Source organism: Candidatus Nitronauta litoralis (assembly GCA_015698285.1).
In the GTDB taxonomy this organism is placed as follows: domain Bacteria; phylum Nitrospinota; class Nitrospinia; order Nitrospinales; family Nitrospinaceae; genus Nitronauta; species Nitronauta litoralis.
Genome location: CP048685.1, coordinates 2,364,529 through 2,479,871, shown reverse-complemented (window position 1 = coordinate 2,479,871; position 115,343 = coordinate 2,364,529). Strand labels below are relative to the sequence as shown.

Below are 115,343 nucleotides of genomic sequence, written 5' to 3'. Positions count from 1 at the left end.
GCCTCTTTCAATCCAAAAGAATCGGCCAGATCTGGCGTGATTTTCTGGATCATGACACCAAGCCAACCGCGGGTCACTTTTCCTTTTTCCTTGAGTTGTTCCACGATCTCCATCACGAGGTTACTCGGGATGGCAAATCCGATACCGACGTTGCCGCCGCTCTGGGAGATGATCGCGGTGTTAATGCCGATGACATCACCCTTCATGTTGATCAAAGGTCCACCGCTGTTACCAGGGTTGATGGACGCATCGGTCTGAATAAAGTTGTCATAAGGTCCACCCATACTGCGACCTTTGGCGCTGATGATCCCGGTCGTTACCGTATGGCTGAGTCCAAATGGATTACCGATCGCCACCACCCATTCGCCGACCTCCAGCTTGTCGGAATTGCCAAGCTCAAGATGGGGAAGGGAATCCACAACAGCCTTATGATCGATTTGAATCAAGGCAATGTCAGTCTTGGGATCGGAGCCGATCAGCTTTGCCGGGACCTCACGTTCCTCATGGCCCTGCCCCAGCGTTACCAAAACCTGATCGGCTCCGTCGACAACGTGGTGATTGGTCAAAATGTAACCTTCCTTACCAATGATAAAACCTGATCCGGAGCCACCCCGTTCAGGAGCGGGTTGCTGCCTGCGTTGTTGAGGTGGCATAAACCGTTCAAATGGATTTCCTGGGGCAAAACCCCGGCTGGCAGGTTTCACTTTTGCCTTGGTTCGAACGTTAACCACCGCCGGGTTTGTTGCCTTGGCGATGTTCACAATCTTGTTTGTTCCCAAAGGGGAATCGGTTTCCACAGATACGGCATGTGCGGCGGGGATTCCGCTAGTGATGCTGATGCCTCCAGACAGGGCCATTGGCAGAGCAATTGCGGCTACGGCTGCCCAACCCATGATCTTTTTGACAGATGACTTCATAATTTACCTCCTTTGAACTTTTTCCCGCTTACGCGAGGGTCTCTTCCATCCTGCTGCAGAGTGAATCCGCAGCTTGAATCTGACCTAAGAATAGGACGGCCAAATTAAGCTCCAATTAAAACAACATTAAGAAATATTAACTTTACAAAACCTCCTCTCCTTAGGCAGACTGGAATGCATGAAAAAGGTTTTTTGTAAATTTGCAATCAGTGCGCCATTGAAATACAATCGGTTCGCACAGCTGCCCCTATTTCAGGGATTTCGCACAAATAAAAAACCTATGGAGCCGACCATGAAAAAAGGAATGGCAGTGGCCATTGGAATCTGTCTAATCGGTCTGCTGGTAGCGCCAATGGGCCAGGCCTTCGCAGATGAAAAAGTTTCCACCCGACCTGCAGACATGAACAAAGCTCCGGGAGACACCGGGGACAAAACCAAAGATCAGAAATGTGACAAGATCGCGGATGCCGATGAGCGCAACCTCTGTCGGGCATTCACCCGTGACAGTTATTACTCTGATCAGCAAAAGCAAAACAGGTATCAGAACAAGGACCACAGTTTTTACTATTGCACCCTGGTAAAAAATACGGATAAACAAAAATTTTGTTACGCCGTGGTCAGAAACCAGAAAAGCATGTGTGGCAATATCATCGATGCGGACCTGGAAAAAGAGTGTAACGAAAAAGTCAAATAAGGCTTTCCTCTTTTCCTGCCAAATAAGTTTTAAAGAGCGGGGCTTGTCCCCGCTCCAGTTTTTTACTTTTTCATTAAGCCAAATACCTTAGCCTCCTGATCTGTTTCTCCCCACCCCCTTTCCCTATCCTTTTTATCTAAATTTTTTCATGCCAACTTCGGAATCGCCCAGACTGCCCCTTTGGAAAAAAGCACTCTTCCTCGCCATACCCATCGTATTGTTCCTGGGCCTTATGGAAGTTGTGATTCGATTTACGGTTCCCTTCCAGAATGTTCGGGCGCTTTGCTTTCATCCCATCATGGAACGCGATTACTGTCCCGGGGTTACCGGCGCGATCAAATACAACACTGTCCTGAATATCAATAACGATGGGATGATCGACAAGGAATATCCTGTCGAACGGGTCCCAGATACCATAAGGGTGGCCATACTCGGAGACTCCTTCACTGCCGGGGAAGAGATGGCAATGGGCAAACGTTTCCACGAAATCTGGGAAGAGCGCCTACCAGAAAAACTGGGGAAATCACTGGAAATTTTAAATTTTGGTGTGCGGGGTTACGGAACCTGGGAACAGCTACAAATGTTCCACCTGAAAGCGGCGAAATACAAACCCGATTGGGTAATCGTGAATTTTTTCTGGGGCAATGATATCGATGACAACATTAATCAATTGGAAGCTGGAGCCCCCAATCCCCTGGAAGATGAGTATCCGGTCGACTCATTATGGAGTCGGCTTCTCATTACACGGAAAAATTTCAACAAATGGCTGTGGAATAATTTAGCGTTGTATCAGTGGATTCGGACAAAATACAACCTGCTTGAAGTGAACATTAAAATCTGGCTGCGCACCGGTCGTCAGGAACAACAGAAGCGAATTGAACAGGCTGCAAAAACAAAGGAAGCAACACCGGCAACGAGTCCAGGCTCCATCAAGCCGGAACCGAACGCTCCGGCAGCTCCGCAACCCAAACCAGCTCCAGCCGGAAAACAGACACCGCCCGCCGCAACAACAGCTAAAACAAAACTGGATGTCGATCAGCCCTCAAATTTTGACGACCTGTTTTTCTGGGATTCCAAGGGTTGGGAAGTGACCCGAAAGCTGATGCTCAAGCTTAAATCGAAAGTAGAGGCTGGAGGAGGACGTCTCGCCGTGATTCATTTTCCCGAATACAATCAGGTTCACGACTATCCGGATGTGCCAAATCAGGAATGGAACGCGTTTTTAAAAACTAATGGTATCCCCTATTTCGACACGTTCCCCTTGTATTCCAAACTGAGCAAGGAAAAAATGATCGACACCACCCTGGTACGAAAACACGGCGACCATCATTTCAGCGAAATGGGACACGTGACCTACGCTGATTTTACTGAACAGTTTTTGGAAAAACTGTTAAAACCGTGAGATCGGTATTGAGAGGCTTCAGGTTTTTATTTTTTCCTATGTTTTCTGGCACGGACAATATAAGGCGCGATCTCTGGGGTTTTGCAACCGGTCTTTCCGTGGTCGACTTTCACCGGTTCAATTCGGTCGGCCGCCTTTAGCACACGCGATTCCAGTTTGGGACGGTAAATGCCAATTGAAATCAGAGCCATTACCATGGCATGGCGCGCTAAATCGGGTGAAGCGTGAATTTCTTTTTCGATTGCTGTGATTACAGGCGATAAATCATCTGGCAACGATTCATCACCTCCCACCAGACGGCAGGACAAAAGATCATAGCCTGCTTTTCTAATGAATTCTTTTTTTGACTTCATCCATTTTTTCATCCTCGAATCTGCCAACGGCGACCGGGACACCAGATCCGCCAACTCCCCCGCCAGCACTTTATAGTCGGATGCCTTGACCCAACCCTCCACCAGACTGATGGTCAACTGATCCGGGTCGGCGACTTTAAGCGCCAGCGTACGGCAGTCCATATTGCCCGTCTTCCAGAGTTTCAACGCCAACGCATGGTCGATTTTTATTTTCTTTTGAAGTTTATTAAGCTGGGCAAAACTGACTCCGTACAAGGGTTCAGAAGCACCATGGCGCATGAAAATCTTGCGGTTCTGGGCCGTGCCATTTTCCTTCAGAAATTTTTGTGTCTCACGAAGATTCATTTTTCTCAGGCGTTGCGGTTTGATATCACACGGCTTATAGTAACCTGCCGGAATCAATCGTCAAGTCAGTCAGCTTTTTTCATACTGCCCAAAAATTTTTATGAAACCCAAACTCACGGATTCCCCTTTAAGCATTTATCTTGTAGACAAAACCCTGGTCATTCAATTTCCTGATGTCTGGCAAACACTCAGTTGGGCACCATTTAACGGGGGTTGGGGAAAGTCGTCCTGTATTTTCATTCACCACTTGAATAAATTTGATGAAAGGGACCTTGATAAAATTTTTGAAGACCAGATTAAAACCCGGGGTATCCCCGAAAACTCTGTCGGCCTAATTACCGGGGCAGCGACAGAACATTTCAAAGAGGTTTTTTACAAATCAAAAACCTTATGGGTGCACGCAATCGCAACTCTTGGCCTAAGCAATGCCCGGACTGCTGGAGATGAAGCCGACGCACCAACCACAAACCAACCGGGAACCATAAACCTGATCGTGGCCACAAATGCCCTGCCAGAATTAACTGGAAACCTTGAAGCCGTCCACACCGCAACCATGGCCAAGAGCGCAGCCCTCATGGAAGCAGGAATCCGAAGCAAGAAATCTGGACAAATTGCAAGCGGAACTGGCACGGACTGCATCGTCATTTGCTCAACCGGAGAAATAATGGAAAACTATTGCGGCATGCACACTTTGCTTGGAGAATTGATCGGTAAAGCTGTCCGCGAATTATTGGGGAAAAGCATCGCCTTTTGGAAAGAGAAAAACATCGAACTTTGAAATGTTTTGCTTAAACCACCTCCACGGGCTGTCAGAAAACGAGTTCATGCGTTAAAATCAATAGCATAAATCAAATATCAAATATCTGGCGATGGACGCACACAACAAATCTTCAAAAAATGAAAAGGAATCGGAAGGGTCCATCATTCTCTTTGACGGAGTGTGCAACCTTTGCAATGGAACCGTCAATTTCATTGTGGACCGCGACCCCGACCTTCAATTCCGCATGGCTTCATTACAATCTGAGGCAGGTCAGCATTTTCTGGATCAATATAATTTACCCAAAGATGATTTCGAAACCATCGTTCTGATTGAAGATGGTCAGGTTTTCACCCATTCCACATCCATTCTTCGCATAACAAAGAAACTGAGTGGACTCTGGCCCGTCTTTTCAATTTTTCTGCTGGTCCCAAAACCCATCCGCGACTGGTGCTACCGGTGGGTTTCTACTAACCGTTATCGCTGGTTCGGCAAGGAAGAAACCTGCCGCATTCCCACCCCGGAAATGGCACATCGTTTTCTGGATTAGAGTTCTATTTCTCCATGGCACTCAAAACACACTCATCCTCCTGGACTGTTTCCTATTTATTTCAGGCGATAGATGCTTCCACTGTTGCCATATTTCGAATCGTATTCGGCATCATCATGGTCTGGGAAACCCTGCGCTATGCGGTTTATGATCGGATCGAAGGGTATTACATAGATCCCCCGGTCCATTTCACCTATCCATTATTCGGTTTTGTCAAAGCACTTCCCGGAGACTGGATGTTTCTCCCGTTTGTGGTGATGGGTGTCACCTCGTTTCTGATAGCACTGGGCCTTTTCTATCTTCCAGCGACCATCATATTTTTTCTGACCTACACTTATATTTTTCTTATCGATTCCACGCAGTACAATAACCATTACTATTTCATTTGCCTGCTCGGTTTGATTCTTTGCACCATCAAGGCCAATGCCTGTTTTTCTGTCGATGGAAAATTAAAACCGGAAATCCATACCAACCGGGTTCCCTATTGGCAACTATATATCCTGCAGTTCCAGATTGTTGTGGTTTATTTTTACGGAGGGATTGCCAAACTGAATCCGGATTGGCTGCAGGGAGAACCGCTCCGGCACTGGCTGGAACCAGAAATGTTTTTTCTGATTGAGGGTTGGCTGACCCATGAAATGTGGGTGTACTTCCTTTCATATGGAGGGCTTTTTTTTGATCTTCTGATAGGCTTCGGCCTCCTCTATTCGAAAACCCGTGTCATTTCGGTTTTACTGGTTTTGATTTTCAACTTAAGCAACGCCTTTATATTTTCCATCGGTGTCTTTCCATTCCTGATGATTGGAACCACCGTCCTGTTTCTTAACCCTGAGAAAGTCCGCGCCTGGCTTCAAAAATGGGATTTCATCAAAGGAAGAAAAAATAAAAAAATAAAAGCGGATCTGCTGGTCAATCCTTCTTTACCGGTCTGTCTTTTTCTTGGGGTTTATTGCGCAGTTCAATTGTTGCTTCCTTTTAGACATTGGCTTTATCCAGGCAATGTGAGCTGGAACGAAGAAGGCCATCGCTTTGCCTGGCACATGAAACTAAGAAGCAAGCGGGGAGATATTTCGTATGTTGTAGAAGATCCCGTTAGCGGAAAAGAGTGGCGACCTGACCTTGAAGACGATCTAACCCCAAGACAAATAAAAAAAATGGCAGGACGACCCGACATGATTCTTCAATACGCTCACCTGTTGCGGGACCGTTACATTGGAGAAGGTGTTGCGAATCCAATTGTTCGAGCTGAAACTTTTCTTTCCTACAATTTTAGAGATCCCAGACCTTTCATTGACCCCGAAGCCAATCTTTCAAAATTGGAATATTCGCCTTGGTTGAGTAACAACTGGATTCTGCCATTTGGAAAAGACTAGCCCATGGTTTTTTTAGCCTACCGCATTATCAGGAAGCCACCTTTCTTCAATAAAAACTTCAATTAGAACAACGGCTACTCCATATCGGGGAACCAATGACAACAAAATCCCAGCACAAACAGATTCAGCAGTTTAGCCCTTTCTGATTTTTTTGAAAAAAAAACCTGACAATCGAAGAAATTACTTCTGGGTAAAACCGAAAAAAAACACCACCAAAAAACAAAAATAAAAACAAATGGTTAGAAGACAATTTCCACAGTGTATGAACTTTAAAGGAATTGAAAAAGTTAACACAAAAAAAAAAATTTTGACATAAGCCACTATTAATCAATCCTTACTATCGACCAAACGAATCAGCAATTTGAATCTACTTTGAATTTCACTGTATAGTTTCAACATATCGCGGTGACCGCCAACTCTTGGCGTTTAACCAAATTTAGCCTGCCTGGGGGGGCATAAGGTATGGGCTCCTCCTTTTTAAGCAGGTCTGATCGACTGTTGCCGAGGAGCATAAAATGCCTGTCCAGCCTACCTATCCCGGTGTTTACGTAGAAGAAATTCCTAGTGGAGTCCGGCCAGTACCAAGCGTTAGTACTTCCATTGGTGCTTTTATCGGGAGCTTCCGTAAAGGCCTGCTCAATGAAGCAGTCCGAATTTTTAGTTGGGGAGACTTCGAGCGTGAGTATGGAGGTCTCGACCGAAACAGTGAAACTTCTTATGCGATCCAGCAGTTCTTTCTAAACGGTGGGACCCAGGCGGTAGTTGTCCGTGTTGCCGACACTGCAGCTCCTGACCTTCCAGGACCTCCGGTTGTACAGGTGAACGCCAACGCTGCAACAGTCACACTTGCCGCAGGAGCAAACAATTTAATTTTTACTGCAGGTCGCCGTATACGTGGTGAAAGTGCAGTGAACCCGGGAGAATGGGGAAATTCCCTGCGCGTTGAAGTCGACTATAATGCAAGTGACCCCGTTAACCAGTTCAATCTGACGATTCAGGAAGTGAGAACTGTTGGTGATCGCACTCTGGTCTTGCAGACCGAATCCTTTCGGAATCTCTCCATGGTGCCAGACACCCCTTTAAACGTAGTTGAAGTGGTGAATCAGGGATCAAAGCTTGTTCAGATAACCACTAATCCGCCTGTTCCAGTAGCGCCCTTCACTCGACCTGAATCCAATGGAACCTTGAGCGGGGCTCTGGACTCCCCCTTTGACATAAATGGCGTTGCAGTTCCCACGTATCCTTCTATCCCCGCAGACGGAGATGCTTTCAATATCAACATTGGAAATGGCATTCCTACAATCAACGGGACACTGAATTATGATGGCAGCACACCTACCACCTACCCGGCACTTCTCCCATTTATTGAGGGGATCATTCGCGATGCAGCAGATGACGCAACTGTCCCGGACGGATTGAAGCCTCTGTTGGCTGGAGCCCAGGTAAAACTGCTGGGAGATAACACCGCCGAGAACCCATCGCATTTCCATATCCAACTTGGACGGGCCGCACGTCCTTACGACGCTGCAACCACGGTTGTCTTCTCGGGTGCCGGGGCCACGGAAATGAATTTAACAGCGGTAGAAGGTGCCACTGAAAATGCACAACAAACGGCCCTTGCCGATGGAAGAGATGGTCCAGCACCTGCAGTTGGCACGACCTTTCGTCCGATCCCGGTTGGTTTTTTTCAGGGACAGCAGGCAGCAAAAACAGGATTGTATGCATTGGAAGATGTGGACCTGTTCAATATCCTTTGCATCCCGGAAGCCACCACCCTTGCGGCAACCGCCATGCGGACTCTTTACTCAGAGGCTATCTCCTATGTTGAGGACCGGCGCTCCATGCTGATCATCGACATACCAGCAAACGTGAACGACCTGGGCGATATGCAGACATGGCTTAACGAAAACAATGGGCTGCGTCATCCCAACACAGCGGTTTACTTTCCGAGAACCAACGTTGCCGATCCACTGAATGAAAATCGACCCAGATCTATTCCGTCATGTGGAGCAGCCGCCGGACTCTGGGCGCGTACGGATACCAATCGTGGCGTCTGGAAAGCACCTGCAGGTACGGAAGCCACGCTTCGCAATGTTGAGAGTCTGGCAGGCACTTTAACGGACCAGCAGAACGGTGTACTCAATCCCCTGGGTGCCAATTGCCTGAGAAACTTCCCTGTCTACGGCAACATCATCTGGGGTGCCAGAACTCTGGACGGTGCGGACCTGAGAGCTTCGGACTGGAAATACATTCCGGTACGGCGTACTGCCTTGTTCATTGAGGAAAGTCTGTTCCGGGGAACAAAGTGGGTTGTCTTCGAGCCAAACGATGAACCACTTTGGTCCCAGATTCGTCTGAACCTGGGTACTTTCATGCAAGACCTTTTTCGCAAAGGAGCATTCCAGGGGTCCACTCCCCGGGAAGCTTATTTTGTGAAATGTGATTCTGAAACGACAACGCAATCCGATATTGACAACGGCATCGTTAACATTGAAATCGGGTTTGCGCCGCTGAAACCGGCGGAATTCGTCATTCTAAAAATCCAGCAAATTGTTCGCCGACCAGAGGCGTAAGGAGATCCTGTCATGGCTGAATTCACAACCAATCCACGCCGGTTTGATCCCTACAAAAATTTCAAATTCAGGGTGAAATGGGACGGTCGGTATGTTGCAGGAATCAGTAAAGTAGGCTCCCTGAAAAGAAGCACAGAAGTGGTAGAACACCGCGAAGGCGGGGACCCTTCTACCGGCAGAAAATCGCCAGGGCGCACCAAGTATGAGGGAATCACACTCGAGCGTGGTGTCACCCACGACCTCGACTTCGAAAGATGGGCAAACAAAGTCTGGAATTTTGGAGCAGGGGCCGGTTCAGAAGTTTCCCTCGAGGATTTTCGTAAAGACATCATCCTTGATGTATTCAACGAGGCCGGGCAAAAAGTCATCTCATACAAAATCTACCGGTGTTGGGTATCGGAATATCAGGCCATGCCTGACCTGGATGCCAATGCAAACGCCGTCGCTATCCAGACAATCAAACTCGAAAATGAGGGTTGGGAGAGAGACGTCGAGGTTACGGAACCGGCAGAACCAAGCTTTAACGTTCCTGCCTGATTTTTAACCCGCTCTTCGGCACTGGAGATTGAGGGATGGCTTCGTTGATAAACGTGGAGTTGTGGGCAGGTTTGCCACATAACAATCAACGCCAAACGGTTGCCCGTTTGCGTCCTGTTACGGGCGAAGACGAGGCCGCCCTTCTGGATACGCCTACCCATTTGCTGCCAGCTGAAAAAGCCACCTTCCTGTTAACTCGTCTGCTGGACAGCATCGGTTCCCTTAAACCCATAAACGAAGAACATGTGCGGCAGTTGACGACGGGTGATCGAGAACGCCTCTTGTTTACCCTCTACTCCATAACGTTCTCCGAGGAAGTAGACCTCATTGCGCGCTGTCCCTTTGAGGAGTGCGGTACCATGTCTGAGATTACCCTTCCTCTAAGCAACCTTATTCATCCGGAACAAACCGAAAACCGGAAAGACTCATTCCAGTTTTTTGACTCAACCCAAGACCATTCCCTGACCATACGTTTTCGAATGCCTACCGGCTTTGACCAGGAAAAAATCGGGCGTCGTTTTCTAAAAAAGCCTGATAAAAACTTAGAACTGGAACTGGTCAAGGCCTGCATTCTGGAGATCTCCGACCAAAAGGGAAATACTATTCCACACCAATCCCTTTTGAAGGAATTGAAACCCCATCTGGAAAGTGCCTGGTCCGGTTTAGACCCGGCAAGTGATCCTTTCTCTAAAGTCCATTGCCCTGAATGTGGCCGTGAATACACAGCCGTTCTTGATGCATTCTCTCTCTTTTCCACCAGACTGGAAAACGGGGACGATATTTTTGATCAGGTTCACCGCCTGGCCCGGGTTTACCATTGGAGCGAAAGAGAAGTTTTAGGCCTGACCTTCGAGCGCCGGCAGCGCTATCTGGAAATCGTGGATTCAGAAGCGAGGCCATCATGACAGGCTTCATACAACGTCTTCTTTCACGGGGGACAGGACAAAACCCGCAACCCAATCAAGTCACGTTTCAACCGCGACCACGCTCCCGGTTCGAACTCAAGAAAACCGCAGCATTCTTTGATAACCCAACCCCAAATGAAACAAGTGGGAATGAAGAATCTGAATCTTCAAGAATAGAAACTCCTTCAGCCTTTCCAACACATCGACAGCCAAAACCCAAACCAACTTCAAAAAAAACAGCGTCGCTCCCGACGGCAGAAAGTCTGCATGCAGGAGACCAGGAAATGAAAAACCAGGAGGCCCCCCTCCCACTTTCCCGGAATGAGGACTCACCTTTAGCAGACAATACGACACCATCCAATTCAAACCAACCGGTTTCCGAAACGTTTGAAAGCGAGACAGGTAAAACTCAATCTATCAAGGAAGGAATTTTCAAAGCAACGCCAGAGGATCGACAGGGAACGCGAAACGTTCTTCCGGAAAAACTGGAACAAAAAACAATCGCAGACAAGAAATCAGAAAACCCATCGCCTCCCGGATCAATCAGGGAAAACCCTGTCACACAGCTTTTTAAAGTAATCGAGGAGCACAACTCCAGGGTTGCAGCGCAAGATAACGATCAAAATAATTTAGCCGTTGAAAACACATCAACAGCCAGAAAAAAAGAAGAACCGGAAGGCAGAACAACACCCAGACAAACACCAGATTTCATGAGTGAAACAAAAGCCCTGAAACCAATAGAAAACAAAACAGAACCAGTAGAGTCGCCGGAAAAAACAATTTCTCCTGGAGTGAATATTTCCATTGGACAAATTCAGGTGGAATTCGTTCAACCGGAACCGGGGATCAATCAACAACCAAAACCCACGATACAGAGAACAAGAGGGTTTGATGGGTATTCACGCGTCCGGCGCGGATACCCAAGTCGGTAATTCCCGATGGCTACGCATGCGGCAATGGCTGCGGTCAGTAGAACGATCAGGACGCTCCTTCTGGACCGAATGGTCGTGAGCAATCCTACTGTGACGATTGCCCCTCCAGACGTGGCGGTGACGGGGATAAACAGTGGACGGGTTAACCTTTATCTGTTTCAGGTTTTAGAAAACGCTGGACTGAAAAATCAGGAAATTCCGGGGGAAGGGCATCCGGCTGCATACGGCAGACCACCGTTATCGCTTAACTTGCGATATTTAATCACAACCCACAGCATGCTGGAAACCCAACCCGACGCAGACCTCAATTCACAAACTTTACTTGGGGATGCTATGCGCGTATTACACGATTTCGGAAATCAGATCGACACACTGACTATCAACAATACAAATGCAGGCCAGATAGGCGACCCCATACTCGACCCATTGCTGACAAACGAGTTTGAGCGTTTGAAAATTGTTTTGCATCCATCGAATCTGGATGATGTTACCAAGGTATGGTCTGCCTTGTCCGAATCCAATTTTCGTCGGTCGGTAATTTACGAGGCAACAGTGATACAGATTCAAACACCGCAAACCCGCGTACGCCCACAACCAGTCGAGACCCGCCGCATCATGGCCACTGTCCGACCGCGACCCGTGATTCTGGAAGCCTTTGTCACACCTGCACCTAATGGTCCGGAGGGCGAAGGCCGTGTGCGTATCGGAGACGAAATCACCCTCCTTTGCGAAAATGTGCTGGCTGAACGGGTTTACGTCCAACTGGGTGATCTGGACCCGATCCGTGTCAGTCCTTCCGGAGAGGGACGCATTCGTATCAATATTCCGGATAACCAGTACCCGGTGGACCTGGACAATCCTGCGACTCGTCCGATTCCCGCCGGGCAGCAACTGCAACCGGGAACTATAGAGATACAGGTTTTGACTGAGCATCCCGCAGATGGCGTGGAAGGAGATTTATTAAGCAGAGGAACCAACGTTCAGGAAAACCGTCGCTATTCCTCAAACTTTGCATTAATGCAATTGACTCCTCAAATCACGGGGGTTAACCCCGCAAATGGTCCGCTTGCAACAATTTTCATAGTCCAGGGGACACGACTTTGGCACAACCAGGCCCAGACTGCAGAAGTCATCATTGGTAATGCCGCAGTGACTATTCGACAACCTGGAGTTGGCGACCCATGGGCGGCTCCCACGCCAACCGAGGTTCAAATCCCGGTGTCGGATGTTTCGGGGATTTTAACTGTGCAGGGAGCAGGGGATCCACCCTATCCCGTTGCGGTGCAGGTAGATGGTGCCCGCAGTCGAGACGCAGGATTTACTTTTCACCTAGACCCTTGACCCATGACTGAAACGACACAAAATCAAATATCCGCCGAGAACCCCCAGGCAATCGAAAACTGGGTTCGGCTAAATAATGAGGTCATTCGCCTAGGTCTGGAATGGTTTCATCTGGTGTTGGAAGAGTACATCCAAAACCGCCGGTCCGAAATACCCCCATCAAACGGATCCTCAGAGAATCCTGTGATCACCGATCTTGCCGCTGACTGGCTTCTTCGATCCCTCAGAAGGGAAGAAAAATTACCCACCCCGGAGAAAATAAAAACTGCTCGCAATAATTTTGACAATGCACGCAAAAACATGGAGCAAACAGGGGAACCCAGCACCCTTGATCGTCTATCAAAAGCCTTTGGTCTCTCACCATTTGATGAAGATGTAATGGTGATGGGCCTTGCACCATTTGCCCAGGCCGGTTTCAGCGCTTTACTGGGTTATGCTCACGATAGATCCAACCTGAGCCAGGGGACTCCTCATCTGGCGCTGGCTCTTTTCACAAACGGAAATGAAGAATCCGAAGCACTGGCACGCGAACGGTTCTCTCCCAACTCCCCTTTACGCAGATATGCTCTTATCGAAACAGATCCTGAATCTACCGGTATGCTGGCACCTTTTCGACTGGGAGAACGAATCGGGAGGCTCTTTTTTGGTGAAGAGTACTGCGATTCGGCGGTGGAGCCTTTGTTAGGGCCGGTACCGGCAGGCCATTGCCCAACTCGCCATCAGGACCCGGTAAACAAATTAGCGCAGACTCTCGAGAAAAGAGGACTCAATGCGGCATTGATCCTGGGCCCAAAACGTTGTGGAAAATATATGGCTGCGGCCCGGCTTGCCGGAACATTCGGGATGAATCTGGTTGAAATGAAACCAAACAAATTATCTCCAAATTTTGCCACCAGACGCGCCCAGTTTAATGTTTTGTCGCGTGAAGCCATTCTGGGAAATGCCGCTGTGGTGATCAACTTATCTGCCCAAGGCAAATTCGACTCTGACGAAAAAAAACAAACCGCATTGTCTGCTGCGGAAGATGCATTGCGATATCTTGAATCACTTGTCATTGTGATTTCTGATGAACACCCCGAACTTCCGGACTGGTTACCTCTACTGAATTTACATGCCCTGACCGCATTGGATCGGATGGATATCTGGTCCCGGGAATTAGCCGAGGGTATTACCATAACCCATGATGAAATCGAAGCCTTGTCAGAGCATTTTGCCTTGGGCCCTGGAGAAATCGCCTCGCTTTGTAAAACCATGCAGACAGATGATCCCTCTGAATACTGGTCTTCAGGTCGCAAGATCGCGAGTCGTGGATTAGATGATCTCGCAGAAAAAATTGAATCCGGCTTTACATGGGAGGACTTACAACTTCCTGAAGATCTGATGCATGATCTGAAAGCGATAGCAGCACAGGTCCGTCATCGTTCTGATGTCTATAATCGTGGCGGATTCGGACGCAAACTCATTAGAGGAAGGGGAGTTTCTGTCTTGTTTGCGGGTTCCAGTGGTGTTGGCAAAACAATGGCGGCGGAAGTGATCGCAAATGAACTGGACCTGGGTCTTTACAAAATTGATTTGTCCAGTGTGATTTCCAAATACATTGGCGAGACGGAAAAAAATCTGAAACGGGTATTCGATGCAGCTGAAGCCGGAGGGGCAGTGCTGTTCTTCGATGAAGCGGATGCCCTTTTTGGTAAACGCAGCGAAGTAAAAGACAGTCACGACCGTTATGCCAACATCGAAGTCAGCTATCTCTTGCAACGAATGGAATCCTATAAAGGGCTGTCTATCCTTGCCACCAACATGAAAAGCCATATCGACGTCGCTTTCCTACGCCGGTTGCGTTTTGTAATCGACATTCCATTCCCAAGTGTTTCACTTAGAACAGCTATTTGGCAACGTGCGTTTCCCGAAGAAACCAAAACAGAAAATCTCGATTTTTCAGCACTGGGTCGACTGGAACTGGCAGGAGGCAACATTGTCGTCATTGCAGTCAACGCTGCATTCCTGGCTGCCGCAGAAGGGGCTCCCGTAAACATGAGCCATATTGCACGCTCGGCACAATCTGAAATGCGCAAACTGGACAAGGAACCCCGAATTCCCTGGATATAAAAAAATGAAGAAACAAACACCGCTGAAGGTATCCGTTAAAACAGGAGAAGTTCGAATAAAAGGACACGGCTCCTCTGCCATAGCGAACCAAAAGGCAAATTCTGTCTCAAAAGGTTTAGAACACGCTGTCCGGAAAATGTTCCATGGCCAAGGACTGCGGGGGAACCTTCACCTTGAAAAAGTCAAAGTCAGAATTCCCCAGGATGCCAATGATCAGCAAATATCCAGTTTGTTTGAGAAGGCCCTTGAGGACTCCATGCAAACTGACGGAGGTCGACATGGGTAGATTTGGTTCTGCAAGAAAAGTAAATGAAAATGCTCAGCCCAGAGTTTCAAACTCCCCGAGGAACCTGACATCGAATACCATTCCCCTTTCTTCCAGCAATCAGGTGTTGCAAAGGAAAGTCCGGGTAGGTTCCGCCAACGACCCACAAGAGGCCGAAGCTGATCGGGTAGCTGATGCCGTGGTCAAAGGTGGAGAAGCTTCTTCATTATCAAATTCCGGAATGAATTCTGTTCAACGCAAGTGCACCCAATGCACGGAAGAAGATTCTCCTGCTATCCAACGGCAGGAAGAAGAGGAAGAAGAAATGCAGGCCAAACCTGCTGAGAGTGGATTGATCCAACGGCAGGAAGAAGAGGAAGAAGAAATGCAGGCCAAACCTGCTGAGAGTGGATTGATCCAACGGCAGGAAGAAGAGGAAGAAGAAATGCAGGCCAAACCTGCTGAGGGTGGATTGATCCAACGACAGGAAGAAGAGGAAGAAGAAGAATTGCAGGCCAAGGCTGGTTCTGGAGGAACCTGTTCGGCTTGTTCAAATGGTCCGGGCGATTCTGCAGCATCTTCTGTTAAATCTGGAGGAAGGCCTTTGTCGGAGTCCGACCGGTCTTATTTTGAACCCCGGTTCGGGCGTGATTTTTCTGATGTTCGTGTACACACGCACTCCTCGGCTGAGAAAGCTGCAGGAAGCATAAACGCCAAGGCTTTTACTCTCGGAAATAATATTGCATTTGGATCAGGACAATTCTCCCCCAACTCAGCATCAGGTCGCCACCTGCTGGCACACGAATTGGCGCATGTTGTCCAGCAAAAAGGGGGCGGCCAAAAAACTGTCCGACGTACTGTATCCAAACATTCCAAATGCAAACCCAGCGTTAACAGTGCCCCCTCCAAACCGCTGGACAGGTTAAAAAAAATTGATGCGAAAGCCCGGGTCTTTGCACAGGTCATGGGGTTGGGGATGGCCTTAACTTCAGTAGACCCCGTTCTTTTTTCAAAGGATGTTAAAAAATTCACAAAACGGTTTGGCAAAGCGCCGGCCAAAGGGAAGAGGTTTAGAAACCGGTTTAACAATAAAACGTTTCCCACTCAGGATAAAGCGATCTTATCCGAAATGAATTCTACCTCGGACTTGTTTATTGGTGTGGCCAATCGTTTATCCAGGCCGATTGTTTATCGTTGCCCGGGGACCAAAACCATTAATTTAGAAAATTGCAGGGATAAATGTGAAGCTAACGACGTGGCCTGGGTATGCGCCGGAACCAGCATGAGCCAAATGGCTGTGTGTCCTGGCTTCTGGGGTATGTCAGACGATCAACTCGCTGGTGCTCTGATCCATGAAGTCATGCACGCACGGTTTAATAGAAAAGGTCATCCTGAAAATGTAAAGAAAAGGCATCGTAATCCGGAATGTTTCACCAGCCTTACGGCTGACACTATGGGATTTACGCCCTTTGATGTGCGTTGTCCGAAAATTCCATAACTAAAGTTTAAAAAACTAATGAAACAAAAATACTTTTTTAACAACTTGAAAGAATATCGAATCAACGAGGGTCTGGAGATTTGAGCATGGAACGAAGTCCAAAAGTTCTAAAGGGAGGGATTGTTTCCTACACACTACCTGAGCTTCTCCCGACGATAATCATTTTCCAATACAACCCCGATGAGGTATCGCGCAGCATCCAGGCAGGCAGTGGCCAGGGTGGAGGAAAGGGCGATGCGAACCGGGTCAACGGTCCTCCTCAGGAAACCCTGAGTTTTTCAGTAGAAATCGATGCCACCGATCAACTGGAAAAGCCATCGGATAATCCCTTAACCGTCGACAACGGATTGCACCCGGCTATCGCTGCCTTGGAACAACTGGTGTACCCGTCTTATCCGGCGGTCATAGCCAACGAAGCACTCGCACTTGCGGGAAGCGCGTTCATTCTCGGTGAGCAGGCTCCTCTCGCCTTTCTTGTCTGGGGAGAAAAACGCGTTTTACCAGTCAAGCTCAGCAGCCTTTCCATCAAAGAAGAGGCATTTGACCAGAGACTCAACCCGATTCGCGCCAAGGCAGACCTCTCACTTCAGGTTCTGACCTATCGCGATCTGGACATCACCAACCCGGGGTACTGGGTTTATATGGCATCGTTCACACAAAAGGAAGTCATGGCCTCACTCAACACAGTAGCAGGCCCGACTGGCCTGAGTGGACCTTTATAGGAGACGCTTATGTTTTTTAGAGGAAGCCGCTACGAGCCCGTCAAAGATGCCGAAATTGAGACAGGAGAAGGTCGACTGATTCGGTACAAGCGCATGCGATTCATTCCGGATGTTAATGGAAGCCTGTCCTACCAGGTAAAAGAAGGGGACCGACCAGATCTGGTTGCATTCAACATAATTGGAGATCCTGAGCATTTCTGGCGATTGTGCGATGTCAACAAAACCCAGCGACCCGTTGATTTAACCGATAGTCCAGGCAGTCGAATTTCGATTTCAGGTCCAGATGGAGGTTTTGGCGGATGAGTTTGTTTCCTTCATTTTTTGTCATTCAGGTCGGCTTCGCTCCGCTTCCCGTTCCGCTGATGCAGGCGTTGCGGCAAATCGAAGTTGAAACTACCGTCGGACAAGCTTCCATATTCCGGCTTCACTTTGATCTCAGCCGTAACAGTTTTGGCGATCTGGATGCCCTGGCAATTGATATTTTCCGGCCTCTTGTACCGATCACAATTCGTGTAGCTGCTGGACTGCCCATTCCCCAAACAATCATCAACGGTTTCATAAAAGATTCCAAAGTTTCGGCTTCAAATACTCCGGGATCTTCCACACTTGAAGTAGTAGGAATGGATGCTCTTGGAACAATCATGACCCATATCCAGCAACCTTTTCCATGGCCAAACTCCCCGGACAGCGTAATCGCCACTGCAATTTTCGGGAAGTACACCATGATTCCCATGGTCATACCAACACCGCCAACACGGACCATACTGGACACAACGACCACACAGCGCACTCACGATGCGAAAATTCTTTTTGATATGGCGGAATGCCATGGATACGAAGTATTCATTCAACCCGACCCGATTATCGGCAAAGACATCGGGCACTTTCATCCACCGTTCATCACTGTACCGCCCCAGGGGGTTCTTTCCATTGACTTTGGAACCCAAACCAATCTCAACAGCTTTTCGGTTTCTAACGACATGCTGAAACCAACTTCCCTGGTTTCCGCCTCGGTTGACCCAAACACACGGGCACCGATCCCGGTAGTGGGGCCTGTATCTACCGATTTGCCAATGGGCCTGGAACCCACTCTGCTCCGCATTGTTCCACCCCCGATTGAACGCCCCAAGGGAACGGACGCAGCCAACCCAGCGGAGGCGCAACTAAAGGTCATGGCTCGGGCCACCGAAAGCAGCCGTGCTATCACAGCAAATGGAGAAGTGGATGGACTCAAATACAATCGCCCGCTAATGGCCGGCTTACCGGTTCTGGTTCGGGGTGCGGGACGACAAAACAGTGGTCTGTACTATGTCACATCAGTAAATCACAGGATTTCACGTGACGATTACACGCAAAGCTTCTCCGCTTACCGCAATGCCGTCGGTCTTACCGGAGCGGAAGTATTTATAGACCCACTGGCCGCAGCTATTTAGGAGGAAAGATTTTATGGCAGAAGAAGGAACAGATTCCAGAGATCGGGTTTTCGGTAAGTTTGCCGGAACAGTTGTCAACAATGTTGATCCCCTGAGCCTGGGCAGACTTCAGGCGTTTGTCCCTGAGGTACTGGGAGAAGTTCCCACAGGCTGGGCCAAGCCCTGCGTTCCTTATGCAGGAACCACCTCAGGATTTTTCTCGCTCCCTCCCATTGGGGCCGGGGTATGGATCGAGTTTGAAGCGGGGGATGTTTCGAGGCCCATTTGGGCAGGTTGTTTCTGGGGATCAGCGGAGCCCCCAATGGCACCCCCGGCCAGTCCTCCACTTCCCACTACTAAAATTTGGCGAAGCGAAATGGGAATGACGGCGGTCATGGATGATGTTTTGCAAACCATCACCATCACGGATTCAACCGGACTCAACCAGGTTGAAGTCAGTGCACTGGGAACGGTAACCGTAAAGGGAGCAGCGAGGGTGGTGCTGGACGGCCCACTCATTCAGGAAGGAAGCCAGACGGCCGCGCACCCCTCAGTTCTGGGAGACCAGTTGATGACGTATCTCACACAGATCGTCACCATGTTTAACTCCCACGTTCACCCGGGTGAACTTGCGGCGGGTTTTATCCCGGTGACTCCGGCTCCGCCTGTTGCACCGATGACGCCGCCAACACCTGCTTTGCTGTCACTCAAAGTTTTTCTAGAGTAAAAGGAGTTTTTAATGGGAGACAACTGGAAACCAGGAAATCTGAATAACGATAAGACAGACTATTCGGAATTTGTTAACTCCATGGCCAGCACAATAGAGCAGGAGTTAAATTCATTAATGGTCATGGATGGAATCGATGGACTCAGTATGGACTCGAATGACGAATCCATTCGCGATCGGCGACGTTTGTTTGTTGCGATTGCCCGGGGAGTGGTCCGGCATCTTAAAGAAAACAAAGACGCCATCAAAATCGCATTACCTGAGGCGATTGAATTACCTAAAAATATAACGCCGAACGATATTCAAACCACGGGCTTGTGATGTTTACAGAAAAACCTTTTACGGATTTTCCTTTCACGATTGATGAGCGGGGACGCAGTGCATCTACCAATGAAGACGATCATGTGCGGGATCTGATTTTCCAGGTGCTGTTCACCTCACCTGGTGAACGGGTCAACCGTCCTGAATTTGGTTGTGGTCTCAAACAGTTGGTGTTTGCACCCGGATCAGATGCCCTTGCGGCAGCCACGGAACAACTCGTTCATGGTTCCCTCATTCGCTGGTTGGATCCCGTAGTGGCTGTTGAGGAAGTAACTGTTGAAATTGATGATGCTGAGTTAAAAGTACGCGTGGGTTATTCAAGACGCGACACCGGTGAAAAACGGGAAGATGTTTTCCGCCACCCCATTCCATAAGGAATCGAAATGGTCGTATCAAGAGACAAAATGCTGGGCTGTAAAGATGAGCGTCGATCTGGAGTGCTTAGAAATCCGGATCACCCACTGAATGGCATCGACTTTGTCGAATTTAGAAAACACGCGGTGGGACCTAAATACAGGCTGGAGGTTACTTTTCTTAAACCACTTCCGGCAGCCCCGGCTCTCACTGATAGCGATTTCGAAATTTTAGGGGGTGTACGCGTTGTCGGCATTAAGGTGGAAGGTATCGATACGGTTCCTGGTGAACCTGCACGATTGACGGTCTTTGTCAGTGAAGAAGGTGATTTTTCGAACTACATATTGCGGGTCAGTCATCCCGAAATGGACCTTGAACGTTCCGAGGCAAGGTTCGGGTTCCGGACAGGTTGCCCAACTGAGTTCGACTGCCGGGTGAATTCCGATTGTCCACCCGAAATTTACGATGAACCTGCGTTGGATTATCAGGCTAAGGATTACCAGAGTTTTCGCAGGTTGATGATCGATTTAATTGATTTACGCAATCCCGGCTGGCAGGAACGGTTGCCTGCTGACTTGGGAATGGCACTTGTCGAGTTGCTGGCATATGCCGGTGATTACCTGAGTTATTTTCAGGATGCTGGTCCTGGTACCGAAAGTTATCTCGACACCTGCTTGCATCGCATTTCAGCCCGCCGGCATGCCAGGCTCATTGACTATCGCATGCACAATGGGCGCAATGCCGTCACCTATATACACTTTGAAGCTCAAAACGGAACAAACGGGATTGTTCCCGCCGGAACCCTGCTCACAACGAAAATCAGCCACCCTTTAATTGGGGAAACAGCTCCTCCTGCCGCTGTCATCCCGGTTACCGCCCAGTTTGATTCTGATCCGGCGCTGACAGGAGCCACTTTGTTCGAAACGACGACTCCGATAGAAGTGGACTCGTTGCACAACGAACTGCGCATTCATACCTGGAATGACACTCTGTGTTGCCTCGGGAAGGGAACAACCCAGGTGTACCTCTATGCGTTAACAGGAAACGGACCAATTCAAACGGCAGAAAGACCAAATTTTAAAGAAGGTGATTACCTCCTGCTGGAAGAAATTTTAAGCCCCTCAACAGGAGTAAAAGCGGATGCCGACAAGGACCATCGACAGGTCGTACGAATTACTTCGGTGAATGACGAAACTGTCGATGCAGCATTCACCAATGAAATTCAGAATGGAGAACTGACTCCCCGTCTTAATCCCCCGAATCCAGGGGATCCTTTTCCACCCGCGTTGCCCCTGCAACTGGTGACCTGGGATGAGGTGGATGGTTTGAACTTTCCCTTATGCCTGTCAGCCCAGGCCGATGATGGGGATCCCATCGGCCCCGTGGCAGTAGCACGGGGAAATATTGCGCCTGCCGACCATGGACGAACAGTACGACGGGATTCGCAAAACGGTGAAGTGGGTTTACCCGGTGGAGAGTCCAGTCGCATTTTGCCCTTACTGCCTTTGCCCGATGCTCCCCTGACCCACCAGGGAGGAATGCCGAATGCGCCTCGCTTCACTTCAGAAGGGAAATTGATCCAGGGCAGGCATGATTTATTCCAACCCGCTTATAAAGCAGAACCTGCCGTAACCATTAAGCTCAAAGAAGAAAATGGGGATGAGGAATGGTGGACTCCGGTACCGAATTTACTCGATAGTGGTCCCTATGACATACACTTTGTTGCAGAAGTCGACAACAATGGTCAGGCCATCCTGCGCTTTGGCGATGATCAATACGGGCGCCGACCAAAAAGCATCACCCAGGTGCAGGCCCGTTACCGCATAGGCAATGGGACATCTGGCAACATTGGGCGCGAATCGTTAGTCCATGTTGTCCAACCCACCCCTGAAGAACTTCAAGATCCAGAAAATCCTGGAGTCGTTCAAAATTTTGCGGCTATTGAAAATGTCTACCAACCACTTGTTGCAAGCCTGGGGACCCAACCCGAATCGATTGAAGAGGTTCGCCAACAGGCTCCGGAAGCATTCCGAGCAATAATGTATCGCGCAGTCACCGTTGAAGACTGGCAGGAAGCCGCCATGCGCCACGAAGGTGTGGCTGGTGCCAAGGCCCGCTTTAGATGGACAGGTAGTTGGCACACGGTATTTGTGGCAATTCACCCACGTAAAGAATCGAACCTGGTCCGGCTTCCCGGCGGAGGACTTACGCTTGCAAAAGATTTTGAAAAAAATATCAAGAGCCACCTGGTTCCATTCAAACTGGCAGGCTACGATCTCAAGGTCAAAGCTGCAATTTATGTCCCACTAGAGATTGACATCAGGCTGTGTGTGTCACCGGGGAATTTCCGTGGCGACATTCTGCGTGCGGTTTCAGAACGCCTGTCAAACAAGCAATTTGCAGATGGGGCCCGAGGATTTTTTCATCTTCTCGAATTTAATTTCGGCGACCCTGTTTACCTGTCAAAACTGTACGCCGCCATTGAAGAAATTCCAGGCGTGGAATCTGCACGAGTCGAGGTATTCAAGCGTTACTGGTTTGATGCCAACGATGAATTGGAGAAAGGACGGATCCCCATGGGGCCCTTCGAAATTCCTCAACTCGACAACGATCCCAATTTCCCGGAAAACGGTGTGCTACGCCTGACCGCCGTGGGAGGCCAATAACATGGACAAACTCCACGATCCCAGGTTTTGCAGTTGTTGTCTGCCGCCGGTTTCCCCTGCACCAGCCATACACAATAACAGGCCGGGATTACCGGATATTTCCTATCGCCTCGGCACCTTTGCAACCTTCCGCCAGGCCCTGCTCGATTCCATTTCAAGTGAACCCGCGCTATCTGCCCTGAGCACACGGGAAAGCGACGACTTTGCCATCACCGTTCTTGAGTTATTTGCTGCCGTTGGTGATGTCCTCACTTTTTACAACGAACGCATCGCCAACGAACTTTTTCTAAGAACCTCGCGAGAAAGGGATTCCGTCCTCAGGTTGACACGTCTCATCGGCTATCGCCTTCACCCTGGCCTCGCCGCAACAACCCTGCTGGCGTTCACTCTCGACAAGGGCGCACAAACCCGAATCCACCAGGGACTGAAAGTAATGAGTGTTCCCGGGCAGGATGAAAAACCACAAACCTTCGAAACGATAGAAAAGATTCTGGCACACAGCGCAATAAACCAGAATCCGGTCTTTGCTCCACCCATGCCCTTCAATGTTTTTGCCAAAGGCCAAAACCAAGGTCCAGTCTTATCTCGCCCGGAAAACCTGACACTTTCAGACCGAATGGTCGTATTCGGACTGAACACCATTGAAGAAAAAACCGTCGATAGCCTGACGCTTTCACCAGCGGGTGAGATGCTGACCTTTTCTCCCCCTATCCAGAGAAAAGAACTGTGGCATGGGGTGGCACGCGCCGCCCGATTAGAACGAAGGCTAAGGTTTTTCGGTCACAACGCCCCTGGTAAAACCAATGTCTATATTCCCGGAACTCCCGCCAACCCCTGGCCAAAGTGGGAACAACAGAATGTTGAATCCAGTTTCAACATTATAAATACCCAATACCCCTTGGACTCACGTTACGAAGACATCAAACCCGGAATGCACATGCTGGTCGATTGTGGGGCGGGAGAGTCGCCCCGGTTGCGCACAGCAGTTGTGGTCGAATTAGAAGACAAACCATCAAAGATAAACACATCAAAAAACGGACTACCACAAAACCACACGGTCATGGAAGACACCGTAACTCATCTCCAGTTGCGCCAGACCATCTGGGGAAAACCATCGGTGATTCCCCACCCGGATTTAAGTCATTCTATTTTTGCCAGATCCGGAACAGGAGCAGCGGTTGAGTCATTAGTCGCAATATTTGGTTTTCGGTGGGCCTACCTGGGTCAAACCCACCTTGCTTCGTCCATTGAAGGAATACCAAGTAAAAATTTAAAACAACGTGATATCTTTGCAATTAATAAAAATGGAAAAATATTGCAACGTGTCTGGAATGCCGGCCCTATTCCTAATGGTAATGGTACATGGAAAAACTGGATCGAACACCATCCTGCACCTTCTTCATCAGGACCTGAAACTCATCCAGACATCTCATTTTCACCAAAACCGGTTCTCCTGAATGGTGACAATATCCAGCTTTTTTCCCTGGGTCCTAATTCCAATCTTATAACTGCAAATGTGACTTCCGGTGCACCCCAAACTTTCCTGTCTCTGGACGGAAACTTAACATCCGAACCATCTCCGGTTTCCACCAACGGAGTCAAAATGGATGTATTTGCACGGGGAGCGGACCGTGCCTTGTGGTGGATTCATTTTGATGGGGCCAACTGGGGAGAATGGGAGTCCCTTGGTGGAAGCCTGGCAACAGCTCCTGTTTCAATTTCTTTTAACCCATTTGAAATTGAAGTTGTTGCCCTGGACGACGCGGGGGCCCTGATTTACAGGAAGAACAAGTCCGGAGTCTGGAAAGACTGGGTCAATCTGGGGGGAAACTCCCAGGACAAACCGGCTTTGATCAAAGTAGCGGGGAACCGTCTGTACATTTTCACACGAGGTGCGGACAACCAGTTATGGCAAATACGTCGAAAGGGTAATACGTGGAGCGAATGGTCCTCCTTTGGAGGAGGAATATCCTCCTCACCCTCGGTACTCAGGGTGGGCAATTCCATACATGTTTATGCACGTGGAGAGGATGGAACACTCGTTCATATTCGAAAAACGGGTACCCACTGGGGAAATTGGAGTAGCCTTGGAAACGGCCTGGGTTCAATATCCAACCGCCGCAATACCCGCATCTATCAAATCTCATCCGAAGACATCGACTTTAGAAAGTTTGACTACCCTGCTGAAATAAACGGCGGACGGGTGGCGTTGCGATTGACTGAGGAACAGCAAAAAACTCTGCCGGGTGAACTGGAGCAACTCACCAAAGGTCGCCGTATCATCCTGAAATCAGGCTTCAACCAGCACGTGGCAACCATAACAACGGCCTTCCCGGCCAATGCAATCCCCGGGCAGTTGGCTGACCATATGATGGTGGACTTTTTCCCTGCACTTCCCGACACCTTTGCTGAAACGGAAATGCTCGGCAATGTAGCCAAAGCCAGCCACGGGGAAACACACGCCGATCTCCGGCTGGGCCATGGTGATGCGTCAAAAAAATTCCAGAAATTCACTTTACCCCATTCACCCATGACCTATCTCCCCAACCCTCTGGCGGTCGGTGGCAAGGCCGAGCTTGAAGTCCGAATCAACGGAGAACTCTGGAAAGAAACTCCAAGCCTTTATAATCGGGCACCAACTGAACGGATTTACACGGCGCGTCAAAATGACGATGGGGAAACCGAGTTGACCTTCGGGGATGGCATCATCGGTTCACGCCTTCCAACCGGTCCGATGAATGTCATGGCAACTTTTCGGAAAGGACTGGGACTTGAAGGCAAGGTAAAAGCCGATCAGTTATCGCTGCCCCTTGAACGGCCTGTCGGCCTGCGAGGTGTGACCAACCCCTTTGATGCGGATGGCGGGGCAGATCCTGAAACCCGGGACAATGCCCGCAATACGGCTCCATCAACCGTCCGTACTTTTGGTCGCGTGATTTCTCTGCAGGACTTTGAAGATATCGCAACAACCTCCGGTCTGGTGTCAAAAGCCTCCGTAACCTGGGTCTGGTATGAGTTGGAACGCGCCGTTCACCTGACGGTTGCCGGTACAGAAGGCTCTCTTCTTTCTCCGGAATCATTAAAAAGTTTATTCACCTCACTCGATGCTTCGCGGGATCCCAACCGTCAGCTTTTTCTGGCCAATTTCAACAAGGTGCCTATCGTCCTCCATGCCAAGGTCCTCCGGCACCCGGATTTCGAACATGATGCTGTGCTGGAATCAGCGCGCCAGAAAGCGCTGGATTTATTTTCCTTTGAAAATATGCTGCTTGGGAAATCGATTCATGCGAGTCAGATGTATGCTTCCCTTCAATCGGTACAGGGTGCCGCTGCAGTCGATATCGATGTCTTTCATTTAAAAGATTATGAGGACCTGACTCCCATTGAAATGAAAGTGCGGGGAGTTAGTGCAGATTCTCTGCAAAATCATATTTTGATTTTCCCGGCCCGACCAACCCCTTCTGATTCAAACCAAATCGATCGTTACGCCAAAAACGGATTCGAAGGAAACACCCCCCCTCCAGTCCTGCCTGCAGAACAGGCCTACCTGGAGGACCCGGAAAATGATCTGATAATTTCTGTTGTGGAGAGCCTGGATGATGAACTTTAAATATTCGAAGATTTCAAGTGCAGCAGCTTTGATGCCAGAGTCTTGTGACTCAAAACATTTAATAAGGATTCACTGACATGGCTTATTCAAACCTGAATGCTGACAAACTTTACAGCCTGCTTCCCGTCTATCTTCGAGAACGTGATGTTGAAAACGGAGAACCCTTGCGCGCCCTTTTGGGCATTATTGAAAAGCAGGCAGATGCCATTGAAACAGACATCCAGAAGCTCGGTGAAAATGCGTTCATTGAAACATCTGAAAACTGGGTCATCCCCTACATTGGGGATCTCGTTGGCACCACTCCACTTTTCGATGAAAACCAGGTGCGTGATGGCAACACGGCAGGAGAACTATTTCCTGACCTTACCGGCCCAAGTCTTCGCCCCTCTATAGGGCTGGGTAATCGAGCGGATGTTGCCAAAACTATATACTACCGCAGGCGCAAGGGCACCCTTCCGATGCTGGAAGAACTCGCCCGGGATGTCACCGGCTGGTCGGCACATGCCGTGGAGTTTTTTGAACTTCTGATTTGGAATCAATGGATTCGCAATCACCTCCGCCCACATTCCACAGGCACCCCTGACTTACGCTCCATAGAAAAAATGGATCGACTTGACCGTGCTTTTGATGAAATTGCACACACGGTAGATGTCCGCCACATCAGTCAGCATGAGGGCTGGCATAATATAAAAAATATCGGGTTTTTCCTGTGGAGACTCCATGCGTACAGAATGGAATATGTCCAACCCCGCCGACTTGGTGGAGATGGAGATTTTAGATACCACTTCAGCCCATTGGGTAACTCTGCTCCTTTATTCAGCAGACACCGTCGCGAGGGCGATGAAACAGGTCTGGCAACCGAACTGCATGTTCCCCAACCCATACGGCCCGTACGTTTCTATGAGGACCTGCAAATCTACAATGATTTACAGGTACCCCGCCCAGGTTTCACCGAATTTTATGGATTGTTCAATCAGGAGACCGGGTTCAATGTTGCTCCTGCACCCAGTTTTCATGTAAAGGTGGATGATGATCCTATACTGGCTGATAACGTAATTTGCCGAAACCTTTCTACCTGGTCTCAACCACCGGATGACAAAATAGCTATCGACGTAGAACTGGGTCGTTTGGCTTTGGGACAGGATTATCTGCCTTCCAACAAAATAGAAGTGTTCTACCACTACGGTTTCCCAGCCAACCTCGGCGGGGGCCCCTACGCGCGACGCGCCTGGCTTACCAGAACAGAGCTTTCAGATTCTGTATTGATAGTCAATGGCTCTGGGGAAGCGAACACTTTTCCAACAATCAACGATGCCCTCAATCAATGGGTGGCCAACGGCGGCGAAGATACGATCATCCGCATTACGGACAATCGTACCTATGAGGAAACCATTGCCATCGATACCCAACCGGCAGGCGGCAACTTTCTCGTAATTGAGGCTGCAGATGAAACCCGCCCCCATCTCCAACTTGACGGACCCATGACCCTGGCAGGCGACCGGCAGGATTTCTCTTTCACTCTTGGTGGCCTGCTCATTGAAGGACAGATTGAAGTCACTGGCTCATTGGGTCGACTGCGACTCTTACATTCAACGGTCGTTCCAGGAGTTTCCATCGCAGAAAGTCCTCCGCCCGAACCTCCGGCTCCACCGGCTCCACCTGCTGCGATACCCGGCCCTTCTATAAGTGCGGCAGAGTTGAAAGCGGACGGCAGCCCTGCCAATACGGAATTCAGTCTGGAACTCGCCTTTTCGATTACAGGACCATTACGTGTTCCGGTCCATTCCCAGGGCATCTATGCGCTGGACAGTATTATCGATGGAGTTGGACAGGACGCGATTGCAGGTACCGGAGCAAATCAGCACGGCCCTCCCGTAAACCTTGAACGGGTAACGGCGAGAGGGAATGTACACGTGCGTCAGATAAATCTCGCCACGGAATTAATCGTCGACGGCCTGATTCGAGCTGAAAGAATTCAAACCGGTTGTGTCCGGTTTTCTTATATTCAACCAGGTTCGAAAACACCCAGGCGTTACCGCTGTCAGCCGGATCTTGCAGAAAAAATTGCTATTGCTGAAGAGGAAAAGAACACCGGGGGGGCTTTGGATCCTCTGGAGGAGAAGGATGTTCGCGCCAGGGTGCGCAGCCGGGTAAAGCCGGAATTCACAGCGGAAGATTATGGATTGCCAGCCTATCTTCAACTATCGCTTGGAGGGCCTCCGGAAATTGCAACCGGCGCTGAGGACGGTTCCGAAATGGGAGTTTATTGCCACCTCAAACAACCGCAGCGTGAATCAAACTTGAAAATCCGCCTTGGGGAATATCTCCCCTTCGGCCTTGAATATGGAATCATTTACGTGACCTGAGGATTTCCTCGGCAAAATTGGATAGGAGCAGACCATGAGCGGCGATTATTCACGATTAACTTATGACCCGGTAAAACGTTATTCAGGCGTTTTGATGCAACAAGGCCGGGTCCAACTCGATTCCGACTGGAATGAGGAAATCGACATCCTGAGACGCAGGATCCGCACCTTATCGACCGATGCACTGGGTCTCATAGGCGTTCCCTATTTATCCCTACCCGACTCCTTTCTTCTCGGGCTGATTGGTGGTCCTCCTGCTGACGACCTGTCTATTGAACCCGGCAGATTATACCTGCACGGGCTGGTCGCGGAAGCCTTCGAAGAAGACTACGCAACTTATAACAATCAACCGTTCTATCCAGACCCTCCCCCGCTCCCGAATGGAGATTCGGTAGCTTATCTTGATATCTGGGACCGGGAAGTCACTTACATTGAAGACCCCGACCTGCTTGATGCCGCGTTGGGCGGGGCGGACACCACAACCCGCTGCCAAACTGTGTGGCAATTAAAGGTAGATGCGGTAGAAGATGCCGAATGCGGACTGCCGGTGGGTGAAGAACCTTCAGCCGGTCGTTTAACAACCGATGCTGTAGCACCAACGGTCCCAAATGATCCCTGTCCTCTGCCACCGATTGCAGGTTATCGGGGTTTGGAAAATCGATTGTATCGTATTGAAGTCCACGAAGGGGGTCCGCTTGGAACAGCCACTTTTAAATGGTCTCGGGATAATGCTTCCATTGTCTCTGCAGTTACCGAAATATCCGTTGCAGGCGCACAAGCAACCTTAACAGTCAACCGGATCGGTCGTGATGAAGTCTTGCGGTTTCGAATAAACGACTGGGTCGAGGTCACAGACGATCACCGGGAGCTCATGGGAGAACCCGGAGAGATGGCGCGCATTTTTGACATCGACGATGCCAATCGTAAAATTATTCTGGAAACAGACGTGACTGCGAATGGCCGACCTTTTGGAAACGATTCAACCCAACTTGCTGAACGGCACACCCGGATCAAACGCTGGGATCAAACGGCAACAACCAACTCCATTGACGCTAACGGGTTGATTACAGTAGACGCCGGGCCCATCGAAATTGAAGATGGAATTGAAATCAGTTTCAGCGCCGATCCTGTAGGAGGCAATTTCAGGATTGGAGATTACTGGACCTTCTGGGCACGTACTGCAACAGCTTCAATCGAAGTTTTAACAGATGCCCCACCCCGGGGAATTGAACATCATTATGTCCAGCTCGGCGCAATCGCCAACTTTGGCGATGACAATGCCGACATAGACGATTGCCGACCTCCTCAAACAGATGGAGAAGGGTGTTGCACAGTGATCGTGCATCCCGGTGAAAACATCCAGGCTGCAATTGATTCGCTCCCTGATGAAGGGGGTTGTGTCTGTTTAAAAGCCGGAACCCACGATATCACCTCCACGATCCAAATAAGACGAAGCCTGATCTCGATTCATGGGGAAAGCCCTGGAACAATTGTCCGATCCGTTCAGGCTGCACCGGTTCTGCAAATTGGTCCTGATGCTGCCAACATACGGGTCTGTTCAGTACAATTTGAAGCTGTAAATTCAGACAAACCTCCGCAGGCCGTAATTTTAATTGCAGGTGCAGTAGACGTTGCCATTGAAGATTGCCAGGTCAGGGCCGAGATCCCAACCAGCTTCGTCGGTATACGAATTTTACGTTCGGATGATGTCTCCATTGAACGTTGCGTAATTGAATCCGTACAAGTCGGTATCTGGGCCGCGGACTTTTGTAGGATGCTTTCTATTAAAAACAATGAAGTCAAACTTTCACAGGGATTGCGTGATGGGCTTGAGCAATTCACCCTTGGCGGTTCTGGTGTGGCTTGCATCCTGGTTCAAAACTCTCCCTCACCCTGCCACATTGAGGAAAATATTTTAACCGGTGCCTTTTATGGAATCGTACTGAATGACAATATTACAACAGACGGACCTCCTCAGTCATTGTCTGCCGGCTCCCAGATTCTGGGGAATTTTGTTATTGGAGCTAAGTCGATTCCATCCCAGGATGGAGATGACAGAATCAGTATTATCGATGTTGCTTCTGACTTCACAACCATCTCAAATAACCGTGTTTTTTATTTCTTTCAGGCCAACAACGGAATCAAAGTGACGGGATCGCGCTGTCAGATACTGGCAAACATGGTGATTTCAAATGTCGCGGACGATAACCCCAGCGGCCCTATCGGAATTCAGGTAGGTGACACTATTGATGGACAAAATGTCGAAGTCATGGGTGCCGTGGTGAATGACAATGTGGCCTATGGATTTCAACACGGGATCATTATAACGGGCATAGAAGACATCACTATCCATTCCAATTTGATTTCAGCCGATTCCGTTTCACAAAACTTTGGAATTGGATTAAACCGGGTTCTCAATGGATCAGTAAAAGACAACCGTATACGATTTATGTTCTCCGGTATTTATACCATCCGAGGCCGACTCAATCGTTTTTCTGGAAACTCTCTTTCGGAAACCGGTGGAGGCATTTCCCTTCTACAGGAATGGACTCCAGCGGTGACAGAGAATCGGATTGACCGCGCTTCAAATTTTGGTGCAGTGGGGTCACAATTATTTGGTAGATGCGATTTCATAGCCAACCGCATCACGTCAGCGGGATATGACAATAACTTCGCTATCGGAATCGGTGTAGCCTTACATGCCGGTGAACTTCACATTGAATCAAATGAAATTATTGATACAGGACTGATTGCTGACCAGGACGAGATATCCACGCGATCAATTGGCATATTTGGCGAATTCATAATGGAGGCCAGAGTAGAAAGCAATCTGGTCACATACACCAATGCATTTACGAGGGATCCAGAACGAGAAGACAGGGCTCTCAGAATGCGGGGACTCGCGGAAGCAGCTATAAACGACAACCTCACCCTGGGTTTTCCGATCCAGATCATCAGTAATAAGTTTATAGGAACAGGGCGCAGTGCTTTGGTCGAACTAGCCCAAGCCTCCCAAAATTTTGGAAATACAACCCTTTTTATTCGATTTGAACGGGTATCGTTTGACCATAATTATTGCATGCACGTCGCCTCAGAAAACGTGGGAGGTGAAACGGGGGCAAATTTTACAGGGGCTACGGTTTCCCTCGTCGGCCGCCATGGCATCGTAATGGGAAACCATATTAAAGCCACCAATCGATCTATTTCATCAGTCAATTTTAATGGTATGCCCGGACCTTTTATCGGCAACGTGACCACCAGTGGCTCGAGTCAACACCCACAATTCCCGGCACCTGAAAACAATTTCAACATGTTGGCATAATGAAAAAGGAGAAGGTTTCATGAGCATTGCAAAATTATTGAAGGAACAGAGAGACTGGCTGAATAGTGCCACAAAAAATATCGACATCAAAAAAGTAACAGAAAAAAATCTGGACTTTTCTGAGAAACTAAAACTCAGGCGCAAAGATGACATTAAGGAAAAAATAGCAACCCTGAAACGGCAGAAAGAAGAAGCCATCAAGCGTTACGATCAGGCCATTGCGGATCAGGACAAGGAACTCATCAGAATTGAAAAAGAAATCAGTTTAAAGGATCTCACGAAACCCCAAAAAAGCCCCGGGGATCGGGTTGTCACGAAACCGAAAAAAACAGGCCCGGTCTTGAAAAAGGCACCGAGCAAACTAACTGCAAAAAAAACCATCAAAAAGAAAACTGTAAAAAAACCGTCCGCGCAGCGAAAAACATCCCGAAAAAAGAAATGACTAATCTTCTACCTTGGGGCAGTTAATACCGCGAGGTTTTTTAATTTTGAGAAAAACGCCTACCTGTAGTCTTATTCCCGGGTATTCAGGTTGAAGGGAAGGAGCAATGAGTAAAACCAAGAGCACTGTCCAACGTCCTGCCTCAAAAACTTGCTTTCAATCTGAAAAACCAGTATCCCAGCCAAAAGAAAACGAACAAAAGGTTGACCTGGCTCCATCAAACAACTTTCTCAGTCTAAACCCTCCAGCAGATGCATACGGAAGTAATTTGTCGTACTCTCTCGCATCCCTGTCCAGGTCGAACGCAAAATCAACGTGGGGTTCAAATCAAGTCGCGTTGCAGGCATTAAAACCTTCAGGCATCCAGGCCAAATTAAAAACTGATACTCCGGGAGACTCCCTTGAACAGGAAGCTGATCTGGTCGCTGACCAGATTTCACAAATGGCCGACCCTCATGATGCCCCCCCGAACAAAGCCTCCCAACCCTCGTTAGAAACTCCTTCCATCCAACGAAAAGTCTCTCAAAGCAAAGGCGACTCCACAATAGCTCCACCCGAGGTGAAGAACGCCTTGAATTCTCCAGGACAAGCTCTCGATTCGCAGGCCCGTTCCTATTTTGAACCCCGCTTCAAACGAGATTTCTCAAGGGTGCGGGTTCATACCGATCAAAATGCTGAAAATGCAACAGATTCTATTCAGGCAAAGGCTTTCACACATGGTCGAAATATTGTTTTTGGAAAAAACCAATACGCCCCATCCAGTGCACCCGGACGCCGGTTACTGGCACACGAGCTAACACATGTTGTTCAACAAAGTGAGGGGCGTCCCGCTTTGCAACGACAGGTAAAAGAAGCTGAAGAAAAAGTTGCTGATGAAGAAGAAGCCGTTCAGGAACCCCCAAAACCTGCCGTCGCCAGCCGCCCTGAAGTGCAGGAACTGGATTACGCTTTCTTCTTTGCCGGGGGGGACTACGGTAAAGCCGCCAAGGCATTCATCAAGACTTACTATCCGGAGCATAAGATCGTTCAAGGCACCAGCTTTGAGCAAATGTTTGACCGGCTTTACCAAGACCTTTTGAAAGTGAGAAAAGGACGCGACGCTCATCTGCACGAGTTGATTATAGTAACGCATGCCAACGCTGCAGGAGGGCTAAAGATTCCGCTGACGCGCGGAGACGCTAAACGCAAACGTTTTTTTAACATATGGGACCTGGCTGATTTACAAAAAGAGTTCCGGGGCAATATGCACAAGCGATTCCGGGAGCGCAGGAAAAAAGTGGTGGCCGAGTTAATCGATCGAGACACCAGTGTAATCGTTAGGGGTTGTGAATTTGGGCAGTCGCAAGAAGCTTTGGATGCCTTACGCGCCTTTTTCGGAGGCCAGCCTCGCGCCTGGGCTCCAGAGGGCTTCCAAGGTTACGAAACCCTTCCCATTGGAAAAAGTTTTCTAAAAACACCGGAGCAGGCTTTCGATTTCCTCATGGAGCAGGAATATTTACCACTTGATTTACAACCCATGGAAGACGAGAGCAAGAAAAAATATATCGCACGCGTGTTCGGACTAAAAGGGGCCATACCGGCAGATTTTTTTGTAATGGGTCCCGAGGCTTATAAAGGCCTTAAAAAGAAAATCAAAGTTCATCAAGGGACACAGGAAAGTGCTGAAAAATTCAAGACCCGAGGACATTCCGATGCTCCAAGTCTTGGGAAGTTCTGGGCTCTTTCTAGCCCGAGTGATAAGGGTGAAGATACAGAGCTCGACCCACTTTCGATCCAGGAAATTGAAGCTCGCGCCCGCAAACTGAACAACCCCTACCGACCGCAAAATGCTTCCATGCTGCGACGCCTCGCAGATGCCTGGGATCGCAAGGATATTAAACTCCGCGAAAGAAATTGTGACAAGAATGATCCTCTTTGTGGACTAAAAGCTCCCTCCGGCATATTTGGCGACTCCAACATCACAGCAAACCATGCAGAACGTTTCCCGGGTCCACCTGCGCCAGTGCGTGATCTTTTCGAAGACGAAACAATGACCCCACCGTCAAAATCCGATTCGAAAAAGACCGACGAATTTACGGATCCCCTTGCGACAGCAGAGGGCGAAGTCCGCCCTGCGCAGGATCCGGAAGACCCACTCGTGCTTTATACTCCTCCACCTGCTCCAGAACAAACAGAGGAAGAAGAGGCCAATGAAGCATACAAACGCGCCACCAATTTCGATAAGTCAGAAGGTCGATCTGAGCCGCCACCCAAGGTTCCTCTGGAAGAAATGACGGACGCTGAGTTGCAAGAAGAATATAAGCTTGGGCTGGCCTTGGCAAAACGTGGGGATAAACGATTATTAGATGCCGTTGAAAACGAAATCCTCCGCCGTATCACAGATGATCACCCCAAGTTTGGAACTGCTATACCGCGCGGCCTCACGCCAGGTCAACCAGCCAATGCAGGACTCACTCCCGATGTCTTTATCAAGATGTTGGAAAACATTGCTGAAGGCAAAAACCCATACGGGTCCGGGAAAGGTAATGTTGCCTGGTTTATCACGGAAGGTGACCCTTACGCGGGACAGAAAGCGGAAAAAGGAATCAAGTTTAAAGTCGAGTTGACTGATAAGGCCGGGAGAATAACGATTACGAGTGCTGATCTCGAGCGAATTTATTCTGAGGTCGAGCCTGGTATGGAAAAAAAACTGGAAGCTCAATACCGGAAAAAGGCCGGGATATCTTCAAAAACCCCACTATCAAATACGGCACGCAAAAAAATATCGCATCATCTGCGCAAGGCAACTGAAAACGCGATGTGGGATCGAGTCGCGGAGATTGTTCACAAATCCAAATCTGGAGTGGGGGAAGTGATTCTCGAAAATAGTCGCTTTTCCCAACACCCGAAGAGCAAGGGCGGAGGGTTTCGCAACGGGCGCTATACCATCGTTCGAGATATGAAACATATTCGTGTCAAGGGTGGAGCGCAGCAAATTCTTGATACCATGAAATCAAACGGGATCAAAGCAGATCCCACTCTCACCGCTGCAGGCCAGGAACTTGCCAAGAAACAGAAGTGGGCAGGCCGAGTGCGGGGAGCATTCCGCGTTGGCGGGAAAATTTTGCTTGTAGTCGCCATCGCAAATGACACGTATCGAATCGTCACTGCCAAAGATCGTCAAAAAGAAGTGGTCAACGTGGCCGGTGGTTGGGCCGGAGCTCTCGCTGCGGGCGCCATTTTTGCGGAAGTGTGGACCCCGGCGGACGCAGCAGGGCCGGTCGCCTGGGCGATCCATGGCGTGGGCACCCTGGTTGCGGGCGGTATTGGGTATTATGTAGGATCAGAAACCACGGCCTGGGTCTATGAGATTACTGTTGAAGACGACAGCCAGATTCAAAAACTAGAATGAATAGAACCGAACTAGTCCAGACACTTGCTAATTTTTTTGCTCCCTTGGGCCCCTTTGTCAGTGCCGAGGAACGCGAGACTCAATGGTTAGGCTGGCTTAAAACACTTCAGGAAGAAACAGTACCATCCCTGCTGGACCTGCTGATAAACCCACCTCAGGCGGACGACTACGAACCGGCAAGCTGGCAGGAATTTGAATTTGAAGTGACGGAGGCCTTGACTGCCATTTGCTTGCGAAACCCGCAGCACTGGCTGGAGGTATTGGGTCCTCAGCTAACCAACCCATCCGCACGGCCCGGCATTATCGAAGTCATCGGCGGACTGGGTTTGGCAGAAGGTCTCTCATGGTTAAAGCCACTGATAGACAAAACAGATATGACAACAGACGAGTGGGTACGTCTAGCTTGTTCCCTCGGAATGATAGGAGGGCCTGAAGCGCGTTCCCTATTGAAACAAATGGAGACTCTACCGGAAATACCGGCTGATGAAGTCTTGAAAGAAATTAAAATCGCGATGGATTATTGCTGAAACCTGAATTAAATCTAGAACAAACTTTGGGGAAACCAGATTGTCAATGCGTACGATCACTCCAGGTCGGACCACTGCAAGGTGTGCCATTGAGGGAGGTCGTGTGCGGCTTTTTTGGTGAGTACTTTTTCAATATCTCGTGGAAGAATACCGGTACCGGGCCTGAGTAATACCAGGTCGCCTTCTTTAATAGACTGGCCAGCAGACAGCGAATGCTTGAGGGTCACACTTTTTCGCACCAGATCGCGGATCGGCAATTCCGAGGGTGTGGGGGTTTTCTTCGAGGAACCGAGAGCCTGAGTAGTAGCGCGGATATTCTCCACCATTGTTTTCAATTCATTCGGTTCAACAGACGCCGCGTGATCCGGACCCGGCATCGACCTATCCAGCGTAAAATGTTTTTCGATGACGCCGGCCCCCATGGCTACAGCCATCACCGGGACCAACAAACCTTCTGAATGATCGGAATATCCGACAGGCAGATTGAATTCCTGCTGCATGGTTTGCATTGCCCGGAGATTGATATCGGACAACGCAGCCGGATAGTTCGAAGTACAATGGAGCAATGTCAGCATAGTCTCGAGAGGTTCATTAAAACCAAGATTCTCTCGGGTATTGCGGATGGTCTCAACCGCCTCGTGGATCTCTTCAATGGTGCCCATTCCGGTAGACAAAATCATGGGAAGATTTTTTCGGGCAAGGTGCTTCATCATCACGAGGTTGGTCAGTTCTCCAGATGGAACTTTAAACCTCTTGATTCCCATCCCAACTAAAAAGTCCGCCGTCTCTTCATCAAAGGGGGTGGACAGGAATTCAATGCCCGCTTTGTGGCAATGTTCCTTCAAACGGTGATGCATTTCAGTCGACAGCTCTAGCTTTTTAAGCATGCTGAGTTGATCGCCATCACCGGTCTTGTCTTTCTGATATTCGGCTTTTTCGGCACCCGGTTTTGTTAACGATTCGGCGCGAAAGGATTGGAACTTGACCGCATCGGCACCCGCTTCGGCAGCCACATCAACCAGCTTGAAGGCGAGGTCATCGGAGCCGTTGTGATTGACTCCGGCTTCTGCAATAACAAAGCATTCAGCAGGGGCTACCATACGGTCAGACCTCCATCGACAACAATGTTCTGGCCGGTAATATAGGATGAGGTGTCGGATGCAAGAAACAGGACGGCCCCGCAGAGTTCATCGCCATCCGCCATGCGACCTAAAGGAACCCGTGCGCTGTAGCGATCGGTGAACGTTTCGTTTTGCCCGCTGTAGACTCCACCCGGTGTAATGGCATTCACTCTCACACCTTTGCCCCCCCAAAAAGCGGCAAGATAACGAGTGAGGCCCCAGACGGCGGCTTTGCTTGTGCTATATATCGCCGGTGTGTTGATAGCGCGCCCTTCATACTCTGAACCCTCGTAAACCCGCTGATCGGGAGCGACGATCCCATAAATGGAAAGCGTATTGATGATGCTCCCTTTCCCACGTTCCGCCATTTCCGAACCAAAGGCCTGACAACCCAACATCACTCCGGTAGTGTTCACGTTCATCACGAAGTTCCAATCTTCAAGTGGAAACGTTTCAAAGGGTTCGAAAAAGTTCGGGCTTTTCGCCGCAGCGTTGTTAATCAGGATATCAACATCGCCCAGGTTTGAATTAATCTTTTGCTTTAAATCATCCCAGTCTTGTTTCAGGGTAATGTCCACTTCAAAAGGAAAAGCGGAATCTGGCAGTTCCTGATTAATGTCAGCAGCCACCCTGCGGGTTTTTTCCAGGTCGCGATCGACAATGGCCACACGGGCACCCTTGCCTGCCAGGGACCAGGCAAAACGGGCTCCGAGAATTCCGGCACCGCCGGTCAGCAACGCCACTTTTCCCTTCAAGTCGATTTGTGTTTTAGCGGGATCCGGTTTTTTCATTTAAAAGAAGCTCCACTATTTTAAAATCTATGAATTCGTCAATATCTATTGATCGTTCTCGGGGCATGATGTGCAGCCTGGCATTACCCTCCCACAACCCTTTACTCAGGGTTTCCCGGTGCCACACATAAATGGAAGCATTCATGGAATAGACTTTGGGAGCCGATTGCCGACCGGTCACCCCGCCCTGAATTGATTTTGACAGAGAGAAATATCCATCCGGTTTTTCTTCGACCATATTGAAGTAAGGGTTTTTTTCAGCTTCAAAACCGGTAATGACCACATCTGTTTTATCATCGAGCATGGAAAGGCAAGCCAGTATATCAGACATCTCTCTCAGGGGAGAGGTGGGGTCGAGGTCAATAATACGCTCAACCTTCACTCCCGATGCAACCACCCAATCGACCAGATGCTCGATAACAGGAATTTTGGGAGCCTTGTTCCCGGCCAATTCAGCCGGTCGCATAAAAGGAACCTCAGCCCCCGCGTTGCGTGCCACTTCGGCAATTTCCTCATCATCTGTAGAAACGTACACCCGGTCAATTTCCGGGCAAGCCAGAGCCTGCTCCAGAGTGTAAACGATCAGCGGCTTACCCAGCAAAGGCAGCACGTTCTTCCTCGGAACACCGGTGGACCCTCCCCTGGCACATACTGTACAAATCGTGGTCATTGAATAGTCCTCTCATAAACGTTCAACGCCAACTCAACAGAATCCAATCCATCCAGAATATTCTGGGAGGTGGCGGCCCCCGCCTTAATCGCTTCAAAAAATTCCCGCATTGCCAATTCGTAAGTTTTGGACACATCAAAACCATCTGCTCCGCAATTAACTGCCTCGGAACCATCCTTGGTTATCTGCATCAATGTTTTTTCCTGAAGATCGAATACCAGGCTTCCCAACTCACCAACCACCTCGTACCGCCGTACCGGCTTTCTTGAAATGTAATCCAGTTGAATGGTGACTGCCGGAGGCCCTTCATTTTTACCCATGACAATAGCTGCCGTGTCTTCCGTTTCAATACCCAGGGAACTGAAGTTCCCCAAAACAGAGCCAATTCTTTCAAATTCACCAAACCACCACCGGACCATGTCAATTTCATGGATGAGGTCAAACACCACCCCTCCCCCCATTTCACGGTTGCTGCTATAGCCATTTTTGTAATCCTGTTGTGGACGCCAGTCGGGAAGCCATTGTCCTGCTGTAAATCCAGCTCGTAGCACGGTTCCCAATGACCCATCATTTAGGAGTGCTCTCGCTTTTTGAAGCGCGGGAAGGAACCTCAAGTTGCACCCAACCAGAGTGGGGCTTTTAAAACTTGAACTCTTTAACCGGAACCTGATGGCATTCACATCCTCTCTTCGAGTCGCCACCGGTTTTTCAATATAAAATGGAAGATGGGCATCGATAAGTGGGATCAGGACATCGGTGTGCAATGCCGAGGGGGTAGCAATAACAGCATAATCAGGCTTGGAACCCAGGGCATGATCAAGGTTATCTGTCACCTCTGCATTAATGGAAGCGGACAATTCATCCTGGCGCCCCCCTTTTCGTAAAAATATAAACCGGCTTTCCGGGACAAGTTTCCTAATGTTTCTGATATGCCGCTGTCCGATAGAACCGGTTCCAATTATAAGCCCTAGCATATTAGACTTTGAAAAGTTTCATTTCGGGTGGTTGTCAAACACTGGCAATTTTTCATGGGAGTATTTTCATCGTCTGAAAAGAAGAAATTTTGGATGGGTTTGGATCTAACGTTAAACCTGGCTAAAGCGGAGATTTTTTTCGCAGAAAACGATTTAATTGGCCGGAGGTTTCCAGGTACGGTTTTATCTCTAAAACTATTGGCATTATGCCATATTTAGTCACCTTTCTGAATTAGAATCCCAGCCTGAAAAAACTCCTCGATTCGCTAACGCACCCTCGTTTTTATTGTGAATTTTGATGCTTGTTTTATTGTTTTCTAACCCGCTTTTCCCTTGATAAAGTTATCGTTAAATCTTAATATAAATTAGGTTTTATTGTCATAACACAAACGCAAAACCCTCTTTAGTTTCATTAGTTTAATGAAACTGCACTCGCATGGACTTATGAAGTCCACCCTGTAGACCTGGAACGCAAAACAACCCCGATAAAAGGTCGATTAGCCTACTTGTGTGATTGATTTCACAATTAAATTACTACGGTTTCATTTTTGAATCGAGACTCATCAAAAAATAATCCCTCAATTTTTTAATCTATTAAAAGGTCTACCACTAAATGCCCAAGGAAAAGATCGTATACGTTGTTCACGGTATTGACACAGAAGGCCCCTTGCATGAATCCTTATCAGCCACGTTTGAGCGGCTGCAAGACACTTTTGATATCAACCTCACTCCCAGCTATGCAAATCTGCAAAAACTCCGGAATCAGGAAATCGATCTGGACGGAAGGGAAAGTGTTGTTGCCAAATTCCTCGACCCATCCCTGTTAACTTATAATGAAACATGGGATCACATCGACAAGATGCTGGCCCGAATCCTGGCAAAAGACTACCGGAATCAAATAACCGATTCCTTTGGCGGTGGCTGGGTTTACAATTGGTTTTGTCTCGATCATGTCGGGTTTGAGGTAAACCCGAGGGGAAAGGATCTGGGCTATCATAATGTCTATGATCGCTACATGGAGTTTTTAGACAAATACGACTCTCATGAAATCGACGAAATGGATTGGCATTTCCATCCCCTTTCCACTTACCGGGAAGCCCATCGCTGCGCCACCTCCTATGAGAATTCTCCACACCTTCATCCAATACTTTGCCGCAAAATTATAGAGCGGAATTTTTTCCCTTCTGTTTTTCGCGCAGGATTTCACGTAGAACGCCCCGATTGCCATTGGTTTCTTGAGCAATGGATTCCATTTGATGGAACCAATCTGGCTGTAGACAACCTTGAAGAACTGGAAATGCAAAACGATTTAAGAAACGGCCGTTTTGGGGATTGGCGGCGGGCTCCTTCTGATTGGTCTGTGTATCATCCGGACTTTTATGATTACCAGAAACCCGGTCAATGCAGACGATCTATTGCCCGATTCCTCAACGTAAATACCCGGTTTGCCAATATCACACAGGAAGAAACCGACAAAGCCTTTCGTAACGCGCAGAATGGAATGGATGTGATGTTAGGACTGGCATCACATGACTATCGGGAGCTATCAACGGAAGTCGACATGGCAAGAGAAATGATCCAGAAGTCTTCCGAAAAATATCAGGATGTGAAGTTTAAATTCTGCAAGGCTAAACACGCTTTCAACCAGGTTGTTAATGCCGGGGACTATGCCCCCTTGGAGTTAGACGTCTCGCTTTATCGAGATGCGGGTGCATTAAAGTTGAAAATACTAACGAAGTCCGGCGAAGTGTTTGGCCCTCAGCCCTATTTGGCCATCAAAACGAAATCAGGAAGGTTTATCCACGACAACCTGGACTTTGGCCTGGACCAGCGCAGTTGGCATTATGTTTTTGATGCCGATTCGGTATTGGACACCGATGTGGAAGTGGTTGGAGTCGCTGCAAACAACAAATACGGTCATACTTTTATAAAGAACCTGAAAGCTGACATTTGACAACACATTGAAAAGCATCCGGGATGAACAAGTTCATTTCTCCCAACCCATTTTTCCTGGATTACCCTGCTCAGGGAAAAATTTAAGAAGACTCACAACAAACTTTTTTCTTCGCATTCCACTATTATGGGCACCAAGGTCGATGGGGTTAAGTTCCCCAATTTTTTTTACGGCGAAGCTCAAAAAAAATCAATCTAACTGACTACAACCATCAATCTTGAATTAATAATCCTATAGATCGAGAACCAGCCTGCCCTGCCACCGTATTATGGTGCCAGCAATCGCAAGTCATATCGTTCACCATGTCAAACAACCACGATGAAACCCTGATTGACCAAGGAAACCAGACCTATATTTTTCTTATAGGAATTGTATTGTTTGCATTTTTATTGCTTCCCCTTGTCCCTGTTTGGGCGGCATCCCTGAGAATTGTCCTGGTTGGGATATGCATTTCCCTCATTGCCAAAGAACAAAATTCGCCTTCTCCCTTCAAGGTTCTTCTGATATTTACCGGTGGCTTCACTCTCCTATCAGTCATTTCAGCAGACCTCTATTCGGCCATAAACTCAAGCTCTCCGGCCTCCTACCTGATAAGGTCGGTAAAAAGTATTTTTGGTCACCCATTTGGAACCAAAGCCGCTTTTTGCGTCTATTTGATTGATTGGTTTCTTATCATTACGATTGCACGTTTTCTTTGGTCGAAGAGCGATAAACAACCCCGTTTTGTTGTAACGTTTCTACTTCTCTTTTATTTGTTTTCTCAAGGACGTTTGTTTGTCGAGATTTTCGGCGTATTGACCCAATCTGGTGAAGGGGATGTTCCGCAAAACAACCTGGCTGCCCATTTAAACGGACTTTCTACCTGGGGAATCTGGGTTGGAGGATTTCTTGCAGCAGTATTTTTTGCTGACAATACCCACAGAATAAAAGTAATCCTCTATACCTGTTTAGGAGCCGGAGTTCTTCAGGCTTTAATAGTCGATCTTCAATGGCTATTTTCCGATTTTTCATATGTACTGGAGAGTGAAGATTTCAGCAAATACTTTTATCGCGTTCGAGGAACTTACTATTACCACGCATCTTCCTGCCAAGTGCTGATGCTTTTGTTTTTTGTGTCCTTATCCCTCTATGCGTTTGGTGAGTCAAAACGCTTGTTCATGTTTCAGTTGCTGATGATCAGTGCCATCTATCTAAACACAACCAGATCAATCAGCTTAACAATGATAATTGGCAGTATCCCTTTCTTACTGTCAATGTTTTTGATGCGAAAGAAAAACAAAACGGTATTGGCCTTGCTAACCCTTGTGGTTTTATTATTCACGTCGGAAGTCTTTGTCATAAAACCTGTCAACTATGTAACAGATATTCCCGCGCCTAAACAAAGTGCGAAAAAAAACAAGATACAAACAAATCCAATAAAAAGTGTCTACGCAACTATATCCAAAGAAGGGCCACAGTCAGAACAAGCCACTCCATCAGTCCCGACTGCCCCATCAGACACAGTAGTCGCTTCCGGACAAACCAATCCCAACGCATTCAGCCCTATTGTTGTAGACCCATTAAGTGGAGGACCCGCCCCACTTACTGAAGAAAAAGTAGCCTCTGCACCGGTTGACATGGTGACAGCCAATCAATCCAGGTCGATGTTATTTTTAAGCGGCCTTCCTCTTTTCACCAAAACCCTGCTATTGGGCCAGGGAGTTGGCGTGGCAAAAATCCAACTCTATGGAACCGCTTTCGGAGGCATCGAGAACACCTATTCCACACATGCTCTTCTACCGGACATTTTTATCATGGGTGGAGGGCTGGCGGCGCTCATGTTGATATCATTTGTTTGTTACATTATAAAGCTGGCGGCACAAAAAATTATAAGTGAGCCTTCCAGCCCAACAGCCTGGGCTTTATCTTCCCTGCTTTCCGGACTAATCGCCTATCTCGCCAGTTCCTTCTTCTTCCCTCAGGAAAGAAATCTGACTATTTTATTTGTATTCATCATATTAGGATTAATTGTTTCCTTGTCAGTGACAAAAACTCCATCTACAAAAGAGCCCAATCCAAAACCACCACGGCCTTACAAACCCGCGTTGGCTTTAATTTCGAGCGGGGCAATAATTTGGGCTTTTGCTACCAGCCCCAGCTTTGCGTTTCCGTCAGTGGAGTTTTGCTTTAAACATCACCAGGGGGAACAAGTCTATACCAACTCTCCTCGTATAAAGTTTCTGGTAAAACGACTATGCCAATTTAATGATGAGGCGGAATCCACTTTTTTGCTAAAGGACGACGTCGGTTCTCTGACCAATATTGACGATAGCTGGGTACTTTGGAGCTCCATGCAGGATTCCAAATACCCTAATTTGAGAGAAGGCCTGGAATACAATCACCATCGAGGTTGGGAAAGGATGCCCAGTATGACCCTTCCCAGAAACTGGATGGTTGTAAAAAATGTTCAGCCCGTGGTGTCCTTTATTAAAGTAGGGGCCCAAAAGAAATTCTTTAATGCCGCTGATGCTGGCCTTTTAAAATGGCAAAAAGTTTCGGGAGGTGATACCTGGAATCGCAAACATTTGCGAACTACTATCGAAAACAACTCTCTGGAAAAAGATAATTTTATTGTCATGAGTTTTACCCCGCATTTGAAAAATGGAATTTCTTTATCAGGGTTTCAGTTGAAGACAACTCAAAGAGAGGCTGAAGATACCGCCATTGAGTACGAGTTGGATTTTGGTGAGGGCGAGTCTCTAAAAGGAAAAGAGCATCTTAAAATATATGAAAATGATATTGCGATAATGGGAATAGATTTCCCAACCCAAAAAGTTTTTGGCATGAAGTTTATATTGCCAGGTTCCATTGCAGCAAATACATTCCTTCAACTTGCAAGCGATTTCTATCCCCAACAAAGGGTTTCAAGCAACGTCAGTTCAGTCTACAAAATATTTGATCACAACCATGGGTCATATTTCCAGGTTGCTGACTTCCGGGATTCAAGAGGGGTACTGGTGGATCTAGGCCCTGACGCTAAAAGACCCATGAAACTTTACCGGATTTCGGGGGTTGAAAACATACACAAGGGAGCCAGCCCCAAACAATGGAAGGTTTTTGGATCCAAAGATGGTAAAGCATGGACTTTGGTTGATTCCAGAAAGGGTGTAAAACTCGCATCAGGCTTAAGACAGTTTGATGCCTTCTACATCAAAAGTTCTGAAATAAACCGGTATTATAAATTTGAGTTTTATCAGCCGGAAAAAAGTGGCGCAAAATTAATTTCCGAACTTGAAATTTACTTACAATAAAAAATTTAATTTTATGTTAAATGAACTTCTGGTGGATGAATGAAAATATTGATGGTTTGCTATGGCGGCGCCCATGTTGCATTGGTGATTCCGCTTTACAGGGAACTGGTCTCAAGGGACCATGAATGCGTAATGATAGGTCTGACAACAGCCGGACCCGTATTGGAGAGAGAGGGTATTGTCCATAAACGGGTAATCGATTATGTCGATATGAAAAACGACAATATTCAAAAATATGGAAGGGAGTTACTTGGGAAACACCACACAGACGGAATCGGAATAACGGAAGAGGAATCTATAGCCTATCTGGGAATTTCATTTGCTGAATCGGTGAAGACTCATGGAGAACAAAAAGCCAGGGATATGTATAACGAACATGGGTTGGCTTCATTTTTGCCTGTCGAGTTCATGACTTCTGTTTTAGAAACAGAGATGCCAGATGTTGTATTAGCTACGGACTCTCCCAGGATGGAAAGGGCGGCATTAAACTCAGCAGTCAATCTTGGAATACCCAGTGTATGCAGCGTTGTAATTTTCCCTCATATTGGAATGCATTATCTTTCCCGGCAAGACAACGGCTCCATAATGTGTGTTTGCAACTCAACCATTAAAGAGCAACTGGTCGATGCGGGACGCTCTCCTGAAAGTGTCATTGTGACAGGCAACCCGTCTTTCGAAAAACTGTTCAGTGCCCCTGAAAACCTGCGTGAGACCGTGAGAAGTTCGCGGGGGCTTTCTGATCAATCCAAACTTGTTTTATGGGCAGACCAGCCTGAGCCCGCGAACCCTGAATTACCAAGACTGATTAGATCCCGACTGAATGAAGTTTGTTTATCCATAAAAAATTGCAGTTTGTTAGTACGCTTGCATCCAAGCAGCACTGACCCTGCCAAGGAACCCATACCCGAAACTGCCATGTTAAGCCCGAGGGAAGAACCTCTTATCAATGCTCTCCTCGCCGCCGATATTGTGGTGACATGCACTTCAACAGTGGCTTATGAAGCGCTGCTTTTGGGGAAACCTGTGATAATTTTACAAATGTCACAATATGATAAGTACGTGGACTATTCGGAAGATGTTGGAGCTTTGGTACTCAACTCGACCGACAAATTAAAAGAGGGCTTGGAAGAGTTAATATCAGAAAAAAGCCCGAGAGCCCAAAAGCTGAAAAAAAACCGTATAGCGCTGGCCGAGGAAAGCTTGGGGGCCTGCGAAAAAATTGTCGCCATCATCGAATCTTTATCAAATAAAAATTAAGGTCATAAACCTGATACTTTTAATAGCAACCAATATATTGAGCATTCGCGCGCCCGAGTCAATGTGTTGCGTTCCAGTATCAGAGAGTGCTTTCCGATAATTACCAGAAAAAGCGTTGACCTTATTTTACCTGGAAAGGGAGAAGGTATTACAAAACATAAAAATGAGGAAAAGAGTATGGTCTTTGGAGTCACTGAAAATGGCATGCTGACCCAACCCCGGTTCATCACATCGTATCAGCCATCTGGGAACTCTATTCTGAGGGGACGAGACATACTCTAATATTAAAAAAAACAATAGCAATTAGTCAAATAAAGATTTGACACCTTTAAAGATTTGACACCTTTACCAATGACGTTCTCTCGGAAGAAAACTAAAACAATGAAATTATCATAAAGTATTGTGCTGTTAATAATGTATCTATGGGAATCGTTACCTTTTTTTATATTGGTTGAATAGGACTCCTATTTCAGTAACAACCTGTTCCTTCAAGGATTTCGGTTTTAGCACTTTAGCCAACGAACCAAAGCTAAGGACCCAGGGGACCACCTGCTCCAACGCGGAGACTGTCATGCTGAGTTGGATGGTGCCGTCTTTAAGCTTCTTTATCGATTGGCTCTTATGCCATTTCCTTGCGGTGATAGCGGTTTCCAAGTCTGAATCAAAATTGATTACCACCTTATGGCTCTCTTCCTCCCATTTAATCAAACCAAAAGCACCATCAACATAATCCTCAGGTGAATATTTGGGCGGATATCTGAACTCTTTACGGGTTTTCTGGGTTTGTATAATGCGCTCTGCGGCAAATACCATTACCTTCGGTCCCTTATCACTCTTGGCAATCAAGTACAGACCATTCCTATATTGAAGGAGCGTGTAGATATTCAACTCGTGCGCCTTACCTTGTTTGGAACCGGGGGATTTATATTGAACCTTGAGTGACTTTCTATATAGCAGGGAGTGGAGACAATCCTTAATAATTTCTGATTTATTGCTGTAATCCTTTGGCCATTCGTTAATTGAAAAAATTTTCTTGTCTAAATTTACAAACAGTTGCTTGTCGGGTCCCTGTAAAAAAGAAGCAGACATCTTGGTGAGATAATTTTCTAATTGAGTGCCTTTGAGAAAGCGAAGCATGGTGTGGGCAAATTGAAGTGAAAGCACATGCCCTATGGTGTCCGTATCCTCTATATCCAATGGTTTAAGAAAAACCCTTCGATCAGGCCCCCGACCCGTCACTTGGACTCTGGTCTGGTTTTGAGAGTCATGCAATTCAGGAATGTTCTTTAGCTCCTGGATAAAGACTCGAAGAGCACGGTCATTTACTTCCAGGTTATCTTTGAGGAAAGAATAAGAAAAGCCGCCTGGGTCAGTCAACAACAGGTAAACCACCTGGGCCATTTTCTGACGTGGAGTAAGCATGTGTTATCCCGGTATTTTTATTTATTGTATGAATCCGCCGACTATTTTAAGGGAGAGTTACATTATCTCGCCTCATGTCTCAAGTGACGGGGCGGCTCCGATGAGAATCTTAACTCTCTCAACAACATTCATAACTCCACTTATCACCTGTCCAGTCCAAAAGGGGGGACAGTATATAGACAAATTAAGTAGACGGCCATGTGAACTGGCTAAACCCAGTTAAAATTCAGAATACCTTTAAGCCATAACATCATTCTTCAAGCCATTCTTCATCGATAATTACTTTTAAGGAGGGAATGAAAAACTTTAAGATATAGTTACCTAAATCTTCGATAAGGACAGGATATTCTTTTTTAAGCACATCATCTTTGGCTAATTTCTTAGAAAAAGAAATTTCTGGATAGCTTCCATCCATAATTTGAGCCTTAAAAACAAAATCGTTTTCTAAAACGTTTTTTAGCTGTTGGGCAAGGTTTTCAAAATGTTTCATATCTCCGGCACTAATAGGTGGACACCAATCTTGGTGGGTAATTAGTTTAAAGGTGAGCATAATATCGCCGTCGCCTCCACAGTCAAAAGAAAATGACCAGTATATTTTTTGTTCTTTTTGGCGATTATAAAGTATTGTCCAACCTGAATCTCCATAAATATTGAGTGCCTTAAATGCTGCCTCAACGTAAAATTGATTATTTCCCCAATCTTCATTTTGCTGCCAAAGGTAACTTCCCAGGCTGTCTTTTAAATCCTTATATATTGACTCGGGTGGTATGTATTTAATGATTTCCTTAAACTTATTTAGTTCCTGCGGTTCAGCAATGTAGCGTTTTAAGAATTTTCTTTTTATGTCATGGTCACTTAACACTTTGACCTCGATTGTATGGATGTAGGATTCAATAATTCCCCTAATGAACTCATCGTTTAGTGAATTAATCTGCGATTTGATAATTTCAGAAATTTGAAAATAAGATATTTCCTTCCAACCCCAACCCCCAGCTTTAGTACCCCATGGCGTTAAAAAAAGGAAATAATGTGTCAAGTTTTCATTTTTAAACTTAGAGTCAGTTTTGGCAGAAATTTTATAACTTTCGAGTTGATCTGGTCTTTCCCAATCCTGTATCTTATTTTCAATAAATATAATTATTTTTCCCAAGGAAATAATCAGGTCTATTCGTTTACCGTTTGGGAAACAGTACTCTCGGCAAACTGCCCCCTGCATCGGCACTTCAACTTTAATTTCCAGCTTTTTAACTAATGCTAATAGAAAAATATTACTTCCATCTTCATTTTTATGCAATTCAGGGTTGAAAATCCATGCAAGAAAGTTGCTATGGATGTTTTCATTAGTTTCTACCTTTAAAATTTCAAAGATGTTAAAAGAGGGTTGTTGTTTTTTAATCAGCTCAAGATATTGGTCAATTTTCAGAAAATTAATTGATTCACTCCCGGAAGGGTCGATCATAAAAGTCCTTTCGTGACCGATAAAATAATTTCATTTAGGCACATTCAAGTATTCCCAACCAAACCGCTTGCACGTAATTACCCTCTGAAATTTTTCGTTCTTCTGATTCTGAGGCGGATTGTGAACCCCCATTCTTATAAATATAAGTTCCCTTGTCAAAGGAACAATTACTCTCTGTAATATTCGTAGTGTAAATGCAGAAAACAACCCTGCTGATATAATTAGGTTTTCCTTTACTTAAAAACCGCCAGCGTTTCTTAAATAATCCAAGTGTGAAATTGCTGAATTCAGTGTGGCCAGGATTAAAAACTATGTGGTGTGGCAGGGAACGAAGCTTTTTCTCCAGCCCAATTTCCAAGTTAAAACGAAACCTCGGCTGTTTCATATCTTTTGAGTTGTAAAGGATATTGGTTTCCCCACAAACTAGGATCAAGAAGTTTAATCCACCAATTGTGATTATTCTCTTTTTTGAAAATATGTCTCCAACCACCTTTTTATAGGCTTCTGATGGTCTTCCTCCATATTTAGGATTTCCTCCAGCTTGAGGACTTGTCGCAAACTGCTGTCTTATTTCAGTATTGATTATTTTCCCCTTTTCAAAGGCATAAATTCCGTAGGGAGCTGGAGCGGGTGTGAATTCCACATTCTTTCTATTAGGTAAGATGGTGAACTCTCCGATGATTGAAATCTCCAGAGCCTTGGATAGCTTTTGTATTTTCCGGAGGTCCTCTTTGAGTTGCGAAACATTTTCATTCTCGCCATATACGAACGTCCACCCAGGAAATAAAGCGTGAGTGCAACCCGCCTTGTTAGCATCGGAAAGAAGGTGCCCTATTAATTCGTGCCGCTCCTTCCTGAATAACTTGAAATTGGCAAACCTATCCCTTCCGCTGGTTTTTGGGCGAGGGAGCATTTCCAAGTAAAACGATATGATGGCAATTTTGTTCATTTGGGATCACACATTAATTAACAGGAAAAACCTATTGGATTATTGGTTAACTTTAATCTTGCTTCTTGAAGGAGAGCATCCAATGCCCAAGCGGGGCTTAGGGTTCCCTGCTTTCTTCGCGTCCACTATTCCAGGAGAAGATCAAAGCATCTTTTTTTCCGTCGAAATTTCTAGAAATGCCCCTTGGGTTTTCTTCGCATTGTATTTAAACCTCATGATTTTTTCATATATTGAACATCAATATATCTAAAGTAACGGCACTTATACTGCCGGTTATTATTCTTTGGCATTTGGCTGTAAATTCCAAGAATGGCATTATTTCTGCCTACAGATTCGATAGATTAATTTGGAAATCTAATTTATATGGAGAAAGACCATGGTCCTGAGACAAGGAAATATTCTTTTAAGAAAGGTTTACCGGAAACCAAAAGGGCAACCGATCCCTAATATAAAAAGAATTAACAGGTTGATTCTGGGAATGGGAGAGACCGGAGCGCACGTTCATGCTGTTGTGCACGATGGTGATGCCCGCCTGCTTCGTAATTCCAAGGGGCGAACTTGGCTTGAAGTTCCAACCTCTGCTGTGCTTAAGCATGGGGAGCCGGTAACCCTGGAAGGAGGGGATCATGATGCCATTTCTCTCAAGTCGGGAATCTACGAGGTGATCCAGCAGCGGTTCTATATTCCCGGAGGGAATGCTTATGCTTCAGATTAGCCAGAAAAATTTTCCCGAGTTTAGCGAAAGATTGATTGGCACCTTAAAGGGGTGGTTTGAATGTTCTTTAAAGTCCGATCCTGTCAACAGGAAATCTGTCAAAGGGAATCTGAGGAAAATTCACTCTGAATTGGGTTGGTCAAACTTACAAGTCGTTTGGTTAGATTCCCCTTATCAGGCAGCCCTTGCAGCATTTATTCTGCATAATATTCCCCTGTCAAGAGTTCTAGTTGCAAATGGTTCATTAAAAGAAATTTCAAAAATTATTAGGATTCAAACTTTAAAGGCCGTTGGTAAAAGCCATCCCAGTCTAACAAATAAAGTAACTAACAGATTTAAAAAACTTAGGCTTGGATCAGAGACGATAGCCTGGACCGAATATGCTGAGGTGGAAGCGTGGCAGAATTGGGAAAATATATGTTTAACAGAGCCCGCCATCCTAAATCAATATGCCCTCCATCAACAATTAGAAATGGACACATTTTCATATTTGTGGAATGCGACAAAACTTCTTACCGGAAAGGAAGCCTTTTCATTGCGTGAAGGGATAGATCAAATTTCTAATCAATTTTATTTGAATTCTGCGCATCGAATGGTCCCATACGGCAATCTAGTTATTGGAAATACTTTTATAGAGTCAATTTATGGGGAATTATTTTCAAAGTGGGTCAATCATGCTGAACATTTATATGTCAAGAATTTGAAATCTATATTTCAATCGGTGGATTATTGGTGGCTCTTTTTTGGACTGGGGATTGTGTCCGGGCCTCCAGAGTTTGTGAAGCGGGATGAGCAGGGGCGGCTCCATTGCACAGATGGAATGGCTATTCGTTACCCTGATGGATGGGGAATTTATGCCTGGCATGGAAGGCGGATTTCCAAAAATTTATTTACAGGAACTATAGAAATAACCCTAAAAGATATTCGCACTGAAAGGGATATGGGACTGAAAATGCTTTTAATAGAACGATTTGGGATCAATCGTTACATTAAAGAGAATCAGTTTGAAATTTCACAAAAAGACGATTTTGGAAAACTATATAAATGGGACTACAATTATAATTACCCTATGGGAATGCTTGTGGTGGAGAATAAAACCATCGATCAAAGTGGAAAATATTCCAAACATATTCTTTGGGTGCCCCCAGGTATCAGTACGGCTAAAGAGGGTGTGGCATGGACATTCAATATGGAATCAGATGAATACAGCCCCAGCTTGGAAACTTGACCGCAACTCTCCTAATGTTATATTCAGGAATCCAAATGTTCTCAGTATCTTTCAAAGATAGTTCGCTATGATTGAATCTAAACTCTCCAAATCCCAGTATTTAAGAGGGCTTCAGTGCCATAAGAAGCTTTGGCTGTACCGCAATCGCAAGGACCTTCTTGAAGAGCCTGATGCCGCCCAACAAGCCCTGTTTGACACGGGCACCGCTGTAGGTTTGCTAGCTCAGCAATTGTTTCCGGGGGGCGAGGAAATCCGTTTCGAGGAAGGAAATTTTGATGACAAGATTCAAAGAACCAAGGACTTGATCGAATCGGGTGTTAGGACCATTTATGAGGCCACCTTTAAATATAAAAGTAAAAGCATAAAAGGGTCAGGTCTTTATTTGACTACTTGCCTAAAAACAATTTTAAATAAATGGAGCCGGTGAGAGGAGTCGAACCCCCGACCTACTGATTACAAATCAGTTGCTCTACCAACTGAGCTACACCGGCATTTTTTATCTGAACATCCAATATTCAAAAATCATCTGTTTCAACAACCTGGGAGCCTTGAAATCAAAAAACCCGGCCCGCCTATATTCCATCCTACCTGATACCCGTGCATTTTACATCAACGGGAAAAAAATTCCATCTGCTCTTTTTCAACATCCCATGGCCTGAAAAAGAGCGTCCTGTGATACACTTACCGACCTTATGGACAGCTACTCCTTCACACTAAAATTGAATGCCGGACCATCCACGGTTTATGCCGCGCTGGCAACGCATGCCGGCCTCACCGGCTGGTGGACGGAAGACTGCGAAATCGACCCGACCCCGGGCGGGCTGGCCACGTTCCGTTTTGGCAAAACCCACAAAACCTTCCGTATCGAATCCTTAACACCGGACCGGGAAGTCGTCTGGGTGTGCACCGAACAGTACCATCACCTGCCGGGTCTTCTGAAAAAAACCGACGAATGGGTCGGCACCTCCATCAAATTCTCGCTTGCACCTGATGGCGACAACGGCACCGAACTGACTTTCCGCCATGACGGCTTGATCCCCGGCCTGGAATGCTACGGAATCTGTGTCGCGGGTTGGGACCACTTCCTCGGCAACAGTCTCAAACACTACGTCGAAACCGGCAAGGGAGACCCGTTCAACAGCCGTTACCCCTACTCCGATTGATGTCCCCCCCTCAGTTTTTCTTCCTTGTATAGTCGGCGTAGGATTTTTCTTCGATCAAATCCGATCCCAGCGCTACGTTTAATTCACGTTTGACGGAGGCCCGTTTGTCATTCTCTATATACACAGACCGGGCCAGTTCAACAAACTCTTTATCGAATTCACCGGCAGATTCCTTTACGCGGATTTTATCTTCGATTTCCCACAAGGCTTCGTTCACTTTTTTGAGTTCACCAAGCTTGACGCTGATATCCGAACCTGCCAGGTGTGAGCCTTCCCAGGTTTTCCTGAGTAACTCCAGTTCCTTACGGACATTGGCCAACTTAGATTCGTCCTGAATCCGCTCCGACTTGATTTCCAGGATGGTCATTTTATCGAGGAACTCCCCGACTGACACTTCTACTTTTAAATTCATTTAGAGACCTGTTTATCCGGTAATGATCCTACCCGAAACGGGCGCAGGGCACAGCACTATACAATAAATAGATGCCCATCTGTCACAAGAAAGTAGGGCGGAGATTTTTTCACCGTTTGGACTACCCACACAGGCCAACCGATGGTATCTTATAACTCTTTGTGAAACCAACGTCTGCAATTCTGTGCCTTTCAAAAACCCGGCACCTGTCCACAGACATTTTCTTATAAAATATCATGGCCATTTTGCCCGTACGACATTGTTTAGACCCTGTTCTCAGGAAAAAGTGTGACGAAATTCAGAATATTAACCAGGGGCTGGTCGATCTTTCCGAAGATATGATCGAGACCATGTACGACTCCCGTGGTGTTGGGCTTGCCGCCAACCAGGTCGGGGTTTCGGAACGACTGATTGCCGTTGACCTGGGTTATAAAACGCAAGAAGAACCGGAACAGCACGAACCCCGCATCATTGTTAATCCGATCATCACTTCCATGGAAGAAGAACAGATTGGGCAGGAAGGATGTCTCAGCATTCCCGAGATTTTTGCAAACATCAAAAGGGCCCAGCGGGTGGAAGTCAAAGGCGTGGATCTCGACGGTAAAGATGTGAGGCTCGAAGTCGAAGGGTATCTCGCTCGCGCCTTCCAGCATGAGCTCGATCATCTCAATGGAAAATTGTTCTGGGATATGCTGGGCCGGGTCAAACGCGATATTCTCAAACGCAAATTCAAGAAATGGCTTAAAGAAAACGAATGAACCTGGTCTTTATGGGGACACCCGACTTTGCCCTGCCAACTCTCAAGCGATTGCATGAGTCCCGGCATCAGGTTTCTGCAGTGGTCACCCAGCCGGACAAACCCAAAGGCCGGGGACGATCGGTTGTGCCGACACCTGTCAAGGCTTACGCTCTGGACCAGGGACTTACTGTATGGCAGCCTGCAAAAGCCAGTTCCCCGGAGTTCATCGACCAGGTCGCCACACTCAATCCGGATGTTATGGTCGTGATCGCCTACGGACAGATTTTAAAGCAGGCTTTGCTGGATGTTCCGAAACAGTTCTGCATGAACATTCACGCTTCATTGCTCCCCAAATACCGTGGTGCTGCCCCCATCAACTGGGCGATCATCAACGGGGATGCTGAAACCGGGGTGACCACTATGAAAATGGATGCCGGGATGGATACCGGAGACATGCTGTTAAAATCCAGCATGACCATCGAACCCCACCACACGGCGAAAGATCTGCACGATGCTTTGTCTGAAATGGGCGGTGAACTGGCCCTGGCCACTCTGGACCGACTTGAAGCGGGGGAGCTGGTACCGGAACCGCAAGACAATAGTCTGGCTACGCTGGCACCAAAGATGAAGAAAGAAGATGGTCTGATCGACTGGAATCAAACTGCTGAAGTCCTACACAATAGGGTACGCGGACTGGAACCCTGGCCGGGCAGCTACACTTTTCTTGGAAATAAACGATGGCGTCTCGGTAAAACGGAAACAGGAACGGGCACAACATCGGATGCGCCCGGCGAAATTGTCCGCGTTACAGACTATGGAATTGAAGTCGGCACCGGAGGCGGGCGCTTGATACTGAAAGAAATTCAGCCGGAAGGTAAAAAAAGAATGGATGTCAAAAGTTTCCTTGCCGGCCATCCCGTACAACCGGGAACGCGACTGGGCTCCAGCCCGGAGAATGAACCTGAATTAAAAAGGAAATCTTAATGCCAAGATCATTAGTCACTGGAGGAGCGGGCTTTGTAGGATCACATCTGTGCGAATATTTGCTCGATAAAGGGCATGAGGTGATCTGCATGGACAACCTCATCACCGGGACCGAAGACAACATCGCTCATATAAAAAACGACACATTCCAGTTCATCAACCACGACATCACAGAACCCATCGAATTGGAAGGCGACCTGGATTACCTGTACCAGTTTGCATCCCCCGCCAGCCCGATCGACTATTTACAACTGCCTATCGAGACCATCCGGGTCGGCTCGGTCGGAACCGAAAACTGCCTGCAGCTCGCCCGCAATAAAAACGCGGCGTTTCTTATGGCGTCGACCTCAGAAGTGTATGGAGATCCTGTTGTACACCCGCAAACCGAGAGTTACTGGGGCAATGTAAACCCTATTGGACCACGCAGCGTTTACGATGAACCCAAACGTTTTTCTGAAGCCATCACCATGGCCTATCATCGAACCTATGGAGTGGATACACGCATCGTCCGCATCTTCAACACCTATGGGCCCCGCATGCGGACGAATGACGGACGCGCCATTCCCGCGTTCATGTCCCAGGCGTTAAGAGGCGAATCCATTACCGTGTTTGGCACCGGCAGCCAGACTCGAAGTTTCTGCTTTGTATCCGACCTGGTCGAGGGTCTCTATCGACTGATGATGTCCGGGTATCACTACCCGGTCAACATCGGCAACCCTGCGGAAATGACCTTACTCTCGATGGCGGAGAAAGTTTTGCAAGTCACCGGGAGCAAGAGTACAATCGAGTTCAAACCGTTGCCGGAGGATGATCCGAAACAGCGTCGGCCCGATATTTCCCTTGCCCGCGAAAAACTCGACTGGCAACCCACTGTCGAACTCGAAACCGGACTTAAGGAAACCCTGGATTACTTCAGGCAACAACTCGGGTTTCCTGCCACTTGACCACTATGGCCGATCCCAAAGCAAAATCGATCAAAAACTGGCCGGAAGATGAACGGCCGCGCGAGCGTCTCATCAAATATGGCTGCAACGGCCTTTCGGACGCGCAATTGATCGGCGTAGTGATCAGCACAGGCGACCAGAGTTCTAAAAAGAACGCTGTGGATCTGGGACGTGACCTGCTGCAAAAATTCGGAAACTTTTATAATATTGACACGGCAACTGTACCGGAAATCAGCTCCGTAAAAGGGTTTGGCAACGCCAAGGCGGCCCAGGTAAAAGCAGCACTGGAAATGGGCAAGCGCATGATGTCCCAGAAAGGCAGTGCCAGCCGAAAAAAAATGAAATCGAGCCGGGACTTTTTTGAACAATTCGGGCCTTTCATGCGTAATCTCAAAAAAGAAGTCGTGAAGGTTGTGCTGCTGAATCCAAAACTGCATGTCATTAAAGACCTCACCATTTCTGAAGGCAGTGTCAATCAAAGTATTGTTCATCCCCGGGAGGTGATGGTCCCGGCGATCAAGGAATCTGCATCGTCCATTGTATTGCTGCACAATCACCCCAGCGGCGACCCGGTCCCGAGTGCAGCGGATATTGAAATCACGCATCGCGTTAATAAAACCGGTGAGATCATCGGGATTAAACTTCTCGACCACATCATCATCGGCCACGACGACTTTTACAGTTTTGCCGATGAAGGGCTCCTTTAATATGCTGGAACGAACCCAATCTTTTTTTAATGACACGAAAAAACCAGTCATTCTGGTAGTCGGCGATCTCATCCTGGACGAATACATCTGGGGAGCCGTCTCGCGTATTTCCCCTGAAGCACCGGTACCCATCCTTGAGTCCAAGTCCGAAAACCTGGCTTTGGGAGGCGCTGCCAATGTGGCCAACAATCTCATTGCACTCGGTTGTGAAGTCCTTTTGGTAGGAGGCATTGGTCAGGATGAAAAAGGAGAACGGCTATACAACCTCATTCGCAGTCGAGGCATCAACGCAGATGGAATCAGACCGTTTGTCCACAGACCCACCACTTCAAAAATCCGGCTTATCGCAAACAACCAGCAGATGTTGCGTATAGACAAGGAAGACAACCGGCCTATTACCGAAAAAACGGAAACAAAATTCATTCAACACATCAACAAGACACTGCCGAAAGTCGATGCCGTGATTTGTTCCGATTATGAAAAAGGGATCCTGACGGAAAAAATTATCAATGCCATCATGCATCGCGCAAAAAACTCAAAGAAGCCGGTTATCGTAGACCCCAAGGGAACCGATTTCACCAAGTACAGTGGCGCGACAGCAATCACCCCCAATGAACGCGAAGTCGAACGGGTTGCTCCTATAAAACTGAATTCCCGGGAAGACCTCAACCGCTCTGCCGAATATCTGATCAACCTGACCAAGGCGGAAGCTATTTTAATCACCCGTGGCAAAGAAGGCATGGTGCTGTACCGGAAAGGACAGAAACCTTTCGAAGTGCAAACCATGGCTCGCGAAGTTTTCGATGTCACTGGTGCAGGCGATACCGTTATCAGTGTTTTTGGAATGGCGTTGGCTGGGGGATACGATATGGAAGAAGCGGCCTGGCTGGCCAACAACGCCGCAGGCATCGTGGTGGGAAAAGTCGGCACCGCGGTGGTCACCCGGGAAGAAATTCGAAGGTTTATCGAAGACCAGCAATTCAGTAACGCGCCTTCCCTGATGCCGTTGGACGAAGTCAAAAAGGTGGTGAGTCTTGCTAAAAGTTGCGGACGATCGGTTGTATTCACCAATGGTTGTTTCGATATTATCCACGGCGGGCATATCGAGTTTTTACAAAAAGCCAAAGCCCTCGGCGACCTCCTGGTGGTCGGCCTGAACAGCGACAGTTCGGTAAAATCACTAAAGGGCCCCGAACGGCCTATTAAATCCGAACAAGAACGAGCCAATATATTAGCGGCACTCAAGTATGTTGATTACATCGCCTTATTTGAAGAAGACACTCCCGAAAACCTGATTCGGGAGATCCGTCCAGATATTCTGGTGAAGGGCAACGATTATAAAATAGATGAAGTTGTTGGTCGAGAGATCGTTGAAGGTTACGGTGCCCGCGTGGAATTAATTCCAATCGTCAAAGGCCATTCGACCACCGGAACTGTTGAAAAGATTTTGGAAAACCATAAATAAGCTGACTCGCCCCCCACATGCCCTATGACAAAGGACTTGCCGAGCGGATGGAAGGTTTGATCGATCCCCGGCAGGGTCTCGTGCACAAGAAAATGTTTGGCGGTATTGGTTACATGCTGAACGGCAACATGACCTTTGGCATTTGGAAAGATTTTTTGATACTGAGGCTGGGGCTGGAAGGTGCGGATGAGGTTTTGAAGGACGACTACACAAAGCCGATGGACCTGACGGGCAAGGTCATGAAGGGCTGGGTTATGGTTGCACCGGAAGCGATTGCCGAGGAGGACCAGCTTCAAGATTATATGGAACAAGCGATCCAATTTGTTTCGACATTGCCGGCAAAATAAAACCAGACAATTCCCATCCGGCTACTCCCTCGACAAGCTCATGGTGATCATGGAAATGCTTAATATCTAAACCGGAATATTTTTTCTCAACCACTCCTTATTCTTCCCCCAGCCGCCGATAATTTTTCATGAGAAAATTGCGGACGTAATCTTCAACGCCTTGCTCTAAGGTCATGCAAGGTTCCTGGAAGCCAGCTGTGTGGAGTTTTTCCATTGCCGCTTCTGTATGGTACTGATACTGGTTTTTGATATGGTCTGGCATGTCAAAATATTCGATATCACTTTCAAGTTCCATGGCATCAAACAAGGCCTTGGCAAGATCGTTCCAGGAACGCGCTCGTCCGGACCCAATGTTGAAAACCCCACCTTTCTCTTTTTGATCGAGAAAAAACAGAGTCATGGCCACGGCGTCTTTCACGTAAAGGAAATCCCGTACCTGCCCTCCATCGGTGTATTCCGGCCTGTCCGATTTAAACAATCTCAACCGCCCGGTTTCCCGGATCTGCTGAAATCCCTTTAAAACCATACTGCGCATGTCTTCCTTATGATATTCGTTCGGTCCGTACACGTTAAAATATTTCAACCCAACTATTCTATCCAGCCATCCCTGCTGCCTGGCGAGAAGATCAAAATCATGTTTACTCTGACCATAGGGATTGAGCGGTTTGAATTCTTGTAATCGCCCTTCATCATCCAGATATCCCTGATCCCCATTCCCATAGGTCGCGGCGCTGGAAGCGTAAATAAATCGTACGTTGTTACTCAGGCAATACTCCGCCAAAGCCCGGGTGTAATTGACGTTGTTACGGTTTAAAAAATCGACGTCCATCTCGGTTGTAGAAGAACAGGCTCCCAAATGAAAGATTGCCTCTGTGCTCGGCAAACTTCCTTTTAAAACTTCATCCAGAAATGTTTCACGACTGAGATAGCGTTCGTAGGTGAGTGCCGAAAGATTACGCTTTTTTTCAAGGTGATCATCTACGTCGACGATCCATAAATCCGAATAACCGCGACTATTTAAAGCGGCCGCAATTGCACTTCCAATGAACCCCGCTCCTCCGGTAACAACGATCATAAACTCTTCTTAACCTCAAATTTAAAAGTTGAAACTTATCCTTACATACTACTAATACTTTTGGCCAATGGGTTTTTATTAAGGAGTTTTAAAATTCTGGAACGTTTGCCGGCTTTTTCTGGTTACGTCTTTCCTGATCTCTTCCAGCAGGTGATTCCATTTTTTGATATCCACAAGTGCCAGATGCCGGGTTGTAAAATCCAGGTTGCGTTTTTTCACAGAGGGGTACCCAAGCCCAAGTGACAAAATCAGGATCATCCAATTTTCAATTTGAAGCCTTACGCTTGATTTTCCGTCTGCGCTGAATTCGAACCTGCCGGGGTCGAAATGGGTACGGTTCCAAAGAACTTTTTTTATTTCACAAACCGACCAGAACCAAACAGGAGCTCCCCATCCGAGAGTGACTGCTGTCACCCCCCATCCGATATACCATGGACGCGCAAGATTTCGCCAGTTACCAGTATAGCGGAAGGCCCTTCCACCAAATGTGGTTTGCTCCATTTTATACTTCCAAGCCTGGCTCCAGAACACCGGCCCCGTCAACCCCAGGCTCAATACAAACAACAGCCAACCTTTAATTTGCAGACCAAACCAGTGGCCAAAAGTGCCTTTAAAATCAAATTTTAAATTTTGCCACTCTGTTTGCGACAAACGGTAACCTATTCCACGCCAGAAAAGATAAAACAGACCAAACAGTCCCGCTCCAAAAAACAGCTTTTCAAACACTGGAGATGACAATGGATCGGTTCGGTGTAACCAGACCAGAAAAAAGAACGCCAGGATAATTACAAGCAAGGCTTTTACATTCGTCGCTGCCAAACCTTTCGGTGTTCCGCGGTAATGGAAGGGTTCCCCTCCCAAACTCAAGTGACTTAACAGATAGCGGCGCAATTCTGTACGCCCCCAGAAAGAATAGAGGCCTAGAGTGAGCAACGAGAACACCCACAACTTCAGATAAAGTACCATCAAGTCAAGGGCGTCTCCCTTAAAGAAAAACTCCAACGTATCAGTTAATCGGGACACCCTTCTTTCTTCTGCCTCGACCTCTTCCTCTACCTCCAACTCTTCGTCACTGGCAGGAAAATGTTTTTGAGGTGCCGCCAGTTTAACAGGGGAACCGTCAGAGACACGCCTGACCTGAAAACCCAGCGAATTTAGATAGGAAACAGCCGTGTCCGCCTGCTTTTTTGAAACAGGATGTCCAAACTTCCACTGCTGGCCGTTTTCCACCTGGCGAAGAACTTGCCGGGCTTCATCAGGTGTCAGACGAAACACTCTCGCCAGCCGATCGCAGGCAGCGTCGACATTTTTTCCATTCCAGTGATTTAGAAGAAGATAAACGCTGATGGGAACCTTCTCCTGTCAGGGTGGGAGAAATCAATCAGCCCGGAGCTCAGGGGGGTGGGCCTGATAATATTGTTCAGCGCTTTTTATTGAGTTCAAACCAGATTTTGCCAAGGAGTCCTTTTTTGTCCGATTCCTCTTCCGGCTCTTCATCGTCCGAATCTAATTCTTGTTCAATAAGATGCAGGTCAACCTCAAAGCCAAGTCCCGTTAAAAAGTTTTGGGCCATTTGGGATTGTTTACCAGAAACTCCCTGGGGAAATTGCCAGGCGTTCCCATCCGAAAGCCCCACAACGATACGGGAAGCTTCTTCCTTATCCATCCGAAATATCTTTGCCAACTGGTCAGCAGCGCTTTCGAGATCCTCACCCGTAAAACGGTTCAGCCCAATGCGATAACTCATTCATGCCTCCTCAAGCACCTAACGTATTGGTTTCAAAGCCTATTTTGTCGAATTGAACAAAAAAATCAAGGTAAAAATTTGGGGACGCCAATGGTCTTGAGGAAAGAGCTCATTTTTTATCGGGTAGTTTTAGAGGCCAACCGTCGGTTATTTCCGGGGGGCCCTCTGGGTCGAGGAATCCTTCCACCAGAATCATACCCCTGGTGTCGTCTGCTTTTACCACCACCTGCTTGCCAGGTTCCGAAACAAGTTGGAAAGAGGACATTCTCACAGAGTTGGGAAGTATTGGCGCTCCAATGGACCGTGCCTGCATCCCCACCATTTCATCCATTTCCACCATGCCCTCTGTAGGCGGCCATTCTGCAGTACCAAAGGGAGAAAACATCCAGTTTACGAAATCACTAGGTTTGCCGTCCGGGTAAAACACAAGAAACGATGATCTTCTGAGCTGCCATGGGGCTGACATGTAACGAACTAACTGGATTCCTTTACGTAATTCCGGGTCACCCTCTGGTTCGCAACAATCTTTTAAAAAGAAAAACGTGCCGTAAATAGTTAGTGGGAGAACCAGCAGGAGAATGATTCGGGTGGACTGTTGCATTTATCGCCTCAAAAAAATATAGGTTTTCGAGATTAATCGACAAACACAGGCTAAGGGAAATCCAGAACTTTGGGAACTATATTTACAGGATGGCCTTATACGTTGGTGCCAGGGAACTTATCTGCTACCTTTTAAAACAGGATATTATTGAAAATCATATGCTATTTGCTGCTGAGCCCAACCGAGAAAACCATCTTTCTGCGGGTCACCAGAAAAGGAATTGTCTGGTTTTACCCAGGTATTGATTTGATCCCAGTTGTCCCCAAAATGATAAAGAAACATCTTTTTTCGAATATCCGCGGGAAGAGTCATCAACTCCTCATAGGAGGCATGGACCCCTCCATTAAACAACTGGCAGTCGTGAAACATGACTTCGGCATCCTCAGCAAATCGCTGAGGGTATTCCTGGTCAAACATGGTATCTCCGGAAATCCAGACACGCCGGTTAATGAACACTCCGGAACACCATTGGGATTCATCAACACTCACGGCCGTATCGGGGAAATGCCGTGTACGCATGATCATAATTTCCATAGGACCATGCTGATAAACCCATACTTTTCGCCCATGAATCTGCTGGGTTTTGGGTCGTAAAACATCGAAAAAATCCGTGATCTGTAAAGTCCGGCCCTGATTGGCTTCACAAAATTCTGCGCCACCCGATAAGCTTTTGCTCCACAACAAATCCTGATAGTCACGAAGGATGATCAATTGTGGCAGCTCCCGTCCATTACTGTCCGGCGAATAACGGTTCATCAACATGATCTCTTCGAAACCGCCAACGTGGTCCGCATGACTGTGGGTTGGCAAATAACAACGGACATCCAACACACTCAATCCTATGTCATTCAGCGCAAGTGGTCCCTGAGTACCGCAATCAACCAGTACATGGTGATCACCTTGAATAATCAGGATATTCGATTGTCGTTTTCGTTTGCAGAAGGCGGACCCCACTCCAATGAATACAATCCGGAGTTGTCCTTCAGTGGAAAGTGAAAGAGGATTCCCGTCTTCGCAAATTGGATTTATTTTATACATGGAGGTTAAAAACCTTCTCCGCGAACTCTTGTTCTGTTAGGTCTTTTTAAAATTCATCCCAATATAACAATGATTTGCCGTAATATCTGCAATTAAATACGATACGCTACCATAGATCAGGCAGCAGGTCTAGAGGATGGACTTTTATGCGCTGTCATGGGATGTACTACATCGTGTCTTGCGAATTTAGTTTTCGCACTCAAGAGATCCGGTTTCCCAGACGAATTTTTTCGTTCTGAGACATAGAAACATATTCCACCAAAACTACTATTTCCAAACATCCATCAAAAACGAAAATTTCTGTACCCAAAACTTTAAAAATAAAAAGATTTTCTCTGATTGATTCAATCTGTTTTAAAAAATAAATCTAAAAATCGACCTTTACCCTCCTTCTTGTTTTATACTCTTACATAGCTCCCATATCGAGCACTGCAATAACTGATTTTCTGGTAAAACCTGGCTTTTTGTCTGCGAACCCGGTCAACCTGTTTTCCAAAACTATGAGCAAAAAAGAACCCGAAGCCAATTCGAAAAGTAGTCCTAAAAACGACATTCCTTCGGAAAGTAGAACTTTTGAGACAGAAAAATTGGAACCCCCGCCTGTTCTCAAATCTGACCCAATCGCTACTGATTCAAAGAATTTGGAATCTGATTCTGCATCGGCCCTGAAAACAGAAAATGAAGATACCGGCACCCCCTTGGTGCAACTAGAGGATGAGGGAGACTGGGCCGAAGAAGCCAAATTCATTGTTTCCGGTCAAACAACCCAGGATCAAACATTCCAGGAGCGTCCGATTATATTACCGGCAGCCTATGGTTCCCCCAGGCTGGTTTTTCTAATCCGTGACCCTTACTGGGTTTTCGCATTCTGGGAGATCCCCCCTGATAACGCACATGAACTATTAGCAAAATTGGGAAAATCCTGGGATCAGGTCCATTGGGTTCTTAGAATGCACTCTCCAAATAAAGACAACGCCTCACCTGACGCAACCTGGGATACAGCAATTGATCCTTCTGCTCCTGGATGGTATTTGCATCTGTCGCCTCCCGGAACTTCATTCCAGGGTGAAATCGGATTGTGCGATGAAAGCGGTCGTTTCGTAGGTTTAACTTGTTCCAACATCGCCACACTACCGCCAGATCGGCCATCTCCTTTTGTGGATGAGCAATGGCCAATCACCCAGGCCGACCATGAAACCCATTATGCCGGTCTGCCGATGGCACTTCAGCAGATGTCGATCAAAACCATGAACCCGGAACTGATCGAACAATGGCAGGCAAGCCGACCTGTCAGTCGCCCCAATCCTTTCGAAAAAAAATAGTACTATGCCACAAGGATTTCTTGCTTTCGTTCTTCATGCGCACCTCCCTTTTGTCCGCCACCCGGAACACGAAGAGTTTCTGGAAGAAGACTGGTTTTACCAGGCCATCACCGAAACCTACATTCCTTTAATCCATATGTTTGAAGGGTTAATGCGTGATCAGGTGCCGTTCCGCCTCACCATGTCTCTCACTCCAACCCTCCTTTCCATGATGGAGGACCCTCTATTACAGGAGCGTTACATCCGGCATCTGGAAAGTTCACTTGAGCTGGCTGAAAAAGAAGTGAACCGAACTCAAGGGGATGATCAATTTCACCCCCTTGCCCTGTATTACCAGAAACGCTTTCGAGAAGCTCATACAACTTTTTGTGATCGTTATCAGCGCAACCTGATTAGTGCCTTTCGCAAAGTGATGGAAGCCGGGCACCTTGAGATTGTCACCTGCGGTGCAACGCACGGATTTCTTCCTCTGATGGAAACACAACCCAATGCCATTCGGGCACAAATTGAAGTTGCAGCACGCACCCACGAACGTTTGCTGGGAAGACGACCGCGGGGCATATGGCTCCCTGAATGTGGATACACCCCGGGCATCGAAAACTTTCTTAAAGATGCTGGTATCAGTTTTTTCTTTCTCGACTCACACGGAGTGCTCAACGCCACTCCGCGACCCAAATTCGGCCACTATGCACCGGTAGTTTGCCCTAACAATGTTGCCGTCTTCGCGCGCGACCCCGAAACGTCCAAACAGGTTTGGAGCGCAAACGAAGGATATCCCGGCGATGTCGATTATCGCGATTTTTATCGCGATGTTGGGTTCGACCTTGATTACGACTACGTGAAACCACACATCGCATCCACAGGTGATCGGAAAATGACTGGCTTTAAGTATTTCCGCATCACAGGGGAAGGCGATCATAAGGAGCCTTACAAACCCGAATGGGCTATGGAGAAAGCGGCAGAACATGCTGGAAATTTTATGTTTAACCGTGAAAAACAGATCGAACACCTTCACGGCTCTATGGGCAGGGAACCGTTGGTTCTCTCCATGTATGATGCGGAACTGTTCGGCCATTGGTGGGACGAAGGCCCAAAATGGCTTGACTTTGTAATTCGAAAATCAGCCTACGACCAGAATGTTTTTGAACTAACCACACCACCGGAATATCTAGAGCGGTTTCCCAACTGCCAGCAAACCATCCCCTCCGCTTCCAGTTGGGGATACAAGGGGCACAATGAGTACTGGCTGAATGATAAAACACACTGGATTTACCCTCATCTTCTCGCCGCTGCGGAAATGATGCACAAGTTGGCCAAAAGCTTTCCCGTTGCTGAAGGAGTCACCTTGCGAGCCTTGAACCAGGCTGCCCGCGAATTGTTGCTGGCGCAATCCAGCGACTGGGCGTTTATTATCAAGGCAGACACCATGGTAGAGTATGCCGAAAAGCGAACCAAAACCCACCTCGACCGTTTCCTCAACCTCTACCATGGAATTGTCAATAATGACTTCGAAGAAGATGAGCTTCAAAAAATTGAGACCTTGGATAACCTGTTCCCTGATATTGACTACCGAGTTTATTTATAAAATCTGAATTTTCTGTCTTCCCTTTTAAATCGTAATATTTTCGGTTGCGTTTTTTTTCAACCAAATTAACCTGAAGACACCCTATTTCTGCCAAACAGCAAATAATATTACTAACCTTATTTTCTCTCAACACTTCCATGCAGTTTGCTGCAAATAAAAAATTCCTGAACCAGGATATGTGGTGCTTGGTTTGCGGTTCACTATTGTTTTTTCTGGTTGCTGTTTCTCTGAAAAATGCGAACGTAAAAGCTCTTTCCCTTCTGGGAATGGGTATATGTATTGGCTGGTTTGGTTCCAGATGCCTATTGAGTAGAAATAATTTCGGAAATTCAGATTCCCAAACCAGGATATCAACTGATAAGCAGGAACAAATTCGTTTACGTGGTCAAAACCTGGTTCTTGAAATGTTGAATCAGAAGTTACCAGTGAAATCTATTCTGGAAACTTTGGCAGGTTTAATTGAGCAACAAATACAGGGTATCTATTGTTCAATTTTATTAGTGGATCCGACCTGCAACCGGCTCACCCACGGAGCTGCGCCAAACATACCGAAAGATTTTATGACCATGGTCGATGGATTGAAAATCTCTCCTCGAAATGGGTCCTGTGGAACTGCGGCTTTCCGTAAAGAAACCATTATTGTTGACAATATTAAGGAAAGCTCGCTTTGGGGTGGGAAATTTCAGGAGGAAGCACTGCAATCAGGGTTTCGCTCTTGCTGGTCAACACCCATTTTAAATGCGGAAGGAAACTTACTGGGGACATTTGCAATTTATTGTCAGGAACCCCGCAAACCGGAAAACTCGGAATTGAGCCTTCTGCAAACAGCTGGCCAGTGGGCAGCTTTGGCAATTGAACGAAAAAAAACACAGGATGCGTTTACGGCCTACCATGAAAACCTGGAGCAGGAGGTAAAAATACGAACCCAATCATTACAGGTGGCCCGAGAAAAAGCAGAAAAAGCAAATCAGGCTAAATCTGAATTTCTCTCAAGCATGAGCCACGAACTACGGACTCCTCTAAACGCCATTTTGGGGTTTACGCAACTACTGAAGATGGAAGAAAAAATCTCGGATGATCAAGTTTTAGAACAACAAACAAACCATATTATGAAAGCGGGGGAACACCTCTTGGAATTGATTAACAATATTCTAAATCTTTCCGAAATAGAGTCAGGAAAGGTTAAAGTCTCCCCGGAATCCGTCAGGTTAGAAACAGTATTTACGGAAATATCCTCCATGTTAAAACCCATAGCCACACAAAAAAATATTTCTCTTGAGTTTAAACTAAACGATCCTTCGATTTTTGTCTGGGCAGATTTGATGAAGTTAAAACAGGTACTGATCAACCTGATTTCCAATGCGATCAAATATAATAATTTTTCCGGTAAGGTGAATTTAAAAGCGTATTCTTCCAAAAATGATACAGTTGCCATAGAAGTCTCAGACACCGGACAGGGGATTCCTCAAAACCAACGATCAAAAATATTTGAACCTTTTGTTCGACTGAAAACCTCAGGCGCAAAAACAGATGGAACAGGTATTGGGTTGGCTATCACCAGACATTTAATCCAGCTCATGGGTGGATGTATATTTTTAAAAAGCAAGGTTGAGGAGGGATCAACCTTTACAATTATTTTACCAAAATCAAAGGAACTACCGGTCTAACTCAGGGCGATTCTCCGGTAACCTACTAGCATCAACGCATATACCATGGCAACAACTGTGAAATAAAAAAACACCTGTTCCATAGAATGACTCAACATCAAAAAACAAATCATCAATAGCTGAAACCCGAGACCAAGTGCGCTGACCGCTGTAAGAAACCCACCAGTGAGCTTTTCACCATAATGAATGGCATCTGGATCCAACCAATAAGCCAACCGATCCTGCCACCAGTACAAGAACAGATAGGATGAATGTAGAAATTTTAAAATGCACAGGCTATCGCCTGGAAAAGGTTCGGGCATTTTCCGTTGATTCACCACACTGGTCAGGTCACCTCCGGAATCATGGCGTTTGATCACATAATAATAATTGTAAACGGACCCCTGGAAGGTGGCTGCTATCAAAGCCAGAAGGGCATACCCACCAGGTTGTTCTGTTTGATGGGCGATGGCCAGAAACAGAGCAAGGTTGACAAAAAAATCACAAAAAGAATCGAGAAACCTCCCAACCTGTGAAGGCTGTTTTCGTGCCCGTGCCAGTGATCCATCGGCAGCATCAAGCAGACTTTTGACCGGCAACAGCAAGGCTGCAAGGAACAACCACTTGCCTTGCCAAATCAAAATTGCAGAAACAAAACCAACGATCGTGAACAGCCAGGTTACGGTAATTGCCGTAATAAATGTGTAGGGGAGAAGAAACTGCACCAATCGGGTCGCCCAGGGCCGGGCGTAATCGCTTAGATCAATAAATTGACTCTCTTTTGGCAGTTTGTACATGTAGCCCGATTAGATTTTTTAAGCACGATTGAAACGTGGTTTAAGCCAAAATATCGACTATCAAAAAGGTTTTTTCAGAAAGATTAACATATTCCGCAAATCTTGCAGGTTGCCGTATCACAAACCGGGGTGTGCTTCTCTTTGAAAGCACGCTGGTAATCCCACCATAAAAAGTTATCACGGTAACCGTGATCAATTAAATCCCAGGGGAGAAAATCATCCGGACCATATTGTCGATAGACGGTTTCATCAGCAGAAGGGGTTGCCTCCTTCAATGCGCGCGGTGCATCCAGGCCATTTGAAAGATAAGTTTTAAAAAAGGACAAAGCCCGACGGTCAGCACGGGTAAGATAAGTTTGTAAATAACCTTCCCGTGGGGACCCAAAACTGAGCTGAACATTTGGCAACCGACCCAGTGCTTGCCTCAGCTTCAGGAATTTCTTTTTTAGAAGGACTGTCGATTCCATGGGGTGGTATTGAAAAGGAGTTCCCGGCTTGGGCACCAGTGGACTGACCGCAATGGTCAGTTGGCCGATGCGCCCATGCGGACGACTCGCATCAACGTACTCCTTTTGCACCCGCTGCACCAGTTCGATGAAACGGTCAATGTCTTCGTCCTCTTCCCAGGGTAGGCCAATAATCGAATAGATTTTCAGGTGCAGTACACCCTTTTCCGTCAAAAACCGACACTTCTCAACAATGTAATCATCACTTGCGGCTTTATTGATCGCATTTCGCATTCGCTCGGAAGGGGCATCGACTGCAACCGTTAGAGTCTTTTGTCCGCTTTGCAAAATAAGATCTACAAGCTCGCCGGTTAAAGTCTCCATGCGAAGAGAAGAAAAGGACAAGGTTTTACCTTCTTCGACCAGCCTTTTTACCAACCGGACCAGATCCGGATGATCAGTAACCGAGGGGCCAACCAGACCTATGGTCGACGCTTCTTTATCTTGTTCTGTCAAAACTTTTGCCAACGAGTTGTAGGTCGCTTCAATGTCTGGCTCTCGTGGAGGCCGATAAATAAAACCAGCCGTGCAAAACCGGCAGGCCCAGATACAACCTCGCGTCACCTCCATTAAGGCCATATCTTTGAAAGTAGACTCTTCTCCATGAGTTACGGAATGGGTGCATAACTCAGGAGACCCCTCTTCTACCCAATGACGTACAACCTTTTCGGGGATTCCATCACTTGCCTTTAAACCAACCTGACGGTCGTCTTCATAAACCGGTTCATAAAACTCCGGGACATAAATTCCGGGTATATTGCAAACAGTTTTATAAAGATTGCGTGGATCCTCCCACTCTGTTTCAGTCAATTTTTTAAAGAATTGCTCTATCATTCCTTCGGCTTCACCGATGAAACAAATATCAACAATATCTGCTATGGGCTCCGGGTTGATGAACAACGCAGATCCTCCCGCCACCACCAATGGAAAGTCTTTTCCTCTGGATTTTCGCTCCAATGGGATATCGAAATAATGGAGCAGGGTAACCGCATTCAAATAGTCCGGTTCAAACGAAATAGAAAACGCGATCATGTCGAAATCATGAACCGGACGGTTGGTATCCATAGAGCGCATCTGCGCGGCAGTCAGTGGCGAGGACTCAGGGGTCCAGCCGGTTGGCAGACTGTATCGATCACAGGATATGCCTGAAATTCGATTCAATAAATCGTGCACCCTTTGAAACCCAAGATTGGCTACGGCCACATCCGAGGTGCTGGGATACACCAGCAACACACTCATGGGGCGAAGGGTATCTGTATTTGGTGACTGGGCTGTTATACTTTCAGAGGTTTGCATGCGCCTAGGGTTTGATTAGAAAGTACCATCTTACTGTAAATTTGAACGAGGGACCATAGAAGCTGCCATGGTAGAGGAACAAAATCCTGAAAAAAGAATGGAAGGCTATTTGAGCAAGGTTGCGACCGGCCCTAAAATGAGCAAAGACCTGACGTGTGAAGAAGCTGAAGACGGGCTGACTCTGATATTGGAAGGGGCTGTTTCCCCGATACGCGCTGCGCTGTTTTTGATCACCACACGTATGAAACTCGAAACCATAGATGAAAATCTCGGCTTCTGGCAGGCACTCGACAAAACAACCGAAAAACGCACGGTTCCACTCGAAACATTATGCCAGGTTGCTGATGCCTTCGACGGTTTCGAGCGACAGCCCTACTTTGGTTTCTATGTGATACCGCTTTTAGGCCAGATGGGGTTCCCAGCTTACGGCCATTCCGCCCTTCCCCACCCTCCCAAATTTGGTTTTACATTTGAAGACATTCTACAAAACCATTACGGCATTAAGAATGCCGATTATGCCAACCGGATCCAGGCTCTGGTTAAGTACCGTTTTGGTTATCTTGGCACAGGAGAATCCCATCCAGAGCTTGAAGCCTTACGCGAGCTCCGTCGCGAAATCGTCAAGCGCCCTATGCTGGCAACTCTCGAAAAAATGCTGATGCCTCTTGCTGCATCAAAAAATTATCTGGCAACAAATTATTTTCACCCTGGTTACGAGGTCTCCATGCTCTCCGTCGCCGAAGCCAGTAACTTTGACCGTGTCATCATAGGAAACGGAATAGAAGGAAGCACTCTATACGGTGTGCACAAAAAGGCAAAAGTCTTCCTGTATATAAAAAACAGACCACAGGAAGAAAAAGTATTTGACTGTGTCAAATTGTTTGGAAAAATTGCTGGCGAACGTATACTCGAGGCACATTCTGCAATGAAAGAAACTTCAGCAGAACGGGGGACCATCGCAGAGGCCGGTGAACGGGCACTGAAAGGTGAATCGCATCCAGCTCTCGAATTAATCGCCTGCCAGGCAGCCACATTACTCTGGTTGCTGGATCAGGTAAAAGAACCATTACATGCCTTAAATGAAGCGCGGGCTCTTTTGCAAACTGGAAAGGTTTATGACACATTTATGTCTTATCTTGATGAATTGAGAAAAAATACCTAACGGGAAGCTTCCTGTCGCTCTAACATCGGCTTCAAATATTCCCAAACAGTCTGGACCACAACCGCATATCCCTCGCCCACGGGGTGGATTCCGTCTGGCCGGGTCAACTCTTGCACCGCAGCCACGTTTTCCAGAAAAAAGGGTATAAACCCGGTTCCGTGTTTTTCCGCAAGCTTTGAAAATACTGTTTCAAACCCTTTCGTGTAATCTTCACCATAGTTTGGTGGAATTTTCATACCCGCCAGCAAAACCCTGGCCCCCTGTTTTTGACACGTCAGGATAATGGTTTCCAGATTGCTCTCCATCTCCTCAAGTGGCAAACCACGTAGTCCATCGTTCGCACCAAGTTCCAGAATAACAATGGAAGGTTTGTGCTTCAGAAGCCAGTCAATGCGGCGAAGCCCACCTGCAGTTGTGTCTCCACTGACACCGGCATTGACCACCTTGTACGAGTATCCTTCCTCCTTTAGCAAGGACTGTAACCGCGCCGGATAGCTCTCCTGCTGGTTCACACCAAACCCGGCAGTGAGGCTGTCACCAAAAGCAAGAATCACCGGTGCCCCCATTGCCGGGGCAACGAAAAAAAACAACCAGGCAAATAAAAAAACCGCTGGAGTCGGCATCCAGACTTTGTAACAATAAAGGGATACCTTTTTACGATCTGCATGGGGAAATCCCAGGAAGCTTTGCACAGTAAGTTAAGCCGGAAAGAAGAAAATGATTGAAATCGAACAACTCAATAAATCCCTGCATGGTGGCGGGCACCGGGTCGATATCCTCAATGGAATCAACCTCACCGTCCCGCGGGGTGAATTTGTTGCCATAACCGGAGCCTCGGGAAGCGGCAAAACCACACTGCTCAGTCTTATTGCCGGACTCGACGCACCCACCAGTGGACGAATTGTTATTGACGGTCAGGATATCACGAAACTTGATGAAGATGCACTCGCGGAACTGCGGGGAAAACGCTTTGGTTTTGTTTTCCAGAATTTCCATTTGATCCCGACACTCACCGCACTTGAAAATGTCATTTTATCGGCAGAACTCAACCACACAGAAGGGGCGCACAAAAAATCCAACGACCTCCTCGGGATTGTGGGACTGGGGGAGCGGTTGCATCATTACCCGTCCCAGCTTTCAGGCGGCGAGCAACAACGCCTGTCCCTGGCACGGGCATTCGTCAACGAACCTGAATATGTTCTTGCTGACGAACCCACCGGGAATCTTGATTCAACCAACTCCGACCGTATCCTGGATTTAATCGGTGAACTGCACCGGGTCAAGCAGGCAACCATCCTTCTGGTAACCCATGAACCCCCGGTAGCCCAGCGCTCGCAACGGATCCTCACGATGGCCGATGGAAAAATCATCGCCGACCAGCCTTCACGGCCCAGTCCATGACCACAAGCCAACTTTCACTTGGCCAACAAATTAGGCTGGTAAATTCGGAAAGTCGGGGTGCAGGCAAACGGTTCCTGTTTTTCGTTCTGTGCCTCGCCATCGGCGTCGGTGCGGTGATGATGATCAAAAGTTTTTCGGCTCTGCTGGAGACATCGATCAAACGGGAATCGAAAGGCTTGTTGGCCGCCGACATCGAAATTAAAAGTTCCTGGGCTCAGAAAAAAGAGGACCTCGCCTACCAGCAACAAGCGCTACCCCCTGAAACCCGTTTTGTTTTTGTAAAAGAACTGCACGCAATGGTGCAGCTTTCAGGCCAGGTCAGGGAAGGAAAAGGATCATCTCTACTGGTTGAGCTGAAAGCCGTTCCATCCGTTCCCCCGCTCTACCCCCTGTATGGTGAAATCAAAACTCAACCAACGCTCGGTCTGCCCGAACATTTTAAAGACAACGGCGCCCTGGTAGAGACTAATTTCCTCATAAAAACCGGGTTGAAGATAGGGGATACCTTTGGCTTGGGTAAAATTCGTGCCCGGGTATCTGGAATACTGGAAGCAGAACCGGATCGAATATCACGTGCCTTCAGTATCGGGCCGCGTGTCATGGTATCGCTTGAAACATTGAAGGAAGCCCAACTGATTGCTCCCGGCAGCCGGGTGAAACACCGTACACTGATCGGATTGCCCCAGGGAGAGAATCTTGACCGCGCCCTCTTCACCCTGCAAGGCGGACTGACGGACAAGGCAGCAACGTTGCGGACCTTTGAGGACATGCAATCGTCGCTCACTCAATCCATAAAGCGCATCAGCAATTATCTCGGCACCCTCGGTGTCATAGCACTTTTAATGGGGGGAATTGGGGTTGCCATGATCGTTCGCACTTTTATGTCACAAAAGCTGGACACTATCGCCATTCTGACCTGCATTGGAGCACGGCCCAAAACGATTTTCAGGATTTACCTGTTCCAGGCCTTGTTTCTTGGACTTGCAGGAAGCCTGCTGGGGATCGCCGCAGGTTATGGTCTTCAATATCTGCTACCTCCTAAAATAGAAGGTTTACTGCGAATAACCCTGACACCTGAATTCGATTGGCGTCCGGCAGCGCAGGCACTTCTACTTGGTATGGGAACAACGCTGTTGTTTGCATTATGGCCTCTCGTTCGGGCCGTGCGCACCAAACCTTTGCGTCTGTTTCGGCATATCGCGGAAGAAGAAGAGCTTGGGAAAGGGTCACGTCGGCAACGGTGGGTGGTCAGCATTATTTTTGCCGCAGGGCTGGCAGGCAGTATTTTCTGGCAGGCGGAATCTGTGAAACGAGGCCTGGTGTTTCTTGTTGCACTCTGTGTCGCTGCATTGCTTCTGTTCACAATTTCCACCCTTGTATTAAAACTCATCAAACGCCTGCCGCCTTCGCCTTTGATGACAAGGCGATATGGCCTGGCTAATTTATTCCGCCCCAACAATCAGGCGCGGTCCATCATCACCGCTCTGGGCATGGGAATCATGCTGGTATTGACTATCCGCCTTGTGCAGATGGATCTTGTTTCCATGCTAAAAGAAAACACCAAGGGGGCACCGCCTAACTACTTTTTTATCGATATCCAGAAAGATCAGGAGGAGACATTTAAAACCGTAATGGCTTCGACTGCACCCGAGGCGAAGGTGGATATCACCCCGCTGGTGCGGGCTCGCATATCACAGATTGATGACAAGAAAATTGCAGAATGGGAATACACGGACCGTGCACGTGAAGAATGGTTCATTAACCGTGAATTCGTGTTGACCTATTCCAAAGGGGTTCCACCACCGGGCAATGAGGTAGTCGATGGTAAATGGTGGAAACCCGAGGAAGCCTCGATACCCCAGGTTTCCCTGGAAGAAGACGCCGCCCGTCGGTTGGGTGCCGAAATCGGTTCCACGCTGATTATGGAAATTCAGGGGATACCTATCGAGGCTCCGGTTACCAGCATCAGGAAAGTCAACTGGCGCAACATGCGCACCAATTTTTACATGATATTTTCACCCGGGGCACTGGAAGGCGCGCCACTGACATTCGTTGCGTCAGTCACGGTTGATAAGGCGAAAGAACTTGAAGTGCAAACAGCGGTGGTAAAAGCCTTGCCCAATATAACCGCTCTAGGCACCCGTGACATTATTGAAACCGTCGAAACAGTTGTTGGCAAACTGCTCACCCTGGTTGACTTCATGTCGACTTTTGCAATCCTGTCAGGCCTGATCATTTTGTCTGGCGCCATAGCTTCCACAAAGTTTCGACGTTTAAAAGAAGCCGCCATCCTAAAAACCCTTGGCGCCAAACAAAATATAGTGGCAAGAATTCTCGCTTATGAATACGCGACCCTGGGAATAGTCGCTGCCGTAGTAGGCGTCATCCTTTCGGTTGGATTGTCATGGGCCGTGATGGAATACGCTGTGAAATCTCCCTGGCATTTTCGACCAGGCCCCATCAGCCTGGCACTTATTATTTCTATTATTCTAACCACCATCACCGGAGTGCTGTCCAGCCTTGATGTGCTCCGCAACAAACCCAGCCTCACTTTCCGCAAACTGGATAGCTGAGAACTAAGTCCCGTTTTTCATTATGAAAGCTTTTCTTCTCCCAGCCAGGTAAGGCGTAGGAAATATCCAATCCCAATATCCCCACTGGCACTACAAAGCTAGAGCCTGCCAACATTATATCCAGCTAATACTCTTTTTTTATTAGCATAGTGTTCGCAACTTTCATTATTCATTAGCATTTCTTGAAAAATTTGCCGGCTCAATTAATTTGTGATAACTTTCGTTCTTCTGATATCTAATCGTCTTTTTCATTCTTTTGGTTAAAATGGATTTTCTCCGCGAATGAATCGTTTTCAGAGAACAATATTTTTTACTATTTTTATCAACGCCCTTTTGTTGATCCAGTTTGCAGGTAACAGCCTGGCCGCCCAGCACCACCGGCATGTTCACAACCCGTTTCAAGTTGAAGCGGATCATCTGAAGCACAACTGTCCCTTAAAACATCAGCATGCCGGAGGGCTTTGTCCGCACTTGATACACAAGGTTAACGTTTCTGGAATTAAAATTTCGATAGAATGCGGAGGCGACTCACATGACCCTCTCCCGGAAAAGAACAATTCCCGCTGGGCTCAATATTCAAAAATACAGCCACATATAGCGGCTTTCAAAAGCCAGTTGATTTCACTCCCCACTTTCCGCTGGGATTCCCTTTTCTCCCCTCCGGCGGAACGCCCTCCAGATACAATCTCCTTCCAAATCTAGAAAAAACTGGATCTAAATTGAGGTTTTTTGTCGGGGAAATTTAATTTCTCCCGGTAATTCCTATGTAACTTCCACCGCCACACATGGAGTTTGGGATACCGGTTTTTTCCAGACTAATGGCCACCTGTCCCAATTTTCACGGTTATAAAAATAGCTGTGTGTGTTGTTTTCGGTTTGCCAACCGGACAGGGCCAAATTTATTTTCATGGGCACCTCAATCATCAGTAGATTAATCCGGCAACCAACCGGGGATGAGGTGACCATTCCAATTACTGGAAACCGTTTTGGGGGTGTTGGTATTTCAGGCGACATCGGTTTCTAAAAATGAAACCATTTGTGTTCAACCAATAAGGAATCAATCATGAAAAATTATTCTGCCAAAAATGATTTTAAATTCGGCTGGGTATCGCTTCTCGTTACAGGAGCGATGGTCCTCGGATCTGGCGCAGTAAATTTAGCTTTTGCCAACCCACATACAACAATTTTAAAGAAAAATACACCGAGCAAATATGCGGTTCGCGAAGAATTGGAAGGAACCAGTAGCGTTATCAACCATGTCCGCATTCCTCATGGTTGTAACGGAACTGATATCAGAGCGATGAGTCTTGTTTTCCCAAATGGCAACACCACGGCAGTTGCAACCGACAACAATGAATCTGTTGATCTGGTCGACCACATTGAAGGAAGCCCGGTCAGTGATATTGGTGCCGTTCAGGATAAAAATATTTTTCGCCATATTGCGGAAGTTGAGGCAAATGGTCCCTTCGGCGAAAATGTACGCGCCATCCATTACACCAACGGAAAGTTGGATGCCCATCACGTTGGTCTTGTGCCGTGGAACTCGAACTTCCCAAAATTCAAGGAAGGGTCCTGCGCAACCAGTTTAAAAGTGAATATCGCGATTGCCAACTATTGCACCCGATCCCGCACTGCTGAGAATCGTGCCGACATCTGGATTGGGCATTTAACTGAGCTGTTCAATGACCCGGCGGTAGTATCCCAAAGTCCTCCAAATTTCTGGCCACATTTGATTGTTGTGCGCGACCAGGAAAATAATCCTCTGGCTCCGGAATGCGGAGAAGGGTTTGGAATTGAGGTTTCACCTTCAGACGAAGACATCGATGCTTATCTTCCCATCAGAAGGTATTGGCCTTTTCCACAAAGCAATGGAGGCGCTGACGAGTAAAGGGTTTGCCGGGGCCGTCACCCTGCGTGGCGGTCCCGGTTCCTTGTTCACTATATTAAAAATCAACGTTCACTGATTCAGTTCCTAAAACAACCGCTCAAAGGGTGGGTCGGCTGTCAGAATCAGTTCCTCACCTTTCATCTCAATAGGGTATGCCCGAATGTCACCATTGGGGTGAGAGGCACAACTTCCATTGGTGATATCGTAACGCCAGAAGTGCAAGGGGCAGGTGACGGTTGTACCAGACAAATGTCCCTCCCCTAAATGTCCACCCCGGTGCTTACAAAAATCATCTGTTGCGTAAAACACCCCATTAACATTGTAAAGCGCGATGTCATGCCCATCGATTTCAAGGGTCTTGCACTCACCGGGGCCAGGTGCTTCGGGTTTTCCGATTCTGTATTGAGGCATGGTTTATAGCTTATCCTTTACAATCTTTCCCTTTTTGCCGGAAAAAACCCAGGAACACTATTTGTCGAATACACTAATTCGTGGTATTTAAAAGAAGGCATTTAAACTTTGTTACCCGGTGATTGCAATACACCCGTCAGGAACTCAATGATTATGAATTATTTTCATCGATTGGGCACTGAAAATTCTCTCCGTTCAATAAAATTTGCAGTGGCTCTTTCTTTGGTTGTCCAGGTTTTCACGGTTACTTCCGCCTGGGCAGTCAATAGTGGCTATTTGCCCCGGGACAAGCCTTATGTCGCGCCGAAATATATCCCCCCACCTCCTCCTGAACCCAAGATACACCTGATTGACAACGGTGATGGCACTCTGACCGACGGGAATGGTTTGGTGTGGACTCAAAAGGACAGTTATGCCGACCTTGGGAAATGCCTGAACTGGCATCAATCTAATGATTACGTATCGACTCTCAATCAAAATAAATTTGCGGGACACTCCGATTGGCGAATGCCTTCACTGATGGAGCTGGTCGGAATTTATGATGACACACGCGAAGTTGTCATGGGGCACGACGGCAGTACTGAATACACGATGCGGACCGATCCTCAGTTTGCAAAAGGGGCAGCCTATTGGTACTGGACTTCAGACGCGGAGTTCACAAAGCTCACCGACTGTTGTGCAAAAACTTTCTATTTTGTTACCGGGATTACTTTTATCCGCCAGTTTAAACTGTGCAACAATGGGGGCGTGCGGCCAGTGCGGGGGAAATCTCAAAAAAAGTAAGTCGTTCGAAAAGATCAATTGATCCAAAAATTTTCTTTAGCTTTTGCTGCCGCTTTTCTTTACCTGATCCATTGGGATAATGAGTGCTTCCTTTCGGTGGCGAACAATCTCCCCACCAATCAGATAAATCACATCTTCACAAATATTAGTCGCATGATCTGCCACGCGTTCCAGATAGCGTGAAGCGGAGAGTAACTCGAGTAAGGGACGCAATTTTTCCGGCCCTGTCCCCAACTGGCTTTCAAACGTATAAAACATTTTTCGATTGAGATCATCGACTTCATCGTCAACGGCACACACCCGGCGAGCCATCACAGAATCGAGGTCCACCAGGGAATCGAGCGCGTGTTGCAGCATCCATTGTGTTTTTTCCGCCATCAATGGAAACTCATCGGGAATGGCGAGTTTAACCTGATCTGCCAGAAAAACAGAGCGCTCTGCAATATTGACGGCGAGGTCACCAATCCGCTCGAGGTCATTATTAATTTTAAGGTAGGCGACCACCAGTCTCAGATCGTTTGCCACCGGTTGATAAAGCGCCAGCACCTTCAGGCATTCCTCTTCCAGCTCTACTTCCATTTCATCAATTCGGGAATCAGAATGCATAACCTCGGTTGCGAGTTTTGCATCCCGATTGATGATCGAGCGAACGGCGCGGCCCACATTTTCCTCGACATGGGCACCGAGAGAATGCGTCATCTTCTTGAGCTGCAGAATTGCATTTTCAATATGTATGGTATGACGAGGCATGGTTTTATGCTCCAGGTTCAGCCAAACCGGCCGGTGATATAGTCTTCCGTTTCCTGCTGTCCAGGATTGGTGAACAGGGATTGCGTGTGATCGAACTCAACCAGGCGGCCCATCAACAGAAAGCCCGTGTGGTCTGAAACCCTTGCGGCCTGCTGCATGTTATGGGTCACCAGGACAATCGTATAATGTTCTTTCAAGCCTACCATCAAATCTTCAATTTTTGCAGTCGCAATAGGATCGAGTGCTGAACAGGGCTCATCCATCAGCAACACTTCCGGCTCAACCGCTATTGCACGAGCAATACAAAGCCGTTGCTGCTGGCCGCCAGACATACCCAATGCACTTTCCGGCAGGCGATCCTTCACTTCATCCCACAACGCCGCAGACTTCAAACTTTTTTCGACTATCGCATCCAACTCGTCTTTTCTTTTGACACCATGAATACGAGGTCCGTAAGCGATATTCTCATAAATACTTTTTGGGAAAGGATTCGATTTCTGAAATACCATTCCCACCCGTTTTCTCAGGTCGCTGACTTCCAGTTTTGAATTGTAGATGTCCTCTCCAGCAATTTCCACTTTGCCTTCAAGCCGGGCGCCATCAACCAGATCGTTCATTCGGTTCAGACAGCGCAGCAGGGTTGATTTCCCGCAACCCGAAGGCCCGATATAAGCGGTAATCATACCTTCAGGAATCTGCATGCAGACATCCATCAACGCCTGTTTCTCGCCGTAATAAAAATCTACGTGGTCGATATTGACCATGACACGACTCGATTCCGATTTCTCGCCCAAATGATCTGTTTGGCTCATGTCCGGTAGTTTACCGTCATTTTTCCCTTTTTTGGAAAGGAAGGATCGAATTTCGCCTTTCATAGCTTTTGCCGGTTCCATAATTTCGCCTTTACAAGCCCGAGATGGTCAATTTTTTCCTGAGTCGATTACGGAGTGAAATCGCCAGGCTATTCAAGAGTAATACAATGAGCAAGAGTAAAAATGTAGTTGTGTATACCATGGGACGGGCCGCATCGACGTTTGGTGATTGAAACCCGACATCATAAATGTGAAAACCTAAATGCATGAACTTCCGGTCAAGATGGAGAAATGGAGAAAAAGAGTCAACCGCTAGTGCCGGTGCCAATTTGACAACCCCGGTAATCATCAGGGGAGCAACTTCTCCGGCAGCACGGGCCATAGCGAGAATCAGTCCGGTTAAAATTGATGGCATCACCGCCGGAAGAACAACCCGGAAAATTGTTTCAAACTGGGTCGAACCCAATGCGAGAGCCGCCTCGCGAATTCCCCGCGGAACTGCCGCCAGTCCTTCTTCCGTAGCCACAATCACTACCGGCACTGTCAACAGCGCCAGGGTCAGCGAAGCCCAGAGAATTCCTCCGGTACCGAAGGTTGGAGTAGGAAGTGCTTCCTCAAAAAACAACCTGTCGATAGTTCCCCCTACAAAATAGATGAAGAAACCAACACCGAAAACTCCAAAAACGATGGACGGCACCCCGGCAAGATTGTTGACGGCAATCCGAACCATACTCACAACCTTACCCTGCTTGGCATATTCCCGAAGATAAAACGCAGCCAGCACACCCAGGGGAGTCGCCACGATGCTCATGATCATGACCATCATCACCGTTCCAAAAATCGCGGGGAAAACACCACCTTCCGTATTGGATTCCCGCGGGTCTCCTGAGACAAACTCCCACATGCCACTGACGAAAAAACCAACACGATCAAAGAAACCGAAATTATTGGGCTGATAAGCTCGCACGATTTGTTTTAAAGGAATCTCTTTTTCCTGGCCATCACCGGTAAGAACAATCAGGCTTGAGGTCAGTTGTTTTCTCAGCTCTGCAAGTGTCTTTACATGAGCTTCATACTTTTCCTGCAGTTTTTTTATTTCATTCTCTTCAGCAAGAACATCCGGTCCAGACTTAACCCCATCGAGTTCAAGTTGTTTAATGTTCAATCGGTGATCAGAAATATCATGGTTGATTTTTCCAATGCGATATTTTTCGATCTCCTTGATTTCATCCAGTATGTCCTCTACCTTCGGAACTTTATCAAGGAAAGCCTCATAAGCCCTGTCCTGGCCCGTTGCAACCGTTTTCCCTGACTCCCGAAACTCCTGAATCACTCCATAAAAATGCCCCCACTCGCGACGTTCAAAAACAGAAATGGAATGAGGGGTCCCTCTCGAAACAATATCTGCTTCGTCAACCCAGATAAAATCATCGCCATACAGGTCACGATTACCGCGTTTAACCTGGATCCGCTTACCCAGTATGGTTGTCTTCCCATCCTCAATCCGGGTGATATCCTCCCGGTCTGTAATCTCCCCGATCAAATTCGAACCATTTTTTAATTCGAACCGGTGAACCTCAGAAGGCCAGAAATAGACCACCCCATTGATCAGAATCGCCAGCAATAACCCTGAGATCAGGATCATGCAAGCGGCCAGGGTTGCACCTGTTAACCAGATAAAGGAATCCCCGCGAGCCCAGATTTTTTGGATTTTATTCATTCAGTCTCAAACCTCCGCAATGCTTATAGCACCCGGTACCTTTCCCTAAGTTTTAACCTTACCCATTCGGCAATGGTATTGACCACAAAAGTAAACATAAACAGTAGCAGAGCCGCTAAAAATAAAATGCGGAATAAGGTGCCGCCCTCAGGAGCCTCTGGAAGTTCCACCGCTATATTGGCGGACAACGCCCGAAAACCTGAAAAAGCACTCCAGTCCATCACAGGTGTATTTCCGGTTGCCATTAGAACAATCATGGTTTCGCCAACGGCGCGCCCAAACCCGATCATCAAGGCAGAAAATATTCCAGGACTCGCCGTGGGCAGAACAACACGGACGGCTGTTTGCCAGCGGGTAGCCCCCAGCGCAAGTGATCCCGCAGATAACAGCTTCGGCACACTGGACAGAGAATCCTCGGCAATAGTGAAAATAATCGGAATTACAGCAAACCCCATGGCCATGCCCACGACCAGCGAATTTCTCTGGTCGTAACCAAGACCTGCAACGTCGAGCAACCAGACCCGAAAGTCCCCTTTCAGGAAAATGGATTCGAACCAGATGCCAGACCCAAATGCGAGGCCGGTACCCAGAAGAACCAGAACAAGGAGAAAGTAAAACTCGGCGGCGGGCTTTTCCTTAAAGTAATAACGGAGGTTCGTGTGCTCAGCAATGTATTGGACAACGAAGACAAGGAGACCTATCACCACAGGCATCATCAATAGAGATGGTAATAATTCTTCAACCCGCGGCGCAAGCCATAAGGCCGCGAAAAAACCCAATACAACGCTTGGCAGGGCCGCCATGAACTCAACTGTTGGCTTCACAAGGTGCATGAGGGATGAATGCATGAACTGTGAAGAATAAAATGCAGCAAATAATGCCAACGGTGCCGCAAACAGCATCGCGTACAACGTCCCTTTGAGCGTTCCAAATATCAAGGGGGTCAGGCTGAACTTGGGCTCAAACTCATCGGTACCGCCAGTGGACTGCCAGGAGTATTCTTCTTTCTCATAACCTTCATAACGAACCTTGCCAAACAGGGATTTTAAGGTTATTCCAGGATGCGGATTCTGAACTTTCCAGTTTCCAAGACTTCCCTTTTCATCAAGAACCATTACCCCGTTACCCTTGGGAGCCAACACCAGACCTGCGATTTTCCGGGTCCATCCAGTATTGATACTGTACTCGGTTTGTCCGGATGTTCCGTAGTGATACATCACCACGCCATCTGCACCGGCAGTGACAAACCCCTTGTCCCGTTGTGAATACCCCATTTTCAAAACTGGGCCTTGATGCTGATCAAACAGGTGCACGTAGCTCAGATGATTACGCCCGGCTTCTCCCTTCACGATTTGAGTCGACATGACACGACCCTCATCATCACCCACAACAAGGGTCATCCCTCCATTCAGGAATTTTAACAGAGTGATTTTGGTCGCTTTATCTGGTGTCGCCCCGATTATTTCAGCTGTGGATTCCCCCTCATCAACAGGAAGAGCCAACCTGATGACCTGCCCTGTCCCTGTTCCGGCATACACAGCCCCCAGCTCCTGATCGACGGCAAGGGCCGTGATCTCCCCTTTGTTGGGCAGAACAAAATTGTAGGATTTGGTTTTAGTACGGACAACACCCATCATATTTTTTTTGCGCTTCACCTTAACCGCAATCACCTCATTCTCACCGGTGACGCTGGTGACCAGATAACCGGACTCACCTACATAGTGCTGGATCAATTCAACAGGCTTGCCGGTATCGTTCATTGGGATAAAGTCCAGAATCTCAGCAGCCGGATTTACGCTCCGTTCATTATTCTCATTGAAGGTGATATCAAAATTTATTTTTACTCCCAAAGCCCTCCCGTCTGAAAGACCGAGGATGACCGTATGTTTCTGGGGAGAGGAGGCTGAGGTGATCGTTGCACCTTCAAGATCCGGCAACTTAACCGGTGGCCAGCTTTGTCCACCTTTTAAAGACTGAAAATAGATACCCTGGCTGGTGATGGTATAGGCCACTGTTTTATGCTCCTCAGTTCCCAGAGCAAAAACAGTTCCCTCACTTTTCGTCTCGATCACCTCTTCAAGGGTAATTTCCGGAGATTGAAACAATGGAAAAACTTCTGCAGCGATGACAAAGAAAATGGCGAGAATAAAAAAGATCACCGCAAATCCGCTTATTACCACCACACGAGTGGCCATGCGATCTTTCGCTAACCGGGATTGAAGGCCTTTTTCGGTTGCCATGGAGGACACTTTTTCAGGGACCTCTCCTTGCTGGGTCACCAGATCACTCATCGTAGTTCACCGGACAGGAGACAACACAGAGGGCCCGCCCCGAATCGAGGCAGGCCACCGTTTTTTCAATTAGTGCTGAAGAACGAAATACTGACATTAGTTGGTCAGGGCTCCGTCCTGCAATTTGGAAAGCTCTTCTTTTACCACAACACCTGGCATTGGGAAGTATCCCCCTTTGACCACGATTTCCTGCCCACCTTTAGAGAGAACAAACTTGAGAAACTCAAGCGTCAGCGGATCAAGAGGTTTACCTGGTGCCTTGTTGACGTAGACATAAAGGAAACGTGCCAGAGGGTAGTCACCAGCAATTGCGTTTTCTACCGTTGGACCCACAAAGTCGTTACCCGACTCAGACAATGGAAGCGCCCGGACACCAGCGGTGCGGTAGCCAATTCCACTGTAACCCATTCCATAACGGTCAACGCTGACCCCCAGAACAACAGATGCAGACCCTGGCTGTTCCTTGACTTCATTTTTGTAGTCGCCTTTTTTCATGGCCACTTTTTTAAAGTACCCATAGGTTCCGGAAGCGGAGTTACGACCGAACAGGCTGATCGGGCGCTTGGCCCAGTCCCCTGAGAGACCAAGATCGCCCCAGGTTTTGGCATTGGGCTTACCGCGCTTCTGGGTTTTGGAGAAAGCCGCATCAACCTGGGCAAGACTCATTCCCTTGATCGGATTGTCTTTATGAACAAAGACTGCGAGAGCATCAATCGCCACCCGGATGGGCGTTGGCTTGTAACCGAACTTGGCTTCAAACGCATCCAGTTCCTTGGATTTCATCTGGCGAGACATGGGCCCGAGTTGGGAGGTCGCTTCGATCAGGGCAGGAGGCGCTGTGGAGGAACCCTTACCTTCAATCTGAACATTGATATTAGGATAGGTTTCACGAAATTTTTCCGCCCAGAACGTCATCAGGTTATTCAATGTATCGGAACCAATGCTGTTCAAGTTACCGCTGACACCGCTGGTCTTCTTGTAATCGGGAACAGTTGGATCAACACCTGCCGGGGCCGCCATAACAGAGGCCACCATTGCACAGGTCATCACAATGGAAAGGGTACCGATTAACATCTTGCTTTTCATTTTTTGCTCCTTTTTCATTTTTGCCTTCCGCCTCAAAAAACGAAACGGTGTTATGTATTCTTTTATTCTGGTTTACGGTCCAATGATTTTTTTACCAGGAACGCTTTTAACAGGGCGGCTTTTCTAATGTTTCAACAACCGCCCCAGGAAGATCAATCGGGTTGCGGAAGGTCTCCGTAAACTCTGGGAGCTGAATGGAAGGTTTTCCATCAAATTTTCTGGTCGCACTTAGGTGCTTGCTATCACCAGAAGCCGAAATTTCTCAGCAAAAGATGAGAGGGTTACTGGAATCCTCACTGTTAGTCTGCCCTCCTTTTGTTAGAGTTTTATGAGGACAGCTAACAATCAGATCTTCCTCACTTCAACCCACCCCAGACTCCAGCCAACCCAATCATAACTCTTTGTTTATATTGGGTTAGCAAAACGCCCTTCATTTGCCGCTGGTTTTCGGACCTAATACTTCCTGGCTCGCCCGAACCAGATTCATCTTCCAGAATCGAGATTAGCTTTCCAATATGAGGGCTTGATGAGAGTTATATTTGCAATGAGGGAGGGTGCTTGAGCTGTTATTCGCAGACAATTAATCTTTAATTTTTATCAGGGAGGTGGATCGAGAAAATACTTCCGGACCCGGGGTTACTTTCGACATCGACCGATCCACCGTGAGCCTGGGTGATGTGTTTGACGATGGCCAGCCCCAGACCGGTGCCCCCCATTTGCCGACTCCTCGCCTTGTCGACCCGGTAAAATCGCTCGAATAATCGAGGCAGATGCTGGGTGTCGATACCACGCCCCTGATCTTTCACCTGGATCACGACTTCACCGTTGTCTCGAATGGCCGCGATCTCCACCCGTTTTTGAGAATCGCTATATTTAATGGCATTGTCTACCAGATTGACAACGGCTTCTTCCAGTAAAGGAGGATTGACCTTCGCGCGAAGTTTGGTATCACATTCCAGGTTTAAAAATATATCCTTCGCATTGGCTTTGGGGGAACAGTCTCCAATCGCGTTTTCCAGAACTTCACGGAGTTGGCAGTCCTGCTTCACGATTTCGCGAGTTTCGGAATCCTGTTCAATCCGAGACAGGCTGAGCAGGTCTTCAATAATGGCGTTCAACCGCTCCGCCTGTTTGGACACGATACCCAGGAACCTCCTTGTGTCTTCTGGAGATTCCAGTGCACCATCCAGCAGGGTTTCGACAAATCCTTTTATAGATGTAATGGGAGTTTTCAGCTCATGGGATACGTTGGCTACAAAATCACGGCGCATCGTCTCCAGTTTTCGAAGCCGTGTGATGTCGTACAAAACAAACACTGCGCCGATACTTTCATTTCTGGTATTTCTGAGGATCGTCCCCCGGGTCTGGAGAAAACGAACCTGCCCTTCCCAGATCAGCTCGATATCCCGCTCCAACAGGTCTCCGCTGCTAAGCGCTTTTTTTACAAAATCCAGCAACTGGGTATTACGAACCACCGCCTGTAAGGGCTTGCCCTGTGCCTGTTGTGGATTGATTCCGAACAACCGGCCGGCTGCCTGGTTGAGGTGGATAACGATTTCATCCGGGTCGATAGCAAATACGCCTTCCACCATACTGGTGAGGATCGCCTCCTGTTCATTGCGCTGTTCAGTGATGGTCCGGATCCGGTCATCCAATTGGGCCGCCATATTGTTTAACGCCTGTGACAACCCGTCAAATTCACGAATTTCTGTAAGGGGCAGGCGAAAACTGAAATCCCCTTCAGCAAACCGTTCGGCACCGGATTTCACCTGACCCACGTGGCGGACCACCCCTTTTGAAAAATAGAACAACATGAACCCGGCAAACAGCGCAAACAACAACACGGCAAAGGAAAGCGGCCAAGCCAGATTATCGACCGTCTTTCCTAAAAAGCTGAGCGGCAAGGAAGTGCGAATAACCGCCGCTACCTTTCCCCCTTCCATAATGGGAACTGCCACAAAAAGTGTGCGCTCATTATTATAAGGGTCCACACGAACTTCATAACCCGGCTTACCCTTTACGGCCTGAAGGATTTCAGACCAACTGCCGTGGTGGGCAAGTCTCGAAGGGTCTTCTTCCGAATCGCACAAAACGGAACCGTCGTACCCGACCAGAGTTACACGCGCACGGGCACTGCTTCCAAAACCCAGACAAGCCTTTTGCAGTTCTTTGGGGGAAGAAGTTTTCAATAAAGATGCCATCTGAGGTCTGAGCAATTCGGCGCGGACCTGAAGGTCATCCTGGGCTTGCTTAAAAATAAATTCGCGAAGGGACCCCAGTGAAAACCAACCGACAATTCCCAATGCCAGGAGCAAAACCAGAGCAACCGGTATGAATTGTCGGCGCACCAGGGATTTTGAAATCATATCACTCCTGAAACCTGTAACCGACACCCCGAACGGTCTGAATAAATTCCGCACAAGGCCCGAGTTTGCGACGCAGGCCGACCACTTGAAAATCCACAGACCGGTCCGTCACAGCATAGTTTTCACCGCGGACGGCATCCACGATCTGGGAACGGGTGAACACCCAGCCGGGGCGTGAGGCCAGGGTTTGTAAAATCTTAAACTCGGTGAACGTAAGATCTACCGTTTCATTCTCCACCAGGACTTCATGACGACCGGGATGGATCGTCAGGTTTTTGATATTGATAACCCCATTTGTATCGATGGGGCCTTCCGTTTTACGACGCAGAACCGCTTTGATGCGAGACAACAAAACCTTGGGACTGAACGGCTTGGTAACATAGTCATCAGCACCCAGTTCGAGTCCCGTTACCACATCGCTCTCCTCCCCTTTGGCCGTCACCATCACCACCGGGATTGACGCTGTGTTCTTATCAGATTTAAGGGTTTTACAAACTTCAAGCCCATCCACCCCCGGAAGCATTAAATCCAGAACGATCAGGTCTGGAGATGTGCTCTGCGCAGACTTCAACCCTTCCTCGCCACAGGTCACACAAGTGACGCTATACGCTTCGCGGGCCAGATTGTAGCGGATCAGTTCCTGAATGTCTTCTTCGTCTTCTACGACCAGTACTTTTTCACCGGGCATATCATCCTCTTCGCGTTTGAATTATTAGAAAATTCCGTTTCATCATTCTATTTTTCCGCGTAACTCGTTTGAATAGGATGAGGTTTCTGTGAGGATCCGGTTTAGGGTCAAATCAACGCCTCGCGACATTATAACAATGTAGGGGAAATAAAGTTTTCTATTCATAATTTGAGGCTGCCCACTAAAGTTTCTACAGTTACTGCCGAAAAGGTCTGATAGGGCTCCATTTTATTCAAATTAGACTTTCAGGCTATGCGAACTGAGTTACAAATCAATCCGGTCCCTATTGCGCGGATTACCATCAACAAACCCTGTGTAGAGTGTGAAGAGACCGAAAAGAAGGAAGCGTTTGCCAGGGCTGCCGGGGAAGACCAGGTGACCCTCAGCGCAGAATCCCAGGAAGCCCTTGAAAAAGAAGAAGAAAGCTCTGAGGAAGGGAGTGCAGCAGCGACCAGGCCAAGAGGGGCTGATGGTCAGCCTGTTACTGAGGAAGAGGCCCGGATAATCCAGCAATTGCAGACCACCGACCGGGAAGTCCGCGCTCACGAACAGGCCCATAAAGCCGCCGCCGGGCCCTATGCTGTGGGTGGGCCCACTTATGAATACACGACTGGCCCCGATGGCAAGCGCTATGCCACTGGAGGCGAGGTGAAAATCGACACGGCTCCGGTACCGGACAATCCGGAAGCTACCATAAGGAAAGCCCAAACCATCAAGCGGGCGGCATTAGCTCCGGCCGAGCCTTCGGCACAGGACCGGCAGGTAGCGGCCAAGGCAACGCAGCTGGAAACGAGGGCTCGCCAGCAGATCCAGGAAGAACGACGGGAAGAAAATCAGGAAAAAACAGAAAAGACAGATGAAGAGGGAACCGTTTCCGAAACCTCAGGTAGAAATACCAACGGTGCAGAAGCAACCGGTCAGGAAACCAGTGGCGTTGCGCCAACTGGCCCAATCAGTTCCGAAAACTCTGGCCCTACTCCTGATAACCCGCGCAGAACACTCTTGAGCGGCGGTCCCGCCCCTGAATCCGGCCAGTTGTTAAATTTGTTTACTTGATTGGTTTTAACCTTCCTTCACTGCATATCCCGCATACATATACCCGGCAATTTTGGGACAGGGAAAGTAGAAGTTTTCCAGTTTTTCTATCTTGAGTCCCGAAGCTGCAATGAGGTCGTCGATCCTGCGGTTGAGGTGACACCCGCCGGCAAAAGCTTTTTGAATCGGGTTCAACCGGTTCTGCCAACGTGCAATATTGTCGTCCGGTGACAATCCATGTTCCAGAAAAACATAACGGCCTCCGGGTTTCAGCACACGTTTGAATTCCTGCAGGGCATCGGCTACGGGTGGAATGGTGCAAAGGGTCCAGGTGGTGACAACCGTATCAACAGACGCATCCTCCAGCGGAATGCGTTCATCTTCGAGATCTATAAATTCGATGGGGAAACTTATGGCTTCCAGTCTTTTCTTTGCCAGTTTTCGACCCATCTTTGCAGGATCGAGTGCCCACAGTCTGGTGATCGTGTCCGGATAGTGCGGCAGGTTGAGACCGGAGCCGAACCCCACCTCCAGGGTGTCGCCTTTGACATCGGCCAGATACTTTTTGCGATACTCGGAAAACTCCTCGCCTCGCATGCAAAAGTCGATGCCGAAAGGCAGAATAACGTCGGAGTAAAATCCCATTAGATAAACTTTTTATAATCTATTAAAACAAACGGACCTTTATTATATAGGGAAATATTTAATTCAAAGGCGAGATTCTTCGCCAGCACTCAAAAAGAATAAACAGGTTTGGAATAATAAAACCTTGTTTCCAGACAGGAAGTTTACACAATCATGCTGGCCCAAGGTGAACATCGTCCGGTTTTAATATTTTTTGCAACGCATAATCCAGACTGGTGAAACGAAAACGGAACCCCAGCTTTCGAAATTTTGTCGGGCGGCAACGTCTGCCATCCAGCGCCAGATCGGCATTCGACTTCAATATCCACCTCGCGAATAAACGCACAACAAATGCTGGTGCCGGTGGACACCAGGGCCGCCCCAGTGTTGTCCTGAGTTTTTGCATAAACTCCGCGTTGGTCGCGGGTGTGGGACCGGTTGCATTTAAGACACCTGATACCATTTTGCGCCTGAGAGCCCACAACATCATTTCGTTTAAATCTTCAATATGAATCCAACTGATGTATTGCTCCCCCGACCCCGCCGCACCCCCAAGAAACCAGCGCGTTAAACCGGCAAGTGTTTTGAGGCCGCCACCATCCGGTCCCAATACGAATCCGATCCGCAAAGTCACTTTGCGCGTCCGCGGTAATTCGGCTTGTTCAAAAGCCGATTCCCAGGTTCTTGAAAGCTGCCCCAGATAATTGTCAGCAAGGGGAGCCGATTCATCAATCGGGGTGTCACCGCAATCACCATAGGCACCAATGGCGCTGGATTGTACCCAGACGATGGGCGGGCTTACGCATAACCGGACTGCTTCTGCAAGGACATTGACTGAATCCACGCGGGAGTTTAAAAGTTCTTCCCGATTATTTTTATCGGGCACACAGTTGATGGAACGCCCGGTGAAATTGATCAGACCGTAGGCGCCTTCCAGATAAAATTGCCAGTCACCCAGAGTCCTGCCATCCCATAACACTTGCCGTATATCCGGATCGCTGTTTTGAGGTGACCGGGTGAGAACCACGACGTCATAGTTTTCTTCAACCAGTTTTCCAGCGAGGGCTGAACCGAGAAACCCGCTCCCTCCTGCAATGATGATACGTTCTTTATCTTTCATGATTTGCCTCCAACTGCGCTTTGCAGTTTTATTCGAAGCCTTTCAACGCAACTTATAAGTTAAGAGCCGTTTTTATTTTTCCAAAACCCCTATTGCCATATCCACATCTGGCTGAATCATTCCCCCTGTGCTTTTTTGGGAGAAGGGGCCACATTTTCTTCCTGAATCAGGGTGTTGAGTAGTCCGTGAATCTCCACCACCGATCGGTTAAAAATTCCCGCCAATGGTAGAAGTGACATACCAAAAAGAGGGACCATCAAATTTAAAGCCACTTCCACCAGCCTTCGAGTCCGGGTCTGCTCCCTGGAGGTGTCCAGAGCCCAGAAAAGAATCACTGCCATCTGAAAAAACCAGAGTAGCTGCGGAAGGATCGGACGCAGGGTTGAAGATATTTTCAAATCGCTGCCTTCAATGGTGTCCTCCATCAATCGGACCGCCGCTTTTCGCAAACTCGCGGTCTCCGCTGAAAAGGGAGAAAGGGAATTGGAGGGATTGATTCCTTTTTGGGTCAGGACTACAAATAATTTGCGGTGCTCTTCAATCAACCCGAGCCGGTAGAACAAAAGGCCCGAAAACCGCCTGCGGAAGCTGCGAGTTTCGGAGCACATTTCCCGGTTCTTGATTTCCGCTTCCCGCTGGGTGCGGCTGTAAATTTCCAGGATCATTTCGTCCTTGGTCCGGAAATAGTAATAAGCCGCCCCGACTGCCATTCCAGCTTCCCTGGCTATTTCCCGCATAGAGGTTTCCTCATAGCCCTTTTGCCGAAACAGAGTGAAAGCCGCCTGAAGGATCTGCTCTCTGCTTTTTTGCGCTTTCGGTGTTTTCATTGCAATTGGGACGATCATCAGGATTCTTTCTATGTAGTTTTTTCACGAATCTATATTTTGAACATATTCAAAATATAGATTCCACCCCAAGGTTTGTCAATGCCATGAATTGAATTTGTTCAAAATATTGCATAACTTATTGTTTTTAAATATATTTTCAATATCCGGAATCGACTTCTAGAATGAAGCCTGTGCAGTGTCGTTCGAAATAGAGGTTCTTTTCAAGGAAACTGGCAAAAAATATTTTTACTGGGAGACCCTTGCATAAGTGGAAAATTTTCAAATAAAATGTTCGTCATTGCGAGTAGCAGTATGACGAAGCAATCCAGCCGGGCAACGCCCGGAGGAAACTGGAAAAAACCTCTGGATCTACCCCTCCTGGGCACTAGTGCGTTGGAAAAATACCGTGGCCGTTCTCCCTCTGGTCGCTCGCTATGAAGGTTTTTTATAAAAACCGCTTCCAAATCAAGAAAACCCGGAATTTTGGGTTATGCAAAGATCTCTCTTTTAAAGGGAGGGTGTGGAATTGATAATTTAAGGGATCACTATATTGAAGACAAAATAAAAAAGGCCACCCGGCAAGTAGATTGCCAGATAGCCTTGGTAGCCTGAATATTTCTTCGTGATGAACCTGAACCTTTAAATAAGATTCCTCTGTAAGCCCAAAAGGCTAGTGCTGAACACCGCCCTCACCGTGGACATGGCCGTGGCTTTTCTCCTCATCAGTCGCGTCGCGAATATTACCCACTTCAACTGAGAAATGGAGAGTCTTGCCAGCCAGCGGATGGTTGCCGTTAATATGCACATCGTCCCCATCCAGCTTGGTGATAATAAAAGGAACCTGGCGACCATCTTTCATCTCGGCTGAGAACTGCATCCCCTCTTCCAATTCCTTATCTGCCGGAAAATTTGAGCGCTCGACCTTGAATTCAAGTTCAGGATTGACCTCACCGTAGCCCTCATCGGGGGTCACTTTGACCTCTTTTTTATCACCCGTCCCTGCACCAACCAGCTCTTTTTCAAGACCGGGTACAATTTGTCCTGCACCGTGGATATAGGCAAATGGGTGTTCTTTTGAGCTTTGGTCGATCACTTCGCCCCCCTCATCTTTGAGGGTGTAATGAAGGGTGACCACCTTACCGTCTGCAATCATGGGGACCTCAGGCCAAAGGCGGGCATCCGATAATCCCGGGTTGCGGCGCAATTGGAGGGGAAAAACCGCTTGTCAGGCGGTGAATTGAAGAAAAAAAGCGGGGCCGACGAGACTCGAACTCGCGACCTCTGGCGTGACAGGCCAGCGTTCTAACCAACTGAACTACGACCCCGGTTTGCGGGTATTTCCGTTTGGAGAAAACACCCGGCAAATGGTGATATCAGTCTATCAAAAATGAAACAACAAGTGGGCTGAACAGGGCTCGAACCTGTGACCCCCGGCTTGTAAGGCCGGTGCTCTCCCAGCTGAGCTATCAACCCGACATAGACAAGCAATATACCACGAAAAGCAAAGGAGTATAAATCGCTCCCATGAACCTGTCAAGGCGATTCGAACAATATAAACATCCCGGGTATCTTAATACAACAGGAGGATACAGACGCGAGTACGATAAAATCACTGATGCGTGTCCTTAAAAGAACTACATCAACCTAAAAGAAAACAGGATGCGTAACATCAACTCCGCCCTGTTTAAAAGAAAATAAGTTCCAGCATAAAATTTTTCAATCCTATTGTGCCGAAAAATGAAAAACTTGAAAAAATAATACATTATTAGCCATAAATGCCCTTTCCACTTATTTGGATCGATTTCCCTAATGATTTCGGTAAAAATCTGAAGGTGTTTCAATGGGAGGTTATGGAAGTAGCAGGTACGGATTCTCTTTAAGCAAAACCACCACATCCGATTGCATAGCAATTGATGTCAGACGTTGGCAACGGGAAGGGTTGCTCAAACCGCCAGGTTATTTTGGTTGGAATTGGTTGCGTAATGGAGAAGTGACATCAAACATTCAGGTGAACGTCGAAAACGATCATGTGATTTTGAATTATAAACATAGGCGATCAGGTGAGGACTGGCAGGAAAAACATTATCCGGTTTATCTGGATTGGACCAAGTGCAACTATGGAGGAAAGCGCCCTTGGTTTCTCTGCCCGACCAAGGGGTGTGGAAGACGGGTAGCTAAATTGTACAGTATGGGATTATTTGCCTGCAGGCAATGCCACCAGCTCCCTTATCAAAGCCAATTGGAAAATGAAATGGATCGAACCTCAAGGAGGGCGGATAAGATACGGGATCGGCTGGGATGGGAACCGGGTTTTCTGAATGGAAATGGGTTAAAGCCGAAGGGAATGCATTGGAAGACATTTGAACGGTTATCAGCCGAACATGATTTTCACGTGAACCAATCCCTTATGAGAGTAGCTTTGAAATTTAAAGTGCCGATGACTTACTTTTAATGATAGAAAAGGAATAGTGGAGAATAGTTTTCTGGAGGAGTGTGTTTTTTCAACTTGTAGTCAAGTAAAGACTTGACCCCTTTATTCAAATGACCGGCCAGGTCGTACGTGTAGTCATAGGTATGCGAGGCACCGTTAACCGTTTCCTTTTTTTGTTTTATTCGACCGAGTTTATCTCGCAAGATAAATTCTTCTTTAAAAACCTCTGTCACTACATTTGAAATATCGGTTGATGCGGTGTATGTATCCAGTTCCCCGAAACCGTTGTAGGTGCGATCGTCTATGACATTGTCCAAGGTGGTGTCTTTCAGTAAACCGCTAGAGGGATAGTAATTCAACGTCTCAGAACCGGCCATATCAATCACATCGTCATCATCGTAGCCGAATGCGATCGTGTTGCCTCCGTTAACACTTCTGGAGGTTACACGTAAGTTGTCGTCCAGGACCTGTGAAATGCTTCCGGCTACATCCCCTGCCCAGGTTGTGGTGAGGGGTAGCTTCCCGTCGTATGTAAAGGTCAAGGTTCCGCCATCAGGGGCGATTATCTTCTCAAGGTTTCCAGATGTTGGATAATACCTATATTCGTAATCTCCGGAGCCTGCTCCAAACGGAATGGTGAGAAACTCTAAACGGCCTCCAGAGTCATAATCAAACCCTATTGTTTTTCCATCCGGACGGGTGATCAAGGTTGGTTCCTTGTCGGCGTTGTATTGGAAAGATGTCACATACTGATTAGGGTCATTTTCATCAAGATCCGGAGGGCTGTACAAATCCTCAAGATCTCTGGATTCAAATTGGAAATTGTGATCCGGACGACCCGGTCGGGTTAGAACCTCTAACTTTTCTTCACCAGAGTTTCTTTAGTTTTTCCAATTTTTCCTGATTAATTTTCACCCCTCTAATAGAAATCGAGGCAAGAATATCTGAGAACTGCTCGGTGTATTGAGAACAACTTTCAGCCGGACACGTTGTTAAAAATGTAAAATAGTGCTGTTCATCATAATTAATAATCCAGTACGTATGAGTTTCCTTAAAGCGTTCTCCCGAATTTAATTGATAAATATTTGAAAATTTACCGAATATGGCAGGTTGGCCAAAAATCTCAAATTCAATTAAATTATTTCCATGAAATTCAAAATCGATCAATTCCTCGCGGTGCAACAATAAATAACTCTGCAATATTTTTACGGGGCTTTTCAATGCACCCTTTTCATTAAAATTTACATTAAACGTAGAATTCACACCACTATAGGATTCTTGAAATTTTCCAATCTTTGGAATCCATATTGTGCTGTTATTCTTTATTTTTTCAACTTTATCTTCAAGTCGTTTTAGATGAATCTCATTCAAGGTTTTATTCTTATAGACCGTCCCGACATCCAATAGACTTTCTTCAGGACTATGGAAACGCCAGTCATGTGGTTTGGTAACGGCAAAATCAGGATAACTCAGCCTGAAAATATCACCATCTACCGCTTGGCATGGGTTACTCCAGGCCACAAAATACAAAATAAAAAAGGATGCCCAAAAAGGACCATTTCTTTGTAGATTCAAACTCCTGGAAAACAGCTCTCTTTTCAAATTTGATCCTTTCCTTTAAATAATCCTACAATCCCATAATACAATTTTGCAAAACCCAAGTATTGCTGCTACTAAACAAAAAATACCCAAGAATTTGAAATATATTTTTGAATTTTTTTTTCCTAATTGATCAACGAAATGGGCAGATATTTGCTTCGTAAAGCACAGCAAAAAAAAGCCGTAACATGCAAAAAGAAGAACAACAAACACATCTGTATTGGTTATACACTCCATTCCCTAGTCTACCTTAATCTAATGGAGTCGTTCTATTGCAAAAGGGGATAATATCCCTTTTCTTTTTGTCAAATCTATTAATAAACTTTGTTCGGGCTGATGCCCCTAAGGACAAATAAAATCCTTGAAAACCCAACCCCTTATCAACAGGGAAGGTGCCAAAACCTATTAGAGGAGTTCCGCACTCAAATGTTCCTTTATATTCAAATTTAAGGGGCGGGTCAATAGCAATATTTGCATTTATGGCTAGGTCAGGTGCTGCCGCCATGGACCCACTGCGATCAAGATTTTGATCTATCGACCCAGATGCATTTGCAATAGTAGCACTTGCGCTAGCCGTTATTCTTGGGGATTTCGATTTTGAAGTATTCGGGGTAATTCCAGAAGCCTTACAAATACATTCGGTTGGAATAAACCTCTCAGATTCTCGCAATTCACAATTGATAGAAACTTCATCCTCCAATACAACTAATCCAAAAGGGTCGGTAAAGTTAATGGGATCGTTCAAGACATACCCGTACAAGTTTTCCCCATCACCATCAAAACGAATCGGGTCTTTACTGGTCCATCGACCAACCTCTGGGTCATAATCTCTTGCCCCGAACCTTACAAGTTTAGTGTCTGGGTCATAAATTCCTCCTGCGTATCCAAAAGGTACCAAATCTCGATTCACTGGAGTGAACAGTTCCTTACCCCACGCATCGTACTCTAAATCTAGTGCCGATACTCCACTGGTGGAGTTTATTATAGTTCGCGGACTTCCCAAATGGTCTGAAATGATACGATACGTAACAGGAGCGGGGCCAGTATAGTCGATATAGTAATCAGGTACATTGACTTTGCTTGCGTATACGAAACGCTTTGTTATTGCGCCAGCCCCATCAAGTTCAGCAATAATATTTAACTGGTCTTTGTATAGCCACTGCTTAATCAATGATCCATCTACTTTCTTTCCCACTCTTCGATTTAATCCATCAATGATGTATTCGATATCATTGGCAGTTCCAGGAAAATCCACATGAGTTAAGTTTCCTAAAGCATCGTATGAATAAATAACATTATTGGCAGGTGTATTAGTTTCAAACTTCTCCAGCAATTCACCATTAGCGGTGTATTTGAAGGTCCAATCGGTTCCACTTGAATCTTTGAATGTTTCCAGACGATCTTGCAAGTCGTAAGTTGCATTTTTGGTCAGACCTCCGTCCACACTACGTCGGTTGGAATTATAAAGGGGTCAAATCTTTATTTGACTACTTATTAAAATTTGAATTTGTCTCAATCCCTATCACTTGATAGTGGTAAGCTTCCATTAAATACCATATGAAAGATTTAAATCCTTTACCAGTCTTCAGCAATTTCCGACCTAATAGGACGAGACTTGCATGGACCCCGCTCTAAATATAATGTGAGCTTTCACAAATATAGTCAATTAAAGACTTGATAATCATCTAGCAGGCTCCTCAGAGAACGAGTAATTTGTATTTGTCTTAAGAATGCAAACTACCCGATCAAAGAGGAGGCCTTTATGGAATTATATTGCGGAATTGACCTTCATTCAAACAACAGTGTGATCGTTATCATTAATGAAGACGATGAGGTGGTTTACAAAATGAAGCATTGCAATGATTTACAGGAGATCCTCCCGGTTCTTCTTCCGTTTCGAAACCAGTTAAAGGGTATTGTGGTTGAGTCGACCTACAACTGGTATTGGCTGGTCGATTGTTTGATGGATGCAGGATTCAAGATGCATCTGGCCAATCCTTCTGCGATCAAGCAGCACGAGGGATTGAAACACACGGATGATAAATCGGACGCCCGTTTTCTGGCTCACGTATTTCGGTTAGGATTGTTGCAGGAGGGTTACATTTGTCCAAAAGAACAACGTTCGGTTCGAGACCTTCTCAGGAAACGGAGTCAACTGGTGCGGCAGAAGACAGCGAATGTATTGTCTATCCAGAACCTGTTCACACGGAACACGGGGGACGGGATCCAGTTAAAAGAGTTCTAGCGTTTGACTCCGGAGATATTGAGTGAAAAGTTTGACGATGAGTCTCTTGAGCTGGCTGTTGCCAGTAACATGGTTACGCCCGTGTCATGAATCAACAAGGGTCTGGATGCCATTTAATGGCAAGCCACAGAATTGTCGAAAGAGTGTAACGCTCAAGATCTGAGCATGGCAGGGAACCAAAGGTTTTCTGGGGCGAACAAGCCAGGGGGCAAAGAGTTGTAGAAGGCTCTTTGCCTTGAGCCTTGAACCAGATGGGTGACTGATGCGTATCCGTCAAGGAACGACATCAAAGAAAACGAAAACCAGAAAGCGTAACAAACAACTCTGCCCTGTTTAAAAGAAAATATCTTGCAGTAGAATGGTCTGCTGAAAGCTAAGGGACACGCTCGTCCTTTGACACGGAGCCTGCTAATGGGTGGGTGCCCCCTTTGCTTTACTACTAGAGGGATAACTGCATACTAAAGTTTGTCTGCCAGCGAGTAGCTGGTAATTCGGTCACTGCCAGGAATATTGATCAGGATGGCTCCCTTTACGAGGTCATCAATAGCGAGCATCTGCGGGCTTACCGCCCTTTGGCCAGTCTTGAGACTTTTCGGGGAAGTCGGGGCGCGGTTGGGTGGTAAAAAATGAAGCGATATCATAAGCTTCCTGATCGGTGAGGCTTCCTCCCTGACCAAAAGGCATGTTGTGTTTGATGAATGCGGTCGCGGTATTGAGCCTGGCCATGCCGGCGGCAATATTAAACGAATCATCTCCCCAAAGGGGTGGGAACAAATAGGACCCATCCGGGTTTTTACTGCCCTCGCCCTCTGCCCCATGACAATAAGAACATTTTTCGGAAAATAGTTTGCGACCTCGCTCTGGGTCAGGTTTGTGCTTAGGAGAGGCCAGTTTTTTTGTTCCCCGACCTTCCACTTCAGCTCCAACTGGTATTTCCTGTGACAACCAGGTTATGTAGGCAACGATTCCTGTCATTTCTGGACTATCCAGAGGGAGCGGTTTGCCATTCAGGGATCGCATGAAACACCCGTTGATTCGCTCCTGAAGTGTGATCACTTGTGCGGCACGTGGTCTGTATGTTGGAAATAAACCCGAAAGGCCGATATAAGGCATGGCATTGGGCACTATACCCCCTTCCAAGTGGCAGTTTCGGCATTTCAATCCATTGCCTACATAAGGTTTGGCAAACGTGGGCGTTTCCATCACGAGGTTTTCACCAAACTGAATGGACTCCCCCAGCGGGTTTTCGGGTATGTCAAAGTCGTGAACGCGAAATGGAACTTTCGGAGGAGAAGAGTGGTCCGCTACAGCGACAGGCAATTCAAGCGAAAAGGTTGTCCATCCGATCATCCAAAACAGAATCAATAAAATGAAGCGCATAGACCTCAATTTTTCCCAAATAGTTTGGGCGAAGCTTTTTTGGATTCCGTGGATTTCATTATCTTGTTTCATAAATTCGAATCTTCCGTTTTTCTCCGGCCCAAAAAAATAAAAGTCAAATACCTGGAGAAACCCTTACTTCGAAAATTTTCTGAGATAGAGCACCAATTGCCAGACCTGAGTGTCTTTTAATTTATCATAGGCCTGCATTTCCGTATTTTTGGATCCATTTTTGATAATCCAGAACATTTGTCCGTCGGTGATTTCCTTCATGGTTTTTGCGCAGGTAAAGTTCCTGGGAGGCGGGATCATATTGACAGCCTTATATCCTTTCCCGTCCCCTTCCAACCCATGGCAATGTTTGCAGGCCAGCGGCCTGGCTTTTCTGAGGTAAAGTATTTTTCCTTTCTTCAGGTTTTTTTCCGTGGGCTCAAGCGGGTTTTTCAATCCAAGAATATCGCTGGGTGCCTGGTGGGTTTTGCGAACCTGGGGACAAGCTCCTAATACACTTGGGTCATCATTAGGTGATTTAGCCAATGCAGTCGCTTTTTGCCCCTTAAACGTCTCCCTCATATAAGCAATGACATCTGCAACCCCCTGATGGCCCAGTGTAATCCCCCAATAAGGCATCAAGGCTGACTTGCCTACATTTTTCCCGCCGTAATATATGACATTGAACAGGTAGTCGATGGGCTCTTTATCTATAGCCATTTGGGCATGGATAGCAGGTTTGGGTTTAAGGTCCAAAGCTGCCGGACCATCGCCTTTGCCGGAAAAGCCATGGCATTGAGCACAATATTCCTTATAAAACTGCGCCCCGCGTTTTGTGCTGGCTTTCTTAAAGTACTTATCATTCCACGGCTCGTAAAACTTAAAATCCTTTACACCCAGAGTCATGATAAACCCGGTCACATAACGGAGCCCCAACTCACTGACATCTGCTTCGAATTCACCGCTGTGCGGGACAAAATCCGGAGGTTTCATATTAAAACGATAAACCCAATCTACATTGAGACGTTTGCCCGCGTCCAGAAAAGAGGTACTCTGCGATCCTCCCAAGGCCTTGCCATCCTCTTCTATCTGATGGCAGGCGATACAGGAATGCTCCTTGAAGATTTTTTCACCGAGCGCGGCTTCCATTTCTGAAAACCGGGATAAGTCCAGGACATTGGCTTTCACCCGCGGATCTTTCAAAGCCTTTTTAAAGTAATCTGCAATGGCTTCGGCTTCCTTCTGCTTTACCACCATGTGTTTAGCAGGTTTGCGGGAATTATCCCACCGGTACCCCTGCTTATATACCCGACCTTCCTTTCCTGTAAGGTAACGAATCAACCATTTGCGTTGTAACTTGCTCCCACCCCACATCAAATCCGGGGCTTTGAGTTTGAACCGGGATTCAGCCTTTCCCTCAAATTTGTGGCAGGCGGCGCATTTTTTCTGAACTAGCCGTTTCCCCAAATCGTCTGCTATCGCCGGGATTGTGGATGTTAACAGGATAAATACCAAAGCGGCGGACAACAGGGAAAAGAAAAGGAATTTTTTCATTTTCATTTACAGGAAAAAGGATTAAAAATATCTACTTCACGACCATCAATGTTGTTGAGTCCAGTCCGGTGTTTCCATTTCGTGGGTCATATGCATAGACCATAATTTCATATGTCCCCGGCTTCTCCAACTGTATCGTTCCCGCAAACAGACTGGTTTTCCCTGCAAAGGATAGAAGCCTTTTATTGAGAAGCTTTCCATCCTTCTTAATCATGGCAGTGACTTCATAATGATTGGCGTCCCATAGTCCATCCGGCTTAATGGGGCAACCGCACATCATCCTGACACTCGCTTTCACCTCCACAGTCTTCGGTGCGCCCTTCAACTTTAAGGAAACAGGGGGAGCTAGAACATCAACCGCAAAGCCCGGCATTTCGAGAAGCCAACCATCACCATCTGTAATGTGTTTCCCGGGTACGACCCATTGTGTGGCAGAAACCCGGTTGGCCGATTGCCTTTGTGCCTGGGGACCAATGGCTGTGACCTCAATCAAACGGGGTTCCATTAAGTCAAGCGTGGTTGAGAATTTCGCCGAACCTTCTGATGAAACGGGGACACCTCTCTTTCGATCCTTTTTCATGATTAGATTGACGTTTCCAGTGGTTCCCAGAGTGGTTCCCTTCGCCAGGACCTCTCCCGTTTGAGCGTCACGAAGAGTAATCAGCGCTCCCCCCATGCTGGTACCAATGAATTTTGCGTCTTTGCTGATCACCCGGACCGTGATGTTTGTGGGCTCTGCCCAGGCGGTTCCCATAATTCCGTAAAATGCTGTCACAAGGCTTAAGGATAGAATAAATCTCCAGGTTTTCACTATTGTCCTCCTAAAGAAAGAGCTTTTTCTTTATAGTTCCATCAGGAAAGCCTTGCCTTTGGTTTATTCCTGAATAGGCCCATTAAAGTTATTATAAACGTCACTCTTAATTGGAAAATTGCCTGATATAGAGAATCAATTGCCATACTTCCTTATCTTTAAGATTTTTGAATGCGGGCATGGCTGTTCCCGGTGAGCCTTCCCGGGTGATTCCAAAAAGTTGCCCGTCGGATATGTCCTTCATGGTTTCTCCGCAGGTAAAGTTCCGTGGTGACGGATTGATACCTGCGCCTCCTGGGCCTTTACCGTCACCATGTTTCCCATGGCAAAGCTGACAGGCCATGGGCTTGGCCTTTTTCTGAAACAATTCTTCTCCTGCCTTAAGATTGGCCGGAGTGGGTTTTAGAGGATTTTTCTTGTTTTTATATTTAAACGAAACAGCTTTAGTATTTCGCTTTTGCGGGCAGTCTCCTCGACCCTTTTTCCCAGGTGCGGCCGCCATTTCCTCCCCGCCCTTAAAAGTCTCTCTCATATAAGTGATGACATCTGCAACCCCTTGATCACCCAGGGTTAGTCCCCAGTAAGGCATATAGGGAGATTTGCCTACCGCTTTACCGCCGTAGTAAACAACATTATAAAGATAATCCATTGGAAACTGGTCTAGCGCCATTTTGGAATGGACAGCCGGTTTTGGTTCCAGACCCGATGCTGCTGGACCATCCCCACCTCCGGTGGCACCATGACACTGCATGCAGTATTCCCTGTAAATAGTTTTTCCCCGTTTTGAATTTGCATTTTTGAAAAATTCACTTTTCCAGGGTTCATAAAATTTGAAGGCTTCATCCCCTTCAGTGGCCAGGAATCCTGTAACGTAATGCAATCCCAATTCACTGACATCCGCTACGAATTCGCCGCTATGAGGGACAAAGTCAGGGGGCATCATATTGAAACGAAGGATCCAGTCCTTAGTCAAACGTTTTCCGGAATTGAACATTGAGGTGCTCTGAGGGCCGCCTGATTTTTCTCCATCCTGCATAATTTGATGACACCCTGTGCAAGAATGCTCAATAAATAATTCCCGACCGAAAGAAGCCTGTAATTCCGTGAAGTGAGACAGGTCTATGGAATCTTTTTTAACCCGGGAATCAATAAGATGTTTCTTTATATAATCAGCCACCTTTTCAGCATCCTTTTTGGATATTGTCGGATGCTTTTCAGGATTAAGAGATTGATCCCATCTATAATTCTTCTGGTAAATAATGTCTTCATTTCCTGTGAGGCGATCAACAAGCCAGGGGCGTTTAAATTTAGACCCGGCCCACATTAGATCCGGGGCAATCAATTCAAACCGGGATTTGGCTTCTCCAGTAATTCGATGACAAGAAGTACATTGTTCTTCAATAAACAATTTTACTTTTTCCTCATCGTTTGCCCAAACGAAGCCAGGCAAAGAAAAAGCCAAAATGGAAACAAGAACTATGATATTTCGAAATTTTATTGGATAGGAGTGCATGAGTTTTCTCTCGTTAGAAAAAATTTTATTTTTTGTTAATAAATTTCATGAGAAGTGATTCAAACCTTTCTCAAGTATATGAAATGGCGAAATAACGTAAAGCCATCCCCTGCAGCACAATGGATGTTCCTGAAAAGGAAACCACCAATGCCGAGTGTTTTTTGTTTATCTGGTAACCCACGACAACCAAATTTAGAATCATAGATGTAAAAAGAAAATAAAAGGGCATCGTGTTCATTGGAGTGACCTTTCGGGAAGGTTTATCCCTATCGTATGGGTCGTTATTAAACAGAGCATTGCAACCTCCTTGTGGCAAATTGAAGGATTCCAGTTTGCGGTAGCTTTGAGAATCCAAGCATTACTCGTGAGACGGAGGAAGTTCCGGCAGGGGAATAATGATGGGCTCCCCCTCCAGCGCCTTCATGAATTCCACGAGGTCTTTCTTCTCTGAGCCCGTCAACCCCAGCGGGGTAATGAAAGGGCTGCGGTTTTCTGCCACGTCTCCGCCCCGGTCATAAAACTCCACAACTTCCTCCAATGTGGATTCACTGCCGTCGTGCATATAGGGACCACTCCGGGTAATATGCCTCAGCCCGGGAGTCTTGAAGGCACCCTTGTCAAAGTCGTCCTTGGTAACATTGTACCGTCCCAGATCCTCCTTTAAGGGGCCATGCTGTTTGACCCCGATATTGTGGAATTGGCTGTCTGTAAATGCGGGTCCATTATGGCAAATAGAGCATTTGGCCTTTCCAAAAAACAGCCTCATGCCATTGAGAGCAGAGGATGACATAGCCGATTTATCACCAGCAAAGTATTTATCGTAGGGAGCATTCTTTGAAACGACCGACCGTTCAAAGGTTCCAATGGCTTTGGCTATGGTTATTTTGTTTATTCCTTCTTTTGGGAACACTTTTTTAAACAAGCGAACATACCCTGGAATAGCATTCAGCTCTTTAACCAGTTCTCCCAGGTCCTGTCTCATTTCAACTTGCGAGCTGATTGGCCCCAAAGCCTGCTCTTCAAGGGATTTGGCGCGACCGTCCCAGAACTGGGCTTCAAAATAACCACTATTGATGATGGTAGGAGAATGCCGGTCCAGCTCTTTTTGGCCGTGACCATTCGGGCGGGGAAGCCCGTCTCCCCAGCCTAAACCCGGGTGATGACAGGTCATGCAGCTGATCCAGTTGCTTTGGGATAGTCTTGGATCAAAATAGAGCATTCTTCCCAGGTCTTCTTTTTCCTTTGACCAGGGATTATCTGCAGGGTGCTTCATTTCCGGTAACGGTTCATAAAATTCTTTCAGTTCTTCAAAATCGCCGGCATCAGCACTGATCGGAATAAAGACCAAAAATAAATTAATGAGGATTAGCCTGGCAATATTTATCATTTGCGCTCTCCTGAGTTATTGAAGGAACTTATCAATCAATTCGATAAGTTTTATCTGTTTTTATTTCTTGGAGATTATCATTTGATCAGGGACAATTTTTTCAATTGCGGCCAACCCGCCTAACAAGTTGGCTAATTTTGAAAAGCCGCCTTTTTGCAAAAGACCGCATGCGATTGTGGAACGGTATCCCCCTGCACAATGCACGAGAACGGTCATTTCTTTCGGAATTTCGTTTAATCTATCGGTTAAATTATTCAGAGGGATATTGACGGCACCCTTCAGGTGGCTGTTGGAAAATTCACCCGGTGCTCGTACATCCAGTATAAAGAGGGGATCCTTTGAGCCTTCCGCTTTGACAACAAATTCCTGAGGTGTCCAACATGGAACCGACTCGGTCAAATCGGTACGTTCCTCCAGGGTTTTCATTCCTCTTTCAAGGTAACCGTAAACATTATCGAACCCTATTCGGCCCAGGCGCATTTCAGATTCATATTCAGCTCCCGGCTCCGCAATAATAATAATGGGGGTATCCGGCTTTAACACGACTCCACCCCATGTGGCGAACTTGCCTCCCAGACCAATCCCGATTGCCCCCTTCAAATGGGAGGCATTGAAATCCTGTTCAGGGCGGGTATCCAGGACCTGATAACCCTCGGTTTGATATTTAAGAACCTCTTTCAGGTCCAGGGGTTTCAATCCCGATTGAAGGGATTGATCCAGAGTTTGACGTTCTTTTTTATTTAATTGAGCATCAAAAGAAAAATACTTTGGAGCCTGCGGTTGATTCTCTGTGACAAGGGCAACAAACTCTTCCCGCGACATGGGCTGCAGGGCATAATTCATTGTCTTCTGATCTCCAATGGTTGACACGGTATCGTCGCTCAAGTTTTTTCCACATAAGGACCCGGCCCCATGAGCTGGGTAAACCAGGGTGTTGTCAGGAAGGGGCATCAGCTTTTCTCTTAGGGAGTCATAAAGCATTTCGGCCAGTTCCTGCGCTGTAACACCAACCGATGCCATGAGATCGGGACGTCCGACATCCCCAATGAACAGGGTATCCCCCGTGAGTACCATTTTGGGATTGTGTGGGTCGTTTGATAAATCAAATACAAGGATGGAAATGCCTTCGGGGGTGTGACCGGGGGTTTCCAATATTTCCAGTCGGAGGTCTCCAATTTCAAGCTGGTCTCCGTTTTTATGAGAAACAAAAGGAAACTCGGCATCCGCCTTGGACCCAAGATGGATGCTGGCTTGGGTTTGGTCACGAAGTTCCAAATGCCCTGCAACAAAATCGGCGTGAAAGTGGGTTAAAAAGACATGCTTGATATCGAGATGGTTCTTTCGGGCATCTTCTAGATAGATTTCGATATCACGTTGAGGATCGACGATAATCGCCGTTTTAGTTTTTAAATCTCCAATCAGATAGGAGGCATGGGCCAGGCACCCCAGATAATATTGTTTGAATATCATTTCCTTTCCCCCTCCATTTTTTAAGAACCGATTAGAAACTCCTTAATGTGGAAATCGTATTTCTTGTATGGAAATTTATTTCTTCACTTTAAATGAAATCGAATAGACCCCTCTCAAGTCGTCGGGTGAAAACCCAAACGCCCGGTCCTCAAGATATTTTTTCTTGATAAATTCGGGCCGCTTTTCTTTTTCCCCATGACAAGCCAGACAAGCTGGCTCAATGGTTATTCTTCGAAAATACCGAAATGCCATTTTTCCCGGCCTTGTGTCATTTGCCCAGAACCCCCGCAATTCAGGATATCTTTTAAATAAATTTGTTGCCTTTACGGCTTGCGGGTCGGCCTTATTCTTTGGATTACGGTATTTTATCGCAAGCTGAAGAAATTCCCAATCTTTTTGATTAGCGATTCTTTTTGCACGCATTCCAACCGGTTTACAAACCAGGGCAAACGTCTCCTTGTTGACTTCCATTTCTTCTGGGTCCAGGCTTGCAGCCAGGGTAGAGCGAAGGGCATCAATTTCCTCAGCCACCCGAACCGCATCTGCCAATAATTCCGCATCAACCCTCTGCTCTTCGGGAAAAGAATCAGCCCAGGAAAGGCACGGTTGAAATTGTAACAAGCCTATAGTCAAAAACCACAAAACCGAACAAGATCTACAAAACAACTTCAATAAATCCATGAAAGTCCTCACGAATCATTCAAAAAGGATGGCCGACTAAAAAAAACCAGGTCGGCCATCCCTTCAAGTTGAAGGAAAACACCTTAATGTTTTCGTTTTTCGAAATACTCATTGTAGCGATGTACGAAATCATGCTCATTCAAAGGCAGGTGGCAACCACGACATTTGGTGTAATCCGCCTTTATAGGATTTCCCTCAGGGGAAAATGCTGTGTAGACCCAGTCACCGTTCTCTAATCCCTTGGGAGCGTTCTTGCCCCAACCGTCTCCTTTTTGCATGACATAAACTTTTGCCAGATTGTCTTTAGCATTTCTTCCATCCGGCCGTTTAGCGGCGCTACCGTCAGCTCCTTTTTTAGCGTTATAAATCTCCATGACCAGAATCGAACCATTTGGGAATTTTTCTCCTTTTTGGGTTTTCGATCCCGTTGGGTTCACAAACAACTCACGAACATGTTTGGGTTTTTGAATTGCTTTAAGAAAAGTGGGGAAGCTGTCATAATTTTTCGGAAAACTGAGTGCCCCATCCTTCGGTGCCGAACCCGCTTGACTGTTTCCGGGCTGCACAATAATCAAGCCCACCATTGCCAACAGAATCAGACAGTAAAAATAATGATTTCTCATTTTCCCCTCCCAAAAGATAAAATTTATTTAAATAATGTCTATCTAATTAAGATAGGTTGTTTTCCTCACATCCGCCACGGGTACTTTGCCCATTTCGACTAATTTTTATACTCCACAGGCTTTTCTAAAATCTCTCAAAAGACACAATTCATCGCATCTGTATTCGCCCGTAGACTGACAGGTCAATTTAAATTCTTTATCTGTCATATCTATATTGACCAAAAAACACGCTAATACCAAGTACAGGATTTGTGAACTTCTTGTGGTACTTTTACTACAGCCAAGAGGTTATTATGGTGAAAAATTTTGGAAGGGAAAAAAAGAAATAACGTTCAAAAGCATCCATTTAAAATTATTTTTTTGGATATGATTTGAGTGGAAGGGCGTTGAAGTGGCCAGCTTGATGAATTGCGCCTTTGCTGATACAAAAATTATCGCAGAGGAATTACCAGAGAAAAGATTCCACTTAAAAATCAGAGCTCGAAAAACATGAAAAACCCCACGTTCACTTTATTGTGTTTTTTAATGGGTTATTCATTTTTCTTCACTAACCAGGGGGGGGATTCCTGGGCCTCGGATTTTTCATTTAATGTTTTCTCCGATATGGAGCTGTGCGCCAATGTAAACACTGATAGAAATATGAATCGTCTCCTAAACGATTTCCAGGTTTCTCCGATTTGCTGAACTAACTTAAATCCATTATTCAATGCTTATAAACTCGATGACAATCCACACAGGCCTTTATTGTTTTTTCTAATGAGGGAAGGATCTGTTTTAGGTTTTTTGATGGGATGACTTTGGCCAGACTCTCTGCCGCATGATGATGAGCCATTGCGAGGTCGTGATACTCCGGAGGAAAGTCCTCAGGATTCTGTCGTTGCATGGCTCCCCGATGCATTGCAAACCCCAACCTGTTTTCTGTGATTTGTTGCGCCCGGGTAAATTCCTCCTGGGACAGTGCGGTCACAATGTCGTGAATCGCTTCCAGGTGATCAAGCATTATCGCATTATGAGCCTTGCGCGCATCTAAACTCAATCCAAGCGAGATCCGTCCCTCGCCTGCAGATTGTCCTCCTGCCTGAACAGGTGGGCTGGACATTGACTTATGGCTTCTATGATGCGGATGGTCAGCGCATCCTGAAGCGAATATCAATGACAATGTGAAAACAATTAGTAAAGTGGCGACGGGTATATTTTTATAAAGCATAAATATGAACCATTTTAATATTCCTTTCAAACTTGTCGGTTAACCCAGTAAATTGAATCGGGTTTCTAAAGATATGGACAGTTTCCATTAATTTTCCCACAACCCCTTGTCTCATTCGGATCTAATTTCCTTCCCGACCCAAATCATATAATTCGTGCAGCCATTTTTCCCGATCTCGATTGTCCGGTGAATCAATATTGCCAATCAAGGAATCACGAATGGGTTTGATGCCTGACAATTTTAAAACATTTCGCTCCAGACTTTTTAGGCTGTGGGCCCCAAAAAACCAACGATAAATAAATGCTGGCATTCCCATAGTGATTGCGATTCGAGCTGACTTGCCTTGCAATAAACCCTTGGGGAAGCCATTTCCTACCTTGGATGAAAGTGCAAATTCATAACGAAATACCTGCTCAAAAAAAGCCTTTAATAAGGCAGGCATGGTCCCCAGCCAAAGAGGATAAATAACGACCAGGTGGTTAGCCCATTGAATTATTTTTTGACACTCAATGATTTCAGAGGGAACATTTCCTGTTTCAAAATCTTCTTTAGTCCTGATAATGGGAAAGTCGATTTGGGCAACGTCAATGACTTGAGTTTCATGCTTGTTTCCTCTGGCCCCATTTAGATAAGAAGTACCAAGGGCGTGACAAAATCTGTTTCCCTCCGGATCGGGATGCCCCTGTATGAGAACTATAGATTTAGGCATAGATTGGAAATTAATTTTTAAAGAGGTTCGCAATCAATCTTAAATCAAAAACTACCCCACCAAATAAAGGAACCTTGCCATTTATTCTCTAACAACCCTAACACAATTAAATTGGAAGCTTTCTGTTCGTTTTCTTTCAATAAAAAAAACTGGATCAAATGAAATTTAATCGGCAAATTTCCTGAGATAATGGATTATTTGCCAAACCTGCAGATCCTCCAGTTTTTCAAAGGCTTTCATGCGAGTACCGTGAGAACCATTCTTGATTATCCAGAATAACTGACCATCAGGAACATCATTCATGGTTTGGTAACAAGTGAAGTCTCTTGGATAAGGTTTCATCCTCTGAAAAATTACGCCAAAACCATCACCCTTAAACCCATGACAGATCTCGCAGGGAAAGGGTTTCACATCTTTATGAAACAATCGTTTCCCGGTTTTTATGTTTTCGGTGGTTGGTGGGATGGGATTGCTCATTTTTGCAAAAGGTGCAGGAGCTTGTATTGTACCGCGTGTTTGCGGGCACAATCCCTTTTGATCTATCGTCTTCATCTCGACTGTTGAGACGTCGGCTGCTAAGTTTGAGGCCAGAATATCTCCAAAAGAACCGTCGGACACTTTAGATTCTTTAACTTGATTAGATTGGTTCGAGGAAGAATGGGAAGCTGCAAATAGGTTGAAAGGGGCTGTGATCGAACAACAGACAAAGATTGCTAGAATCACACTTCGTGGCAACCGGTACATGGCAAATCTCCTAAACAGGCCAAATAATATTGTGAGCGAAGTTACTCGCATTAAACTGTAGTTCACCTGAAACTTCGCTGACACGGTTATTCAAGTGGTAATAATATATAAGAGGATTCAAACGGTTACTTTATTCCCGAATTGTAACTGTATCGATATAGATTTTGATCAGTTAGGGATAAGGAAGGAATTTTCCCTGATTAATAAAATATATGCCTGACCCAGAAAAATAAAAGAGGTAAACCAGAAATAATTATAGGGTTACCTTGTAGTTTTGTAATATGTCATTTCAAATATATTAATATTTATAGGATCTAGTAGAAATGATTCAGGTTTTCCAACACACTCTTATGATCACGGGTTTTATTTTCGTGATGATGCTGGTAATTGAGTATGTGAATGTCCTGACCGAAGGTGAATGGCAAACCCGCCTGATTCAAAATCGATGGGGGCAATACATTTTTGCCTCGTTTGTAGGGGCTTTACCGGGTTGCCTGGGGCCATTTGCCATTGTTTCTCTTTTCTCTCATCGCATGATTAGCTTTGGGGCTGTAGTGGCGGCCATGATCGCGACCAGCGGTGATGAGTCTTTCATAATGTTGGCGATGATTCCCAAAGTGGGGTTAACGATAAGCTTTCTTTTGTTTTTGGTAGGGATTGCAGTGGGAGCCTTGACTGACTGGGCATTAAAGAATCAGGTTATTTTCCCGAAAATCATTTGTCAGGGGTATCAAACCCATCCCAGTGAACACTGCTATTGCCTCCCACCACTAAAAACTATTTTTTACCAATGGACACATTGCTCAATTCACAGAGGTGTTCTCGGGGCGGTCTTGGTTTTAATGTTTTTCGGAATCGTTTCCAATCAGGTAGGGCCCGTGGACTGGAACTGGATAAAAATAACGATTCTTATTCTTTCCTTGTTTGCCTTATTTATTGTCATTGTGGTTCCAGACCATTTTCTTGATTTGCATCTTTGGCAGCATGTCGTCCGCCGTCACGTTCCGAAAGTCTTTTTTTGGACTTTAGGGGCTTTATCCGTGATGTTCTGGTTGACGCAAAACCTTCCATTGCAGGACATTCTTCAGGAGAATCAATGGGCAGTTTTGTTAACCGCTTCTTTGGTCGGGCTCATTCCCGAATCGGGGCCTCATTATATATTTGTCACTTTGTATTCTCAGGACCTGATCCCATTCAGCATCCTATTGGCCAGTTCCATTGTTCAGGATGGCCATGGTATGTTGCCTATGCTGGCCTATTCCCCAAAAATCTTTTTGGTAATCAAGGCAATAAATTTTTTGATCGGGATTTTAGTAGGAGCCTTGATCATGTTTTTGGGGTTTTGATGAATGCGAAAGAATTTATTCTAAAAACTATAAATGTAATCAGATAAAACCTCGTGAAACCGAGATCTGATTTTAAAAGGCAAGCCAATTACCCAGACATTTAGTTTTTAAAAAATCTGGAGGTTAGCAACGCCAGTTCAAGTGGTGCATTTTCACTATATTTTTAAGGTGCTGGTTCTTTGGAAACAATTAGCAAAACTTTGATAACCCTGGGTGCAATTTTCCTCCTGGGATTAGCGGTTGAGTATATTGGCCGAAAAACCCGGCTTCCACGAGTAACTTTGTTACTGGTATTAGGAATCCTGATAGGGCCCTCGGCTTTGGATGTTCTGCCGCGGCTGATTTATGAGGAATGGTTTACTTTTATTACAGATATAGCGCTAGGCATGGTTGGCTTTTTATTGGGAGAAAAACTTCTTTTTTCTATTTTAAAAGAAAATGCGAAAACGGTCCTTGCCATCTCCATCGGAGAAGTTTTAGTCACTTCTGTTTTAGTTTTTACTGGATTGTTTTTGATTGGGGTTTCAGTTGAGATGAGCCTGATTCTTGCCGGTATTGCGACTGCCACGGCCCCCGCTGCCACTATGGACGTTGTCCAGGAAACAGGTGCTCAGGGGCCGTTTACAACCATACTTCTTGAAATTGTTGCCATTGATGACGCCTGGGGATTAATTGTATTTAGTTTTCTTTTAGCTATGGCGCATTCTCTTCATACAAATGCTGGAGGTGCAGCTATTCTCCTTTCTGGAAGTTGGGAACTGGGCGGAGCCTTGTTACTTGGTATTGCGCTTGGAATCCCTATGGCCTTTTTAACGGGCCGCCTACGTTTTGGGGAACCCATGCTTATAGAAGCCCTGGGTTTTTTATTTCTCTGCACAGGAATTGCTCTTTGGATGGAGGTTTCCTTTTTATTAGCCTCCATTGTTATGGGAGCGGTAGTTGCAAATATGGCTCAGCACCATAAATACCCTTTCCATGCCATCAAAGAAATCGAATCACCGTTTTTGATCCTTTTTTTCCTTCTTGCCGGTGCTTCTTTGCAACTGGAATCTCTGGGGCAGGTTGGAACAATAGGACTTGTTTATATTATTTTTCGGGTGTTGGGCCGGATATCAGGGGCCTGGATTGGTGGAACGCTATGTGATTCCCCCACTGAAATAAAAAACTGGATGGGACTTGCTTTGATGCCACAAGCGGGTGTCGCGCTCGGGATGGCTCTGGTTGCAAATCAGGAATTCCCCAAATACGGGGTATATATTTTTCCCCTGATTATTGGGACAACGGTTTTTTTTGAATTGACGGGCCCAATTTTGACCAGAGTTGCCTTAACCCGTTCGGGAGAGTTGCTGAACAAAAAAAACAATTAACCTCGATGTTTTAAAGGGAAAGTAAAAAGGCGACTCTAGGCCACCTCTTTTTTCTACCAAAGGAATTGTACTTATTATTTGAATCCTCCACCTTAAAATAATTCCCTCATTTACCGCCCTTTAACCGGTGGACGCGGGTGCCCCTGGCGCTCCCCAGGAAATTTCCTCGTCTGGCACGGCCGGAAGGTCTGGCACCATACCTACTTTTGACAGCCGCTATGCCATGTTTTGCAAATTTCTTGAATGGTACGGGGAAAACAGGACCACCCAGTATCTCATTATAAAATTCGGTTCCCTCAAACCCCGGAAAGCGTTTACCCTTTCCGTCATAAACCAGGGCCATACAATGTTCATCATCCACAATATAACCGGACATCAGAATGGCCTGGCAGGCCGCCTGCAAATCTTCAATACTGGGCTTGTAATGCCCACTGTTATTGCTGATGGTCAGAAGCGTGCCATTTCTCACTTCCAGGACACCAGCGCACATCACAGGCCTTCCAGACATGAAGGATGAATGATTTAAACGCATTCCCTTTTTAATTTCCGCCTGCCACATACAATAAAATATTCCAAGAGGAGAAACCGCATAGGCCGCAATCAAACTCTGCCTCAGGTATTCCGGCCCACTGGATGCGTCTGGCGTAGTAAAACGACCCCCGTTTCGATAAATATCTTTTTCATGAAAAGAGAGCTTATAAGGTTTCCGCTGCTCTTCATCCAGGTACACCAAATTCGCTTTGGTTTCGTTTAATTTGATCCATTTTTTCAGGGCATAAAAATCCATTTCCTCGTTTCCGGTAAAAACAAATTCTGGCCCATCGCTAAAAGGGTCACTGGGATCACCGGGACGGGGAAAGTTGTCAGTATGAATGGCTGGCTGTCCTGGTCTATTCAATTGTTCAACCCTGTATTTTCGGCTCAACCCTCTTTGCCCAGGGGGAGTTGCGAGCTTTCCACTCAACAAATGAACTTTCGAATTTTCATACGTGAGGCGGGAAAGGCAGGACATATAAAGCATTTTGCATATTTTGACAATTTTTATGTCCTTCTTGTTTAAATCATCTGCGGCCCCTAAACACGCACATTTTATAATAATATTTTTTAAACTCTCCTGACGTGGCTTCACTAAATATCTGGACGTATTATGGTATCGATCTATCAGGGTTAAAATTTCATTCACATGTTTTTTCATTTGATCCCAAAGCTCTTTTTCAGTTTTAGCTGCAACCTTAACCACAGATTCCCTAAATTCCTTTGAAGAAATTATCTCGACCTTTTTTGGACCCGCAACTTTCTCTTTCCCCTTTTCTCTTACCTTCTCTTTTCCCTTATCCTTTTTCCCAAACCTTCCCATAAGTTTGCCCCCCGATATTGATCAAAAACCTTTTGTGAACTTTTGATTTCCCTTTGGAGCTGGGAAAACGGCCTGCCTTCTAAACCACCCTATTTTAACAAAACATTGCCACTATTTTATTGATTCAACGACTAAACCATCTGGTCTTCTGGCCCTTCAAAACAGGTGAGGTTCAAAAGTTTAGATTCCAGGAAAACCTGGCAAACCCCATAATCTCGCTTATCTCCGATTTTTATGTAATGCTTTTAGGTGAGAGGTTACTAACATTATACTTTTGCTTGATTAAAAATTTTAAAAAGGAACCATCATGAAGGCATCCGACCTGTTTGTTCGGTCTCTTGAGAATGAAGGGATTGAATATATATTTGGAATTCCGGGGGAAGAAAACCTGGATTTTCTGGAATCTCTTAGAGATTCAAAAATCAAATTGATCCTGACGCGTCATGAACAGGCAGCGGGTTTTATGGCGGCAACTTATGGGAGGCTCACGGGTAAGGTGGGTGTGTGCCTGTCGACTCTGGGTCCGGGCGCGACCAATTTCGTCACGTCCAGTGCTTATGCCCAATTGGGTGCGATGCCCATGTTGATGATCACCGGTCAAAAACCCATCAAGAAAAGCAAACAGGGACGTTTCCAGATCGTCGACATTGTGGAGATGATGAAGCCACTGACCAAGTCCACCAAACAGGTGGTCCATGGGAATAGCATCCCCACCATCGTTCGTGAGGCCGTCCGGGTAGCTGAGGAAGAACGGCCGGGAGCTGTCCACATTGAAC

At 46.8% G+C, this 115,343-nt stretch carries 99 protein-coding genes and 3 tRNA genes (2 of these 102 only partly in view); 54 read left to right on the top strand and 48 right to left on the bottom strand.

The window, feature by feature from the left end:
- Positions 1-917, bottom strand: partial view of a Do family serine endopeptidase gene (locus G3M70_11270; protein QPJ62418.1) — the 5' portion only. The gene continues 241 nt to the left of window position 1, outside the view; the window shows 917 of its 1,158 coding nt (coding positions 1-917); the start codon lies at positions 915-917; the stop codon falls past the left edge of the window.
- 292 nt (positions 918-1,209) lie between these two features.
- Between G3M70_11270 and G3M70_11265 the strand changes: the two genes are divergently transcribed.
- Complete coding sequence (locus G3M70_11265) at positions 1,210-1,611, top strand: hypothetical protein (GenBank protein ID QPJ62417.1); 402 nt, start codon at positions 1,210-1,212, stop codon at positions 1,609-1,611.
- A gap of 148 nt (positions 1,612-1,759) precedes the next feature.
- On the top strand, positions 1,760-3,013 hold the full coding sequence (locus G3M70_11260; GenBank protein ID QPJ62416.1) for an SGNH/GDSL hydrolase family protein: 1,254 nt from the start codon (positions 1,760-1,762) through the stop codon (positions 3,011-3,013).
- Positions 3,014-3,039: 26 nt separating this feature from the next.
- Here G3M70_11260 and G3M70_11255 read toward each other — a convergent pair whose 3' ends face one another.
- A complete protein-coding gene (locus G3M70_11255; GenBank protein ID QPJ62415.1) occupies positions 3,040-3,711 on the bottom strand; it encodes a DNA alkylation repair protein in 672 nt (223 codons plus the stop codon).
- 100 nt (positions 3,712-3,811) lie between these two features.
- Here G3M70_11255 and G3M70_11250 point away from each other — a divergent pair, with 100 nt between their 5' ends.
- The 24 genes from G3M70_11250 (at position 3,812) to G3M70_11135 (ending at position 36,411) form a co-directional block, all read left to right on the top strand.
- Positions 3,812-4,489: an adenosylcobinamide amidohydrolase gene (locus G3M70_11250; protein QPJ62414.1), complete on the top strand. Its 678-nt coding sequence runs from the start codon at positions 3,812-3,814 to the stop codon at positions 4,487-4,489.
- Positions 4,490-4,580: 91 nt separating this feature from the next.
- Complete coding sequence (locus G3M70_11245) at positions 4,581-5,018, top strand: thiol-disulfide oxidoreductase DCC family protein (GenBank protein QPJ62413.1); 438 nt, start codon at positions 4,581-4,583, stop codon at positions 5,016-5,018.
- A 14-nt stretch (positions 5,019-5,032) separates the two neighbouring features.
- Complete coding sequence (locus G3M70_11240) at positions 5,033-6,391, top strand: HTTM domain-containing protein (protein ID QPJ62412.1); 1,359 nt, start codon at positions 5,033-5,035, stop codon at positions 6,389-6,391.
- A gap of 515 nt (positions 6,392-6,906) precedes the next feature.
- Positions 6,907-8,964 carry a phage tail protein gene (locus G3M70_11235; protein QPJ62411.1) on the top strand — a complete coding sequence of 686 codons (2,058 nt, stop codon included), beginning with the start codon at positions 6,907-6,909 and terminating at the stop codon, positions 8,962-8,964.
- A gap of 12 nt (positions 8,965-8,976) precedes the next feature.
- Positions 8,977-9,501 carry a phage tail protein gene (locus G3M70_11230; protein QPJ62410.1) on the top strand — a complete coding sequence of 175 codons (525 nt, stop codon included), beginning with the start codon at positions 8,977-8,979 and terminating at the stop codon, positions 9,499-9,501.
- Positions 9,502-9,536: 35 nt separating this feature from the next.
- On the top strand, positions 9,537-10,406 hold the full coding sequence (locus tag G3M70_11225; GenBank protein QPJ62409.1) for a hypothetical protein: 870 nt from the start codon (positions 9,537-9,539) through the stop codon (positions 10,404-10,406).
- Complete coding sequence (locus tag G3M70_11220; protein ID QPJ62408.1) at positions 10,403-11,338, top strand: hypothetical protein; 936 nt, start codon at positions 10,403-10,405, stop codon at positions 11,336-11,338. The genes G3M70_11225 and G3M70_11220 overlap by 4 nt, the downstream gene beginning before the upstream one ends.
- Before the next feature lie 6 nt (positions 11,339-11,344).
- Positions 11,345-12,679: a DUF4255 domain-containing protein gene (locus G3M70_11215; GenBank protein ID QPJ62407.1), complete on the top strand. Its 1,335-nt coding sequence runs from the start codon at positions 11,345-11,347 to the stop codon at positions 12,677-12,679.
- A 3-nt stretch (positions 12,680-12,682) separates the two neighbouring features.
- Positions 12,683-14,788, top strand: a complete 2,106-nt coding sequence (locus G3M70_11210; GenBank protein ID QPJ62406.1) for an ATP-binding protein — start codon at positions 12,683-12,685, stop codon at positions 14,786-14,788.
- Between the two features lie 4 nt (positions 14,789-14,792).
- Positions 14,793-15,074 carry a hypothetical protein gene (locus G3M70_11205; GenBank protein ID QPJ62405.1) on the top strand — a complete coding sequence of 94 codons (282 nt, stop codon included), beginning with the start codon at positions 14,793-14,795 and terminating at the stop codon, positions 15,072-15,074.
- 304 nt (positions 15,075-15,378) lie between these two features.
- Positions 15,379-16,551 (top strand): DUF4157 domain-containing protein, encoded by a 1,173-nt coding sequence (locus G3M70_11200; GenBank protein ID QPJ63791.1) that lies wholly within the window; start codon positions 15,379-15,381, stop codon positions 16,549-16,551.
- A gap of 86 nt (positions 16,552-16,637) precedes the next feature.
- Positions 16,638-17,273 (top strand): hypothetical protein, encoded by a 636-nt coding sequence (locus G3M70_11195; GenBank protein QPJ62404.1) that lies wholly within the window; start codon positions 16,638-16,640, stop codon positions 17,271-17,273.
- 9 nt (positions 17,274-17,282) lie between these two features.
- Entirely contained in the window at positions 17,283-17,576 is a 294-nt protein-coding gene (locus G3M70_11190; protein QPJ62403.1) for a hypothetical protein, read from the top strand.
- A complete protein-coding gene (locus tag G3M70_11185; protein ID QPJ62402.1) occupies positions 17,573-18,706 on the top strand; it encodes a hypothetical protein in 1,134 nt (377 codons plus the stop codon). The genes G3M70_11190 and G3M70_11185 overlap by 4 nt, the downstream gene beginning before the upstream one ends.
- Positions 18,707-18,719: 13 nt before the next feature.
- The gene (locus tag G3M70_11180) at positions 18,720-19,412 is read left to right on the top strand and encodes a hypothetical protein (GenBank protein QPJ62401.1); all 693 of its coding nucleotides are present in this window, start codon (positions 18,720-18,722) and stop codon (positions 19,410-19,412) included.
- 12 nt (positions 19,413-19,424) lie between these two features.
- Positions 19,425-19,733 carry a hypothetical protein gene (locus tag G3M70_11175; protein QPJ62400.1) on the top strand — a complete coding sequence of 103 codons (309 nt, stop codon included), beginning with the start codon at positions 19,425-19,427 and terminating at the stop codon, positions 19,731-19,733.
- Positions 19,733-20,107: a GPW/gp25 family protein gene (locus tag G3M70_11170; protein ID QPJ62399.1), complete on the top strand. Its 375-nt coding sequence runs from the start codon at positions 19,733-19,735 to the stop codon at positions 20,105-20,107. Before G3M70_11175 ends, G3M70_11170 begins: the two co-directional genes overlap by 1 nt.
- Positions 20,108-20,116: 9 nt before the next feature.
- Entirely contained in the window at positions 20,117-22,753 is a 2,637-nt protein-coding gene (locus G3M70_11165) for a hypothetical protein (protein QPJ62398.1), read from the top strand.
- 1 nt (position 22,754) lies between these two features.
- Positions 22,755-26,363: a hypothetical protein gene (locus G3M70_11160; GenBank protein QPJ62397.1), complete on the top strand. Its 3,609-nt coding sequence runs from the start codon at positions 22,755-22,757 to the stop codon at positions 26,361-26,363.
- 77 nt (positions 26,364-26,440) lie between these two features.
- Positions 26,441-28,729, top strand: a complete 2,289-nt coding sequence (locus G3M70_11155) for a hypothetical protein (protein QPJ62396.1) — start codon at positions 26,441-26,443, stop codon at positions 28,727-28,729.
- A gap of 34 nt (positions 28,730-28,763) precedes the next feature.
- Positions 28,764-32,051: a hypothetical protein gene (locus G3M70_11150; protein ID QPJ62395.1), complete on the top strand. Its 3,288-nt coding sequence runs from the start codon at positions 28,764-28,766 to the stop codon at positions 32,049-32,051.
- Positions 32,052-32,070: 19 nt separating this feature from the next.
- Positions 32,071-32,493, top strand: coding sequence for a hypothetical protein (locus tag G3M70_11145; protein ID QPJ62394.1), 423 nt, complete (start codon positions 32,071-32,073; stop codon positions 32,491-32,493).
- A 106-nt stretch (positions 32,494-32,599) separates the two neighbouring features.
- Positions 32,600-35,884 (top strand): DUF4157 domain-containing protein, encoded by a 3,285-nt coding sequence (locus tag G3M70_11140; GenBank protein ID QPJ62393.1) that lies wholly within the window; start codon positions 32,600-32,602, stop codon positions 35,882-35,884.
- Entirely contained in the window at positions 35,881-36,411 is a 531-nt protein-coding gene (locus G3M70_11135; protein ID QPJ62392.1) for a HEAT repeat domain-containing protein, read from the top strand. The genes G3M70_11140 and G3M70_11135 overlap by 4 nt, the downstream gene beginning before the upstream one ends.
- Before the next feature lie 56 nt (positions 36,412-36,467).
- Here the strand turns inward: G3M70_11135 and neuB are convergent, their stop codons facing one another.
- Genes neuB through G3M70_11115 form a run of 4 tightly spaced genes read right to left on the bottom strand, consistent with a single transcriptional unit; the run spans position 36,468 to position 39,967 of the window.
- Positions 36,468-37,511, bottom strand: coding sequence for an N-acetylneuraminate synthase (neuB, locus tag G3M70_11130; GenBank protein ID QPJ62391.1), 1,044 nt, complete (start codon positions 37,509-37,511; stop codon positions 36,468-36,470).
- On the bottom strand, positions 37,505-38,323 hold the full coding sequence (locus G3M70_11125; GenBank protein QPJ62390.1) for an SDR family oxidoreductase: 819 nt from the start codon (positions 38,321-38,323) through the stop codon (positions 37,505-37,507). Before G3M70_11125 ends, neuB begins: the two co-directional genes overlap by 7 nt.
- The gene (locus G3M70_11120; GenBank protein QPJ62389.1) at positions 38,301-38,993 is read right to left on the bottom strand and encodes an acylneuraminate cytidylyltransferase family protein; all 693 of its coding nucleotides are present in this window, start codon (positions 38,991-38,993) and stop codon (positions 38,301-38,303) included. Before G3M70_11120 ends, G3M70_11125 begins: the two co-directional genes overlap by 23 nt.
- Positions 38,990-39,967 carry a Gfo/Idh/MocA family oxidoreductase gene (locus G3M70_11115; GenBank protein ID QPJ62388.1) on the bottom strand — a complete coding sequence of 326 codons (978 nt, stop codon included), beginning with the start codon at positions 39,965-39,967 and terminating at the stop codon, positions 38,990-38,992. The genes G3M70_11120 and G3M70_11115 overlap by 4 nt, the downstream gene beginning before the upstream one ends.
- A 613-nt stretch (positions 39,968-40,580) precedes the next feature.
- Here G3M70_11115 and G3M70_11110 point away from each other — a divergent pair.
- From G3M70_11110 to G3M70_11100, 3 genes are all read left to right on the top strand, one after another.
- Positions 40,581-41,921, top strand: a complete 1,341-nt coding sequence (locus G3M70_11110; GenBank protein ID QPJ62387.1) for a hypothetical protein — start codon at positions 40,581-40,583, stop codon at positions 41,919-41,921.
- Between the two features lie 302 nt (positions 41,922-42,223).
- Positions 42,224-45,211: a hypothetical protein gene (locus G3M70_11105; GenBank protein QPJ62386.1), complete on the top strand. Its 2,988-nt coding sequence runs from the start codon at positions 42,224-42,226 to the stop codon at positions 45,209-45,211.
- Between the two features lie 39 nt (positions 45,212-45,250).
- Positions 45,251-46,468: a UDP-N-acetyl glucosamine 2-epimerase gene (locus G3M70_11100; protein QPJ62385.1), complete on the top strand. Its 1,218-nt coding sequence runs from the start codon at positions 45,251-45,253 to the stop codon at positions 46,466-46,468.
- Between the two features lie 432 nt (positions 46,469-46,900).
- Here the strand turns inward: G3M70_11100 and G3M70_11095 are convergent, their stop codons facing one another.
- The 3 genes from G3M70_11095 to G3M70_11085 all read right to left on the bottom strand — a co-directional run bounded on the left by G3M70_11095 (position 46,901) and on the right by G3M70_11085 (position 50,298).
- Entirely contained in the window at positions 46,901-47,890 is a 990-nt protein-coding gene (locus G3M70_11095; protein QPJ62384.1) for a WYL domain-containing protein, read from the bottom strand.
- Between the two features lie 250 nt (positions 47,891-48,140).
- Positions 48,141-49,349, bottom strand: coding sequence for a PD-(D/E)XK nuclease family protein (locus tag G3M70_11090; protein ID QPJ62383.1), 1,209 nt, complete (start codon positions 49,347-49,349; stop codon positions 48,141-48,143).
- Positions 49,350-49,383: 34 nt separating this feature from the next.
- A complete protein-coding gene (locus G3M70_11085) occupies positions 49,384-50,298 on the bottom strand; it encodes a hypothetical protein (protein QPJ62382.1) in 915 nt (304 codons plus the stop codon).
- A gap of 376 nt (positions 50,299-50,674) precedes the next feature.
- Between G3M70_11085 and G3M70_11080 the strand changes: the two genes are divergently transcribed.
- The 3 genes from G3M70_11080 to G3M70_11070 all read left to right on the top strand — a co-directional run bounded on the left by G3M70_11080 (position 50,675) and on the right by G3M70_11070 (position 52,668).
- Positions 50,675-51,013 (top strand): hypothetical protein, encoded by a 339-nt coding sequence (locus tag G3M70_11080; GenBank protein QPJ62381.1) that lies wholly within the window; start codon positions 50,675-50,677, stop codon positions 51,011-51,013.
- Positions 51,000-52,241, top strand: a complete 1,242-nt coding sequence (locus tag G3M70_11075; protein ID QPJ62380.1) for a hypothetical protein — start codon at positions 51,000-51,002, stop codon at positions 52,239-52,241. Before G3M70_11080 ends, G3M70_11075 begins: the two co-directional genes overlap by 14 nt.
- Before the next feature lie 67 nt (positions 52,242-52,308).
- The gene (locus G3M70_11070) at positions 52,309-52,668 is read left to right on the top strand and encodes a hypothetical protein (GenBank protein ID QPJ62379.1); all 360 of its coding nucleotides are present in this window, start codon (positions 52,309-52,311) and stop codon (positions 52,666-52,668) included.
- Here the strand turns inward: G3M70_11070 and G3M70_11065 are convergent.
- Positions 52,657-52,732, bottom strand: a tRNA-Thr gene (locus tag G3M70_11065). The two genes, G3M70_11070 and G3M70_11065, sit on opposite strands and share 12 nt — an antisense overlap.
- A gap of 201 nt (positions 52,733-52,933) precedes the next feature.
- Here G3M70_11065 and G3M70_11060 point away from each other — a divergent pair.
- Positions 52,934-53,404, top strand: a complete 471-nt coding sequence (locus G3M70_11060) for an SRPBCC domain-containing protein (protein ID QPJ62378.1) — start codon at positions 52,934-52,936, stop codon at positions 53,402-53,404.
- Between the two features lie 10 nt (positions 53,405-53,414).
- On the opposite strand, the gene G3M70_11055 is transcribed toward G3M70_11060, so the two are convergent.
- On the bottom strand, positions 53,415-53,816 hold the full coding sequence (locus G3M70_11055) for a hypothetical protein (protein ID QPJ62377.1): 402 nt from the start codon (positions 53,814-53,816) through the stop codon (positions 53,415-53,417).
- 236 nt (positions 53,817-54,052) lie between these two features.
- Here G3M70_11055 and def point away from each other — a divergent pair, with 236 nt between their 5' ends.
- Genes def through G3M70_11025 form a run of 6 tightly spaced genes read left to right on the top strand, consistent with a single transcriptional unit; the run spans position 54,053 to position 59,002 of the window.
- The gene (def, locus tag G3M70_11050; protein ID QPJ62376.1) at positions 54,053-54,574 is read left to right on the top strand and encodes a peptide deformylase; all 522 of its coding nucleotides are present in this window, start codon (positions 54,053-54,055) and stop codon (positions 54,572-54,574) included.
- Entirely contained in the window at positions 54,571-55,539 is a 969-nt protein-coding gene (locus G3M70_11045; protein QPJ62375.1) for a methionyl-tRNA formyltransferase, read from the top strand. The genes def and G3M70_11045 overlap by 4 nt, the downstream gene beginning before the upstream one ends.
- Entirely contained in the window at positions 55,539-56,483 is a 945-nt protein-coding gene (locus G3M70_11040) for an SDR family oxidoreductase (GenBank protein QPJ62374.1), read from the top strand. Before G3M70_11045 ends, G3M70_11040 begins: the two co-directional genes overlap by 1 nt.
- A 5-nt stretch (positions 56,484-56,488) precedes the next feature.
- Complete coding sequence (locus tag G3M70_11035; protein ID QPJ62373.1) at positions 56,489-57,190, top strand: JAB domain-containing protein; 702 nt, start codon at positions 56,489-56,491, stop codon at positions 57,188-57,190.
- Between the two features lies 1 nt (position 57,191).
- The gene (rfaE1, locus tag G3M70_11030) at positions 57,192-58,655 is read left to right on the top strand and encodes a D-glycero-beta-D-manno-heptose-7-phosphate kinase (protein ID QPJ62372.1); all 1,464 of its coding nucleotides are present in this window, start codon (positions 57,192-57,194) and stop codon (positions 58,653-58,655) included.
- 17 nt (positions 58,656-58,672) lie between these two features.
- A complete protein-coding gene (locus G3M70_11025; protein ID QPJ62371.1) occupies positions 58,673-59,002 on the top strand; it encodes a TfoX/Sxy family protein in 330 nt (109 codons plus the stop codon).
- A gap of 97 nt (positions 59,003-59,099) precedes the next feature.
- Here the strand turns inward: G3M70_11025 and rfaD are convergent, their stop codons facing one another.
- From rfaD to G3M70_11000, 5 genes are all read right to left on the bottom strand, one after another.
- Positions 59,100-60,077 (bottom strand): ADP-glyceromanno-heptose 6-epimerase, encoded by a 978-nt coding sequence (rfaD, locus tag G3M70_11020; protein QPJ62370.1) that lies wholly within the window; start codon positions 60,075-60,077, stop codon positions 59,100-59,102.
- Positions 60,078-60,155: 78 nt separating this feature from the next.
- On the bottom strand, positions 60,156-61,352 hold the full coding sequence (locus G3M70_11015; GenBank protein QPJ62369.1) for a DUF898 domain-containing protein: 1,197 nt from the start codon (positions 61,350-61,352) through the stop codon (positions 60,156-60,158).
- 145 nt (positions 61,353-61,497) lie between these two features.
- Positions 61,498-61,824 carry a hypothetical protein gene (locus tag G3M70_11010; GenBank protein QPJ62368.1) on the bottom strand — a complete coding sequence of 109 codons (327 nt, stop codon included), beginning with the start codon at positions 61,822-61,824 and terminating at the stop codon, positions 61,498-61,500.
- A 109-nt stretch (positions 61,825-61,933) separates the two neighbouring features.
- Positions 61,934-62,425: a hypothetical protein gene (locus tag G3M70_11005; protein ID QPJ62367.1), complete on the bottom strand. Its 492-nt coding sequence runs from the start codon at positions 62,423-62,425 to the stop codon at positions 61,934-61,936.
- 144 nt (positions 62,426-62,569) lie between these two features.
- Positions 62,570-63,463, bottom strand: coding sequence for an MBL fold metallo-hydrolase (locus G3M70_11000; GenBank protein ID QPJ62366.1), 894 nt, complete (start codon positions 63,461-63,463; stop codon positions 62,570-62,572).
- A 587-nt stretch (positions 63,464-64,050) separates the two neighbouring features.
- Here G3M70_11000 and G3M70_10995 point away from each other — a divergent pair.
- From G3M70_10995 to G3M70_10985, 3 genes are all read left to right on the top strand, one after another.
- Positions 64,051-64,785, top strand: coding sequence for a DUF4912 domain-containing protein (locus G3M70_10995; protein QPJ62365.1), 735 nt, complete (start codon positions 64,051-64,053; stop codon positions 64,783-64,785).
- Between the two features lie 4 nt (positions 64,786-64,789).
- Positions 64,790-66,370 (top strand): DUF1957 domain-containing protein, encoded by a 1,581-nt coding sequence (locus G3M70_10990; protein ID QPJ62364.1) that lies wholly within the window; start codon positions 64,790-64,792, stop codon positions 66,368-66,370.
- 425 nt (positions 66,371-66,795) lie between these two features.
- Complete coding sequence (locus tag G3M70_10985; GenBank protein QPJ62363.1) at positions 66,796-68,037, top strand: GAF domain-containing sensor histidine kinase; 1,242 nt, start codon at positions 66,796-66,798, stop codon at positions 68,035-68,037.
- Here G3M70_10985 and G3M70_10980 read toward each other — a convergent pair.
- Together G3M70_10980 and G3M70_10975 are read right to left on the bottom strand one after the other, a co-directional pair.
- Complete coding sequence (locus G3M70_10980; protein QPJ62362.1) at positions 68,034-68,813, bottom strand: CDP-alcohol phosphatidyltransferase family protein; 780 nt, start codon at positions 68,811-68,813, stop codon at positions 68,034-68,036. The genes G3M70_10985 and G3M70_10980 overlap by 4 nt on opposite strands.
- 83 nt (positions 68,814-68,896) lie before the next feature.
- Positions 68,897-70,615 (bottom strand): radical SAM protein, encoded by a 1,719-nt coding sequence (locus G3M70_10975; protein ID QPJ62361.1) that lies wholly within the window; start codon positions 70,613-70,615, stop codon positions 68,897-68,899.
- 67 nt (positions 70,616-70,682) lie between these two features.
- On the opposite strand from G3M70_10975, the gene G3M70_10970 reads away from it, so the two are divergent.
- Positions 70,683-71,777 carry a hypothetical protein gene (locus G3M70_10970; GenBank protein ID QPJ62360.1) on the top strand — a complete coding sequence of 365 codons (1,095 nt, stop codon included), beginning with the start codon at positions 70,683-70,685 and terminating at the stop codon, positions 71,775-71,777.
- On the opposite strand, the gene G3M70_10965 is transcribed toward G3M70_10970, so the two are convergent.
- Positions 71,774-72,400 carry an arylesterase gene (locus tag G3M70_10965; GenBank protein QPJ62359.1) on the bottom strand — a complete coding sequence of 209 codons (627 nt, stop codon included), beginning with the start codon at positions 72,398-72,400 and terminating at the stop codon, positions 71,774-71,776. The genes G3M70_10970 and G3M70_10965 overlap by 4 nt on opposite strands.
- Before the next feature lie 94 nt (positions 72,401-72,494).
- On the opposite strand from G3M70_10965, the gene G3M70_10960 reads away from it, so the two are divergent.
- The 4 genes from G3M70_10960 to G3M70_10945 all read left to right on the top strand — a co-directional run bounded on the left by G3M70_10960 (position 72,495) and on the right by G3M70_10945 (position 77,639).
- Positions 72,495-73,178 carry an ABC transporter ATP-binding protein gene (locus G3M70_10960; protein QPJ62358.1) on the top strand — a complete coding sequence of 228 codons (684 nt, stop codon included), beginning with the start codon at positions 72,495-72,497 and terminating at the stop codon, positions 73,176-73,178.
- Positions 73,175-75,751, top strand: a complete 2,577-nt coding sequence (locus tag G3M70_10955) for an FtsX-like permease family protein (protein ID QPJ62357.1) — start codon at positions 73,175-73,177, stop codon at positions 75,749-75,751. Before G3M70_10960 ends, G3M70_10955 begins: the two co-directional genes overlap by 4 nt.
- Positions 75,752-76,033: 282 nt before the next feature.
- The gene (locus G3M70_10950) at positions 76,034-76,453 is read left to right on the top strand and encodes a hypothetical protein (protein ID QPJ62356.1); all 420 of its coding nucleotides are present in this window, start codon (positions 76,034-76,036) and stop codon (positions 76,451-76,453) included.
- Positions 76,454-76,814: 361 nt separating this feature from the next.
- Complete coding sequence (locus tag G3M70_10945) at positions 76,815-77,639, top strand: hypothetical protein (protein ID QPJ62355.1); 825 nt, start codon at positions 76,815-76,817, stop codon at positions 77,637-77,639.
- Between the two features lie 84 nt (positions 77,640-77,723).
- Here the strand turns inward: G3M70_10945 and G3M70_10940 are convergent, their stop codons facing one another.
- A complete protein-coding gene (locus G3M70_10940) occupies positions 77,724-78,050 on the bottom strand; it encodes a Rieske 2Fe-2S domain-containing protein (protein ID QPJ62354.1) in 327 nt (108 codons plus the stop codon).
- 153 nt (positions 78,051-78,203) lie between these two features.
- On the opposite strand from G3M70_10940, the gene G3M70_10935 reads away from it, so the two are divergent.
- Entirely contained in the window at positions 78,204-78,833 is a 630-nt protein-coding gene (locus G3M70_10935; GenBank protein ID QPJ62353.1) for a DUF1566 domain-containing protein, read from the top strand.
- A gap of 36 nt (positions 78,834-78,869) precedes the next feature.
- Here the strand turns inward: G3M70_10935 and phoU are convergent, their stop codons facing one another.
- From phoU to G3M70_10900, 7 genes are all read right to left on the bottom strand, one after another.
- Positions 78,870-79,583, bottom strand: a complete 714-nt coding sequence (gene phoU / locus G3M70_10930) for a phosphate signaling complex protein PhoU (GenBank protein QPJ62352.1) — start codon at positions 79,581-79,583, stop codon at positions 78,870-78,872.
- A gap of 17 nt (positions 79,584-79,600) precedes the next feature.
- Complete coding sequence (locus tag G3M70_10925) at positions 79,601-80,395, bottom strand: phosphate ABC transporter ATP-binding protein (protein ID QPJ63790.1); 795 nt, start codon at positions 80,393-80,395, stop codon at positions 79,601-79,603.
- 91 nt (positions 80,396-80,486) lie between these two features.
- On the bottom strand, positions 80,487-82,115 hold the full coding sequence (gene pstA / locus G3M70_10920) for a phosphate ABC transporter permease PstA (GenBank protein QPJ62351.1): 1,629 nt from the start codon (positions 82,113-82,115) through the stop codon (positions 80,487-80,489).
- A gap of 23 nt (positions 82,116-82,138) precedes the next feature.
- Positions 82,139-84,406, bottom strand: coding sequence for an ABC transporter permease subunit (locus G3M70_10915; GenBank protein ID QPJ62350.1), 2,268 nt, complete (start codon positions 84,404-84,406; stop codon positions 82,139-82,141).
- Positions 84,407-84,502: 96 nt separating this feature from the next.
- Positions 84,503-85,492 (bottom strand): PstS family phosphate ABC transporter substrate-binding protein, encoded by a 990-nt coding sequence (locus G3M70_10910; GenBank protein QPJ62349.1) that lies wholly within the window; start codon positions 85,490-85,492, stop codon positions 84,503-84,505.
- A gap of 587 nt (positions 85,493-86,079) precedes the next feature.
- Positions 86,080-87,858, bottom strand: coding sequence for a PAS domain-containing protein (locus tag G3M70_10905; GenBank protein QPJ62348.1), 1,779 nt, complete (start codon positions 87,856-87,858; stop codon positions 86,080-86,082).
- Position 87,859: 1 nt separating this feature from the next.
- On the bottom strand, positions 87,860-88,546 hold the full coding sequence (locus G3M70_10900; GenBank protein QPJ62347.1) for a response regulator transcription factor: 687 nt from the start codon (positions 88,544-88,546) through the stop codon (positions 87,860-87,862).
- 252 nt (positions 88,547-88,798) lie between these two features.
- Here G3M70_10900 and G3M70_10895 point away from each other — a divergent pair, with 252 nt between their 5' ends.
- The gene (locus G3M70_10895; GenBank protein ID QPJ62346.1) at positions 88,799-89,602 is read left to right on the top strand and encodes a hypothetical protein; all 804 of its coding nucleotides are present in this window, start codon (positions 88,799-88,801) and stop codon (positions 89,600-89,602) included.
- A 6-nt stretch (positions 89,603-89,608) separates the two neighbouring features.
- On the opposite strand, the gene G3M70_10890 is transcribed toward G3M70_10895, so the two are convergent.
- From G3M70_10890 to G3M70_10865, 6 genes are all read right to left on the bottom strand, one after another.
- Positions 89,609-90,226 carry a class I SAM-dependent methyltransferase gene (locus G3M70_10890; protein ID QPJ62345.1) on the bottom strand — a complete coding sequence of 206 codons (618 nt, stop codon included), beginning with the start codon at positions 90,224-90,226 and terminating at the stop codon, positions 89,609-89,611.
- Between the two features lie 151 nt (positions 90,227-90,377).
- Complete coding sequence (locus G3M70_10885) at positions 90,378-91,307, bottom strand: TIGR01777 family protein (protein QPJ63789.1); 930 nt, start codon at positions 91,305-91,307, stop codon at positions 90,378-90,380.
- 134 nt (positions 91,308-91,441) lie between these two features.
- Positions 91,442-92,170, bottom strand: coding sequence for a TetR/AcrR family transcriptional regulator (locus G3M70_10880; GenBank protein QPJ62344.1), 729 nt, complete (start codon positions 92,168-92,170; stop codon positions 91,442-91,444).
- A gap of 652 nt (positions 92,171-92,822) precedes the next feature.
- Complete coding sequence (locus G3M70_10875; protein QPJ62343.1) at positions 92,823-93,305, bottom strand: peptidylprolyl isomerase; 483 nt, start codon at positions 93,303-93,305, stop codon at positions 92,823-92,825.
- A 98-nt stretch (positions 93,306-93,403) separates the two neighbouring features.
- Positions 93,404-93,477 (bottom strand) — tRNA-Asp (locus tag G3M70_10870).
- A gap of 75 nt (positions 93,478-93,552) precedes the next feature.
- Positions 93,553-93,625: transfer RNA gene (locus G3M70_10865), tRNA-Val, on the bottom strand.
- A 367-nt stretch (positions 93,626-93,992) separates the two neighbouring features.
- On the opposite strand from G3M70_10865, the gene G3M70_10860 reads away from it, so the two are divergent.
- Positions 93,993-94,604, top strand: coding sequence for a hypothetical protein (locus G3M70_10860; protein QPJ62342.1), 612 nt, complete (start codon positions 93,993-93,995; stop codon positions 94,602-94,604).
- Here the strand turns inward: G3M70_10860 and G3M70_10855 are convergent.
- From G3M70_10855 to G3M70_10845, 3 genes are all read right to left on the bottom strand, one after another.
- Complete coding sequence (locus G3M70_10855; protein ID QPJ62341.1) at positions 94,601-95,374, bottom strand: RHS repeat protein; 774 nt, start codon at positions 95,372-95,374, stop codon at positions 94,601-94,603. The genes G3M70_10860 and G3M70_10855 overlap by 4 nt on opposite strands.
- 76 nt (positions 95,375-95,450) lie before the next feature.
- Positions 95,451-96,185, bottom strand: coding sequence for a hypothetical protein (locus G3M70_10850; protein QPJ62340.1), 735 nt, complete (start codon positions 96,183-96,185; stop codon positions 95,451-95,453).
- 247 nt (positions 96,186-96,432) lie between these two features.
- Positions 96,433-97,626, bottom strand: coding sequence for an RHS repeat-associated core domain-containing protein (locus G3M70_10845; protein ID QPJ62339.1), 1,194 nt, complete (start codon positions 97,624-97,626; stop codon positions 96,433-96,435).
- 318 nt (positions 97,627-97,944) lie between these two features.
- Here G3M70_10845 and G3M70_10840 point away from each other — a divergent pair, with 318 nt between their 5' ends.
- A complete protein-coding gene (locus tag G3M70_10840; protein ID QPJ62338.1) occupies positions 97,945-98,427 on the top strand; it encodes an IS110 family transposase in 483 nt (160 codons plus the stop codon).
- Between the two features lie 540 nt (positions 98,428-98,967).
- On the opposite strand, the gene G3M70_10835 is transcribed toward G3M70_10840, so the two are convergent.
- The 11 genes from G3M70_10835 to G3M70_10785 form a co-directional block, all read right to left on the bottom strand.
- The gene (locus tag G3M70_10835; GenBank protein QPJ62337.1) at positions 98,968-99,879 is read right to left on the bottom strand and encodes a c-type cytochrome; all 912 of its coding nucleotides are present in this window, start codon (positions 99,877-99,879) and stop codon (positions 98,968-98,970) included.
- A 63-nt stretch (positions 99,880-99,942) separates the two neighbouring features.
- Entirely contained in the window at positions 99,943-101,352 is a 1,410-nt protein-coding gene (locus tag G3M70_10830) for a cytochrome c (GenBank protein ID QPJ62336.1), read from the bottom strand.
- A gap of 31 nt (positions 101,353-101,383) precedes the next feature.
- Positions 101,384-102,106, bottom strand: coding sequence for a hypothetical protein (locus G3M70_10825; protein QPJ63788.1), 723 nt, complete (start codon positions 102,104-102,106; stop codon positions 101,384-101,386).
- A gap of 163 nt (positions 102,107-102,269) precedes the next feature.
- Complete coding sequence (locus G3M70_10820; protein ID QPJ62335.1) at positions 102,270-103,676, bottom strand: cytochrome c; 1,407 nt, start codon at positions 103,674-103,676, stop codon at positions 102,270-102,272.
- A gap of 358 nt (positions 103,677-104,034) precedes the next feature.
- Positions 104,035-105,063 (bottom strand): cytochrome-c peroxidase, encoded by a 1,029-nt coding sequence (locus G3M70_10815; protein QPJ62334.1) that lies wholly within the window; start codon positions 105,061-105,063, stop codon positions 104,035-104,037.
- 60 nt (positions 105,064-105,123) lie between these two features.
- Positions 105,124-106,533 (bottom strand): MBL fold metallo-hydrolase, encoded by a 1,410-nt coding sequence (locus tag G3M70_10810; GenBank protein ID QPJ62333.1) that lies wholly within the window; start codon positions 106,531-106,533, stop codon positions 105,124-105,126.
- Positions 106,534-106,608: 75 nt separating this feature from the next.
- On the bottom strand, positions 106,609-107,154 hold the full coding sequence (locus G3M70_10805; GenBank protein QPJ62332.1) for a DUF3365 domain-containing protein: 546 nt from the start codon (positions 107,152-107,154) through the stop codon (positions 106,609-106,611).
- A gap of 143 nt (positions 107,155-107,297) precedes the next feature.
- Positions 107,298-107,837: a cytochrome P460 family protein gene (locus G3M70_10800; GenBank protein ID QPJ62331.1), complete on the bottom strand. Its 540-nt coding sequence runs from the start codon at positions 107,835-107,837 to the stop codon at positions 107,298-107,300.
- A gap of 703 nt (positions 107,838-108,540) precedes the next feature.
- Complete coding sequence (locus G3M70_10795) at positions 108,541-108,936, bottom strand: cytochrome c (GenBank protein ID QPJ62330.1); 396 nt, start codon at positions 108,934-108,936, stop codon at positions 108,541-108,543.
- 229 nt (positions 108,937-109,165) lie between these two features.
- Positions 109,166-109,753, bottom strand: a complete 588-nt coding sequence (locus tag G3M70_10790) for an NAD(P)H-dependent oxidoreductase (protein QPJ62329.1) — start codon at positions 109,751-109,753, stop codon at positions 109,166-109,168.
- A gap of 165 nt (positions 109,754-109,918) precedes the next feature.
- Positions 109,919-110,497: a c-type cytochrome gene (locus tag G3M70_10785; GenBank protein ID QPJ62328.1), complete on the bottom strand. Its 579-nt coding sequence runs from the start codon at positions 110,495-110,497 to the stop codon at positions 109,919-109,921.
- Positions 110,498-110,820: 323 nt separating this feature from the next.
- Here G3M70_10785 and G3M70_10780 point away from each other — a divergent pair, with 323 nt between their 5' ends.
- Positions 110,821-111,843: a hypothetical protein gene (locus G3M70_10780; protein ID QPJ62327.1), complete on the top strand. Its 1,023-nt coding sequence runs from the start codon at positions 110,821-110,823 to the stop codon at positions 111,841-111,843.
- A 179-nt stretch (positions 111,844-112,022) separates the two neighbouring features.
- Positions 112,023-113,210 (top strand): cation:proton antiporter, encoded by a 1,188-nt coding sequence (locus tag G3M70_10775; protein QPJ62326.1) that lies wholly within the window; start codon positions 112,023-112,025, stop codon positions 113,208-113,210.
- 106 nt (positions 113,211-113,316) lie between these two features.
- On the opposite strand, the gene G3M70_10770 is transcribed toward G3M70_10775, so the two are convergent.
- Positions 113,317-114,108, bottom strand: coding sequence for a hypothetical protein (locus G3M70_10770; GenBank protein QPJ62325.1), 792 nt, complete (start codon positions 114,106-114,108; stop codon positions 113,317-113,319).
- Between the two features lie 766 nt (positions 114,109-114,874).
- Here G3M70_10770 and G3M70_10765 point away from each other — a divergent pair.
- Positions 114,875-115,343, top strand: partial view of an acetolactate synthase large subunit gene (locus tag G3M70_10765; protein ID QPJ62324.1) — the 5' portion only. It continues 1,172 nt past the right edge of the window; only the first 469 of its 1,641 coding nucleotides appear in the window; its start codon is at positions 114,875-114,877; its stop codon lies off the right edge, out of view.

Bases quoted from the DNA above. Each gene is read 5' to 3' on its own strand.
- G3M70_11265 (QPJ62417.1), top strand. From the start codon at position 1,210: ATGAAAAAAGGAATGGCAGTGGCCATTGGAATCTGTCTAATCGGTCTG.
- G3M70_11260 (QPJ62416.1), top strand. From the start codon at position 1,760: ATGCCAACTTCGGAATCGCCCAGACTGCCCCTTTGGAAAAAAGCACTC.
- G3M70_11255 (QPJ62415.1), bottom strand. From the start codon at position 3,711: ATGAATCTTCGTGAGACACAAAAATTTCTGAAGGAAAATGGCACGGCC.
- G3M70_11250 (QPJ62414.1), top strand. From the start codon at position 3,812: ATGAAACCCAAACTCACGGATTCCCCTTTAAGCATTTATCTTGTAGAC.
- G3M70_11245 (QPJ62413.1), top strand. From the start codon at position 4,581: ATGGACGCACACAACAAATCTTCAAAAAATGAAAAGGAATCGGAAGGG.
- G3M70_11240 (QPJ62412.1), top strand. From the start codon at position 5,033: ATGGCACTCAAAACACACTCATCCTCCTGGACTGTTTCCTATTTATTT.
- G3M70_11235 (QPJ62411.1), top strand. From the start codon at position 6,907: ATGCCTGTCCAGCCTACCTATCCCGGTGTTTACGTAGAAGAAATTCCT.
- G3M70_11230 (QPJ62410.1), top strand. From the start codon at position 8,977: ATGGCTGAATTCACAACCAATCCACGCCGGTTTGATCCCTACAAAAAT.
- G3M70_11225 (QPJ62409.1), top strand. From the start codon at position 9,537: ATGGCTTCGTTGATAAACGTGGAGTTGTGGGCAGGTTTGCCACATAAC.
- G3M70_11220 (QPJ62408.1), top strand. From the start codon at position 10,403: ATGACAGGCTTCATACAACGTCTTCTTTCACGGGGGACAGGACAAAAC.
- G3M70_11215 (QPJ62407.1), top strand. From the start codon at position 11,345: ATGGCTACGCATGCGGCAATGGCTGCGGTCAGTAGAACGATCAGGACG.
- G3M70_11210 (QPJ62406.1), top strand. From the start codon at position 12,683: ATGACTGAAACGACACAAAATCAAATATCCGCCGAGAACCCCCAGGCA.
- G3M70_11205 (QPJ62405.1), top strand. From the start codon at position 14,793: ATGAAGAAACAAACACCGCTGAAGGTATCCGTTAAAACAGGAGAAGTT.
- G3M70_11200 (QPJ63791.1), top strand. From the start codon at position 15,379: ATGCAGGCCAAACCTGCTGAGAGTGGATTGATCCAACGGCAGGAAGAA.
- G3M70_11195 (QPJ62404.1), top strand. From the start codon at position 16,638: ATGGAACGAAGTCCAAAAGTTCTAAAGGGAGGGATTGTTTCCTACACA.
- G3M70_11190 (QPJ62403.1), top strand. From the start codon at position 17,283: ATGTTTTTTAGAGGAAGCCGCTACGAGCCCGTCAAAGATGCCGAAATT.
- G3M70_11185 (QPJ62402.1), top strand. From the start codon at position 17,573: ATGAGTTTGTTTCCTTCATTTTTTGTCATTCAGGTCGGCTTCGCTCCG.
- G3M70_11180 (QPJ62401.1), top strand. From the start codon at position 18,720: ATGGCAGAAGAAGGAACAGATTCCAGAGATCGGGTTTTCGGTAAGTTT.
- G3M70_11175 (QPJ62400.1), top strand. From the start codon at position 19,425: ATGGGAGACAACTGGAAACCAGGAAATCTGAATAACGATAAGACAGAC.
- G3M70_11170 (QPJ62399.1), top strand. From the start codon at position 19,733: ATGTTTACAGAAAAACCTTTTACGGATTTTCCTTTCACGATTGATGAG.
- G3M70_11165 (QPJ62398.1), top strand. From the start codon at position 20,117: ATGGTCGTATCAAGAGACAAAATGCTGGGCTGTAAAGATGAGCGTCGA.
- G3M70_11160 (QPJ62397.1), top strand. From the start codon at position 22,755: ATGGACAAACTCCACGATCCCAGGTTTTGCAGTTGTTGTCTGCCGCCG.
- G3M70_11155 (QPJ62396.1), top strand. From the start codon at position 26,441: ATGGCTTATTCAAACCTGAATGCTGACAAACTTTACAGCCTGCTTCCC.
- G3M70_11150 (QPJ62395.1), top strand. From the start codon at position 28,764: ATGAGCGGCGATTATTCACGATTAACTTATGACCCGGTAAAACGTTAT.
- G3M70_11145 (QPJ62394.1), top strand. From the start codon at position 32,071: ATGAGCATTGCAAAATTATTGAAGGAACAGAGAGACTGGCTGAATAGT.
- G3M70_11140 (QPJ62393.1), top strand. From the start codon at position 32,600: ATGAGTAAAACCAAGAGCACTGTCCAACGTCCTGCCTCAAAAACTTGC.
- G3M70_11135 (QPJ62392.1), top strand. From the start codon at position 35,881: ATGAATAGAACCGAACTAGTCCAGACACTTGCTAATTTTTTTGCTCCC.
- neuB (QPJ62391.1), bottom strand. From the start codon at position 37,511: ATGGTAGCCCCTGCTGAATGCTTTGTTATTGCAGAAGCCGGAGTCAAT.
- G3M70_11125 (QPJ62390.1), bottom strand. From the start codon at position 38,323: ATGAAAAAACCGGATCCCGCTAAAACACAAATCGACTTGAAGGGAAAA.
- G3M70_11120 (QPJ62389.1), bottom strand. From the start codon at position 38,993: ATGACCACGATTTGTACAGTATGTGCCAGGGGAGGGTCCACCGGTGTT.
- G3M70_11115 (QPJ62388.1), bottom strand. From the start codon at position 39,967: ATGCTAGGGCTTATAATTGGAACCGGTTCTATCGGACAGCGGCATATC.
- G3M70_11110 (QPJ62387.1), top strand. From the start codon at position 40,581: ATGCCCAAGGAAAAGATCGTATACGTTGTTCACGGTATTGACACAGAA.
- G3M70_11105 (QPJ62386.1), top strand. From the start codon at position 42,224: ATGTCAAACAACCACGATGAAACCCTGATTGACCAAGGAAACCAGACC.
- G3M70_11100 (QPJ62385.1), top strand. From the start codon at position 45,251: ATGAAAATATTGATGGTTTGCTATGGCGGCGCCCATGTTGCATTGGTG.
- G3M70_11095 (QPJ62384.1), bottom strand. From the start codon at position 47,890: ATGCTTACTCCACGTCAGAAAATGGCCCAGGTGGTTTACCTGTTGTTG.
- G3M70_11090 (QPJ62383.1), bottom strand. From the start codon at position 49,349: ATGATCGACCCTTCCGGGAGTGAATCAATTAATTTTCTGAAAATTGAC.
- G3M70_11085 (QPJ62382.1), bottom strand. From the start codon at position 50,298: ATGAACAAAATTGCCATCATATCGTTTTACTTGGAAATGCTCCCTCGC.
- G3M70_11080 (QPJ62381.1), top strand. From the start codon at position 50,675: ATGGTCCTGAGACAAGGAAATATTCTTTTAAGAAAGGTTTACCGGAAA.
- G3M70_11075 (QPJ62380.1), top strand. From the start codon at position 51,000: ATGCTTCAGATTAGCCAGAAAAATTTTCCCGAGTTTAGCGAAAGATTG.
- G3M70_11070 (QPJ62379.1), top strand. From the start codon at position 52,309: ATGATTGAATCTAAACTCTCCAAATCCCAGTATTTAAGAGGGCTTCAG.
- G3M70_11060 (QPJ62378.1), top strand. From the start codon at position 52,934: ATGGACAGCTACTCCTTCACACTAAAATTGAATGCCGGACCATCCACG.
- G3M70_11055 (QPJ62377.1), bottom strand. From the start codon at position 53,816: ATGAATTTAAAAGTAGAAGTGTCAGTCGGGGAGTTCCTCGATAAAATG.
- def (QPJ62376.1), top strand. From the start codon at position 54,053: ATGGCCATTTTGCCCGTACGACATTGTTTAGACCCTGTTCTCAGGAAA.
- G3M70_11045 (QPJ62375.1), top strand. From the start codon at position 54,571: ATGAACCTGGTCTTTATGGGGACACCCGACTTTGCCCTGCCAACTCTC.
- G3M70_11040 (QPJ62374.1), top strand. From the start codon at position 55,539: ATGCCAAGATCATTAGTCACTGGAGGAGCGGGCTTTGTAGGATCACAT.
- G3M70_11035 (QPJ62373.1), top strand. From the start codon at position 56,489: ATGGCCGATCCCAAAGCAAAATCGATCAAAAACTGGCCGGAAGATGAA.
- rfaE1 (QPJ62372.1), top strand. From the start codon at position 57,192: ATGCTGGAACGAACCCAATCTTTTTTTAATGACACGAAAAAACCAGTC.
- G3M70_11025 (QPJ62371.1), top strand. From the start codon at position 58,673: ATGCCCTATGACAAAGGACTTGCCGAGCGGATGGAAGGTTTGATCGAT.
- rfaD (QPJ62370.1), bottom strand. From the start codon at position 60,077: ATGATCGTTGTTACCGGAGGAGCGGGGTTCATTGGAAGTGCAATTGCG.
- G3M70_11010 (QPJ62368.1), bottom strand. From the start codon at position 61,824: ATGAGTTATCGCATTGGGCTGAACCGTTTTACGGGTGAGGATCTCGAA.
- G3M70_11005 (QPJ62367.1), bottom strand. From the start codon at position 62,425: ATGCAACAGTCCACCCGAATCATTCTCCTGCTGGTTCTCCCACTAACT.
- G3M70_11000 (QPJ62366.1), bottom strand. From the start codon at position 63,463: ATGTATAAAATAAATCCAATTTGCGAAGACGGGAATCCTCTTTCACTT.
- G3M70_10990 (QPJ62364.1), top strand. From the start codon at position 64,790: ATGCCACAAGGATTTCTTGCTTTCGTTCTTCATGCGCACCTCCCTTTT.
- G3M70_10980 (QPJ62362.1), bottom strand. From the start codon at position 68,813: ATGTACAAACTGCCAAAAGAGAGTCAATTTATTGATCTAAGCGATTAC.
- G3M70_10975 (QPJ62361.1), bottom strand. From the start codon at position 70,615: ATGCAAACCTCTGAAAGTATAACAGCCCAGTCACCAAATACAGATACC.
- G3M70_10970 (QPJ62360.1), top strand. From the start codon at position 70,683: ATGGTAGAGGAACAAAATCCTGAAAAAAGAATGGAAGGCTATTTGAGC.
- G3M70_10965 (QPJ62359.1), bottom strand. From the start codon at position 72,400: ATGCCGACTCCAGCGGTTTTTTTATTTGCCTGGTTGTTTTTTTTCGTT.
- G3M70_10960 (QPJ62358.1), top strand. From the start codon at position 72,495: ATGATTGAAATCGAACAACTCAATAAATCCCTGCATGGTGGCGGGCAC.
- G3M70_10955 (QPJ62357.1), top strand. From the start codon at position 73,175: ATGACCACAAGCCAACTTTCACTTGGCCAACAAATTAGGCTGGTAAAT.
- G3M70_10950 (QPJ62356.1), top strand. From the start codon at position 76,034: ATGAATCGTTTTCAGAGAACAATATTTTTTACTATTTTTATCAACGCC.
- G3M70_10945 (QPJ62355.1), top strand. From the start codon at position 76,815: ATGAAAAATTATTCTGCCAAAAATGATTTTAAATTCGGCTGGGTATCG.
- G3M70_10940 (QPJ62354.1), bottom strand. From the start codon at position 78,050: ATGCCTCAATACAGAATCGGAAAACCCGAAGCACCTGGCCCCGGTGAG.
- G3M70_10935 (QPJ62353.1), top strand. From the start codon at position 78,204: ATGAATTATTTTCATCGATTGGGCACTGAAAATTCTCTCCGTTCAATA.
- phoU (QPJ62352.1), bottom strand. From the start codon at position 79,583: ATGCCTCGTCATACCATACATATTGAAAATGCAATTCTGCAGCTCAAG.
- G3M70_10925 (QPJ63790.1), bottom strand. From the start codon at position 80,395: ATGAGCCAAACAGATCATTTGGGCGAGAAATCGGAATCGAGTCGTGTC.
- pstA (QPJ62351.1), bottom strand. From the start codon at position 82,115: ATGAATAAAATCCAAAAAATCTGGGCTCGCGGGGATTCCTTTATCTGG.
- G3M70_10915 (QPJ62350.1), bottom strand. From the start codon at position 84,406: ATGAGTGATCTGGTGACCCAGCAAGGAGAGGTCCCTGAAAAAGTGTCC.
- G3M70_10910 (QPJ62349.1), bottom strand. From the start codon at position 85,492: ATGAAAAGCAAGATGTTAATCGGTACCCTTTCCATTGTGATGACCTGT.
- G3M70_10905 (QPJ62348.1), bottom strand. From the start codon at position 87,858: ATGATTTCAAAATCCCTGGTGCGCCGACAATTCATACCGGTTGCTCTG.
- G3M70_10900 (QPJ62347.1), bottom strand. From the start codon at position 88,546: ATGCCCGGTGAAAAAGTACTGGTCGTAGAAGACGAAGAAGACATTCAG.
- G3M70_10895 (QPJ62346.1), top strand. From the start codon at position 88,799: ATGCGAACTGAGTTACAAATCAATCCGGTCCCTATTGCGCGGATTACC.
- G3M70_10890 (QPJ62345.1), bottom strand. From the start codon at position 90,226: ATGGGATTTTACTCCGACGTTATTCTGCCTTTCGGCATCGACTTTTGC.
- G3M70_10880 (QPJ62344.1), bottom strand. From the start codon at position 92,170: ATGATCGTCCCAATTGCAATGAAAACACCGAAAGCGCAAAAAAGCAGA.
- G3M70_10875 (QPJ62343.1), bottom strand. From the start codon at position 93,305: ATGATTGCAGACGGTAAGGTGGTCACCCTTCATTACACCCTCAAAGAT.
- G3M70_10860 (QPJ62342.1), top strand. From the start codon at position 93,993: ATGGGAGGTTATGGAAGTAGCAGGTACGGATTCTCTTTAAGCAAAACC.
- G3M70_10840 (QPJ62338.1), top strand. From the start codon at position 97,945: ATGGAATTATATTGCGGAATTGACCTTCATTCAAACAACAGTGTGATC.
- G3M70_10835 (QPJ62337.1), bottom strand. From the start codon at position 99,879: ATGAAACAAGATAATGAAATCCACGGAATCCAAAAAAGCTTCGCCCAA.
- G3M70_10830 (QPJ62336.1), bottom strand. From the start codon at position 101,352: ATGAAAAAATTCCTTTTCTTTTCCCTGTTGTCCGCCGCTTTGGTATTT.
- G3M70_10825 (QPJ63788.1), bottom strand. From the start codon at position 102,106: ATGGGAACCGCCTGGGCAGAGCCCACAAACATCACGGTCCGGGTGATC.
- G3M70_10820 (QPJ62335.1), bottom strand. From the start codon at position 103,676: ATGCACTCCTATCCAATAAAATTTCGAAATATCATAGTTCTTGTTTCC.
- G3M70_10815 (QPJ62334.1), bottom strand. From the start codon at position 105,063: ATGATAAATATTGCCAGGCTAATCCTCATTAATTTATTTTTGGTCTTT.
- G3M70_10810 (QPJ62333.1), bottom strand. From the start codon at position 106,533: ATGATATTCAAACAATATTATCTGGGGTGCCTGGCCCATGCCTCCTAT.
- G3M70_10800 (QPJ62331.1), bottom strand. From the start codon at position 107,837: ATGAGAAATCATTATTTTTACTGTCTGATTCTGTTGGCAATGGTGGGC.
- G3M70_10795 (QPJ62330.1), bottom strand. From the start codon at position 108,936: ATGTCCAGCCCACCTGTTCAGGCAGGAGGACAATCTGCAGGCGAGGGA.
- G3M70_10790 (QPJ62329.1), bottom strand. From the start codon at position 109,753: ATGCCTAAATCTATAGTTCTCATACAGGGGCATCCCGATCCGGAGGGA.
- G3M70_10785 (QPJ62328.1), bottom strand. From the start codon at position 110,497: ATGTACCGGTTGCCACGAAGTGTGATTCTAGCAATCTTTGTCTGTTGT.
- G3M70_10780 (QPJ62327.1), top strand. From the start codon at position 110,821: ATGATTCAGGTTTTCCAACACACTCTTATGATCACGGGTTTTATTTTC.